This is a genomic window from Kitasatospora sp. NPDC001309 (assembly GCF_042896295.1).
Taxonomy (GTDB): domain Bacteria; phylum Actinomycetota; class Actinomycetes; order Streptomycetales; family Streptomycetaceae; genus Kitasatospora.
The window spans coordinates 54,243-166,336 of sequence record NZ_JBIAXC010000008.1; the positions used below are offsets into that span (position 1 = coordinate 54,243).

The 112,094-nt window shown below is 73.1% G+C and carries 116 protein-coding genes (2 of these 116 cut by a window edge); 80 read left to right on the top strand and 36 right to left on the bottom strand.

Annotation, left to right across the window (positions count from 1 at the left end):
- The 7 genes from ACFY2K_RS10810 to ACFY2K_RS10840 all read right to left on the bottom strand — a co-directional run.
- Positions 1-185, bottom strand: the 5' portion of a protein-coding gene (locus tag ACFY2K_RS10810; protein WP_387710759.1) for a hypothetical protein. Its footprint begins 148 nt before the window's first position; 185 of the gene's 333 nt are visible here — the first part of the coding sequence; it begins with the start codon at positions 183-185; its stop codon lies off the left edge, out of view.
- A gap of 77 nt (positions 186-262) precedes the next feature.
- Positions 263-622 carry a hypothetical protein gene (locus ACFY2K_RS10815; protein ID WP_387710761.1) on the bottom strand — a complete coding sequence of 120 codons (360 nt, stop codon included), beginning with the start codon at positions 620-622 and terminating at the stop codon, positions 263-265.
- Positions 622-930 carry a hypothetical protein gene (locus ACFY2K_RS10820; RefSeq protein WP_387710763.1) on the bottom strand — a complete coding sequence of 103 codons (309 nt, stop codon included), beginning with the start codon at positions 928-930 and terminating at the stop codon, positions 622-624. The genes ACFY2K_RS10815 and ACFY2K_RS10820 overlap by 1 nt, the downstream gene beginning before the upstream one ends.
- Before the next feature lie 48 nt (positions 931-978).
- A complete protein-coding gene (locus ACFY2K_RS10825) occupies positions 979-1,164 on the bottom strand; it encodes a hypothetical protein (protein ID WP_387710765.1) in 186 nt (61 codons plus the stop codon).
- Positions 1,165-1,216: 52 nt separating this feature from the next.
- A complete protein-coding gene (locus ACFY2K_RS10830) occupies positions 1,217-2,050 on the bottom strand; it encodes a hypothetical protein (RefSeq protein ID WP_387710767.1) in 834 nt (277 codons plus the stop codon).
- A gap of 32 nt (positions 2,051-2,082) precedes the next feature.
- Positions 2,083-2,289, bottom strand: a complete 207-nt coding sequence (locus ACFY2K_RS10835; protein ID WP_387710769.1) for a hypothetical protein — start codon at positions 2,287-2,289, stop codon at positions 2,083-2,085.
- A 31-nt stretch (positions 2,290-2,320) separates the two neighbouring features.
- Entirely contained in the window at positions 2,321-2,614 is a 294-nt protein-coding gene (locus tag ACFY2K_RS10840) for a hypothetical protein (RefSeq protein ID WP_387710771.1), read from the bottom strand.
- A 573-nt stretch (positions 2,615-3,187) separates the two neighbouring features.
- Between ACFY2K_RS10840 and ACFY2K_RS10845 the strand changes: the two genes are divergently transcribed.
- The 6 genes from ACFY2K_RS10845 (at position 3,188) to ACFY2K_RS10870 (ending at position 7,879) form a co-directional block, all read left to right on the top strand.
- Positions 3,188-3,511, top strand: a complete 324-nt coding sequence (locus tag ACFY2K_RS10845; protein ID WP_387710773.1) for an HNH endonuclease — start codon at positions 3,188-3,190, stop codon at positions 3,509-3,511.
- The gene (locus ACFY2K_RS10850; protein WP_387710775.1) at positions 3,508-3,858 is read left to right on the top strand and encodes a hypothetical protein; all 351 of its coding nucleotides are present in this window, start codon (positions 3,508-3,510) and stop codon (positions 3,856-3,858) included. Before ACFY2K_RS10845 ends, ACFY2K_RS10850 begins: the two co-directional genes overlap by 4 nt.
- Positions 3,859-3,871: 13 nt before the next feature.
- The gene (locus ACFY2K_RS10855) at positions 3,872-4,099 is read left to right on the top strand and encodes a hypothetical protein (protein ID WP_387710777.1); all 228 of its coding nucleotides are present in this window, start codon (positions 3,872-3,874) and stop codon (positions 4,097-4,099) included.
- A gap of 215 nt (positions 4,100-4,314) precedes the next feature.
- Positions 4,315-4,671: a hypothetical protein gene (locus ACFY2K_RS10860; protein WP_387710779.1), complete on the top strand. Its 357-nt coding sequence runs from the start codon at positions 4,315-4,317 to the stop codon at positions 4,669-4,671.
- 95 nt (positions 4,672-4,766) lie between these two features.
- Positions 4,767-6,443, top strand: a complete 1,677-nt coding sequence (locus tag ACFY2K_RS10865) for a terminase (RefSeq protein WP_387710781.1) — start codon at positions 4,767-4,769, stop codon at positions 6,441-6,443.
- Positions 6,443-7,879 carry a phage portal protein gene (locus ACFY2K_RS10870; protein ID WP_387710782.1) on the top strand — a complete coding sequence of 479 codons (1,437 nt, stop codon included), beginning with the start codon at positions 6,443-6,445 and terminating at the stop codon, positions 7,877-7,879. The genes ACFY2K_RS10865 and ACFY2K_RS10870 overlap by 1 nt, the downstream gene beginning before the upstream one ends.
- Before the next feature lie 140 nt (positions 7,880-8,019).
- Here ACFY2K_RS10870 and ACFY2K_RS10875 read toward each other — a convergent pair whose 3' ends face one another.
- A complete protein-coding gene (locus tag ACFY2K_RS10875; protein ID WP_387710784.1) occupies positions 8,020-8,382 on the bottom strand; it encodes a hypothetical protein in 363 nt (120 codons plus the stop codon).
- Between the two features lie 302 nt (positions 8,383-8,684).
- Between ACFY2K_RS10875 and ACFY2K_RS10880 the strand changes: the two genes are divergently transcribed.
- Both ACFY2K_RS10880 and ACFY2K_RS10885 read left to right on the top strand, forming a co-directional pair.
- Positions 8,685-9,584 (top strand): hypothetical protein, encoded by a 900-nt coding sequence (locus ACFY2K_RS10880; RefSeq protein WP_387710786.1) that lies wholly within the window; start codon positions 8,685-8,687, stop codon positions 9,582-9,584.
- Positions 9,585-9,591: 7 nt separating this feature from the next.
- Positions 9,592-10,080 (top strand): hypothetical protein, encoded by a 489-nt coding sequence (locus tag ACFY2K_RS10885; protein WP_387710788.1) that lies wholly within the window; start codon positions 9,592-9,594, stop codon positions 10,078-10,080.
- Positions 10,081-10,123: 43 nt separating this feature from the next.
- Here ACFY2K_RS10885 and ACFY2K_RS10890 read toward each other — a convergent pair whose 3' ends face one another.
- Entirely contained in the window at positions 10,124-10,282 is a 159-nt protein-coding gene (locus tag ACFY2K_RS10890; RefSeq protein ID WP_387710790.1) for a hypothetical protein, read from the bottom strand.
- Between the two features lie 227 nt (positions 10,283-10,509).
- Between ACFY2K_RS10890 and ACFY2K_RS10895 the strand changes: the two genes are divergently transcribed.
- From ACFY2K_RS10895 to ACFY2K_RS11060, 34 genes are all read left to right on the top strand, one after another.
- Positions 10,510-11,487, top strand: coding sequence for a P22 phage major capsid protein family protein (locus ACFY2K_RS10895; protein WP_387710969.1), 978 nt, complete (start codon positions 10,510-10,512; stop codon positions 11,485-11,487).
- Between the two features lie 9 nt (positions 11,488-11,496).
- Positions 11,497-11,925: a hypothetical protein gene (locus ACFY2K_RS10900; RefSeq protein WP_387710792.1), complete on the top strand. Its 429-nt coding sequence runs from the start codon at positions 11,497-11,499 to the stop codon at positions 11,923-11,925.
- The gene (locus tag ACFY2K_RS10905) at positions 11,922-12,293 is read left to right on the top strand and encodes a hypothetical protein (RefSeq protein ID WP_387710794.1); all 372 of its coding nucleotides are present in this window, start codon (positions 11,922-11,924) and stop codon (positions 12,291-12,293) included. The genes ACFY2K_RS10900 and ACFY2K_RS10905 overlap by 4 nt, the downstream gene beginning before the upstream one ends.
- On the top strand, positions 12,286-12,573 hold the full coding sequence (locus tag ACFY2K_RS10910; RefSeq protein WP_387710796.1) for a DUF5403 family protein: 288 nt from the start codon (positions 12,286-12,288) through the stop codon (positions 12,571-12,573). The genes ACFY2K_RS10905 and ACFY2K_RS10910 overlap by 8 nt, the downstream gene beginning before the upstream one ends.
- The gene (locus ACFY2K_RS10915; RefSeq protein WP_387710798.1) at positions 12,567-12,998 is read left to right on the top strand and encodes a hypothetical protein; all 432 of its coding nucleotides are present in this window, start codon (positions 12,567-12,569) and stop codon (positions 12,996-12,998) included. The genes ACFY2K_RS10910 and ACFY2K_RS10915 overlap by 7 nt, the downstream gene beginning before the upstream one ends.
- A 19-nt stretch (positions 12,999-13,017) precedes the next feature.
- Positions 13,018-13,614 (top strand): hypothetical protein, encoded by a 597-nt coding sequence (locus ACFY2K_RS10920; RefSeq protein ID WP_387710800.1) that lies wholly within the window; start codon positions 13,018-13,020, stop codon positions 13,612-13,614.
- Positions 13,615-14,207: 593 nt separating this feature from the next.
- On the top strand, positions 14,208-14,549 hold the full coding sequence (locus tag ACFY2K_RS10925; RefSeq protein WP_387710801.1) for a hypothetical protein: 342 nt from the start codon (positions 14,208-14,210) through the stop codon (positions 14,547-14,549).
- Positions 14,510-15,049 (top strand): hypothetical protein, encoded by a 540-nt coding sequence (locus ACFY2K_RS10930; RefSeq protein WP_387710803.1) that lies wholly within the window; start codon positions 14,510-14,512, stop codon positions 15,047-15,049. The genes ACFY2K_RS10925 and ACFY2K_RS10930 overlap by 40 nt, the downstream gene beginning before the upstream one ends.
- A 50-nt stretch (positions 15,050-15,099) precedes the next feature.
- Positions 15,100-17,136, top strand: a complete 2,037-nt coding sequence (locus tag ACFY2K_RS10935; protein ID WP_387710805.1) for a hypothetical protein — start codon at positions 15,100-15,102, stop codon at positions 17,134-17,136.
- On the top strand, positions 17,109-18,332 hold the full coding sequence (locus ACFY2K_RS10940; RefSeq protein ID WP_387710807.1) for a phage distal tail protein: 1,224 nt from the start codon (positions 17,109-17,111) through the stop codon (positions 18,330-18,332). The genes ACFY2K_RS10935 and ACFY2K_RS10940 overlap by 28 nt, the downstream gene beginning before the upstream one ends.
- 83 nt (positions 18,333-18,415) lie before the next feature.
- Complete coding sequence (locus tag ACFY2K_RS10945) at positions 18,416-19,504, top strand: hypothetical protein (protein WP_387710809.1); 1,089 nt, start codon at positions 18,416-18,418, stop codon at positions 19,502-19,504.
- Entirely contained in the window at positions 19,504-20,667 is a 1,164-nt protein-coding gene (locus ACFY2K_RS10950) for a hypothetical protein (protein ID WP_387710811.1), read from the top strand. Before ACFY2K_RS10945 ends, ACFY2K_RS10950 begins: the two co-directional genes overlap by 1 nt.
- Positions 20,664-21,185, top strand: coding sequence for a hypothetical protein (locus ACFY2K_RS10955; RefSeq protein ID WP_387710813.1), 522 nt, complete (start codon positions 20,664-20,666; stop codon positions 21,183-21,185). The genes ACFY2K_RS10950 and ACFY2K_RS10955 overlap by 4 nt, the downstream gene beginning before the upstream one ends.
- An 81-nt stretch (positions 21,186-21,266) precedes the next feature.
- Entirely contained in the window at positions 21,267-23,105 is a 1,839-nt protein-coding gene (locus tag ACFY2K_RS10960; RefSeq protein WP_387710815.1) for a LysM peptidoglycan-binding domain-containing protein, read from the top strand.
- Positions 23,105-23,350: a hypothetical protein gene (locus ACFY2K_RS10965; RefSeq protein ID WP_380525056.1), complete on the top strand. Its 246-nt coding sequence runs from the start codon at positions 23,105-23,107 to the stop codon at positions 23,348-23,350. Before ACFY2K_RS10960 ends, ACFY2K_RS10965 begins: the two co-directional genes overlap by 1 nt.
- A gap of 14 nt (positions 23,351-23,364) precedes the next feature.
- On the top strand, positions 23,365-23,673 hold the full coding sequence (locus ACFY2K_RS10970; RefSeq protein ID WP_387710817.1) for a hypothetical protein: 309 nt from the start codon (positions 23,365-23,367) through the stop codon (positions 23,671-23,673).
- 211 nt (positions 23,674-23,884) lie between these two features.
- Positions 23,885-24,526 carry a hypothetical protein gene (locus ACFY2K_RS10975; protein ID WP_387710819.1) on the top strand — a complete coding sequence of 214 codons (642 nt, stop codon included), beginning with the start codon at positions 23,885-23,887 and terminating at the stop codon, positions 24,524-24,526.
- A gap of 124 nt (positions 24,527-24,650) precedes the next feature.
- Positions 24,651-25,205, top strand: a complete 555-nt coding sequence (locus ACFY2K_RS10980) for a hypothetical protein (protein ID WP_387710821.1) — start codon at positions 24,651-24,653, stop codon at positions 25,203-25,205.
- Positions 25,202-25,390 carry a hypothetical protein gene (locus ACFY2K_RS10985; RefSeq protein WP_387710823.1) on the top strand — a complete coding sequence of 63 codons (189 nt, stop codon included), beginning with the start codon at positions 25,202-25,204 and terminating at the stop codon, positions 25,388-25,390. The genes ACFY2K_RS10980 and ACFY2K_RS10985 overlap by 4 nt, the downstream gene beginning before the upstream one ends.
- A 671-nt stretch (positions 25,391-26,061) precedes the next feature.
- Entirely contained in the window at positions 26,062-26,859 is a 798-nt protein-coding gene (locus ACFY2K_RS10990) for a hypothetical protein (RefSeq protein WP_387710825.1), read from the top strand.
- Positions 26,860-26,936: 77 nt separating this feature from the next.
- Complete coding sequence (locus ACFY2K_RS10995) at positions 26,937-27,689, top strand: hypothetical protein (RefSeq protein WP_387710827.1); 753 nt, start codon at positions 26,937-26,939, stop codon at positions 27,687-27,689.
- A gap of 85 nt (positions 27,690-27,774) precedes the next feature.
- Positions 27,775-28,071 carry a hypothetical protein gene (locus ACFY2K_RS11000; RefSeq protein ID WP_387710829.1) on the top strand — a complete coding sequence of 99 codons (297 nt, stop codon included), beginning with the start codon at positions 27,775-27,777 and terminating at the stop codon, positions 28,069-28,071.
- 3 nt (positions 28,072-28,074) lie between these two features.
- Entirely contained in the window at positions 28,075-28,254 is a 180-nt protein-coding gene (locus ACFY2K_RS11005) for a hypothetical protein (protein WP_387710831.1), read from the top strand.
- Positions 28,251-28,430, top strand: a complete 180-nt coding sequence (locus tag ACFY2K_RS11010) for a hypothetical protein (RefSeq protein WP_380525045.1) — start codon at positions 28,251-28,253, stop codon at positions 28,428-28,430. The genes ACFY2K_RS11005 and ACFY2K_RS11010 overlap by 4 nt, the downstream gene beginning before the upstream one ends.
- On the top strand, positions 28,430-28,834 hold the full coding sequence (locus tag ACFY2K_RS11015) for a hypothetical protein (RefSeq protein WP_387710833.1): 405 nt from the start codon (positions 28,430-28,432) through the stop codon (positions 28,832-28,834). Before ACFY2K_RS11010 ends, ACFY2K_RS11015 begins: the two co-directional genes overlap by 1 nt.
- A 21-nt stretch (positions 28,835-28,855) precedes the next feature.
- Positions 28,856-29,758, top strand: a complete 903-nt coding sequence (locus tag ACFY2K_RS11020) for a toprim domain-containing protein (RefSeq protein ID WP_387710971.1) — start codon at positions 28,856-28,858, stop codon at positions 29,756-29,758.
- Positions 29,740-31,296, top strand: a complete 1,557-nt coding sequence (locus ACFY2K_RS11025) for a phage/plasmid primase, P4 family (protein ID WP_387710835.1) — start codon at positions 29,740-29,742, stop codon at positions 31,294-31,296. The genes ACFY2K_RS11020 and ACFY2K_RS11025 overlap by 19 nt, the downstream gene beginning before the upstream one ends.
- A 4-nt stretch (positions 31,297-31,300) precedes the next feature.
- Positions 31,301-33,160, top strand: a complete 1,860-nt coding sequence (locus ACFY2K_RS11030) for a DNA polymerase (protein WP_387710837.1) — start codon at positions 31,301-31,303, stop codon at positions 33,158-33,160.
- Positions 33,150-33,605 (top strand): endonuclease domain-containing protein, encoded by a 456-nt coding sequence (locus tag ACFY2K_RS11035; RefSeq protein WP_387710839.1) that lies wholly within the window; start codon positions 33,150-33,152, stop codon positions 33,603-33,605. Before ACFY2K_RS11030 ends, ACFY2K_RS11035 begins: the two co-directional genes overlap by 11 nt.
- Positions 33,606-33,933: 328 nt before the next feature.
- Positions 33,934-34,149, top strand: coding sequence for a hypothetical protein (locus ACFY2K_RS11040; protein WP_387710841.1), 216 nt, complete (start codon positions 33,934-33,936; stop codon positions 34,147-34,149).
- 196 nt (positions 34,150-34,345) lie between these two features.
- Positions 34,346-35,401, top strand: coding sequence for a hypothetical protein (locus ACFY2K_RS11045; RefSeq protein ID WP_387710843.1), 1,056 nt, complete (start codon positions 34,346-34,348; stop codon positions 35,399-35,401).
- A 58-nt stretch (positions 35,402-35,459) separates the two neighbouring features.
- The gene (locus ACFY2K_RS11050) at positions 35,460-35,630 is read left to right on the top strand and encodes a hypothetical protein (RefSeq protein ID WP_387710845.1); all 171 of its coding nucleotides are present in this window, start codon (positions 35,460-35,462) and stop codon (positions 35,628-35,630) included.
- Between the two features lie 16 nt (positions 35,631-35,646).
- Positions 35,647-36,243 carry a hypothetical protein gene (locus ACFY2K_RS11055; RefSeq protein WP_387710847.1) on the top strand — a complete coding sequence of 199 codons (597 nt, stop codon included), beginning with the start codon at positions 35,647-35,649 and terminating at the stop codon, positions 36,241-36,243.
- Positions 36,240-36,434 (top strand): hypothetical protein, encoded by a 195-nt coding sequence (locus ACFY2K_RS11060; protein ID WP_387710849.1) that lies wholly within the window; start codon positions 36,240-36,242, stop codon positions 36,432-36,434. Before ACFY2K_RS11055 ends, ACFY2K_RS11060 begins: the two co-directional genes overlap by 4 nt.
- 75 nt (positions 36,435-36,509) lie before the next feature.
- Here ACFY2K_RS11060 and ACFY2K_RS11065 read toward each other — a convergent pair whose 3' ends face one another.
- A complete protein-coding gene (locus tag ACFY2K_RS11065; RefSeq protein ID WP_387710851.1) occupies positions 36,510-38,099 on the bottom strand; it encodes a recombinase family protein in 1,590 nt (529 codons plus the stop codon).
- Between ACFY2K_RS11065 and ACFY2K_RS11070 the strand changes: the two genes are divergently transcribed.
- Entirely contained in the window at positions 38,083-40,350 is a 2,268-nt protein-coding gene (locus ACFY2K_RS11070) for an alkaline phosphatase family protein (RefSeq protein ID WP_387710853.1), read from the top strand. The two genes, ACFY2K_RS11065 and ACFY2K_RS11070, sit on opposite strands and share 17 nt — an antisense overlap.
- Positions 40,351-40,419: 69 nt before the next feature.
- Here ACFY2K_RS11070 and ACFY2K_RS11075 read toward each other — a convergent pair whose 3' ends face one another.
- Positions 40,420-40,902, bottom strand: coding sequence for a MarR family winged helix-turn-helix transcriptional regulator (locus tag ACFY2K_RS11075; RefSeq protein ID WP_375886065.1), 483 nt, complete (start codon positions 40,900-40,902; stop codon positions 40,420-40,422).
- A 41-nt stretch (positions 40,903-40,943) separates the two neighbouring features.
- Between ACFY2K_RS11075 and ACFY2K_RS11080 the strand changes: the two genes are divergently transcribed.
- On the top strand, positions 40,944-41,912 hold the full coding sequence (locus ACFY2K_RS11080) for an alpha/beta hydrolase (protein WP_387710855.1): 969 nt from the start codon (positions 40,944-40,946) through the stop codon (positions 41,910-41,912).
- A gap of 68 nt (positions 41,913-41,980) precedes the next feature.
- Here the strand turns inward: ACFY2K_RS11080 and ACFY2K_RS11085 are convergent, their stop codons facing one another.
- The 5 genes from ACFY2K_RS11085 to ACFY2K_RS11105 form a co-directional block, all read right to left on the bottom strand.
- Positions 41,981-43,111, bottom strand: a complete 1,131-nt coding sequence (locus ACFY2K_RS11085; RefSeq protein WP_380524783.1) for an MFS transporter — start codon at positions 43,109-43,111, stop codon at positions 41,981-41,983.
- A gap of 232 nt (positions 43,112-43,343) precedes the next feature.
- The gene (locus tag ACFY2K_RS11090; protein WP_387710857.1) at positions 43,344-44,069 is read right to left on the bottom strand and encodes a hypothetical protein; all 726 of its coding nucleotides are present in this window, start codon (positions 44,067-44,069) and stop codon (positions 43,344-43,346) included.
- Between the two features lie 144 nt (positions 44,070-44,213).
- Positions 44,214-45,611, bottom strand: a complete 1,398-nt coding sequence (locus ACFY2K_RS11095; protein ID WP_380593778.1) for an erythromycin esterase family protein — start codon at positions 45,609-45,611, stop codon at positions 44,214-44,216.
- Positions 45,612-45,900: 289 nt separating this feature from the next.
- Positions 45,901-47,598 carry an amidohydrolase gene (locus tag ACFY2K_RS11100; protein WP_380593776.1) on the bottom strand — a complete coding sequence of 566 codons (1,698 nt, stop codon included), beginning with the start codon at positions 47,596-47,598 and terminating at the stop codon, positions 45,901-45,903.
- A gap of 57 nt (positions 47,599-47,655) precedes the next feature.
- Entirely contained in the window at positions 47,656-48,342 is a 687-nt protein-coding gene (locus tag ACFY2K_RS11105; RefSeq protein WP_380593774.1) for a TetR/AcrR family transcriptional regulator, read from the bottom strand.
- A 71-nt stretch (positions 48,343-48,413) separates the two neighbouring features.
- Between ACFY2K_RS11105 and ACFY2K_RS11110 the strand changes: the two genes are divergently transcribed.
- Together ACFY2K_RS11110 and ACFY2K_RS11115 are read left to right on the top strand one after the other, a co-directional pair.
- Complete coding sequence (locus ACFY2K_RS11110; RefSeq protein WP_387710860.1) at positions 48,414-49,916, top strand: purine-cytosine permease family protein; 1,503 nt, start codon at positions 48,414-48,416, stop codon at positions 49,914-49,916.
- 432 nt (positions 49,917-50,348) lie between these two features.
- Positions 50,349-51,026 carry a DUF6461 domain-containing protein gene (locus tag ACFY2K_RS11115; protein ID WP_380524765.1) on the top strand — a complete coding sequence of 226 codons (678 nt, stop codon included), beginning with the start codon at positions 50,349-50,351 and terminating at the stop codon, positions 51,024-51,026.
- Between the two features lie 273 nt (positions 51,027-51,299).
- On the opposite strand, the gene ACFY2K_RS11120 is transcribed toward ACFY2K_RS11115, so the two are convergent.
- The 3 genes from ACFY2K_RS11120 to ACFY2K_RS11130 all read right to left on the bottom strand — a co-directional run bounded on the left by ACFY2K_RS11120 (position 51,300) and on the right by ACFY2K_RS11130 (position 53,167).
- Positions 51,300-51,899, bottom strand: a complete 600-nt coding sequence (locus ACFY2K_RS11120; protein WP_387710862.1) for an HAAS signaling domain-containing protein — start codon at positions 51,897-51,899, stop codon at positions 51,300-51,302.
- Positions 51,896-52,282, bottom strand: a complete 387-nt coding sequence (locus tag ACFY2K_RS11125; protein ID WP_387710864.1) for a PadR family transcriptional regulator — start codon at positions 52,280-52,282, stop codon at positions 51,896-51,898. Before ACFY2K_RS11125 ends, ACFY2K_RS11120 begins: the two co-directional genes overlap by 4 nt.
- 150 nt (positions 52,283-52,432) lie before the next feature.
- Positions 52,433-53,167, bottom strand: coding sequence for an NUDIX domain-containing protein (locus tag ACFY2K_RS11130; protein WP_380524762.1), 735 nt, complete (start codon positions 53,165-53,167; stop codon positions 52,433-52,435).
- A gap of 362 nt (positions 53,168-53,529) precedes the next feature.
- Between ACFY2K_RS11130 and ACFY2K_RS11135 the strand changes: the two genes are divergently transcribed.
- From ACFY2K_RS11135 to ACFY2K_RS11170, 8 genes are all read left to right on the top strand, one after another.
- Positions 53,530-55,101 carry an alpha/beta hydrolase gene (locus tag ACFY2K_RS11135; protein ID WP_380524761.1) on the top strand — a complete coding sequence of 524 codons (1,572 nt, stop codon included), beginning with the start codon at positions 53,530-53,532 and terminating at the stop codon, positions 55,099-55,101.
- 68 nt (positions 55,102-55,169) lie between these two features.
- On the top strand, positions 55,170-55,808 hold the full coding sequence (locus ACFY2K_RS11140; RefSeq protein WP_375886101.1) for a DsbA family protein: 639 nt from the start codon (positions 55,170-55,172) through the stop codon (positions 55,806-55,808).
- A 92-nt stretch (positions 55,809-55,900) separates the two neighbouring features.
- Positions 55,901-56,569 (top strand): NUDIX hydrolase, encoded by a 669-nt coding sequence (locus ACFY2K_RS11145; RefSeq protein WP_387710867.1) that lies wholly within the window; start codon positions 55,901-55,903, stop codon positions 56,567-56,569.
- Positions 56,570-56,602: 33 nt separating this feature from the next.
- Positions 56,603-58,612, top strand: a complete 2,010-nt coding sequence (gene ftsH / locus ACFY2K_RS11150; RefSeq protein WP_387710869.1) for an ATP-dependent zinc metalloprotease FtsH — start codon at positions 56,603-56,605, stop codon at positions 58,610-58,612.
- A gap of 61 nt (positions 58,613-58,673) precedes the next feature.
- Positions 58,674-59,513: an ammonia-dependent NAD(+) synthetase gene (nadE, locus tag ACFY2K_RS11155; protein ID WP_387710871.1), complete on the top strand. Its 840-nt coding sequence runs from the start codon at positions 58,674-58,676 to the stop codon at positions 59,511-59,513.
- A 211-nt stretch (positions 59,514-59,724) separates the two neighbouring features.
- Entirely contained in the window at positions 59,725-60,192 is a 468-nt protein-coding gene (locus ACFY2K_RS11160; RefSeq protein ID WP_380587289.1) for an SAM-dependent methyltransferase, read from the top strand.
- A 3-nt stretch (positions 60,193-60,195) separates the two neighbouring features.
- Positions 60,196-60,963 (top strand): SDR family NAD(P)-dependent oxidoreductase, encoded by a 768-nt coding sequence (locus ACFY2K_RS11165; protein ID WP_380524756.1) that lies wholly within the window; start codon positions 60,196-60,198, stop codon positions 60,961-60,963.
- A gap of 55 nt (positions 60,964-61,018) precedes the next feature.
- Entirely contained in the window at positions 61,019-62,359 is a 1,341-nt protein-coding gene (locus ACFY2K_RS11170) for a glycosyltransferase (RefSeq protein WP_387710873.1), read from the top strand.
- A gap of 71 nt (positions 62,360-62,430) precedes the next feature.
- On the opposite strand, the gene ACFY2K_RS11175 is transcribed toward ACFY2K_RS11170, so the two are convergent.
- The 3 genes from ACFY2K_RS11175 to ACFY2K_RS11185 form a co-directional block, all read right to left on the bottom strand.
- Positions 62,431-63,189 (bottom strand): hypothetical protein, encoded by a 759-nt coding sequence (locus ACFY2K_RS11175; RefSeq protein ID WP_387710875.1) that lies wholly within the window; start codon positions 63,187-63,189, stop codon positions 62,431-62,433.
- 232 nt (positions 63,190-63,421) lie between these two features.
- Entirely contained in the window at positions 63,422-65,134 is a 1,713-nt protein-coding gene (locus ACFY2K_RS11180) for a DUF885 domain-containing protein (RefSeq protein ID WP_380524753.1), read from the bottom strand.
- Positions 65,135-65,443: 309 nt separating this feature from the next.
- Positions 65,444-65,863, bottom strand: coding sequence for a DUF5997 family protein (locus tag ACFY2K_RS11185; RefSeq protein ID WP_375886123.1), 420 nt, complete (start codon positions 65,861-65,863; stop codon positions 65,444-65,446).
- Between the two features lie 57 nt (positions 65,864-65,920).
- On the opposite strand from ACFY2K_RS11185, the gene ACFY2K_RS11190 reads away from it, so the two are divergent.
- Both ACFY2K_RS11190 and ACFY2K_RS11195 read left to right on the top strand, forming a co-directional pair.
- The gene (locus tag ACFY2K_RS11190) at positions 65,921-66,730 is read left to right on the top strand and encodes a LysR family substrate-binding domain-containing protein (RefSeq protein ID WP_375886125.1); all 810 of its coding nucleotides are present in this window, start codon (positions 65,921-65,923) and stop codon (positions 66,728-66,730) included.
- Between the two features lie 73 nt (positions 66,731-66,803).
- A complete protein-coding gene (locus ACFY2K_RS11195) occupies positions 66,804-67,385 on the top strand; it encodes a DUF421 domain-containing protein (RefSeq protein WP_387710878.1) in 582 nt (193 codons plus the stop codon).
- Between the two features lie 90 nt (positions 67,386-67,475).
- Here the strand turns inward: ACFY2K_RS11195 and ACFY2K_RS11200 are convergent, their stop codons facing one another.
- Together ACFY2K_RS11200 and ACFY2K_RS11205 are read right to left on the bottom strand one after the other, a co-directional pair.
- Positions 67,476-68,195 (bottom strand): rhomboid-like protein, encoded by a 720-nt coding sequence (locus tag ACFY2K_RS11200; protein WP_380524751.1) that lies wholly within the window; start codon positions 68,193-68,195, stop codon positions 67,476-67,478.
- Positions 68,196-68,298: 103 nt separating this feature from the next.
- Complete coding sequence (locus tag ACFY2K_RS11205; protein WP_387710880.1) at positions 68,299-69,648, bottom strand: cytochrome P450; 1,350 nt, start codon at positions 69,646-69,648, stop codon at positions 68,299-68,301.
- 367 nt (positions 69,649-70,015) lie between these two features.
- Here ACFY2K_RS11205 and ACFY2K_RS11210 point away from each other — a divergent pair, with 367 nt between their 5' ends.
- Complete coding sequence (locus ACFY2K_RS11210; protein WP_380639010.1) at positions 70,016-71,419, top strand: amidase; 1,404 nt, start codon at positions 70,016-70,018, stop codon at positions 71,417-71,419.
- Between the two features lie 39 nt (positions 71,420-71,458).
- Here ACFY2K_RS11210 and ACFY2K_RS11215 read toward each other — a convergent pair whose 3' ends face one another.
- Complete coding sequence (locus ACFY2K_RS11215) at positions 71,459-73,390, bottom strand: FUSC family protein (RefSeq protein WP_387710974.1); 1,932 nt, start codon at positions 73,388-73,390, stop codon at positions 71,459-71,461.
- Between the two features lie 523 nt (positions 73,391-73,913).
- Here ACFY2K_RS11215 and ACFY2K_RS11220 point away from each other — a divergent pair.
- From ACFY2K_RS11220 to ACFY2K_RS11245, 6 genes are all read left to right on the top strand, one after another.
- Positions 73,914-75,005 (top strand): phytanoyl-CoA dioxygenase family protein, encoded by a 1,092-nt coding sequence (locus ACFY2K_RS11220; protein WP_375886136.1) that lies wholly within the window; start codon positions 73,914-73,916, stop codon positions 75,003-75,005.
- Positions 74,987-76,339 carry a DUF6271 family protein gene (locus tag ACFY2K_RS11225; protein ID WP_380639013.1) on the top strand — a complete coding sequence of 451 codons (1,353 nt, stop codon included), beginning with the start codon at positions 74,987-74,989 and terminating at the stop codon, positions 76,337-76,339. The genes ACFY2K_RS11220 and ACFY2K_RS11225 overlap by 19 nt, the downstream gene beginning before the upstream one ends.
- Positions 76,340-76,687: 348 nt before the next feature.
- Positions 76,688-77,908: a type III PLP-dependent enzyme gene (locus tag ACFY2K_RS11230; protein WP_387710976.1), complete on the top strand. Its 1,221-nt coding sequence runs from the start codon at positions 76,688-76,690 to the stop codon at positions 77,906-77,908.
- Positions 77,905-78,465, top strand: coding sequence for a GNAT family N-acetyltransferase (locus tag ACFY2K_RS11235; RefSeq protein WP_380524747.1), 561 nt, complete (start codon positions 77,905-77,907; stop codon positions 78,463-78,465). The genes ACFY2K_RS11230 and ACFY2K_RS11235 overlap by 4 nt, the downstream gene beginning before the upstream one ends.
- Complete coding sequence (locus ACFY2K_RS11240; protein ID WP_380524746.1) at positions 78,465-79,718, top strand: MFS transporter; 1,254 nt, start codon at positions 78,465-78,467, stop codon at positions 79,716-79,718. Before ACFY2K_RS11235 ends, ACFY2K_RS11240 begins: the two co-directional genes overlap by 1 nt.
- A gap of 251 nt (positions 79,719-79,969) precedes the next feature.
- Positions 79,970-80,710 (top strand): PIG-L deacetylase family protein, encoded by a 741-nt coding sequence (locus ACFY2K_RS11245; RefSeq protein WP_380396101.1) that lies wholly within the window; start codon positions 79,970-79,972, stop codon positions 80,708-80,710.
- Here the strand turns inward: ACFY2K_RS11245 and ACFY2K_RS11250 are convergent.
- The 3 genes from ACFY2K_RS11250 to ACFY2K_RS11260 all read right to left on the bottom strand — a co-directional run bounded on the left by ACFY2K_RS11250 (position 80,707) and on the right by ACFY2K_RS11260 (position 82,376).
- Positions 80,707-81,324: a DedA family protein gene (locus ACFY2K_RS11250; protein ID WP_387710884.1), complete on the bottom strand. Its 618-nt coding sequence runs from the start codon at positions 81,322-81,324 to the stop codon at positions 80,707-80,709. The genes ACFY2K_RS11245 and ACFY2K_RS11250 overlap by 4 nt on opposite strands.
- 77 nt (positions 81,325-81,401) lie before the next feature.
- Positions 81,402-81,596 (bottom strand): DUF1918 domain-containing protein, encoded by a 195-nt coding sequence (locus ACFY2K_RS11255; protein WP_375886149.1) that lies wholly within the window; start codon positions 81,594-81,596, stop codon positions 81,402-81,404.
- A gap of 108 nt (positions 81,597-81,704) precedes the next feature.
- A complete protein-coding gene (locus ACFY2K_RS11260; RefSeq protein ID WP_380396104.1) occupies positions 81,705-82,376 on the bottom strand; it encodes a TetR/AcrR family transcriptional regulator in 672 nt (223 codons plus the stop codon).
- A gap of 355 nt (positions 82,377-82,731) precedes the next feature.
- Here ACFY2K_RS11260 and ACFY2K_RS11265 point away from each other — a divergent pair, with 355 nt between their 5' ends.
- The 16 genes from ACFY2K_RS11265 (at position 82,732) to ACFY2K_RS11340 (ending at position 100,995) form a co-directional block, all read left to right on the top strand.
- Positions 82,732-83,532: a phytanoyl-CoA dioxygenase family protein gene (locus ACFY2K_RS11265; protein WP_380639029.1), complete on the top strand. Its 801-nt coding sequence runs from the start codon at positions 82,732-82,734 to the stop codon at positions 83,530-83,532.
- Between the two features lie 20 nt (positions 83,533-83,552).
- Entirely contained in the window at positions 83,553-84,248 is a 696-nt protein-coding gene (locus tag ACFY2K_RS11270; protein WP_387710887.1) for a DUF6309 family protein, read from the top strand.
- A complete protein-coding gene (locus ACFY2K_RS11275) occupies positions 84,245-88,507 on the top strand; it encodes an AMP-binding protein (protein WP_387710889.1) in 4,263 nt (1,420 codons plus the stop codon). Before ACFY2K_RS11270 ends, ACFY2K_RS11275 begins: the two co-directional genes overlap by 4 nt.
- Positions 88,508-88,600: 93 nt before the next feature.
- Positions 88,601-89,890 (top strand): aspartate aminotransferase family protein, encoded by a 1,290-nt coding sequence (locus tag ACFY2K_RS11280; RefSeq protein WP_380639036.1) that lies wholly within the window; start codon positions 88,601-88,603, stop codon positions 89,888-89,890.
- Positions 89,887-90,756: a TauD/TfdA family dioxygenase gene (locus tag ACFY2K_RS11285; RefSeq protein WP_380524740.1), complete on the top strand. Its 870-nt coding sequence runs from the start codon at positions 89,887-89,889 to the stop codon at positions 90,754-90,756. The genes ACFY2K_RS11280 and ACFY2K_RS11285 overlap by 4 nt, the downstream gene beginning before the upstream one ends.
- On the top strand, positions 90,744-91,523 hold the full coding sequence (locus tag ACFY2K_RS11290) for an SDR family oxidoreductase (protein ID WP_380524739.1): 780 nt from the start codon (positions 90,744-90,746) through the stop codon (positions 91,521-91,523). The genes ACFY2K_RS11285 and ACFY2K_RS11290 overlap by 13 nt, the downstream gene beginning before the upstream one ends.
- 3 nt (positions 91,524-91,526) lie before the next feature.
- The gene (locus tag ACFY2K_RS11295) at positions 91,527-92,285 is read left to right on the top strand and encodes a methyltransferase domain-containing protein (protein ID WP_375886168.1); all 759 of its coding nucleotides are present in this window, start codon (positions 91,527-91,529) and stop codon (positions 92,283-92,285) included.
- Between the two features lie 94 nt (positions 92,286-92,379).
- Positions 92,380-93,474: a methyltransferase gene (locus tag ACFY2K_RS11300; RefSeq protein WP_380639040.1), complete on the top strand. Its 1,095-nt coding sequence runs from the start codon at positions 92,380-92,382 to the stop codon at positions 93,472-93,474.
- A 64-nt stretch (positions 93,475-93,538) separates the two neighbouring features.
- Positions 93,539-94,378, top strand: coding sequence for a hypothetical protein (locus ACFY2K_RS11305; protein WP_387710893.1), 840 nt, complete (start codon positions 93,539-93,541; stop codon positions 94,376-94,378).
- Positions 94,379-94,457: 79 nt separating this feature from the next.
- Positions 94,458-94,850 carry a RidA family protein gene (locus ACFY2K_RS11310; RefSeq protein ID WP_387710895.1) on the top strand — a complete coding sequence of 131 codons (393 nt, stop codon included), beginning with the start codon at positions 94,458-94,460 and terminating at the stop codon, positions 94,848-94,850.
- Between the two features lie 67 nt (positions 94,851-94,917).
- Positions 94,918-95,625 carry an alpha/beta fold hydrolase gene (locus ACFY2K_RS11315; protein ID WP_387710897.1) on the top strand — a complete coding sequence of 236 codons (708 nt, stop codon included), beginning with the start codon at positions 94,918-94,920 and terminating at the stop codon, positions 95,623-95,625.
- A 52-nt stretch (positions 95,626-95,677) separates the two neighbouring features.
- Positions 95,678-96,307: an SMI1/KNR4 family protein gene (locus ACFY2K_RS11320; protein ID WP_380639049.1), complete on the top strand. Its 630-nt coding sequence runs from the start codon at positions 95,678-95,680 to the stop codon at positions 96,305-96,307.
- Between the two features lie 322 nt (positions 96,308-96,629).
- Positions 96,630-97,712 (top strand): D-alanyl-D-alanine carboxypeptidase family protein, encoded by a 1,083-nt coding sequence (locus ACFY2K_RS11325; RefSeq protein WP_387710899.1) that lies wholly within the window; start codon positions 96,630-96,632, stop codon positions 97,710-97,712.
- Positions 97,713-97,825: 113 nt separating this feature from the next.
- On the top strand, positions 97,826-98,722 hold the full coding sequence (locus ACFY2K_RS11330) for an endonuclease/exonuclease/phosphatase family protein (RefSeq protein WP_387710978.1): 897 nt from the start codon (positions 97,826-97,828) through the stop codon (positions 98,720-98,722).
- A 148-nt stretch (positions 98,723-98,870) separates the two neighbouring features.
- A complete protein-coding gene (gene cseB, locus ACFY2K_RS11335) occupies positions 98,871-99,617 on the top strand; it encodes a two-component system response regulator CseB (RefSeq protein ID WP_380524729.1) in 747 nt (248 codons plus the stop codon).
- 4 nt (positions 99,618-99,621) lie between these two features.
- Positions 99,622-100,995, top strand: coding sequence for a sensor histidine kinase (locus tag ACFY2K_RS11340; RefSeq protein ID WP_387710901.1), 1,374 nt, complete (start codon positions 99,622-99,624; stop codon positions 100,993-100,995).
- 5 nt (positions 100,996-101,000) lie between these two features.
- Here ACFY2K_RS11340 and ACFY2K_RS11345 read toward each other — a convergent pair whose 3' ends face one another.
- Both ACFY2K_RS11345 and ACFY2K_RS11350 read right to left on the bottom strand, forming a co-directional pair.
- Positions 101,001-101,771, bottom strand: coding sequence for a LuxR C-terminal-related transcriptional regulator (locus tag ACFY2K_RS11345; protein WP_380587182.1), 771 nt, complete (start codon positions 101,769-101,771; stop codon positions 101,001-101,003).
- Positions 101,772-101,813: 42 nt separating this feature from the next.
- Positions 101,814-102,269, bottom strand: coding sequence for a hypothetical protein (locus ACFY2K_RS11350; RefSeq protein ID WP_380587185.1), 456 nt, complete (start codon positions 102,267-102,269; stop codon positions 101,814-101,816).
- Positions 102,270-102,722: 453 nt separating this feature from the next.
- Between ACFY2K_RS11350 and ACFY2K_RS11355 the strand changes: the two genes are divergently transcribed.
- The gene (locus tag ACFY2K_RS11355) at positions 102,723-106,955 is read left to right on the top strand and encodes a molybdopterin-dependent oxidoreductase (RefSeq protein ID WP_387710904.1); all 4,233 of its coding nucleotides are present in this window, start codon (positions 102,723-102,725) and stop codon (positions 106,953-106,955) included.
- A gap of 93 nt (positions 106,956-107,048) precedes the next feature.
- Here the strand turns inward: ACFY2K_RS11355 and ACFY2K_RS11360 are convergent, their stop codons facing one another.
- The 6 genes from ACFY2K_RS11360 to ACFY2K_RS11385 all read right to left on the bottom strand — a co-directional run.
- Positions 107,049-107,465: a molybdopterin-binding protein gene (locus ACFY2K_RS11360; protein WP_387710906.1), complete on the bottom strand. Its 417-nt coding sequence runs from the start codon at positions 107,463-107,465 to the stop codon at positions 107,049-107,051.
- Between the two features lie 278 nt (positions 107,466-107,743).
- Positions 107,744-108,832 (bottom strand): alpha/beta fold hydrolase, encoded by a 1,089-nt coding sequence (locus ACFY2K_RS11365; RefSeq protein WP_387710908.1) that lies wholly within the window; start codon positions 108,830-108,832, stop codon positions 107,744-107,746.
- An 11-nt stretch (positions 108,833-108,843) separates the two neighbouring features.
- Positions 108,844-110,142, bottom strand: coding sequence for an esterase/lipase family protein (locus ACFY2K_RS11370; protein ID WP_387710910.1), 1,299 nt, complete (start codon positions 110,140-110,142; stop codon positions 108,844-108,846).
- A 240-nt stretch (positions 110,143-110,382) separates the two neighbouring features.
- On the bottom strand, positions 110,383-111,222 hold the full coding sequence (locus tag ACFY2K_RS11375; protein WP_387710912.1) for a PP2C family serine/threonine-protein phosphatase: 840 nt from the start codon (positions 111,220-111,222) through the stop codon (positions 110,383-110,385).
- Between the two features lie 40 nt (positions 111,223-111,262).
- The gene (locus tag ACFY2K_RS11380; protein WP_380587203.1) at positions 111,263-111,898 is read right to left on the bottom strand and encodes a DUF5753 domain-containing protein; all 636 of its coding nucleotides are present in this window, start codon (positions 111,896-111,898) and stop codon (positions 111,263-111,265) included.
- Positions 111,899-111,996: 98 nt separating this feature from the next.
- Positions 111,997-112,094, bottom strand: partial view of a hypothetical protein gene (locus ACFY2K_RS11385; RefSeq protein ID WP_380587206.1) — the final stretch only. It continues 583 nt past the right edge of the window; 98 of the gene's 681 nt are visible here — the last part of the coding sequence; its start codon lies beyond the right edge, outside the window; the stop codon is at positions 111,997-111,999.

The window sequence follows — 112,094 nt, forward strand, 5'->3', positions numbered from 1 at the left end:
GTTCCGTCGGCCCGCCGGTAGACCTCGAACCACAGGGGCGCGGTGGCTTCCAGCACTCCGCCGCAGAACTCACAGCCGAACTCGTCTTCGTTGGCGACCACTTCGTGATCGGGGAAGTCGGCGACGATCGCGGCGAACTGCTCGGCGGTCTCGGCGGAGATGGGGTTCGGGGTGTTCTCGGGCATGGCTGTGCCTCCGTGGTGGCGGTTGGGGGTGAGGGGGTGGGGCCTGGTGCCCTGAGTGGGCACGGTGGTGGCGCGGCTCAGGCGACCGGAATGCGCTCGATCTCGGTGCTGCCCATGGCCGACTCGGCGGCGCAGCAGGGGCAGAGGAGGGCGCTGGTGTCGTGGCGGTCGCGGTAGGCGGCGGGGGCGCGGTGGCACGCGATGCAGTCGCCGAACCGGTCGTCCCATTCGAGGAGCACTTCCTCGAACTCGACCGGCGTGCCGGGGACTTCGGGGATCAGCGTCAGGCCCGCGCCGTCCGCTGCGGCTTCGGCCGCGCACGGCGGGCACCAGGAACGGTCACGCTGAGGCCACCGGTGGTAGTCGGCGGGAAGGTCGCACTCGTCGCACGCGCCGAACGAGCGGTCCCACTCGAAGATCTGGGGGACGGTCGCCATTAGATCGACCGGAAGACGTGCCCGCTGGCGGTGTGGGAGTAGTCGCACTCCCACGCGATCAGGTCGAGTCGGGGAGTCCAGCCCCGGCAGCTCTCGAACGCCGCGCGGTACTCGTCGTCCGTCTCCATGAGCTGGTCGTGGGCGAAGTCCTCCAGGCTCTCCCACTCGCCCGCGTAGGCGTCTTCGAAGGTCTCGACGGCGTACTCGGCGTTGCCGACGAGCGCGGCGTAGGCGGTGAGGGCTTCCAGCTCTGCGACGATTCCGGCGTCTTCGGCAAGCTCGGTCAGGTAGTCGGCGGTGCGGCTCACGGTGGGGTCTCTCTCGGGTCGGTGCGGTGGCGCGGTGGGTGGGGGTGGTCAGACGGTGTCGGGGGCGTCGAACAGCTCGTCCAGCAGGAGGTCAAGCCCCCGGCCGAACTCCGGGTCGCGGCGCATGTCGCGGAAGGCGTCGAACATCGCGGCCACGTTCTCCGGGTGGTCCATCCCGAGTCGGGCGAGGCGCGGCCAGTAGCCGGAGAGCTCAAGGGCGGTGGTGCGGGTCATGGTGGTGCTTCCGTTCTGTGGTGCGGGAGTTGGAGGGGGTGTGGCCTGGGGCCTACGCGGCGCGGCCGTACACGGCGCGGTAGCCCTGCGCGGAGCCCCGGACGATGGCGCGGACGTCTTCGCGGTACGCGGCCCCCTGCTGCGTGGCGTAGCCGTCGAGGTAGGGCGTCAGGACGGCCGTCAGCGGCTTGCCCTGCCCGTACACGGTGCGGGCCCGGGTCACGTCGCCGTCCGCCGGTACCCAGACGGACATCTCAACCGGGCGTGTCTCTTCGAGGGCGCAGTCACGGCACAGGGGTTCGCCGCTCCGGGCGGTCATCGGGGTCAGCCACTCGTCACAGTCCGAGCACTGCGCGTACCCCATGCCGGACAGGGCGTCCTCCACCATGTCCATGGTGATGCAGCCGAGTTGGGGGCAGGGCAGTTCGCGCAGCACGTCCGCGCCGTCCACCCCGTCGGGCAGGGTGAGGGGTGAGCCCTCTACCTCCTCCACCATGGCTTCCCACTCGCGTTCGCCGTGGTCGGTCTCGTCCAGCAGCGGGTATCCGTGCAGGCAGGCGGTCACGCGCTCGGCCACCGCGACGGCGGCCGGGTTGTCCGCGTTGTACATGAGCCACCCTGTGTCGTCCCACGCTTCGCCGATCGGCCCGCACTCCTCGGTGAACCAGCGCTTGGCGGTTTCGTAGTTGGATGCCGCGAGCACCTGTTCCGCCTCGGTGGAGTACCAGTGGTCCCCGTCCTCCAGGAACCCGGAGACGTCCATCACCAGGGCTATGCGTGCCCAGTCGTGGGCGGCGCACTCGTTGAGCAGGTTCTGTGCGGTGTCGTACCGCGCGCCGAACTTGTCTACGGCGTCGGCGAGTTCGGGGGCGAGCGTGGCGTTCATGGTGCATTCCTTGCGGTGGTTCGGGTGGCCGGTCAGCGGGTGGGGTTGAGCCAGTCGCAGGCGTACGCGCTGCCCTGATCGCAGGCGTCTTGCATGCCCTCGGTCCACCCGTCGTTGAAGGCTTCGACCAGCACGGATTCGGGCGTGTCCGGTGTAGCGGTGGTGTGGCCGACCAGCCACCCGCCGACGGCGGTTGCGGTGGCCAGCGCGAGCGCGGCGAGGGCGCGGCGGGGGTTCATCGCGGGTTCTCCGATGGTTGAGCCGGGGCGGTTAGCGGGCGTTGCGGCGGTTGCGGCGCGGGCGGCGGCCGGTGATCTCGGCGCGGTCGCGGTCGTAGCTGTTCACCGGGGCGGGGGCGGCGGTCACCGGCTCCGACTCCACAGCAGCCCCAGTCGGGCCCTGTACGGCCCGCTTCACCAGGCCGGGCAGCTGCCGGGCCCAGCGGGCGACAAGGCCCGCCAGGAGGGCCGCCGCAAGCCCCCCGCCCCAGTTGTGCGTCTGCCACGGCGACCCAGCCAGCAGCATGGCCAGCCCCAGGGCGGCGGGGGTGAGGTGGTTGCGCATCGTGATCTCGTTTCGGTTGGTGCGGCGTTGTGTGTCCAACACTGCGGGATCACCGCATTGGTTGTCCAATGCGAGAGGTGTGTTCGTCGTCACACTCAACGAGGCTGCTCGTTCTCGCCAAGTTGGAAGACGCGCGCGCACGCGAAGGCGCTTGAAATCCCTTGTTGCGTAGGGGAATTGACGGTCGCGTTGCGGTCGTTCAGCGCTTGCTTCGGGGCGACCCGGGGGGTGTCTCCCGCGCGCGTTCCTTTATTGCCCGGAGCGTCATAGCAGCCGAGATCCGATACGAACGCCGGCCGACTCCTTCTTCTGGATCATCTACGTAGCGTGACCAGTAAGTTTGAACACTCTGCCACGCACTGACTGCGGAGAGTGAGGCTACAGGCGTTGGTGGTGTTAACCACCCCGGCTTAATACAGGTGGAGGCCGCTCCGCGCGCGTGCGCGCACCTGTTGCTGCGGCACCCCGGCCGGCCTCCTCCCACAGCCCCGCCAGGGCAACGCTCCCCACCGGTCCTCTCTCCCCGGTCGAGGTCGAGCACCTGGCGGGGCCCTGAGCTTCAAGGAGGTCTCCGTGTCGGCGAGTTCGCGCCGGACGACCCCTCTTCCCCCGCACTGGGCCCGCCTTCGCCGCGCGGTGATGAACCGCGACGGCTGGATGTGCCGACACATCCGCTACGACACCGGCGAGCCGTGCGGCGAGCCCGCCCGCCACTGCGACCACCTCGTCCCCGCCTCCGAAGGCGGCTCCGACGACCCCGCCAACTTGCGGGCCTTGTGCGACTGGCACGTCCTGCGCAAGGACGCGGCCGACGCCGGCCGAGCCCGCCGAAGGGCCGCTGCGGACCGCTGGCAGCCCGCCCGAACCCGCCGACCGCATCCCGGGGAGGTCCGTTGAACGTCGACCCCGCCGAGAAGGACCCGGCGAAGATCCGCGCCGCGCTGATCGAGCTGTACGAGACCGAGTTGGACTTGGAGCCGACCGACCTCACGCTGATCGACATCGCCTCGCCGATGCTCGCCCGCGCCGCCCAGCTCGACGCCGTGGTGAAGCGGGAAGGCCAGATGATCGAGGGCGGCAACCGCAAGGACATGATGGTGCTGCACCCTGGCATCGCGCAGGCCCAGCTCAACCGGACCCAGGCCGCCGGCCACCTCGCCAAGATCCGCGGTGAGGGCGAAGGCCCGAAGCGCGGCCACAATGCCCGCGACGCCATCGCCGCCCGCTGGGGCAACCGAGTCTGAGAAGGGGGCCGCCGTGGCACGCCGCAAGACCCGGGCCGCCGGGCCCTCGGACGAGTCGCTGCGCATCGCGCGGACCATCGTCTACTACGAGGCGTGCTTGGACTCCGAGGTCCCGCACGCCGTCGCCCGCGAACTGTGGGCCCACGACATGAACACCCCGTTCCGCGCGGGGCGGGCGTTGTCCTCGGAAACTGCGCGACACCTTGAAGCCGCAGCCCGCGCGAATGCGCGCGACGCCTAGGGATATCCGTTCGTGGCGCGGACGGACGCTGAATCGAGAAGCGAGGCCGGGGCACGAAGTAGCCCGCCCTCTGTGCTTCTGCCTCACCTCATCGGGTGGTTTGGATCGTGAAGCATTCAGGCGTCTTGGAAGGCCCTCATAGCGTGAGCGTCGCCGTAATTCGTGGACACCTCTCCTTGAGGGGCGGCACATGCGGCATACCTGAGGGAGCGTAGATGGCAAACTTCCAGCTCGGTGACGTCCCCACCGGCTTCGTGTTCAACGAGAGTGGCGGGCTCATTCACTACCGGTACGGGCTCCTCCTGGCCGTCCCCCAGCCCAATCAGACTGGTGTGTGGGGTGATGCCTACCTCAGCTTCGGCTCCAGCTGGGTGGACGTGCGGCTGAAGGTCCAGTTCCACAACGGCACGGCCTGGCTCCCGGCCAAGGACTGGGACATCAACCAGAACGACGGACGCCTCGCCGAGAAGCTCCCCAAGGGAATTCAGAAGATCCATGTCGGGCGCGTGAAGAAGAACGGCGGCGACGTCGTGGATGACAACCCGGTGGGCTGGCTCCTCGAATACGTGTAACAGCTCTGGGCTCATCTCCCGCGCCTCGGACTGGCCTCGCGCCGGCCCGGGGCGCGTCGCCTTGTCCTACCTTCCACGCAGGACCGGGGCTGTGCGTGACTGAGTCGAGGAGGCCAGCTCTGACCATCACCTACGAGCCGGTCCGCACCATCGCGGACTCCGTCCCGCACCCTCACCGCACCCTCGCGGGCGAGCTGCTGCGCTGGTCGGCGCACGCCTTCCGGCCGGACTGGAAGTACACCCCCGAGCAGGTCAGAATCCTCTCCCGCTGGTACGAGTTGCGCGACGACGCGGTCCCGGAGGACCCGAACGACCCCGAGACCTGGGGTCGGTCCTTCCGCTACGAGTCCGGCACCCTGCGCCGCCTCAAGGGGTGGGGCAAGGACCCGAAGATGGCGTCGGTGGCCGCGATGGAGTTCGTCGGCCCGTGCCGCCTGGTCGGCTTTCGCGCCGACGGCTCGCCGATCGGCGGGCCGCCCCAGGAGAGCTGGGTGCAGATCTTTGCCACGGCGGCCGGACAGAACGTCAACACCATGTCGGCGTTCTCCACGATCTTCAGCCAGGCCGCCATCGACCGGTACGCGATCAAGCTGGGCCAAGAAGTCTGCTACGCCAGCCAGACCGATACCGACGGCCGGCAGTGCCGCCTGGAGGCGAAGGCGTCGTCGTTCCGTGCCGCCGAGGGCGGCCGACCTTCGTTCGCGCTGCTCAACGAGACCTGGCACTGGGTCGAGGGCAACCACGGCCCCCGCCTGGCCGCAACGATCCGCCCGAACGCCACCAAGGTCGGCGGGCGGACGATGGAGATCACCAACGCCCCGATCATCGGGGAGGAGAGCGTCGCCGAAGGCACCTGGTACGCCTTCGAGAAGCAGCGCGACGGGATCAACAGGAACGCCGGCATCTACTACGACTCGGTGGAGGCCCCGCCCGGGGTCGATCTCGCCGACGAGGACCAGCTGCGCGCCGCGATCCTGTGCGCCCGCGGCGACTCGGTCTGGATCAACCCCTCCCGGGTGATGAAGGACATCTGGTCGGCGTCCACGTCCGAGGACGAGTCCCGCCGGAAGTACCTCAACCAGCTCTCCAGCCACGATGACGCGCTGGTGGACCGCGACACCTGGGACCTGGCCACGGTCGAGCCCGAGGACGGCATCCGACCCGGCGAGCGTATCGTGCTCGCCTTCGACGGCGGCAAGACCGACGACTCGACTGCCCTGCTGGCCATGAGAGTTCGGGACAAGCTGGTGCAGCCGCTCGCGCTGTGGGAGAAGCCGGACGGCCCGGCCGGCAAGAACTGGGAAGTGGACGGTCAGGAGGTCAACGACATGGTCGGCCACGTCTTCCAGAAGTACACCGTCACCGCCTTCTTCGCCGACGTGAACGGCTGGGAGTCCTACGTCGCCGACTGGTCGGAGACCTACGGCAAGCACCTGCTGATCAAGGCGTCCGGCAAGTCCACGGTCGGGTTCGACATGCGCGCCAACCAGCGCGAGATCACCACCGAGCACATGGCGATGGTCGGCGCGATCGAGACGGCGTCCCTGCCGCACGTGCGCGACTACTCGCTGACCCGGCACACCATGAACGCGCGCAAGCGCCCGAACCAGTACGGCATCGGGTTCGGCAAGGAGAGCCGCGAGTCGAAGCTGAAGATCGACCTGTACGCCACGATGGTGATCGCCTGGATCGCCCTGCGCCGCCTCGCCGAGAGCGGCAAGCTCAAGCCCCCGAAGCAGCCCGGACAACTCCAGACCAGAGGAGGGTTCTGATGTCCCTCCCCGTCGTTCTCCAGCGTGCCCGGCACGCCAAGGGCCTGGTCGACCGCGACTTCGACCGGTTGAACCTGGTCGACCGCTACGCCCGCGGCCTGCATCGCGCGCCGTGGATGCCGGCCAAGGCCAACGCCGAGTTCAAGGACCTCGTCAAGCGGTCCATCGTCAACGTCTCCGGCCTGGCGGTGGAGGCCCCGCTGAACGCGCTGCGCGTCCAGGGCTTCCGCAAGCCGGGCAGCGGTGAGAACGCCTACGAGTGGAAGTACTGGCAGAAGAACCGGCTGGACGAGCGGCAGAACGCCGTCCACCGGGCTGCCCTCACCTCCGGTGCGGCCTACGTCGCGGTCACCCCGGACCCGCAGAAGGGCCGCAAGGAGCCGCTGATCCGGGGCTACGACGCGATCAACACCGTGGCCGTCTACGCCGATCCGGCTTGGGACGAGTTCCCGGTGTACGCGCTGCACGTGCCCGAGCAGCAGCCCGACGAGGACCGCACCGTCGGCTTCCTGTGGGACGACATCGCCCGCCACACCATCGACCTGGACGCCGAGCCGGATTCCGCGGTGCTGGTCTCCGAGCCGCACGGCATGTCCGTGTGCCCGGTGGTGCGGTTCTCCCCGTCGGTGGACCTTCGGGGCCGCACCCGGGGTGTGGTCGAGCCGCTGATCACCCCGCAGGACCGCCTCAACCAGCACTCGCTGTCGCTGCTGCTGACCGAGCACTGGGGTGCCCACGCCATCCGGTACGCCACCGGCCTCGCCCCCAGCGAGCGCCTGGACCCGGAGACCGGTGACCCGCTGCGCGACCCCGAGACCGGCGAACCGGTCTACGACGTCCCCTCGCTCGACCCGTCCACGCTGCTGATGGCGCCCAACTCGGACGCCAAGTTCGGGCAGCTCCCCGCGATGGGGACCAGCGATCTGCTGGCCTCCCGTCGGCAGACCATCGAAGAGATGATGGGCCTGGCCGACGTGCCGCCGCACTACCTCGCCGGGTCGAACCTGGTGAACCTGAGCGCGGACGCGCTGGCCGCAGCGGAGACCTCGTTCAAGAGGTTCCTCTCCACGCTCCAGGACTCGCTGGGCGAGTCCTGGGAGTCGGTGTTCCGGCTGTGCGCCGTCGCGGCCGGCCGGGGCGAGATCGAGCAGGACGAGAGCCAGGTCGAGTGGGCCGAGAAGGCAACCCGCAGCCTGGCCCAGGCTGCCGACGCCATGGTCAAGCTCATGCAGGCGGGGGTGCCGCTCAGCGTCGCGCTGCGCAAGATCCCCGGCTTCTCCCAGGCCGACATTGACGAGGCGGTGAAGGCCGCCGAGGAGGCCGCCCGCAAGGCGGAGGCCGCCGAGGCCGAGGCCCTGAAGCAGCAGAAGGAGGCGACGGCCCGCCAGGCGGAAGGACGAGGAGGGCGGGTTTCTGAGAGGGCCGGAGGGGCGTAGATGCCTGGGAGCCCCCGAGCGCCTTGACATGCCCCACGGGCATGCTTCGAAGTGTGAGATGTCACGCTGCCCCCGATCCGAGTCGGACAGCACTCCGCCCCGGTACAGGTGAGGCGCTGCACCGGGGCGGGGTGTGTGCCTTATGCGGAGGGCTGGATGAACGACTTGAACAGGACGAGGTTTCCGAGCTTCTGGCCGATTCTCACCCTGGTTTTCACGCCGAAGCACTCGGGCTCCGTGAAGACGAAGATGTCGGACTGGCTGTGGTTGTCAGGTGCCCAGGCGGTCTGCAGGGGCTTGCCCTCGACTTCGGGAACCTCGATGCACTGGTCGTCGGGAATTTCCAGGTTGTCGGGGTACTGTCCGCTCTTCGCCTGGTTCGGGAAGAGCGGGTCGCCGTACTTGTAGGCGATGTAGCCGTGGTCCGCGTGCGCCGAGGTGGGCAGCGTCACGAGGAGGGCGAGGGCGCCGAGAACGGCGGCGGCTGTGCGGCGAAGACGCACGAGAGTACTCCTTACTATTCGGCGACGAAGTGCTCTCAGCTTGACGTTCGTAGGGCCAAAGCCCTTGTCGGCGCGGGCTAAATCACCCGTATGGAGGCGTAGGAACGATGTTCCCCTCGGCAGCCCATGGCTGACTCACGCGGGATTGCGTGTTTGACCCATGACTGCTCGTCCGGGCAGGTCCTGACATCTGCGCGCCCACACAGGTATTTGATCAGGTGATACGCCATGACTGGACTGCACCAACGAGCCCTGCCAGATGGGGCTGCTAACCGTCGTAGGGAGAGCTAAGGAGGCGGCCCGTGGCGTGGACTCCGAGGTCCGCCGAGATTCTGTGGGCGGTGGCCGCGTACCAGCTCGCGCAGGAAGCGCTGGCCGCTGACTTCGCCGCCCGCTGGGCGGAGGTACTGGCCGCCGTTGAGGCCCGTGAGATCGCCGGTTCGCTGACCGAGCTCGAAGCCGAGTACGCGGCGGCGATCCGCGAATCCGCGGCGGCCTCCCGGGCGCTGTCGATCTCCTTCTACCGGCTGGTGCGGGCGTTGGAGACCGGCCGCGTGATCGGCGGCCCCGGCTACCGCCCGGGTGCCTCGCTCGGCTCCCTGTGGGCCGACTTCAACAAGGCCACCGGCAAGCGGACCGGCACCGGTCCGCGCGAGCAACTGCCCGTCGACACCCGCAACCCCTTCCCCGCCGAAGACCTCGCCCGCGAGGCCCGCAGGGCCGAGGAAACGTTCCGCCACCAGGTCTCCGACCGCGTGGCCAAGCACGAGCGCGAACGCGCCGACCGCACGGGCTCGGCCGCGCTGGACGACGAAGAACTCGTCGCCTGGGAGCGCGAGTTCCTGGACTCGTTGCGCACCGGAAGCACCGGGGCGGGCGGGATGCTCGTCCAGGACGGCGGCCGGGACATGATCCACAACGCGCTGCAGGACGACCCCGGAGCGATCGGCTACTACCGCAAGACCGACACGAGCCCCTGCTACTTCTGCGCGCTGATGGCCGGCCGAGGCGCGGTCTACAAGTCCAAGCGCACCGCCGCGTTCGGCGCTCACCCCCACTGCCACTGCCAGGCCGTCCCCATCTTCGCCCGCCGCTACCAACTGCCCTCCGAGAACAGCCGGTTCAGCCGGATGTGGCGGGACTTCGGGGGTGGGTCGCTGGCGGACTGGCGCACCTACTACAGCAAGACCACGAAGACTTAGGAGAGACGTGCCCGAGACCCCGACGCCCGAGACCCCGACGCCGGCCGAGGCGATCCCCGGCGGCGTGGTGAACCCGGCCACCCCGCCGGCTGAGCCGCAGCCCGAGGCCCTGGCGGGCGGCGAGGAGAGCGCCGCCCCGAAGCCGGTGGAGCCGGATTACCGGGCGCTGTACGAGAAGATCCAGGCTGACCTGGACACCGCCCGCGAGCGCGGCCAGGAGGCCGGGGTCGAGGCGGACGAGCTGCGCGCGCAGGTCGCCCAGCTCCAGGAGCAGGCGCTTCGAGACCGCATCGCCGCCGAGTACGCGCTGCCGCCGGTCCTGGCCGCTCTGGTCCAGGGCGGCGACGAGGCTGCCGTCCGCGCGCACGCCGAGCAGCTGGCCGCTGTCGCCGCGCCGAAGCCGCTGCTGGGCGCGGGCGGGCTGACCCCGCACTCCGAGCCCGACCCGTACAAGGGCCTGGCCGAGAAGCTGCGCCTTCGCCGCTTCGGCATCTGACCGAGGAGTTGGGCGGCCGTGCGGGGTCAGGCATCACCCACCGTCACTCCGATGCGGTGTCCGCCTCGTCCAGTACAGCAGCACGCTTCTCCTCTTCCCCCCTGGAGATGTTCGAGGGGTCCTGGATCGGCTTGACGAAGGTGGGCCCAATGAGCTGCCCCTTGATCTGCTTGGTCTCCTGCCTCTGCTGACTCTCTGCCATGCCTTGTCTCCTTCTTCCGTGTCCGATTCGTTCGTTCTCTGACATGTTCCCACTCGGTGCAACCTTGTCACGAGACGATAACGAGACATCGGCAAACCCGCGGTCGGCTTGAAACGATCACCCGAACATGAGGCCGCCCTGCCCCGGGGCGGCCTTCCGTCTTCCCGAGGAACAGCGCTATCTCTCTCAACCCCGCACGTGCCAACGCCTTCCAGAACCCGGACAAGCTGGTCGCCCAGGCCATCGCCAACCTGAAGGACAGCGTCCAGCTGGCCCACAAGTTCGACCGCCGGGCCGCCGAGGAGTTCGTCAACGCCACCGGCCAGGTGCTCTCGATCCGCCGCCCCGCCCGTCTGAAGGGTGCAGAGGAGCGGATCGACGCCAAGCGCAAGTTCAACGACGCCACCACGTGGATTCAGTCGGAGAACCTGAACGAGGGCCTGCTGACGGTCAAGTTCGACACCCACGCCTACTCCGCGGTGGACCTGTCCGACGCGGAACTGTCGCTCGACCTCCTGTCCTTCGGCGAGCAGGTCATGGTCCCGCAGGTGGACTCCATCACCGAGCGCCTTGAGGACAAGGTGGCGAGCGCGATGAACGAGTTCCCCGACGTCGCCGCCACCGCGAAGATCCCGGTGGACCTGACCAAGGCCGCCAGCGACGAGCAGGCCGGCCAGATGATCCGCAAGAGCCTCGCCCGCCTGCGCGTCCAGCTCAACAAGGAGAACATCCCCGCCGAGGGCCGGACCGCCGTGCTCGGCTCCGAGGCCGCGTACTACGTGCTGAACGACCCGAACATCTCCCGGGCCAACGAGTCCGCCAACGGCGGCGCGGCGATCCGCCAGGCCACCATCGGCAACCTCTACGGCTTCGACATCGTGGAGTCCACCAACGATGTCCTCGCCCCCCTCGGCGTCTACGCCTTCCACCGCTCCGCGATCCAGCTCGTCTCGGGTGCGCCGTCGGTCCCGGAGTCCGCCAAGGGCGGCCGGCAGACCGCCGACGGCTTCGCCCTGCGCTGGATCAAGGACTACAACAGCGGTGCCGCGATGGAGCGTTCGTTCCTCTCCTCCTACTGGGGCGCGACCCTGGTCACCGACCTGAAGAAGAACGAGACCAACTGGCAGGACCCGAAGAACCTGGTCAAGGTCCGAGGCATCCGCGTCACCTTCACCGGCGAGCCGACCGCCCCGGTCGCCAAGTAAGGGGTCGCCGTGGCGCTCGACGTCGCCGACCTGTTCAAGCGCCTGGGCAAGCCCGCTCCCTCCACCGGCACCCCGGACTGGGAGCGGGCGAACGCCGCGATCGAAGACGCCTTCTGGGTCATCGCCGCCACCGGCCACCCCGCGTGGACCCCGCAGCGCCACCCCCAGGTGATCCGCACGCTGGCCCTGGCCGTCGCCGACCGCCGCTTCCGCAACCCGGAGTCGTACGTTCAGGAGCAGGCCGGAGAGGTCTCCTACCGCATGTCGGACGGCTCCCCGATGGGACTCGCCCTGACCCGGGGCGAGCAAGCCCTGATCGAACGGGTGGCAGGCCGCGGTGGTCTCAAGTCCGTGCCCGCCCGCCGCGAGGTCGCCTCGCGCGGCCTGCGTACCGGCTACCCGTTCCCGGACTCCGAAGACTCCTGGGGTGCCGCGTGAGCCTGCTGGAGCGAGGCCGCACCCGCGTGAGCGTCCATACCGTGGTCATGGTCGATGACGGCTACGGTGACCGTCGGCCGGCACCCGGGCCGAGCAGCATCTACTCGGCGTGGGTCGCACCGGTCGGCGACGCCGCGGGCTGGCGGGCCCCGGTCGGCGCTCAGGTCGGCTGGTCGCCGCCCGTGCGCCGAAAGGTGGTGTTCCCGCCGGACGTCGTGATCGACAAGTGGTCTAGCCTCGCCTTCGAGGACGACGGCGACCCCGGTACGCACTGGGCGGTGGTCGACGCCCCCCGCTCCCACCACGGCGCTTCCGACCGGATGCGTTTCGTCACCGTGATCGTGGAAGGGGGTGGCCAGAGTGCCTGAACTCCGTCCTGACCTGGACTCCGTGGTCGCCGGGCTGTCCGGCGTGATGGGCGCCCTCAAGCTGGAGGCCGAGGAGCGCAAGGCCCGCGTCGCCGCGAAGGCCGCGCTCCACATCGAGACCGGCGAGTTCATCGCCGGGCTGAAGGTGAAGCGGCACGCCAAGGGCTACGCCATCGTCAACGAAGACCCGCTGGCCGCCCACAAGAACTGGGGCGGCTTCAACCACCGCGCGAACCGGCCCGTGGACGGCATCCACGCGATGGAGGCCGCCCTGTGGTGACCCGCGAGCCGTACCTGATGCCCGACTCCGAGCGCATCGTGTTGGAAGCCCTGCGCACCGTGCTCCCCGAGCATCGCTGTGCGGTCTACCTGCCCACCGACTGGCAGCTCGCGCTGCGCAAGACGGGCGGCCTGGTGATCGCCCGCCGCGTCGGCGGGGTGATGAAGGACAAGCGCTTCATAGACGAGGGCATGTTCGTGGTCCAGACCTACGCCACGAGCCGGGCGGACGCCTCTCTGCTGGCCCGCCGGGCCCGCGCCGGCCTGGTCCGCCTCACCTTCGAGCAGTGGGGCAATGCGGAGGGCCACCTGTCCCGATTCCGCGAGGCCACGGGGCCGTTCATGACCACCGACCCCATGACCGAGGCCCAGACCGGCTTCTACCGGTTCTCGGGCAACTACATGATCGCTACACGGCCCCGATGAGGGCCGGAAAGGAGTCAGCGTGGCTGACGACTCCCCGGTCCTTGTACCGGGTACCGGATACATCTTCGTCGCCCCGCCGGGCACCGCGCTGCCGGACCTGAAGGCCGGGTTCGACCCGAAGGACTCAACCAAGTGGGGCCCGGCCGGGCTGAATTGGAAGTCCATCGGCAACACCAGCCTGGACAACGGCATCGAGATGAGCGTCGACGGCGACGAGCCGGAGGTGCTGGGGAGCTGGCAGCAGAAGAGCCTGCGCACCACCGACCCGAGCAAGACCTATGCCGTCACCATCAACCTGTCCGACTTCACCGCGGAGTCGTACCGGCTGTACTACGGCTCCGACAAGGGTCTGGACAGCAAGGGTCTGTTCTCGATCCCGACCAGCCCTACCGCGCAGAACCGCGCGCTGATGATCGCAGCCGTGGACGGCACGAAGTGCGTCGCCTGGCACTACCCGAAGACGTCGATCATCGGTGCGGACTCGGTGACCATGGACCCGGCCGCGCTAGGTGAGATGCCAGTGAGGGCCACCGTCGTGGCCCTCAACCAGTCAACTCCGCTCGGCACGGTGACACCCGTGTTCGACCTGGCCGTCGGCCTCCAGCCCTCGGCCTGACCCCGCCCTACGGGCCACCGCTTCCAGCTTCGAAGAACAATGCGGCCGCTGCACCCCTCACTGGTCTTGCCCCGGAGGGCTACGCCGAAGTTCGGCTTGTACAGCGCGGATGGCCTTGATGCTCGCGATTGCGTCTTTGCTGAGCAGAGGAATCTTCCGCAGCACAAGATGCAGCAACCAGAAAACGCCAGCAATAACCACCGAAACAGCGACTACCCAGTCAGGCACTCTCACAGCTCCTAATCTCGGAGCGGTAGCCGGGTGAACTGGGTGACGGCAGACTCGACCCGACCAACCGCATGTAGCGACATGTCGAACCGAGATGCTGCCGGCGCAGAAATCTCGAAAATAGAAGGCAGAACACCCACTGAATGTGGGCGCCTTTCGAGTAGGCAAAAGGGCGCTTCGCAAACCGTCCGAACTAGGCGAACTCCGTTCGGGCGCCGGCCCGAATCTCTACACCTAGTCGGTGTCGCCCATGGCTAGGCGACTGCGGCAGCGGGTGACCACTGCCTCGGCATGACTGTCACACATTGAATGCCTTAGCGTCAATCCGGAATTGTTCATTTCGTATCTTTAGGGGAGAACTGATCGTGACCACCCTGGACTTCGCCGCCCTCGCGGCCGAAGCCGAGCGCAAGCACACTGGCAAGGGCATTAAGTTCGTCGCCAAGAACGGCAAGAAGCTGCGCCTGCGCCGGATCGAGGCCCTGCCCGGCGGTGACCTGAGGGCGGCGCTCGCCCTGCTGGACATCGTGCAGTCGCAGAAGGTCAGCAACGAGAAGCGGATCGACGCGATGACCGGCCTGCTGGTCGCGGTCGCCTCCGACAAGAAGGCGATGCGCGAGAGCGTGGACGCGCTGCCGCTGGAGCAGACCATGACCGTGGTCGAGCGGTGGATGGAGGAGGCCGCGCCGGGGGAAGCGGTGGCCTGATCAGCCTGCTGGACAAGCACGGCGCGGAGATCACCGCCGACCTGCGCCGCTACTGCGGCATGGACATCCTGGACTTCGTCCGGGGCCGACACTCCGCCCGCTTCGTCCTCGCCCTGATCGGGACCTTCCCCGACGACTCCGCGACGCTGGCCGCACTCCGCGGTGGCCGTGAGGCCCTGGGCTGGGACGCCAGGACGTACGTCCTCGCGGACCTGGTGGACGCCGTCCAGGCGCTCACCCATGTCCAGGTCGCCAAGGCTTCGAAGAACCCCCGCAGTGTGGAGCGGCCGACGCCCTACCCCCGCCCATACGCCAAGAAGCCCCGCCGACCTGCCGGTACCAGCCCGTTCGCCGCCGCGCTCCAGCGCGAGGTCGGCGAGGGTGGGGGCCCGGTGCTCGCCGAGGCATCAGCCCCCCTAGCAGAAACGTTCCGCCTACCGGCGGCCGTGCTCGCGCGCTCCACCGCGCCGACGCGGCCCGCGCCGGTCCGACTCACGTAGGAGGTGAGCCGATGGCCGGCCCCGGCGGCAAAGAGGTAGGACGCCTCCATGTGAGGGTCCTGCCGGACACCGACGGCTTCCGGGACCGCTTGAAGCGGTACCTGGAGATGCTGGAGCGCTACACCAAGCTCAAGGTCAAGCTGGACCTTGACACCACGGGCGTGAACGCCCGGCTGCGGGAGCTGACCCACGACCGCAGGGTCCGGGTCAACGTCGTCGCCGACACCGGCGAGGCCGCCGCCCGGATCGCCGCCCTCACCCGCGAGCGACGAGCGCGGGTGCGGGCCGACGCGGACACCGCGCCGGCCGAGGCCCGCATCCGGGCGTTCACCGGCCGCCGCTGGCGGCTGGGCATCAACGTCCACCTCGCCAGAGGCGGACTGGACCGGGCCAAGTCCGGTCTGCGGGAGGTCGGTTCGGGGGCCGCGGAGGTCGCCCGGTCCTTCGGGCGGCTGTTCACGCTCTCGATCGAGCAGACGGCCTCCGCCCTCCAGGGCATCGGGTCGGGCATCAGCTCGGCTGCCCAGGGCACTCTGGGCATGGCGGCCGGGTTCGCCCAGTCCGCCGCTGCGGCAGCGCCGCTGCTGGTCGCGGTCATGGCCATCGCCTCGTGGGTGACGGTCGTTGCCTCCGGGCTGATCGGCGTCCTGGCGCTGGCGGCCTTGCCGGTCCTGCCGATCGGCCTCGCCGCGATCGCTGCGGCGGGCGATATGAAGACCCTCGGCAAGCAGGCCGAGGAGGCGATGCAGAAGGCGTCGGCGGCGCTGAGGCCCGCCACCGCCGCCATGCGCTCCGAGTTCGGGGGCGCGGTCCGCGACGTCACGAGCTGGTTCCGCCAGGCGGAACCGCAGTTCAAGGCGTTCTTCGACGCCGGGTCGAAGTTCGTCCGCCCCATGGTGAAGTCGGTCACCGACTTCAGCGACACGCTTGTCCCGAAGCTCACGGGGGCGATGTCGACGCCCGGGATGCGGGCGTTCACCGGCGAGCTGCCGGTTGCGCTCGTCGGCATCGGAGCCGCCTTCGGCGACTTCTTCCTCACCCTCTCCAACGGGGGCGACCGGCTCAAGCTGATCCTGGGCCCGCTGGTCGGCGTCCTGGACGCCGTCCTTCAGGGGCTGGCCTCCCTGGCGGTCCAGTTCTCGCCCGAGATCGCCGCGTCGGTCTCGTGGTTCGCGGACACCCTGCGCCAGTTCTTCCAGGTCTTCAAGGACAACGCGCAGGCCACGGCCTCCATGATGCGGCTGGTCGACCTCGGGCTTCGTGCCTTGGTCGTCGGCTTCGACATCACGATGAGCGCCTGGAACGCCCTGGCCATCGCCGCCGTCGCGGCCTGGCACGCTGTGCAGGCCGCCTGGGACGGGCTGACGTCCGCCACCTCCGCAGCCTGGTCCGCGGTGACCTCGTGGACGGCCTCGTGCTGGTCGTCCGTGACCTCGGCCGTCTCGTCGGCGGCCTCGTCCGTGGGCTCGGCCGTGTCGACGGCCTGGCGGAACGTGACGTCGTGGACGTCGTCGGCCTGGCAGACCTGCGTCAGCGCGGTGACCTCGGCCTGGTCGAGCATCACCAGCGGCGTCCAGTCAGGTATCACGGCGACGGTCTCGTTCGTCGCCGCGCTGCCGGGCAAGATCCTCTCGGCGATCGGCGACCTGGGCTCGCTGCTGTTCGACAAGGGCAAGTCCGCGATCCAGGGCCTGGTCAACGGCATGAAGTCGATCAGCGTCGGCGGCATCGTCTCCGGGATCGTCAGCAGCATCAACCCCTTCAGCTCGGCTCCCACGTCCGCCCCGGCCGCCGCCCCGCGCTCGCTGATGGCCGCACCGGTCATGGCGTTCGCCGCGATGCCGGCCGCCGCGTACGCGAGCCCGCTGGAGCAGGCCCTTCGCCCGGTCGCCTCGGGCCTTCGCTCGTTCGACTCCTACGGCTACGGCCAGCGCGCCGCCGCAGGTCTGCGCCACCCGGACACCCCGTCCAAGGCCGCAGCCAGCGAGCGCTACGGGCCGCGCATCACCGTCAACGCCACCACCAACGCGGACCCCCACGAAATCGGCAAGCAGATCGCGTGGGAGCTGAAGACCTCCGGGAGGTAGCTGCCATCACGCCCGTCACCGCGCCGATTGTCGGCGACGTCACCGCCCACACCGCCCGCGTGTTCTTCACCCTGGCCCACGGCGCGTGGACGGATACCGAGACCATCGACACGACCACGGGCACGACGCGCTTCGAGGCCGAGGACCCCGACTGGCCGGGCACCGCCTTGATCGGGGGCCGGGAGCCGCTGGAACCCGGCACCGAGTACCAGGTGCGCTGCCACCGTGGCGGAGCGGACATCGACGAATGGTCCGAGCCGGTCACATTCCGCACGCTGCCCGACCTGCCCGCGCCGCGAAGGCCGGACATGGGCCCCCAGCCCAGTGCCCGCAACCCCTATACCGGCCAGCCATGGACGGCGTCGTGGGGCGGGCTGCTGCTGGGTGAGGACTCCTCCGTCGTCCTGGAAGAGGTGGCCGGCCTCCTGGACGCGCCCGACGTGCGAACCTCGGACGCCGAACTGCTCCAGCGCGACGGCCTCACCCCGGGCACCGACTACATGGGAGCGCGCACCGTCACGCTCACCATGCTCGCCCTGGACGATCACGAAGTCCCGGACCTGCTGGCGGCGTTCGCCCCAGGTGGGGACGAGCAGCCCTTCGCGTTCGCGTTCCCGGGGGTGGCGGGCGGGAAGGCCCGGATCATGGCCCGGGTGCGCAAGCGCGCCGTCACCGTGGACCGCGACTTCCACGCGGGCCGCCGCCGGGTCACGGTCGAGCTGCTGGCCACCGGCCCCCGCCTGTACTCCGCCGACCAGGCCTCGGCGACGGTCGCGGTCGACGTCCCCCGGGGCGGGCGCCCCATCTTCCCGTTGATGTTCCCGTTCGACATGGGCAACGGTCCCGGCACCAGGGCCGCCCCGGACATCGTCAACACGGGCTCGGTGGACACCTGGCCCGTCATCCGGCTCACCCCGCGCACGGGCGAGATCCGCGACCCGTCGCTGACCCTCGTCCACAACGGCGAGCGCAAGCGCTTCGCCTGCCGGGGACTGCGGGTCGGCCGAGGTGACGCCCTGGTGATCGACATGGGGCGTCGCCGCATCACCCTCAACGGTGCCAGCCGCTTCGGCCAGGTCGACCCGGGAGCCTCCTGGTTCGCCCTGCCTCCCGGAGCGAGCACCGTCCAACTCGACGTACTCGAAGGCCCCGCCGGGGTCACCGCAGATGTGCAGTGGCGCTCCGCCTGGATGTAAGGACCCCTTTCCCCTTGGTAGTTGAACTCCGCGCCCCACTTTTCATTCAGCAGGGGAGGTACGACGCACTCGATCTTCGCACGATGATCGGCGGTACCCGGGGCGCCCACGTCGGCGTCGCCGGACCCACCGCCCTGCTGGTCGAGAAGGTCGACAACCCCACCCCGCGCGTATCCGTGGCGGCCGGGTCGGTGTGGCTGCCGGACGACGTGGCCGTCTCTCACAAGGGCGCGGTCCACTTCGCCAACCTGGATGCCTCCGTGCAACTCCAGTGCTCCACCCCCAAGCCCGGGGAGGCCGCCCGCGAGGACCTCGTCGTCGCCTTCGCCGACCCCGACAGCGCCCCGGCAGGTCCCCAGCTGGCCGACATCCGCACCACCGCGGACCGCTACATGCAGTCCGTCTCCTTTGCCGCCGACGGAACCCCGTACGCGCCCGCCACCCCGGCGGCCGCAGGCACGCAGGTGACCAGGGAAGGCGCACGCGGCTGGTCCATCGCCGTGCTCGCCGAGTCCACCCCGGGCGCGAAGGACTGGCCCGTGCCGTCCAACTGCATCCGCCTCGCGCTGGTGAACATCGCCCAGACCGGCATCACCGGCATCGAGGACGTCCGGTTCGTCGCCGCCGGGCAGCTCGACACCACCCCGCTGCGCCAGGTCCGCACCGGGGGCGCTCAGGGCGTCGCCCAGGCCGCCGACGGAGCCCCGGCCGGCTCCCTGGTCTACGACTCGGCGACCACCGCCCTGCACAAGGTCACCGGCCCCGGCAACACCGCCCCGCTCGTGCCGGGAGCGGTCCGACTGGACGCCTCGTACCAGGCCGGGGAGGGGGCGTGGGGCAACGAAGGCTGGCACCAGTTCACGGCCCCGGCCGCCCCGTACCCGCGCCTGGTCACCGTCTCCTTCGAAGTCACCTACCGGGGTGAGTTCGGCGAAGGCTGGATCACGCCCGTCGTCGTGGGACATGGCGAGCGCCGCCAGGCCGGGCGCCCGCAGTACACCCGCGCGGGCGACAGCCACGACGCCAGAGGATGCGCCACCGTCAAGGTCCCGGCCGGCACCCCGCTCAACGTCTCCACCACCTGCGCCCCGGGCAACACGATGAGCAACAACATCAAGTTCACCGCCGCGTGGACCTCCTACGCCGAGGCCATCGTCACGGTGGCGGCCTGATGGCGGACGACTACCGGGTGATCCTCTCCGAGTTCAAGGGCGGCCGGCTGCTCGCCGAGCTGCCCGTCTCCGGGCTCAGCTACCGCTCCATCCTCAACGCCCCCGGCTCCGCCACCTTCACCGTGCCGCTCGCCGCAGAACCCCTCGCCGGGCTGGACTGGTCGCTGATCTCGCCGTGGCGGATCACCGCCCACGTCCAGCGCGGCAGCCGCGTGCTGTGGGGCGGCCCGTTGCTCTCGTGGTCCGTCGACCTGTCTGCCGAGACGATGACGCTCGACTGCGTCGGCCTGTGGGAGTACTACCGCAGGAACATGATCAATCTGGGGTACTCCACCGGCACCACGCCGCGTGAACAGACCACCATCGCCCGCGAGTTGATCCAGCAGTTCGCCGACACCCCCTCGCCCGTCTCCCCCGGCCAGAACGGCTACTGGGGCAGCAACGGTCCCGGCGCGCTGAGCTTCGGCCCCGACCTGGACACGATGAAGCGCGAGCGCACATACATGTGGTTCGAGTGGAAGTCCGTCGGGGAGGCCGTCGAACAGCTCGGCGCGGTGATCCGCGGGTTTGACTTCCGGATCGATCACGACTGGGACGTGGACGCCCGCGTGATCCGCAACCGGATGCGATGGCTTTACCCAGCCGGCGGCGAGGACACCGGCATCGTGCTGGAGCACGGCACCAACTGCACCGTCACCTCCGTCTCCTCCGACGGCGACCGGATGTGCACCGAGACCGGCGTCAACGGCGCGGGCGAAGGCTGGTCGCAGCTCAAGAGCTGGTGGTACAACGGCCAGTTGGAGACCGAGGACGGCCGCCGCATCCCGCGCCTGGCCGCCGTCGAGACCAACAACTCCGTCGTCCGGGTCGAGACCCTGACCGCCCAGGCCGAGCGCATGACCGCCGTCGGCGCGTTCCCCATCATCGTCCCCGAGGTCACCCTCCACCCCGGCGGCGAGTACTCCGCCGCCGAGCTGCGCGTCGGTCACAGGATCCGCGTGCGCGCCCGCACCGCCCGCTGGCCCGGCATCGACGCCGAGTACGTCATCCAGGAGATCAACACCAAGGTCTCCCGCAGTGGCGAGGAGACCACCCTCGCCCTCGTCCCGACGACCGCTTTCGAGCGTGTCGACGACTGGGTGAAGGGAGAGTTCGCCGCATGACCGTCTACGGCCGCCCCACCCTCGCCGACGAGTTCCGCGGAATCGACACCCGCCTGTCCGCCATGGAACGTACCGCCAGCGTACTCGGCGCGGTCCTGCCCATGGCCCCCTACCGGCCCGGCCTGGACGTCGCCACCACCTGGCGCGCCGCCGCCACCATCCCCACCGCCGGCATCGCCCATCCAGTCATCCGCCTGGACTGCCGTGTCTCCGCCAAACAGGGCGCAGGCGTCTGGCTCAGGCTCTTCGACGTCGACAAGGCCCGGGCGGTCACCGCCGAGTGGCAGTACACCGGCGGCCCGCTCAACAACGGCTGGGTCCGCTTGGACTGGGCCATGCCGACTGGCGGCGGCCAGCCCGGCGAATGGCAACGACTCCTCCTCCAGACCAAGACCGACGTGACCGGCGGCGGCACCGTCGACCCCGGCGTGGCCATGGCCCTCCCGTTCAACCAGGCCCCTGCCGCCACCGAGGCCGGCACCTGGACCCCCGTGCCCCTCCCGCCCGGCTACGCCTGACCCCAATCTCCTATCCCGTAGACCACCTACAAGATCTTGCAGGTGCTGCGCAGACCGGGTCGCACCTACGAAATTTCGTAGGTGGTCGATCTGGCGCGCCCGAAAGGACTCCTGATCTCCCTCGACGCGTTCATAACTGAGGCCACCAAGTGGGCCGACCAGAACTACCGGGGCGGCCTCTCCCCGAACGGCAAGTACTACGACACCCCCTTCGGCCGCTGGTACGGGCTGAACCACGAGCCGTACTGCGACATGTTCGTGAGCTGGTGCGCCGACAAGGGTGGCGAAGCCACAGCTGTCGACAAGTTCGCTTACTGCCCCTCGCACGTCCAGTACTTCCGCAACAAGGGGCAGTGGTTCGGCCGCGACGCCGCCTTCAAGCGTGGCGACATCATCTTCTTCAGCTGGTCGAACAACGGCGTCGCCGACCACGTCGGCATCGTCCTGGAGGACTCCGCCCCCGGCCAGCAGGTCCAGACCGTGGAGGGCAACACCGCCCGCAGCTCCGGCGCGGGCCAGGGCTCCGGCGGCTGCGTCGTGCGCAAGACCCGCCCCCGCTCGACCGTTCTCGGCGTCGGCCGCCCCGCCTTCACCTCCGGCGGCACCAGCACCCCGAGCGGCCAGGCCGTCACCATCAAGGGCCTGGCGTACGGCCCCGGTGCGCGCGGCGAGCACATCACCGCCATGGGCCGAGCCCTCGTCCGCGCGGACTGCTCCCGCTACACCGAGGGCCCCGGCCCGGTGTGGGGCAACGCGGACACCGAGAGCTTCCGCGCCTACCAGCTCCGCATCGGCGACACCGCCGACACGGACGGCATCCCCGGCCCCAAGCAGCTCGCCCGCCTCCTCGCGGAGTTCGGCGACGCCCCCGCGCCGCAGCCGCCGGCCACCCGCACCATGACCATCCGCCGGGGCATGACCCTGGGCGGCATCGCTGTGGCCCTGGGCACCACCGTGGCCGGGCTGCTCTCGCTCAACCCCCAGATCAGCGACCCGGACAGGATCGCCGAGGGCCAGCAGATCACCGTCCCCACCGCGTCTGCGACGGCATCGCCGAGCGAGGCACCGGCCCCGGAAGCGACCGAGACGCCCGCCCCGGCCGAGCCCGAGCAGCCCGCTCCGAATCCGGACCCGCTGCCGAACCCGGCCACCGGTGCGACCATCCACACCGTCCTCGCGGGCGACACCCTGTCTGCCGTGGCCACTCGCTACGGCGTCGGTCTAGACGCCGTGGTCAACGCCAACCCGCAGATCGCCGATCCGGACCGGATCGAGGTCGGTCAGGTCATCAGCCTGCCGACCGCCACCGCCGGAGCCAGCGCCACGCCGGTCCACACCGTCGTGCCCGGCGACACCCTGTGGAACATCGCCGCAAGCCGCCGCGTCACCCTGGAGGCCCTGGTCGCCGCCAACACCACCACCGTGGCGAATCCGGATCTGATCTTCCCCGGCCAGGGGATCCTGATCCCGGACGGCTCCGCCCCCGTCCCGCGCCCGGCCCCGAAGTCCGCGGCCCCGGTGGCCTCTGAGCCGAAGCCGAAGATCCGGCCAGCCGTCGTAGGGACTCCGGTCACCAAGAGCAGCGGCTACTCGAACGACCTCACCGGATGGATCGAGAAGGCTCGGGACATCCTCCGGGCCAACGGCGATCTCGTCCCGTCCGCTGCTGCGATCGAGCACCGAGCCATGGTCGAGTCCGGCGGCAACCCGAAGGCCGAGAACCACTGGGACTCCAATGAGGCGCTCTACGGAGGTACGTACGGGCTCCTCCAGTGCATACGCCCGACCTTCGACGCCTACTCGCTGCCCGGCCACCGCGACATCCTCAACCCCGTGGACTCGATCATCGCCGGAGTCCGCTACGCGAACGCGACATACGGCTCGTTCGAGTCGATCGCCTGGAACAGCGGGGGGTACTGATGGCCAACGAGGACGAGCGCCTGGGCGGCGTGGTCATCGGCCCCCGCGAGATCTACGACACCCTGGTCGAGGTCCGGGAGGACGTCCGCTCGCTGGCCCAGAGCAGCGATGCGGTCGACCAGACACTCCGTGACCACGAAGACCGCGTCCGCGCGCTGGAGCGCTGGCGCTACGGCGTTGTGGCGTCCGGCCTCGCCGGCGGAACCGCACTGATCACCGACGTCGTCGCGCGCCTGAAGGGCTGACCACCATCGAAGACTTGAAGACCTGGATCACGGAGAACCCCGTGAAGGCGCGGTCGGCCCTCGTCGCCGCGCTGACGGTACTGGGCACCGTCGTGCCGAGGCTCGCGGGCATCGAGACCAACGAGGCCGTCATCGGCCTGCTGCTGACCATCGCCACGATGGCCGCTGGCCACTCCGCGGGTAAGCGCGTTGTCACCCACGAGACCGACGCCGCCAACACCGAGGCTGCCCGCGTCCAAGCGCTTGCCCGGTGCTGCGTGTGCCCCCACGCTGACCAGACGGCCGTCCCACCGCAGAGCGACGGGATGAAGAGCAAGCGGTGAACCTGGCCCCGGCCTGCCTTCGGGCGGGTCGGGGCCTTTCGTCGTTCCCGAGGCCGGCGTGGTGGAATGGGGGCGGATCGTCATTGGTTACACAACGCTCCGACGCAAGCGAATGTGGTGGACCGACTGTCCACCAAGAGGAGGACCCGACCCGATGGCCCTGAGACGGCCCGTGCAGGACTGGCGCGACGTTCCTGGCGCACAGGAGCTGATGGACAAGGCCCTGCCCTTGACCATCGCCGCGAGGGAGACGCGAGAGTGCGGCCCCGTCGCTGACGTGGTGCTCCAGGTCATGCTGATCCTCACCACCTCGGAAGGGCTGCCCGACCTCCGTCGCAGCGGGGGACGGATGAAGGCGTGGATGGCTGATCTGCTGGACGCCGCCGGTCTCGTCCCGCCGCCCCTGTCCACGGAGCAGGAGCGGAAGCGGGTCGCCCGGGAACGGCAGAGCCTCGCACAGGCCATCCGGGAGGCCCTCTCCCCGGTACGTGTTGCCTACATCCAAGGGCTTGATGACAAGCCCGAGGAGCGAAGCCGACTCTTTCCGGGCTTCGCGTCCTCCGATGAGATCTTTGCCCACTTCAAGATCATCCCTAAGGCCCAGAGCGAGATCCGGGCGGAGACCTACCAGCGGCGGACAGCACTCCAGAAGATCGGGGCGGCCGTGCTCTCGTCCGACGGAGCAGTCTCGCCCGACCAATGCGCCGACGTGGTCAGTACCGTGCACCGCACCGTCGCGGCTCTGACCCCAGCGTCCTTCCAGGGGCTTGACCCGCAGACCCGGGACCAGCTCCGCCAGGAACTCAGCGAGACCCGTGCGGCGCTGCTCGCGCTGGAGGACTCGCTGAGCTGACACCCGCACCACCCGAGGCCCCGCCTTCCCGATCCCGGGAGGGCGGGGCCTCCTCGCGTTCCGGGAGTCGTCTGGGCAGTTGTTAACCGGCGCGGCTTAACGGTTGCGAAGGAGTGAGGCGACCTTGAAGAACATCGCACTGATCGGCCGGGCGAGATCCGGCAAGGACACGACGGCCGGGGTCCTGGCCGAGTACGGGTATGTGCGGCTCGCGCTGGCGGACCCGCTCAAGCAGATGGCCTACGACATCGACCCGGTGGTGGGCATCGAGTTGCTGGGTGTGAACGCGTCGGCCCCGGTGCACCTGGCAGACGCGGTGGACCGTTACGGCTGGGAGGAGGTGAAGGACAGGCTCCCCGCCACTCGCAGGTTCTTGCAGCGGCTCGGCACCGAGGGCATCCGCCGGCACGCCGGTCCGGACTTCTGGATCGCCCGCTGCCTGCGCGCGGCCGCCGAGTTCACCAGCCCGGTCGTGGTCACAGACGTCCGCTTCCCCAACGAGGTGGACGCCCTGCGCTCGGCCGGGTTCGCGATCTGGTTCATCGACCGAGGCTCCCCTGACGGCGACCACCTCAGCGAACAGCTCGGCCCCGAGCACGCCGACCGCGTCGTCACGAACAACGGCTCCCTCGCCGACTTCCACGCCCGAATCCGCGAAGCTCTGGAGGCCACCGCATGACTCTGCGCGACCGACTCGACGCGATCGACCGCACCGCCACCGCGATCGAGAACGTGCTCTTCATCTACACCCCGGTGCCCGACCTGCTCACCCCAGACGAGCGTGAGGCCGACGAGCAGGCCGCGAATGCCCGCGTCGGGGCGGAGGTGCCCGGCTTCCAAGACAGCCTACCCAGCATGATGTGAGTTGCATCACATTTCTGCCCCCACCTGCCCCCATGGAGTCTTGACCGGAAGTGAAAGATTTCGGTCAGAAGCGCCAAACGGCTTCCGATAACAGGGGCCTCTCGGGGAGTTTTGACCTTGGTTGGACCGAATCTGATCGATTGCCTGATCGCTTTGATCTGAGAATGAACTCCTAGTGTCCGTTCAATTTGCGTGAGCAATTTGCTGAACGGTGAAGCTCTTACGCCTCTGACCTGCAGTGACGCCTCAAGGAACATTTATTGCCTTGAGGCATCAAAATTCCGCCCGAAGGTCCGAGTGGCGTAATATCTGGCAAGCGAAGGAGCGGACCGCCCCGGGCCCGGGGCGGTCCGCAATGCGCCTTCGCGCGCCTTGATTTCCCAGCGGAAGGAGCTTCCTCATCATGGCACAGGACTTCAAGGGATCGCCGAACAGTGGTCCCGTTACATGGCCCGATGTTCTCGTGGCAGGCCACGCTGCGCTAGTCGCTGCCACGGTCCACCATCAGGTCGGATGGCAGTGGCCCGCCGCAACAGTCGTAGGGCTCACCGGCCCCGTCGTTTGGGGGCGCTTCGGATGATGGCCGGACGAAAGCGATAGACCCATCCCCACAGCCCCAACGCCGACCCGGCGTTGGGGCTTTTGCATGTCCGCAACAGAATCGAGAGCACATGTCCGACGGCGTCCGCACGATCCACCAGAAGGGCAGCCGCTACTACGTTCACCCCGAGAGCGGGGAACTCGCCCCCTCGGTGACGAGCATCTTGTCGATGGAGGCGAAGCCGTTTCTCCAGACATGGGCGGCTGGCATGGCGGCCGAGGCCGCGGTGACCGACCTTGAGGTGGTCCAGCGCATCGCCAGCCGTGACCGGCAGGCCGCCGTGGACTTCCTGACCTACGCGGCGAAGCGCTACACCAAGGTGCGCGCAGACGTCGGCAGCTTGGTGCATGACTACTTTGAGCTGCGGCTGCGTGGTGAGGCGGTGCCGTACCCGCACCACGACGTCGAGCCGTACGTGCCGCACATCGAAGCGTGGCTGGACCGCTACCAGCCCGAGCTGCTGTACGCGGAGGACGTGGCCTGGTCGCGCGAGCACGAGTACGCCGGGTCGTTCGACTTCATGGTGAAGATCGGCGGCAAGACGGTCCTGGGTGACCTGAAGACCAGTAAGAGCGTGTACACCTCGGTCGCCTCGCAGCTCGCGGCCTACGCTCACGCGGACGACCTGATCACCGTGGACCGCAAGATCCGGGCGTTCCCGAACGTCGACGCCGGGGCGGTGCTGCACATCACCCCGGCCCGCGCCGAGTTCCGCCCGGTGAGGATCGACCGGCCAATCTTCGACCGGTTCCTCACCCTTCGCCGCCGCTTCACCGACGACCGCGCCTCAGACGCCGGGATTATCGGCCGCGTCGCCTGGTCCAACGAGGCCGGCCGCCAGACCGGGACCGCCCGCCGCGCTGCCTGACCAGGGCTTGTTAACCGCCCCGGCTCAACACCAGTGAACCCGGCGGGCCCCGCCGTCCCCAAGAGAACAGAGAGACCTTGAGCAACGCACTCGACAACATCTTCGCCAGCGACCCCGACCTGGCCGAGCGCGCGGAACGCGCCGAAGCCAACGCCCGCCCGGACGTGGCCGGAACCTTCCGGGCCTACGAGCCCGACCCGGCCGGCGGCTTCCCAAAGGCCCTGCGCAAGTGGCGCGTCACCAGCGCGGTGCCGGCCACCGCGGAGGCGGTGGCGGAGCTGCTGGGCGGCACGCCGCACGAGCTGGACACCGAGGCCGAGGACGCCATCGCGGTGGACACCGACACCGACCGCGTCGAGGTCGTCGTCGACGGCCCGGAGGCGATCGAGTTCGACATGAAGCACTGGGTCAACGGCAAGCTCGCCCACCATTGCGACACCCGCGCCTTCCTCAGCCCGCCGGAGGACGCAGGCGTGCCCTGCCGCTGCCCTCGCACCATTGCGGAACTGCGGGCACGGGCGAAGGACGAGCGGGGCCCCAAGCCCGACATCCGCATCAGCTTCAAGCTGGCGCACGACCCGGACCTGGGTGTCTTCCGCTACAAGTCGTCCGGCTGGACGCTGATCAGCGAGCTGCCTGCGCTGAAGAACGCGCTGGCCAAGGTCGGTGGCCCGGCCCTGGTCCACCTGATCAACGAGCGCGTGCAGTACACGAGCAAGGCGGGCCGGGACGTGGACTACCAGAAGCTCACCGCCAAGGTCATCAAGGCGTACGAGCTGGCGATCACCGACAGCCCGGCTTCGGTCGTCGAGGAGGAGCCGCCGTTCTAACCGGCGCTCCAGCCACCAGCAGCACACCAGCGGGACCGGCCCTTCGGGGCCGGTCCCGCTTTGCATACCCCGGAGAGAGAACCCCGTGCACACCCCGACCATCGCCGAGCCGATCCCGGCACGCCTGATCAACCCCCTGTCCGGCACCGACCGGGCGCAGGAGATCATGCGCTCTGCCTTCCGTGAGCCGCCGCGCCCGCCGTCGGCCGGCACCCGCAACAGCCAGGCCAAGCTGACCGAGCGCAAGGTCTACGCCATCCGCCGCTCCGCCGACCTGGGCGCCAGCCTGTCCGCACTCGCGGAGGCGTTCAACATCTCCGAACGCGCCTGCCGCCACATCGCCCGCCGGACCTCCTGGGCCCATCTCCCGGAGAAGGACTGAGCGTTGACCGACCACTTCACCCCGCTGTGGAAGGTCCCGCCCGAGCAGCGCCGGGCCTTCCTGCACGCCCGAGCACGGGTGCTCGCCGCCGAAGGCGCGTCCCCGCGCCGTCTGCTGCGGGCCTCGGACGCCGCCCACACCGCGGACTTCCGCGAGCCGCGCCAAGGGGAGGGCGACACATGACCTACCGCATCGGGCTGGGCATCGCCCCGGCCCTCGGCGACCTTCGCCTCGCCGGTCCCAGGGACACCCTGCTCTTCCTGCACGACGCCCGCGCCCGCCCGGACTTCGCCCGTTACTGGGAGGCCGCGGCGGTCGCCGTGTTCCGAGGTGCGGCCGTGACGGTGGTGACCGCGTAGTGGCCAACCGCAACAAGGCGAAAGGCACCGGGTGGGAGACCGCGGTCGCCGACTACCTGAACGAACAGCTCGGCCAGTACCGCGAGTTCTGGACGGACGGCGACCGCGCCGTCCGCTGGAAGGACCCCCTGGACCCGGACAACGTCCGCCGCCAGGTACAGGAGGGCGTCAACGACATCGGCGACCTCGGGGTGCGTCCGTTCGCCGGGGAGTGCAAGGCCGAGAAGGCTTACGACCTCGCCGCCTACGTCCGCCAGGCCGAGGCCGAGGCGAGGAACGCCGGGATGCCGTTCGGGGTCGCGTACGTGAAGAAGCCCCGGGCACGAACCGACGACGGGTACGCCGTCACCTCGATCCGCACCCACGCGGCGATCGTCAAGGCCCTTCGGGAGGCCGGTTACTAGAGAGAGGAGCGGGCCGTGCGCATGCAGGAGATCCTGGACCGCCTGGAGGAGTGGCGGGGCTACCAGGCGGGCGAGTGGGTCGCCCGCTGCCCGGCGCACGACGATGGGAAGCCGTCTCTGTGGGTCAACCTGAAGACGTCCGGCATGGTGGGCCTGGCCTGCCGTGCAGGGTGCGCCTTCGAGGACATCGTCGCCGGGATGGACCTGCTGCCCCGGCACCTGTTCAACGTGGACGCCGAGGGCCTGGTCGCCGTCGCCGAAGCCCGCCCGGAGCCCGTCTCCCCGTACCTGACGGCGGCGCTGCGGGTGTGGCTGGACAGCTTGCCAACCGGTGACGACGCGGCCCCGGCCGTGGGCTACGCGCAGAAACGATTCGGCTTGACGGCGGCGGAGCAGGGCCGGTTGGGCCTGCGCTGGTGGTCGGGCCCGCAGCCGTGCCCCGAGTGGGTTCCCGGCTCGTTCGTCCGGTATCCCCGCCTCGTTGTGCCGATGGCCGACTTCGCGGGAGTGGCCCGGGGCGCGCAGGGCCGGGACCTCTCGGGGCGCTGCCCCGGCCGGTGGATCTCGCTCGCCAACCCGGACGGCTTCGAGTGGCAGCGCTTCGGGGTGTTCCGCGGACCGGACCCCGACGCGCCCTGGGTGGTCACCGAGGGCCTGTCGGACCCGCTGGCCGTCGTCGCCGACGGCTACAACGCGGTGGGTGTGCGCGGGGCCACCCTGCTCAACAACGACCCCACCACGCTGGACGTCCTCGCCGCCGGACTGGCGGGGCGCGACGTGCGGGTGTGCGGCGACAACGACCGCTCTGGGCGGGAGTTCAGCCGCACCATCCTCGCCGCCCTCCACCAACGGGAGGTGCACGCCCGGCAGCTGACCCTCCCCGAGGGCTTCACAGACTACGCAGCATGGAGAGAGACCCGATGACGGCCTACGCCATCGACAGCCTGACCACGCCCTACGAGCCCGACCGGCCCGCGCTGACGCTGCCCCCGACCGAAGCGGTCGCGGCCTACCGCGAGGCGGCGTCCCGCTACGGGGCGAGCGACATCGTCAACGCCCACGCCCTCGTGCAGTTCATGAAGGGCGGCATCCGCTACGCCGACGGCGTCGGCTTCCATGTGTGGAGCGGGACACACTGGGTGCGCAACGAGGTGCTGGTGCGCCAGGCCGCTCACGACCTCGGGGCCGCGATGGTCGAGACGCTGGCCCGAGAGAAGGCGGTCATCCGCGAGGCGCTGGCGCTGAAACTCGCCGGGGACGCGCTGGAGGCCGAGTACGAGAAGCAGATCTCGGCCCTGCCCCTGGCGAAGGCCGCGAAGGGCTTCACGATGGCGAGAAGGATCGACGACCTGATCCGCGAACTCGCCTCGGTGCGCGGAGTGCACGTGAGCGTGGACGACTTCGACAACAGGCCGCACCTGCTCTCGTTCGCCAACGGGACAGTGGACCTGGCGAGCGGAATCCTGCGCCCGCACGACCCGGCGGACATGCTGACCAAGTCGCTGCCCTGGAACTACAACCGGCTGGCGAAGGCCGAGCGGTGGCGGCGCTTCCTCAAGGAGGTGTTCCCCACCGAGCCGTCGATGGTCGACTACATCCGCAGGCTGTGCGGGTACGGCATCACCGGGTCCACTGCGGAGCAGGCGTTCGCCGTGCTGATCGGCACCGGGGCCAACGGCAAGTCCGTGTTCCTGGACACCCTCAGCCATGTCTTCGGTGACCTGTCGGAGACGACGCGCTTCGAGACGTTCGAGGACCGGGGCTCCAGCATCCCCGCTGACCTGGCCGCGCTGCGCGGGGCCCGGATGGTGATGGCCTCGGAGGGCGAGGCCGGCAAGCCGATGTCGGAGTCCGTGCTGAAGCGGGCGACCGGATCGGACCGGCTGACTGCGCGCTTCATGCGGGAGAACTTCTTCACCTACCAGCCGACCTTCCTGCTGTGGCTGGCCTCCAACCACACGCCCAGCTTCCGGTCTCAGGACGAAGGGCTTTGGAGGCGCGTGAAGTTGATCCGCTTCGACCGGTACTTCAAGCCGGAGGAGCGGGACCACTCGATCTTCGCCACGCTGCGCGAGGAAGCCGAGGGGATCGCCGCGTGGGCGGTCGCGGGCGCGGTCGAGTGGTACGCCGAGGGCTTGAAGGAGCCCGACTGCATCAAGACCGCGACCAGCGCGTTCAAGGAGAACTCGGACGCCCTGGCGGAGTTCCTGACGGACGTCCTGGTGAAGACCGGCAACGACGCTCAGTACGTCCCCGCTCAGGACGCCTACAACGCGTACCGGGACTGGTGCGAGGCCCAGGGGGAGAAGGCGTGGACCCGTCGCGGATTCGTCTCCGCCCTGGACGAGCGCGGTATCCGCCAGCACCGCATGAACAAGGGCCGGATGCTGCTCGGCGTGCGCTTCGCCGCCGAGACCGCCGCCGCCGGCCCCGGGATCTTCCATACCACCGACGAGGAATGAGCACATGCGGGTACACCCGTACCGGCTGGCCGGAGAGCCAGTCGAGATCAAGGTCGCCGAGAACGGTGACGACCTGCGGGAGTTCCGCACCTGGTGGACCGCCCACGCCAACGCGGGCACGCTGATCGGTTTCGACACCGAGACCACCGGCCTGGCCTGGACCGACCGAATACGGCTCGTCCAGTTCGGCGACACCCGCACCGCGTGGGTGATCCCCGTCGAACTCGGCGACCCCTTCCGTGCAGCCGCGATCGAGGCCCTGGCCGTGCTGCCGAACCTGGTCGCGCACAACCTGGCGTTCGACGCGCTCAAGGTCGACACCGAGCTCGGCGTCCGGCTCGAAGACCTCTACCCGCGTGCCCAGGACTCCCGGGTGGCCGCCCATCTCCTCGACAGCCGCCACGACTACGAGGGCGGCGTCGGCCTGTCCCTCAAACCGCTGTCGGCCTGGTACGTCGACCCCCAGGCGCCCGATACACAGGGCGACTTGACCAGGGTGTTCAACGGGCTCGCCCTGACCAAGGAGACCGGCTGGGCCGGCATCAGCCTCTCGCATCCCGTCTACGAGTTGTACGCCGGTCTCGACGCTTTGCTCGTTGCCCGGCTGCTGCCCGAACTGCTGCACCGGTACAGGGCCGAGGGCCTGCGCTCCGCCCTGCTGCCGTACGAACACCGGCTCGCTCTGATCTGCGCCAAGATCCAGCGCAGGGGGATGCTGATCGACCCGGCCTACACCAAGGGCCTGGTGGGCCGCCTCGCGGACGAGAAGAAGCTCTTCTCCGACGTGGCGGCCCGCTTCGGCGTGGATTCGGTGAACAGCCCCGACCAGGTGGCCGGCGCGCTGCTCGGCATGGGCGAGCGGCTGATCGAGAAGACCGACAACGGCGCGCTGTCGGTGGCCAAGGAGGTGCTGCTGCCGCTGGCGGACCTGGACCAGGACTGGCAGCGGCTCGGCATGCGCGAGCCCAACGTGCTCGCCGACGCCGTGCTGAGGGCGAAGCGCGCCGGGAAGTGGTCCACCAGTTACGCCGAGGCGATGCTGAACAACCGCGACGCCTTCGACCGCATCCACCCGAAGATCAATCCGCTGGGGGCGCAGACCGGCCGGGCCTCTCACTCCGACCCCGCCATGGCCCAACTCCCCTCCCACGGCTGGGAGGTACGCCGCTGCGTGGTCGCCGAGAGCGGGCACGCGTACTTCTCGGTCGACCAGCAGGCGGTTGAACTGCGGGTGCTGGCCGCGCTGTCGGGCGAATCGCGGATGGTCCGGGCCATCGCCGAAGGCCACGACCTGCACGGCTACGCCGCCAAGCTCATGTTCGGCGAGGACTACACCAAGGCCCAGCGCACCCTGGCCAAGATCGCCGGACTTGGGACCGCGTACCAGGGTGGGGCGGCGACGCTGGCCAAGCAGACGGGCCAGCCGGTCGAGGTCATGCGGGACACGCTCCAGCGCTACGGCAGAGCGTTCCCCGGGATCAAGAGATGGGCCCGCAAGATGCAGCGGGTTGCCCTCGCCGAACGGTGCACGATGACCACGGTCGTCGGCCGGCGGCTGCACCTGGACCGCGACAAGCTGTACAAGTCCGTTGCCTACGCCTGCCAGTCCACGGCCCGGGACACGATGGGCCAGGCGCTGATCACGATGGACGACCAAGGCCTGACTCCCTATCTCACCATGTGGGTGCACGACGAGGTGGTGGGCACGGCCCCGAAGAAGGAGGCCGCGGACGTCGCCCGGGCGTGCGCGGACGCGGTGAAGATGAACCTCCTCGGCGTCCCACTGGACACCGACGCCGAGGTCTACGGGCCGAGCTGGGCGGACGGCTACGGCCTGCCGAAGGAGTGGGCCTATGCGGCGTGACGTACGCATTCCCGAGAGCGAGTTCACCCAGTTCTGCGAGGTCTGCGACGACGAGCAGCCGTTGGTCCGGTTCGGCCGGCGCAAGCGAGCGCCGAACGGCCGGGCGAACGTCTGCCGTGCCTGCGTGAAGGCCGCGAACAACAAGGCCAACAAGGACCCGCAGGTGGTCCGCAAACGGCGGGACTCCCGCCTGCGCAGGTTGTACGGCATCACCCTGGACGAGTACGAGCGGATGGGCCGCGCACAGCGCTGGCGCTGCGCGATCTGCGGACGGAAGGCAGCCGTGGGGGACCGCCTGGTGGTGGACCACGACCACGACAAGCCGAAGGGGCAGGCGGTCAGACGGCTGCTGTGCCGAGGCGAGAACTCCGCGCTCGGCCACTTCGGCGACTCCTCGACCCGACTCGACAAGGGGGCTGCGTATCTACGCGCGTACAGCAAGTGAGGCCTCGGTCACACTTTACCTTCACTTTGCGTAAACGCCGCTGGTTATTGGTTTAACCAGGACTCTTGGCCTAGATCAGAAGTCCCGAGAGTGGCGTTGTTCGTGTCGGGCTCGCCACCTACTGTCATCACGCCAAATGTGTGCATTACGTGAAGCTATGGAGCGGGAAGTGTCTACAAAGAAGTGGGCTGCTCTTGTCGGTGCCCGCCGACTCCTGGGTCGGCTGACCCGGGTCCGTCGGCAGGTCGCCGCGATCGCAAGCCCTTGCTTCGAACGGGAGTTGCGGTCCGCGCTCGGCCTCTCGATCGCCGTAGGAGTGCGGCTGCGAGTGCTGTTCCGCGCGGCCGATCCGCGCGAGGTCTCCCGGATCGAACTCCGGGCCCTGGCGGAGCTGCACGTCCACAGGGCCGTAAGCCCCGAACCGGCTCGTGCCCGCTTCGAGCGGGCCCTGCACCTTCTGCTCGACAGCTGCATGGCACTGCTCACGCGCCACGTCGCCATCGCCTCCGCTTCGGCTTTCCGCCGAAGCGGACGCGGAATCTGATGTCGACCTGACCTAGCACCAGGTCGCTCCAGGCCCCTGTCCTTCGGTTGATCCGGAGTTCGACAGGGGCCTTTCCCATGCCCTGACGCGGTCGGCACTGCCGACCGCGGGCCTCGCCCTGCCCTGATGCGCCGCCTTCGCCGGTCCGCGATGCGCGACGCCTGGGTCATTGTTCTGCACATGCCAAGGAACCTCCATGTCTTCCTCCTGCATCACTCCCGCCCTGATCACCCAGGCCCAGACCCCCAAGCCGCTGACCGCCCTCACCGGCATGGGCAAGCTCGACCGGGGACGGGTCGCAACGGAGGAGATCCTGAACAGACTTGAGGGCATCGCCCTGTCCGTCTCCCGCAAGCGTGCCCAGCAGATGGAGGGCGACAGCCGCCAGGCCGCTCAGGACATCGCCCAGGAGATGCGCCTGTCGTTCTGGCGTGCCATCCACGCCTGGGACGTCGATGCCGACAACCGCGCCGAGTTCACCAGCTACGCGTACCAGCGGGCCAAGCTGGACGGCCTTGCAGCAGCCACCCGCGAGATCGCCCCCGTCGCATCCCGTGATGCCGCAGGAGCCTTCATGGGTGCTCTCATGCGCTCCGCGGGCGACTTCGAGGCGGCCAAGGACGAACTGGTCAACCACCCGGTCACCAAGCGCCGTTTCTCCGCCGAGCAGGCCGACCTCGCCGCTGCGGCCTTCACCCGGCCCCTGCCGCTGGACAGCGTCCCGGAGAACACGCTCGACGCCTCCACCGCGCAGGACCCGGACCGCCTGGTCGAGTACACCCCGCTCGGCAGCACTCCCCGCTCGGCCCGCCTGCGTTTGGCCGTCAAGGACGGCCGGCCGGTCGTCGCCGCAGCGACCACCGCGGGCTGGTGCACCGACCTCCAGCCCTCCCTGGCCCTCAATCCGATCGCCATCTCGCGGGACGCCGTGCGCTGCAAGGGTGTTCGCGTCACCGGCAGCAAGCGCGGCAAGCACGCCAGCGGAGCGATCGCCGACCGGGCCGCAGACGCAGAGACGAGCGCCCGCTTCACCAGCGCCGCCAAGGTCAAGGCCGACCAGATGCTGGCTGCCATGTCCCCGACCGAGGCCGCCATCGCCCGCGCAGCGTTCGGCTTCGACGGCGAGCCCCCGATGCTCACCGACGATGGCCGGCTCGACGCCACCGCGATAGCCGAGGCGCTCGGCAAGACCCCCGGCACCGTCAAGGCCACCTGGTCGCGCGCCCGCAAGAAGCTCCGGGAAGCCGCGTGAGGACTGCTGTTAACCGCCCCGGCTCAACCCTTCCGAACACCCATGGAAGGACAACGCGATGAAGAACCCGGTCGGCACCTTCGCCCTGCGCGGCGGCGCGACCTTGCACGTCACCCCCGACGACGGCGACGGCTATCGGCTGGAGATCATCCGCGACGGCCAGACCGTGCGCTACGACGGCGGGCACTCCGCCCGCGAAGTCCAAGCCTTCCTGACCTTGTTCGCCTGAGACAGAGAGAACCCTGATGACGACCGCTCCTGAGCAGCACACCGTCCACACGGACGAACAACGCTTCCCCTGCAAGTACGACGGTCCCCGCGACTTTGCCCGCTTGCACGTCGACGCCGAAGGCGACATCGGCCTGCTGATCAACTGTGGTGAGACCACGGCCTCCATCTACCAGAACCCCGAAGTCGCCGAGCAGTTCGGCCACGCCCTGATCCAGGCTGCCGCCCAGTCCCGCACTACCGCGCAGGAGATCGAGCGCGTCCGCCAGGAGGAGGCCGAGGCTGCCCGCCGCCTCGGCGAGATGGAGGCCGCCCGTCTGGCCGAGCAGGCCCGCCAGGCCGGTCAGCCCTACCTCACGGCCGGCGGCTCCACCTCGCCCAGCGCCGTCCCGCAGCCGGTCCTCGCCGACCTGCTCACCGCCCCCCAGCCGGCTGTCACCGACCACCCGCCTGCTCCGCAGCCGTCGACCTTCGCGGACGTGATGCTCCCGCAGAACGGCACCGCGGACCGCGAGCGCGCGTTCCTGCGTGCTTCCGAACTGCTCGGCCCGGACGCCGGGGTGGCCGCGCGCATCGCCATGGCGAACTACCTGCTCCAGGGCGGACAGTCATGACCTTGCCCGTGATCCACGCCGTCGTCCACCAGGCTGCCCGCGCCTACGAGGCCCGCACTCCGGCGGGCGAGCGCGTGATCGTCATCGAGGCCGAGCACTACGCCCCGGGGCGACTCACCCGATCGGTTGTCCCCCTCCCGGAGCACGTCGCACTCGACCTCGCCACCAGCATCGAGTCCATCGGCTGGTGACGCCAGCTCCACCCACGCCAAGGCCCCCGGTCGGCACTGTTTCGAACAGTGCCGACCGGGGGCCTTTTCTGCGTTTCAGGGCCCGTTGGCCCCGAGCTGCCCTCTCTCGCCATCCGGCGATTCCCATCCCCGAGGCTTCGCCCACACGATCACCACGCGGTCAGGGGTGATCCGGCCACCGCTCGCCGGTGCCTTCTTGAGGAAAACGGCATCTATCGCCAGCCGGAGCAGCTGGCCCCGGTAGGTGTCGCTCGATGCCGTCCACAGTCGGTCAAGGCGTTCGGGGTCGGTGAGGGTGGACACATCACCGAGGGGTTGAGCGATCTTCTCCCATCCCTTCTGCGCCGTCGTCACGTCGGCCACGGCCGCCTTGCGCAGTTTCAGGAACGTCGCCTCTCCCGACGGCCCCGGGTAGGCGCCCGCCGCGTTCAAGCGGTCGTAGCGTGCCACGGCCTCCTCGGCGATCTTGATCTGCGCCCTCGCGTCGGCCTCGGCCTTGCTCTCGGTCGGCTGCTGCAACTCGACCCAGCGCTCGGCCACGGCCAGCATCGTCGGGTCCGTCGGATCCTGCCGGGTCAGCCGCTTCTTCCACTCGGCGAGGACGACCCGCAGCACGCCCGGCCGCTGGATGTAGACCGGCGAGGGGCAGTCGATTCCCGCGATGATGTTGGCGCACCGGAACGAATGGGAGACGGAGTTCGCCCGGTGTCCCTTCGCCAGGTCGAATCCGCCGCCGGCGCACCAGGTCAGGCCGGCCACCGGAAACTGTTCCGGCTGGACGTGTTCATCGTGCTTGGCACCGAACCCCTCCGCCCTCTCGAAGCCCGCGGCGATGCGTCGGTGCTTGTCCCACGTCGCCTGGGGAATTCCGTTGAATCCCTTGGCGAGGACCCGCACCGGCTTCCCCCTGCCGTTGAGGTAGATCTGCGGAGTGCCCTTCACTGAAACCGTCTGCAGGCCGAGGTAGACCGGGTTCCTGAGGATCTTGCCCACGGTGCTGACCCGGAAGGGGCCGCCGCGTGCGGCCGTGTAGCCGTCGGCGGTCAGCCCGAGCGTGATCAGCCGCTGGGACCTTCCCATCGCTGCCTCATCGTGAATCCGCTCGATGATGGGCCAGCGCTTACTGCCTTTCAGCTTGCCCTTCTTCGTTCTCTTGAGGCCGTCGGGAACCGTACCGAGCCACTTCCCTGCGTCCCGGTCGATCGCCTTGGTGTCCCTGACCTTCTCCGACAGCAGTCGGCTGTACTCGCGCGCCTGCTCGGCTTCGGCGACGATGCGCATCCGGTCGGCGGGGACCTCGGTGTCCAGCCCGTTGAGGTGGAAGTAGAGCCTCTTTCCTGGGCTGTCCAGGATCTTCAAGACGTCGCCCGCACCCTTGCGGCTGTACCGCGAGGAGTCGTAGACCCACAAGCAGTCCGACTCGCCTTCGAGCAACGCGTGCACCGCCGCCTCGAACTCCGGACGCTTGACGCCGGTCTTGTAGGCGGAGAGGTTCTCGCGGAAGACGCGGCGGATCGTGTAGCCGTTCAGTCTGCCCCAGGCCCGGCCCTGGTTCTCCTGGGACTTCAAGGACAGGATGTCGCGTACGGCAGTCCCTCGGACCACCTGCGACTTTCGAAGGAGAAGGTCCAGGTAGGGGCCTTCATCCGTGGCCTTGCCGGTCATCTCTCCACTCTCCGATCGGGGGAGCGCGGCCGCATCCCGGAGGTGGACGTCCGACTACGCGCTCCCGAACGGCGAGCACCTCACCGCCCGGCTGCTGTCGGCGCTGGCCGCCAGGCCGGAGGTGTTCCAGAAGACCGTCTTCATCCTCAACTACGACGAGCACGGCGGCTTCTTCGACCACCAGCTGCCGCCCGTCCCGCCGCTGGCCGCCGGGCGCGGCAGGTCCAACGTGCCGGTGGACGGCGAGGTCGTGGTCCGGGTGGGCAAGGCCGGGAAGACCTACCACCGGGTGGTCGGCCAGGACGGCCGGTACCGGGTGAAGGCCGCCGACGGCACGCTCGGCTGGTCCGACACCCTGCCCGCCGGGGAGACCCTGCTCTCCGGCCCCTACCCGATGGGCCTGGGCGTACGGGTGCCGATGGTGGTGGTCTCGCCGTGGACCCGCGGCGGCGTGGTCGACTCCACCGTCTACGACCACACCTCCGTGCTGCGCTTCCTGGAGCAGCGCTTCGGCGTCCAGGAGCCCAACATCAGCCCCTGGCGGCGCTCGGTCTGCGGCGACCTGACCCAGGTCTTCGACTTCTCCGGCCGCAACCCCGTCTGGCCGCAGCTGCCCGACACCAGCGGCAACCGGCAGAAGGTGGTCGACACCGGCAAGCTGCCCGCCCCCACCGTGCCCAGCCCGCAGACCTTCCCGCAGCAGCAGCGCGGCACCCGCTCCGCCCGCCCCGCTCCGTACGACCTGCTCGTCAAGCCGCGGCTCAAGGGCGACGAACTGACCCTGGACTTCGTCAACCAGGGCCGCCAGGGCGCGGTGTTCGCGCTCTACCCGGCCCCCGGCGAGGCGCCCCGGTACTACACGGTGGCGGCGAAGAGCCGGCTGTCGGACGTCTGGAAGGTCGGGCCGCAGGGCTACGACCTGCGGGTGCACGGCCCCAACGGCGCGCTGTGGCACCTGCGCGGCGACACCGACTCGGCGTACGAGGTGTCGCTCTCCGAGGAGCGCGGCGGCAAGGTGCTGGAGGTCGACGTCATCAACCGCTCGCGCACCGCCCGGACCTTCCTGGTCGGCGACCTCGCCTACGGTGACGGACTGCGCGAGGTGCGGGTCCCGGCCGGCGACGACCGGACCGTCAACGTCGCCGTGGGGCCCGAGGGTTGGTACGACGTCGCGGTGGGCGTCCTGGACGACCTGGGCTTCCGCCGCCGGATCGCCGGCCGCTTCCCGTGGGACGACCGCACCGTCACCGACCCGGCCCTGGGCCTGGCCGACCCGCTCACCGTGAACGTCGCCCTCGGCGCCGCCTCCACCACCATCGACGAGCCGGTCCTGCTGCCCGGCCGCCCGGCCAGGGTCACCGCGACCTTCGCCGCCACCGAGGCGCTCACCCGCTTCGAGGCCCGGCCGCTGCTCCCGCCCGGCTGGACGGCCACCGCCGTCACCGCGCCGCCCGCCGCCCTCGCCGCCGGTGCCACCGCGACCGCGGTCTGGGACGTCACCCCGCCCGCCCAGCTGCCCGCCGGCGCCACCCACCGCCTGCTGGTCACCGCCCGTGCCCTGGCCGGCGGCCGCTTCGCCGTCGCGGACGGCGAACTCGCCGCCCGCCCGGCCCCGGTGATGACCGGCCACCTGCTGGACGAGGACTTCGAATCGCTGGCCGGTGCGCTCCGGCCCGAGGGCGGCGTGCTCGGCTGGACCGCCCGGGCGCCCGAGGGCTGGTCGGTGGTCAACGCCCCCGGCATGCCGCAGGGCACCGTCCGGCTCCAGGGCTGGACCTTCCACACCAAGCGCGAGTGGACCGTGCCCGCCGGGCAGGACCGCGGCAACTTCGGCCGTGCCCTGGGCGTCGTCGCCGTCGCCGACCCGGACGACTGGGACGACACCGGTTCGCCGTCCCGCAAGGGCGCCTTCGACTCCACCCTGGTCTCGCCCGCCGTCCCGGTCCCGGCCGGCACCGCCACCCTCCACCTGGCCTTCGACTCGCACTACCGCCAGGAGGCCCCGCAGAAGGCCGCCGTCACCGCGGTGTTCGACAACGGGACCGAGACCCGGCTGGTCTTCTACAGCGCGGACGCCACCGGCAACGACAACGCGGGCAAGGACGCCCAGAACGTCCAGGTCGTCCGGCAGTTCGCGGTGCCGGCGGGCGCGCGTTCGGTGACGTTGAAGTTCCGGATGTACGACGCGGGCAACAACTGGTACTGGGCGGTGGACCACATCCGGCTGGACACCCGCCCGATCACGGGCTGAGCCGGGCGCGCCGCGCCGGTCGTCGTCGCGACCGGCGCGGTCGCCTCTTCCGGCCGTGGGCAGGGTGGTTCAGCCCGTGGGGATGCCGACCTGGTCGCGTTCGAGGGCGGCGCGCAGGGTGGCGAGGGCCCCGGCCGCGGCGGACAGCGCGGCGGCGTCGAGGGTGTCCGCGAGCAGCTCGGCCAGGCCCTCGGTGACGGTCCGCTCCGCTGCCTCGACGAGCCGGGTGCCCTCGTCGGTCAGGACCAGCAGCGAGGACCGGCGGTCCGCCGGGTTCGGCCGCCGGGCGGCCCACCCCTGCTTCTCCAGGCGGTCGACGCCCTTGCTGGTCGCCCCGACGCCGATGGCGAACTCGGCGGCGAGGTCGGCCACCCGGCACCCGGGGTGGCGGTGCAGGTAGCCCAGGAACTCGTACTGCGAGGTGACGATCCCGTGCCGCTCGCGGAGCCGGTCGTTGAGGGCGTTGTACAGCCGCGTCTCGCACCGCACCAGGTCGGCGAAGAACCCGGCGAGGCCGGCTGCGGAGCGGGCGCCGTTCAATGTATCTTCCACGGCATATAGTGTACGGGAAGCTACTCAGCCAGGAGTGTGCCATGAGCAGGGAACAGCGCAGCCGGGTCGACGCGATGCTGCGGCAGCCGGCGCCCACCGGGCCCCGGTCGGTGGAGGAGATCAGGGCCGGCTTCCGGGCCCTGATGGCGGGGATGATCGTGCCCCACGACGCCATCCGCACCGAGCCGACGACCCTCGGCGGCCGGCCGGCCCTGCGGGTCCGGCCCGAGGTCCCGGAGGGGGACGGTTCGGATCGTGCTCCGGAAGGCGGGACGGACGCGACGATCCTGTACTTCCACGGCGGCGGCTGGGTCTTCGGCTCCCCCGAGACCGCCCTCTCGCTGACCGGGAACCTGGTGGCCAGGACCGGGGTCGAGGCGTACTCACCGGACTACCGGCTGGCCCCCGAGCACCCCTTCCCGGCCGCCGTCGAGGACTGCCTGAGCGCCTACCGGGCCCTCCTCGACCGCGGCGGGGACCCGGCCGCCATCGTCCTCGCGGGCGACTCCGCCGGCGGCGGACTCGCCGTCACCACCTGCCTCGCCGCCCGGGACGCGGGCCTGCCGCTGCCCGCCGCCGTACTGGTCCTCTCCCCGGGCCTCGACGCCACCCGGAGCGGCGAGAGCATCCGGACCAAGGAGGGCATCGACCCGATCTTCACCCGCGCCGCACTCGACCGCACCGGAGCCATGTACCTCGGCGGGGCCGACCCGCGGCAGCCGCTGCTCAGCCCGGTCCTGCACGCCGACCTGACCGGGTTCCCCCCGATGCTGATCCAGGTCGGCGCCAACGAACTGCTGCTGGACGACTCCACCCGCCTCGCCGCGCGGGCGCGCGAGGCGGGCGTGGACGTCATCCTCGACGTCACCGCCGACGTGCCGCACGTGTTCCAGGCCTTCGCCGGCGTCCTCGACGAGGCGGACGAGGCCCTCGACCGCGCCGCCCTCTTCCTGCGCCAGCGACTCCGGGCCGGGCGGGCCGGAACCGCCGCGGGGACCTCGGTGGAGTAGGTGCGGAGCCCTGGCGGCGTAGGCGCGGGCCGGGGCTGAGCAGGCACGGGTCGGGATCGGGGTCGGGGTCAGACCGCGGCGCCGGCCCGCGCCAGGCGCAGCAGGTAGGCGCCGGAGGCGGCGGCCAGCAGGCCCATGCAGGCGGCGAACACCAGACCGGCGTGGGCCAGCCCGAGCGGCCCGGTGAGCAGCCCGACGCCGATCACCGGGACCGAGATGCCGAAGTAGCCGACCACGAAGAGGGCCGAGAGCGCCCCGCCGCGGTGCTCCGCCGGGCTCGCGGCGGCGACCTCGCCCACCGCGCCGCGCAGCCCCATGCCCTGCCCGGCGCCGCCCACCAGCGCGGCCGACACCAGCAGCGCCAGGACGGCCCACGCCAGCGAACCCGCCAGCAGCGCCAGACCGGCGATCAGCACCAGGCAGCCCAGCGGTACGGCCCGCGCCGTGCCCAGCCGGGGGACGAGCAGCTGACCGAGGGTCGAGGCCAGGAAGGCCGACGAGACGATCAGGCCGACCGCCGCGCGGTTGTGCACGTCCAGCCCCTCGGCGAGGAAGGCCGGGGCGACCGAGGTGAACAGCCCCAGCAGGGAGAACCCGGCGAAGGCCGCGATCCCGGCCGGCACGAACACCCGCCGCACCTCCGGCGGCAGGCTGGGTCGGACCGGTCGGGCGGTGCGCAGCGGACGGGCGCCGACCACCGTCTCCGGCAGTCGCAGCAGCACGCCGAAGGCGGCGGCGAGCAGCACCAGGTGCGCCACGAAGGGCAGCACCAAGGGGTACGGCGCGTACTGGGAGAGCAGCCCCGCCACCAGCGGGCCGCAGCCCAGGCCGCCCATGTTGGCGGCCGTCGCGACGAAGCCCGCCCGTCCCCGGCGGCCCGGCGGTGCCAGCTCCAGCACGTACGCCGTGGCGGTGCCGGTGAACACCCCCGCCGACAGCCCCGACAGCAGCCGCCCCAGGCAGAGCAGCAGCACGCTGTCCGCGGCCAGGAACACGACGGCGCTGCAGGCCGCGCCGACCAGCCCGAAGACCAGCACGGGCCGGCGCCCGACGGCGTCGGACACGTTCCCGACCAGCAGCAGCACCCCGATCACCCCGAAGGCGTACACGGCGAACACCACCGTCACCGTCAGTTCGGAGAAGCCGATCCGCTCCTGGTAGAGCCCGTACAGCGGGGTGGGCAGGGTGGTCCCGGTCATGCAGACCGCGAAGGCGAAGGCGGCCAGCAGGTAGCCCACCGGGGAGACGACGGGACCGGCAGTCCGATGATCAGTCACCAACCCACGATAGGCACCCGGGCCGTACGGGCCCACGGCGTACGGGCGCGCACTGGGCCGACCGGCCGTACGCCCGCCCGGCACCTGGACGGTGGCGCCTCCGGGGCCTCCCGGCACCGCCGTCGGCCCGGCGGCCGACCGTGCGTGGGCCGGGTCAGGGCGTCGCGGCCCAGCCGACGACACCGACCAGCAGGCAGACGCCGGCCGCCAGCAAGCAGCCGAGGCCGGCCCACAGGAGTCGGCGCACCGCCTTGTTGTGCTGCGGGAACAGCCCGGCCGGGAGCCGGCCGCCGGTCGGCAGGGTGCCGAGGGCCAGGCAGAGCAGCCAGAGGCCGAACGCGGCGACCGGGATCACGGCGAGCAGTCCGGCCAGGTCGCCGGTCGCGTAGGCGAGGCCCGTGCTGTGGGAGCCGCCGTCGCCGTACTCGACGGGCAGGACGGCGCCGAGGTGGTGGGCGCCGTCGATCGGCGAGCCCTCGACCACCGTTCGGCCGTCGTCGGAGCGGAACGCGCCGGCGCAGGAGGTGATCAGCCCGGGCTTCGCCGGGTTGTCGCCCCAGCAGCGCTCCACGGTCAGCTCGCCCGGTCGGCCGCTGAGGCGGGCCGCGTAGGCGAAGGCGGTGCCGGCGGCCCGGCCGCCCAGGAGGCCGAGGGCGACGGCCGCCGCACCGAGGATGAGCAGGGCCAGGAAGCCCGCGCCCCGGCTCTGCGGTTGCCGCAGGGCGGTGGCGGACTGTCGGGCGGTGGCGGACTGTCGGGCGGTCGCGGATTGCCGGGCGGTGGCGGACTGTCGGGCGGTGCCGGATTGCCGGGGGGTGCGGGACTGCCGGGCGGTGCGGGACTGCCGGGCGGTGCGGGCCGACCTGTTCCTGCTGCTCATGACCGGTTCCGCTGTTCCTCGCCGTCGAGTCGCCCCCGGCCGGGTGGGGCCGCCGGGAACGATGGGGGGACGATCATGTCAGACCGCCTCCGCAGCGGAACGGTTGGTGCGCGCCGCGGGCTGAGGCCGGGGGAGAGGGGGCGCTCAGAGCTTGTCGGCCGCGCGGACCCGGTGGAGGTGGATCAGCACGTCGTAGCTGCCGCCGAGGGCGAGGGTGGGCAGCGGCGTGCTGGTGAAGGTCGTGCCGGCGTCGTAGGTGGGGCGGGCGGTGTCCAGCCAGGTGCGGGCGGCGGGCGGGGCCTGGCGCAGGTCGAGGTAGTAGTCGCGGGGGCGGACCCGGTCGAGGAGGTACTCGTTCATGCCGAGGGTGGCCGGCGGCACGGTGGTGCTGCGCCAGTCGTCGGCGAAGGGGTCGGCCTCGGTGAGGAAGGAGCCGCTGCCGAAGGTGAAGCCGATGCCGACGTAGCCGGCGCCGAGTGCCTCGCGCAGGTGGGCGCCCTGCGGCGTGGGGTAGAGGACCGGGTCGCTGGACCGGTAGCCGACGTGGCCGTTGTGCGCGGAGAGCAGCACCTTGCCGCCGTGGCGGCGCTGCCACCACAGGGTGTTGTCGGCCATCGCCCGGTCGCGGAGCACCTGGGCGGCGACGACGGAGCCGCTGTCGTCGACCTGCATGGTGGTGAAGGCGAAGGTCCGGGCGATGTTGCGGGCGTGCTGGACGGCCCACTCGTAGTCCGCGTCGCCGTCCCGGCCGGCGGCGGCGACCAGGTCCAGCGCCTGCTGCGCCAGGTCCGCGTTGCGCCGGCGCTCGGGCAGCGGGGTGCGGCTGATGTAGCCGATGGCGTCGGTGAACGGCCGCAGGGCGGCGTAGGACTGCTCGACGCTCGACAGCGAGGCGGGGGCGGCCTTCCGCAGGTAGGCGGTGACCTCGGAGAAGGGCTGCTCGCCGATCCCGGGGAAGCCGAGGTCGGTGCCCACGAAGTGGACCGGGTGCTGAGGGCCGCTCCGGTTGTACGCCCGCATCCAGCTGATGAGGTCGGCGAACTCGCGCCGCTGCCAGGGCGATCCGGCCATCACCCGGCGGACCAGCGTACGGGCGTCGCCGTCGCCCTGGCCCTGCACGAACGCGTCGATCAGCAGGCCCGCCGACCAACTGGCCTCCAGGGCGAAGGTGGTGAAGCCCTTCTCCTCGACCAGGTAGCGGAACACCCGGTGCTTCATGGTGAAGAACTCGTGGGAGCCGTGGGTGGCCTCGCCCAGGCCGACCACCCGGGCGTCACCGATCATCGCGCCCAGCGCCCGCAGCCCGGCGGCCGGGGCGTCGGGCTCGGTGGAGCGCAACGGGTGGGCGATCCGGTCGAGTTCGGCGGAGACCGCCGCGGTCTCCGGGACCGGCCGGGAGGCCGTCGGGCCGGCGGCCGCGGTGCCGGCCGTGGCTGCGGTGGCGGTGGCGGCCGTCGCCGGGATGAGCAGGGCGGCCGTCGCCGTCACCGTGGTGGCGGTCAGCAGGGTCCGTCGGTCGATCGGGGTCCGGGTCACGGTCATGATGGCTACTCCACGGCTTGTCGTTTCAACTCGTCCGGCGGTGTGGGCCGGTGAGAGAATCCTCCGCCGAGGAGGGGGTCGGGCGCGCTGGGGAGGGCCGCCAGGTTCTTCGGGGGGCAGCCCCCACCCACCCGGGCCCCTTGGGGGCACCTGGACGGTTCCCCTGGGGCCACCTGGACGGATGGGCGGGCGGCTGGTAGGCGGTGGGAGGGCGTCGGGCACGCCCTGCTCCGGGTGCGCTGGGTGCTTGGGGCGCTTGGGGTGCTTGGGGTGCTTGGGGTGCTTGGGGTCAGCAGAGCCGGTCGGCGCGGTGCGTGGGGCGGCCGTCCAGGACGGTGAGCAGGACCGGGACCTCGGCGAGCTCGGTGGCGGGGGTGGTGAGCGGGTCGGCGGCGAGGACGGTGAGGTCGGCCCGGTGGCCGACCGCGATCCGGCCCGCCACCTGCTCCTCACCCGCCGCGAAAGCCGGGTTGACGGTCATCGCGCGCAGCGCCTCCAGGGCGGTGAGGGCCTGGCGGGGGTTGTGCGGGGGCTGGCCGAGGTCGCGGGTGGGGCGGCGGTGGCGGGCCCCCGCCATGACGCCCAGCGGCGGGTAGGGGGCGATCGGCCAGTCGGAGCCCAGGACGACGGTGGCGCCCGCGTCCCACAGGTCGCGGCAGCGCCAGGCCCGGTCGGCGCGCTCCTCGCCCAGGCGGCGGGACCAGTTGTCGGTGTGGTCGGCGCGGGTGAAGTCGCAGCAGTGGGTGGGCTGCATGGAGGCGATCACGCCCAGCTCGGCGAAGCGGCGCACCACCTCGTCCGGGACGGTCTCGATGTGCTCGATCCGGTGCCGGACGGGGGCGGTTCGGGCGGCTGCTCCCGGGGCCGGGGTGGCCGGGATGGTCGCGGTGGCGGTCGGGGCGGTGGTCGCGGTGCCGGCCGTCGCGGTGGCCTGCTCGACGGCGTCGAGGGCGTGGCGGACGGCGGCGTCGCCGATGGCGTGGGTGGCCGTCGGTACGCCGGCCCGGTGCAGCTGCCCGATCACCTGGGTGTAGTGCGACGGGTCGGGCCAGAAGGCGTGGGTGGACTCGCCGTGGCAGTCCGGGCGTTCCAGCCAGGCGGTGCCGTTGTCGATCGTGCCGTCCATGAACAGCTTGACGCCGTCCACCTGCCACAATTTCCCGCTGCGGCTCTGGAGTTCGACCAGTTCGTCGAGCCCGTCCCGGTCCACGCCGGGCTGGCACCAGGGGGCGACCCGCAGGCGCAGTGGCAGGTCGCCCGCCTCGTCGAGCTCGGCGTAGAGGGCGAGGCTGTCGCCGCCCGCGTCCATCGCGTGTCCGCCGGTGAGGCCGTTCGCGGCCATGGCGCGCAGGGCGGCGGCCAGGCGCTCACGGCGCTCGGTGCGGGTGGGCCGGGGGGCGGCGCGTTCGACCAGTTCGCAGGCCGCGTCCTCCAGCAGCAGGCCGGTGGGACGGCCGGCGGCGTCGCAGACCACCTCGGCGGCCTGGGCGAAGGTGCGCGGACCGTCCACGCCGGCCAGCTCCAGGGCGCGCGGGCTGGCGAGCATGGAGTGGGCGTCGAAGAGCTGGAGCAGCGCGGGGACGCCGTCGAGGACGGGGGCCAGGGCGGCGGACTCGACCGGGCGGTCGCCGAAGACGTTCGGGTCCAGGCCCCAGGCGTGCAGCCAGGCGCCCGGGCCGAGGGCCTCGACCTCGGCGGCGAGGGCGGCGCGGACGGACGGCAGGTCGGTGCAGCCGGAGAGGTCCAGGCCGTGGGTGAGCTCGGCGCCGGTGACCGGGTGGAGGTGGCCGTCGACCAGGCCGGGGGTGACCACGGCGCCCTTGAGGTCGATCACCGTCGTTGTGGCGTCGGCGAGTTCGCGGATCGTCCGGTCGTCGCCCAGGGCGGCGATCCGGCCGTCGACCACGGCGAGCGCGCTCTGCGGGAGGAAGCCGCCGGACGCGGGGTCGAGCAGGCGGGCGGAGAGGAGGACCAGGGAGGTGCGCACGTCGACTCCAGCGGTGGTGCGGGGTGGGGAGGGAGGGGGAGGGGAGGGGGAACGGGGTCAGGACTGTTCTTCGGTGCGGGATCCGGGCTCGGCGGCGGTGGGGGATTCCGGCTCGGTGGCGAGGGCCAGTGAGCCTTCCGCCAGGCCGAGTTCACGTTCGGCGGTGGCGGCCGCCAGTCGGATGACGGCCGAGGGGTGGTTGCCCAGACCGGTGTTGGCATGGGAGGCGAGGCCGTCGATCACCACCAGGATCCGGACGGCGGTGAGGCCCGGGTCCTCGGTGCGGAACTCGCCCCGCTCGACGCCCGCTCGGACGACGCCGGTGAGCCGGCCGCGCCACAGCGACTCCTGGCCGAGCACGCGCTCGCGCAGGACGGGCCGGTAGCGGCTGAGGTGGCGGGCGTTGAGCCAGAGCCGGCTCATGTCGTCGTACGCCGGGCCGGTGGTGCGGGCGAAGAAGCGGGCGAGGTGGTTGAGCGAGCGGCCGTCCGGCGGGTCGGCGGGCAGCAGCGACTCCAGTTCGGCGGTGGCGGCGCTGCCGAAGGCCTCGGCGACCAAGTCCTCCACGGCCGGGAAGTAGTGGCTGATCAGACCGGGTCTGACGTCGAGCTGCTCGGCGATCCGGCGCAGGGTGATGCACTCCAGGCCCTCGGTGAGGGCGACGGTGGCCGCAGCCTCGACGATCTCCGCGCGGCGGTCGTCGGGGGACTTCCGGATCCGTTTGCGCTGAACGCTTGACGTCATGTGCCGGATGCTATTGAGTGTGCGACCAATAAGCAAGCAGGTGGGCACGACACCCCCACGGAGGGCCCCCAATGGCGTCCACGCTCCCGGACCACCCCCAGTCCGACTCCCCCATCGGACCACCGCTCCCGCAGTCCGCGCAGTCCCCGAAGTCCGTGCAGCTCAGCCAGTCCGGCCAGTCCGCGCAGCCCCCACAGGATCGGGCGGCCGGGCGGGTCGAGGTCCACGGCATCGACCACATCCCCGAGACGGAACGGAGGGGCCGCGCCCGCGAGCTCTTCGCGGTCTGGGCGGCGGCCAGCGTCAACTACCTCAATCTGGTGGTCGGCGGCGCCCTGGTGCTGAGCGGCCTCAGCCTGTGGCAGGCCTTCGCGGTGGTGGTGGTCGGCAACCTGTTCTGGCTGGGCACCGGACTGCTGGCCGTCTCCGGACCGGCCGCCGGCGCGCCCAGCGAGGTGATCACGCGGGCGCTGTACGGCGTCCGGGGCAACCGGGTGAACAACGCCGTCACCGGCTGGATGATCTCCGTCTGCTACTTCGCGCTGAACCTCGCGGCGGCCGCCGTCGCGGCGTTCTCCCTCGCCGAGCAGGTCGGGATCACCCCGGACACCCCGATCAAGATCGCCATCGTGATCGCGATCGTGGTGGTCACGTTGACCATCAGCGTCTACGGACACGCTGTGATCGTGCGGCTCTACCTGCCGATCACCCTCGTCCTCGCCGCCGCCTTCGCCGTCGTCGGGTACGCGATCCTCCGGCACGCCGACTTCGGCTGGAGCCAGCCGCAGCCGCTCAGCGGCAGCGGGACGTGGGCGGCCGTCCTGGCCGGCGTCACCCTGATCGCCTCCGGGCCGCTCTCGTACACCACCAGCGCAGACTTCTCCCGCTACCTGCCGGCCGACACCTCCCCGCGTGCCGTGCTCGGTTGGACCGCCCTCGGCGGCTTCCTGCCCAGCGTCGTCGTCGGCGGACTGGGCGTGCTCGGGGCCACCGCCGTCGACATGACCGACCCCCAGGCGGCGCTCCGGACGATCCTGCCCGGCTGGTTCAACCCGGTCTTCCTCCTCTCACTGGTCATCGGCACCGTCGCCGTCAACGCCCTCACCGCGTACAGCGCCGGCCTCGCCCTCCAGGCCGTCGGCATCCGCATCCGCCGCACGCTCAGCGTGCTGGTGGACGGCACGGTCGCCGTCGCGCTGACCCTCTACGCCCTGCTGGTCTCCAACTTCCTGGACACGGTCAGCAACGTGCTCCAGCTGACCGTCGTCCTCCTCGGCCCCAGCACCGCCATCTACGCCGTGGACATCCTGCTGCGCCGCAACCGCTACGACGGGCGGGCACTGACCGACGAGTCGCCGGGCAGCCCGTTCTGGTACCGCGCCGGCGTCAACCCGGCCGGTGCGCTCGCCCTGTTGGCAGGCGTGACAGCCTCGGCCCTCTGTGTCGACACGCTCTACACCGGCCCGATCGCGGCGCTGACCGGCGTGGACCTGGCCCTCCCGGCCGGGATCGCGGTCGCCGCCGTGGTCTACGCCCTGCTGATGCGACGGGTGGTGTCGCGGGGGCAGGCCTGAAGCCGGGGCGGTCGGGCCTGTACGGTCTGCGCCGCAGCCGCAGCCGCAGCAGTTCGGTGGGCGGTCCGTCGGTACGTCGCGCGGGAAGTCGGCAGGTCCGACTTCCCGCGTCGGCCTTGCCCGGTCGTCCTCCGTTCCGTCTCGGTGGCTCAGGTCGAGGTGGTGGGCCGAGGTTCGTCGATGGTGCCGTTGCGGAGCATGGGGAAGGGCGCGGCGGTCCGGAGGCGGGCGAGGGGCTCGGAGGTTACTTCGACCGTCCCGGTCAGGGCGAACCGACGGGGGTGCTGGGCGAACGGTGGTGCGCCCTAGCTGAGTTACTCCGCCGGGCTGCCTCTCCGCCCGGCCGATCGGCGTTGGCTGTCGGCGATCTCGGTTAGGGTGCGGACCGGCTGCGCCTGGCCATTTCAGGGCCGGCGCGAGGGGAGGGGCGTCATGATCGGCGTCGTCGGTGAGGGTTCGCGCGGGGCCGAGGAGCAGGACGGTGAGGGCATCCAGTGGTTGGCGGATGCCGGTGGCGAGGTCAGCGGAGTGGTGTTCGCCCGTGGGATCCCGCCGGAGGAACTCGCCCGCCGGATGGGGGCCGACCCGGCTGCGGCCACCGGGCCGATCAGCGGGCGGGAGATCTGGGACCTGGACATCGAGGTCTACCGGCCCGGTGACGACGGCGACGGCGTGATCCGGGTCGGCGAGGCGGACGGCTGGTCCTTCGCGATCGAGTACGGGGACTCCACCGGCGGCGAACTGCTCACCGAGATAGCGCGCGAGGGCGTGGAGGTGGTGCACTTCCGGCCGATGCCGGAGCAGCCGCCCGCCCTGCTCGACTACGCCCGGGACGGCGCCGTGCTGTGCGGCTTCGGGCTGGGGGAGGAGCGGTGGCGCTGGGGCCGGCAGCCCGATCTGCTCGTACCGGAGCTGATCGCCGCGAACGTCCTGGAGGCGGACGGCGTCACCTCCTGCACCCCCGGGCGGGCGCCCGCCGCCGGGGCCCGGCGGCGGACCCTCGGCGCTGTCGGGCGGCGCTTCGGGCTGCGCCTGCCCCGGGCCGTCCTGGGGGAGGTACGGCTGCCGGCGTACGTGGTGCGCGGCAGGCCGGGGCTGGAACTGCACTGAGCCCGGCGGCGGGAACGACAGCGGCGCGACGGTGACGGTGCTGATGGCGGCGGCGGTGATGGCGGTCATGACGGTCATGGCGGACTCCCTCCCGGAGCCCCACCGGCGGGGCCCCGATGACCGTCATCCTCGCCTGCGGCCAGCCGCCCGCACATGTGCCGATCGGGAGGTTCCGCCGAGCGCAACTCCCTTGCAGGGGTGCCGATCGGCTCACTCGTTGGTTGGACGCACGTCGAGCTGGGGTAGGCCAGGGCCGGCGGCCGGTGCCCCGTCTCAGGCAGGGAGGTCCGCCGTCCGCACGCGGGCGGCGGCGCGGGACAGCCGGAGCGCGGCGATCGGGCTCGGGGAGAAGCCGAGGGCGCAGGCGACGAGCAGGGCGCTGGGGGTGAGGCCCGTGGAGAACAGCGTGAACGCCAGCATGATCGCGGGGACGAGCAGCAGCGGGGAGACCATGAGCACGGCGGCCTGACGCTTCTCCCGGCGCGTCCACTGGCGGGACCTGGTCACCCGGACGGCCGCGACGACGGCCGCGGCGAAGCCGAGCACGGGCCCGGCGACGGGGACCAGAGAGACCGGCAGGGCGAGGACGGCCAGGGCGAGGGTGGCGTTGGTCCAGCGGGTCGTCTCCGGGGCGGGCGGCGTCTGCCCCTCCTCGGCGAGGGCGGCGTCGGCGATCTGCCGGGGGGTGCCGAGCTGCGCCAGGACGGAGCGGACGGCGGCGTCGTCGAGCGGGACGTCGGTGAGCGAGACCTCGATGTGCTCCCGCAGGTCGGCCAGCAGTTCGCGGCGGCGCTCGGGCGGCAGGGTGGCGGTGCCGCGGGCGACGGCGTCGAGGTGAGCGCGGACCAGGGGGTGGTCGACGGGGTTGTTCACGGGTGCTCTCCCGGGGCGAGGACGTGGTCGATGGTGGCGCGAAAGGCGGGCCAGAGCGCGGTGAACTCCGCCAGCGCGCTCTCCCCCGCCTCGGTGAGGGTGTAGTACCGGCGGGACGGGCCACTGGCCGAGTCGCGCAGGAAGGTGTCGGCGAGCCCGGCGCGGCGCAGCCGGGACAGCAGCGGGTAGATGGTGCCCTGGCTGGTCGCCAGCATCGGGTGGCGGCCGAGCTCCTGGAGCAGCTCGACCCCGTAGCGCGGGCCGTCGCGCAGCAGCGCGAGGACGCAGTACTCCAGGACGCCCTTGCGCAGCTGGGTCGCGACCGGGCCGTCGACCGCGCCGGGCTCGTCGCCGCCGTCGGTGCTTGCGATGCCAGGTACCATGCAATGCAAGATAGCAGGCGAAGCAAGGTACCGGCCGGGGGCGGCGCCAGGAGGGCGGAACCCGGGCCGAGCACCGGGTTCCGCCCTCCGGGTCCGAGCGCCAGGGCCCGAACCGGAAGCGCCGCGGGAAGCGCGCGACCCGCGGACGCGCTACCCCTCCCGCCGCACCGGCCGCCAGCCGGCCAGGTGCGCGGCCAGGACGGCGCCCGGGTCCGCCGTGGTGTACCGCAGCGCGACCATGGCCGCGGTGATCACGTCGCACAGCTCGCCCTGCAGTTCGGCCACGGTGTGGCTGACGCCCTTGCGCGGGTTGGCGCCGAGCACGCCGAGCAGGGCCTCGGCGACCTCCCCGGCCTCCTCCTGGATCTTCACCACCTGGAGGGGCAGCAACGGCAGTCCGATGGTCGACCGGTGGTCGGACAGGTGGCGGTGGATGTCGTCGACCACCGCCCACTCCGGCGTCCGCCCGACCGCCAGCCGCGCCTCCAACTGCCGCAGGTAGCCCTTGAGCGCGGGCGGCAGCTTCATCCGCTGGGCCTCGGCGAAGGGGACCAGTCGCAGCTCCTGGCCCTCCCCGAGGACCAGCTCCGCCGGGTCGACGTCGACCAGGGCGTGGAAGGCGCGGTGCCGTCGGCCCTCCGGGTCGGAGGCGGCCAGGACCGGGTGGAAAGGGAGCAGCCCGGGCACGTCCAGCCCGGTCTCCTCGCGCAGTTCGCGCACCGCCGTGCGGTACGGCGTCTCGCCGGGCTCGCGGTGGCCGCCGGGGACCACCCAGTGGGCGGGCCACGGGATGTCCGGCCGGTCGTCGCGCAGTTGGAGCAGGACCTCCTGCCGGCCGGTGGTGATGTAGACGTCCACGCTGACGAAATCGTTGTCGGTGCTCAATGCGCCCTCCGTGTCGACGGTGCCCCGCGGTCCGCGCCGTGCCGTGCCGTGCCGCGGCGCCGGACTCCCGGGCTGCTTGCGGCGTACCCGCGGTGTGCCCGCACCGCACCCGGGCAGCGCACCCGCCGCCCCTCACCCGGTCGGCCGATGGCAGCCCGTCCGGCGCACGCCCCCCGTCCGGAGACTCCGACGGGCGTCGCCGTACGCGGGCCCCTAGGGTCTGTGGTGCGCCGACGGTGCCGGGCGCCGGGGCGCACGCCTCCCCGATGCACGCTTCCCCGACGCACCAGGCGTACGCCGTCCTGCCACGCGCCGGTGCACCCGGCAGTACCGCCTGGCCAACCCGAGAGGTGGACCGCCCCATGCACTCCGTCGTCCGCGGCGCCGGCGCGCTCGGCCTGGCCGCGCTGCTGCTCGCGCCCGTCTCCGGTTGCCAGGGCGGCGGCCCGTCCGCCGCCGAGCCCGCGCCCACCTCCCCGGCCACCGGCGCGAGCAGCGGCGGCCCGGCCGCCCAGCGGCTGGACTGGCGGGCCTGCCCGGTCCCGAGCGCCGCGCAGGGCGGCGGCACCGCGCCCGCGAGCGACTGGGAGTGCGCCACCCTCAAGGCCCCGCTGGACCACGCCAAACCCGACGGCGGCACCATCGACCTGGCGCTGATCCGCACCAAGGCCAAGGACGAGCAGCACCGGCTCGGCTCGCTGCTGTTCAACTTCGGCGGCCCCGGCGCCTCCGGGGTGGCCACCCTGCCCGCCCTGGCCGCCGCCTACGCCTCCCTCAACACCCGCTACGACCTGGTGAGTTTCGACCCGCGCGGGGTCGGCGACAGCGCCGGGGTGAAGTGCCTGGACGACCGGGCGGCGGACGTCAACGCCGCCGTCGACAGCACCCCGGAGACCCCCGCCGAGGTCAAGGCCCTGGACGACAGCAACGCCCAGTTCGCCGCCGCCTGCGAGCACAACTCCGGCCCGGTGCTGCCCTACGTGGACACCGAGAGCGCGGCCCGGGACCTCGACCTGATGCGCCAGGTGCTCGGCGACCAGAAGCTCTCCTACTTCGGCATCAGCTACGGCACCCAGCTCGGCGGCGTCTACGCCCACCTGTTCCCGCAGGAGGTCGGCCGGGTCGTGCTGGACTCGGTGGTCGACCCGACGAAGGACCCGGAGCAGAGCGCGCTCGGCCAGGCCCAGGGCTTCCAACTCGCCCTCGACGACTTCATGAAGGCCTGCGCCACCCAGGACGCGGCCGCCTGCCCGACCGGTGGCGGCGGCGCCGAGGGCACCGCGCGGATCACCGACCTGCTGCAGAAGCTCGCCGGGTCGCCGCTGCCCACCAGCAGCGGACGGAAGCTGACCGAGGGCCTGGCCGTCACCGGCATCGCCGGCGCGCTGTACAGCCGGCAGACCTGGCCCGCGCTGGCCTCCGGGCTCACCGAGGCGATGCAGGCGGGCACCGGCGACACCCTGCTCCAGCTCGCCGACTCGCTGAACGGACGCGACCCGCAGGGCCACTACAACAACCTCAACGCGGCCAACCGGGCGATCAGTTGCGTCGACGCCCGGCAGCGCTACTCCGACCAGGACGTGGAGCAGCAACTGCCGCAGTTCCGCGCCGCCTCCCCGGTCTTCGGCGCCTTCACCGCCTGGGGCCTGACCGGCTGCACCGGCTGGCCCGTCCCGGGCAAGGCCGACCACCCGGAGGTCGCCGCCCCCGGCGCCGCCCCGATCCTGGTGGTCGGCACCACCGGGGACCCGGCCACCCCGGTCGAGGGCGCCCGGACCATGGCCCAGCAGCTGGGCGCGGGCGTCGGCGTCACCGTCACGCTCAACGGCGAGGGCCACGGCGGCTACAACACCGGAAACCCGTGCTTGAAGAAGACTGTCGACGCCTACCTGCTGGACGGTACGGTGCCTGCGGACGGGACGACCTGCAGCTGAAGTGGCCCACTGCGACAGTATTCGATTGGCCCTGCGGAATGGTCCAATCGGCCCCTAAGATCATCCGTGTGAACACGCAAGCGAACGAGAACGCCGCCACCGCCGTCCCCAAGGTCGACTTCTACTTCGACCCCGTCTGCCCCTTCGCCTGGATCACCTCGCGCTGGATCCTGGAGGTCGCCCGCCAGCGTGAACTCGACCTCACCTTCCGGGTGATGAGCCTGTCCGTGCTCAACGAGGGCCGCACCGACCTGCCGGAGCGCTACCAGCGCCTGATGACCACCGGCTGGGGCCCGGTCCGGGTCTGCATCGCCGCCGCCGAACAGCACGGCGAGCACGTGCTGCGCGACCTGTACACCGAGCTCGGCACCCGCTTCCACGACCAGGACCGGGAGGCCGACGACACCGTCATCCGCGAGGCCCTGGTCGCCGCCGGACTGCCCGAGGAGCTCGCCGAGGCGGCCAACAGCACCGCGTACGACATCGCGCTGCGCAAGAGCCACCACGAGGGCATGGACCCGGTCGGCGAGGAGGTCGGCACCCCGACCATCCACGTGGACGGCACGGCCTTCTTCGGCCCGGTGCTGAGCGCGATCCCGCGCGGCGAGGACGCGCTGCGGGTCTTCGAGGGCGTCCGGCTGCTGGCCGGCTACCCGAAGTTCTTCGAGCTCAAGCGGACCCGGACCGGGTCGCTCGACTTCTCCTGACCGGCGCTTTCTCCTGACCGGCGCCTTCCGATGACCGGCGATCGCCGCCCCGCCACCGCCACGGGGCACGCTTCGGGACGGGGGTGGGCGGCGTGACCACGGATCCGCGCGGGCCGTTCGAGTCGGGCCGGCCGAGCAGGCAGGTCGAACAGGTCGGGCCGGTTGAGCCGGGCGAACTGGTTGAGCCGGGTGAACTGGTCGGGCCGGGTGAACTGGTCGAGCGGGTCGACGAGCACGACCGGGTGCTCGGCGTGGTCGAACGCGGCGAGGCGATCCGCCGCGGCTGGCTGCACCGGGTCGCCACCACCGTCTGCCGCGATCCGTCCGGCCGGGTGCTGGTGCACCGCCGCCCGGACGGCGCCGGCCGCTTCGGTGGGTGCCACGACGTGATGCTGGGCGGCGCACTGCGGGTGGGGGAGTCGTACGCCGCCGGGGCGCGGCGGGAGCTGGCGGAGGAGCTCGGGGTGAGCGTGCCGGTGCGCCACCGGTTCACCTTCCTCTGCCGGGGCGCGATCGCCCCGTACTGGCTGGGCGTGCACGAGGCCGTGCTGCCGCCGGACCTGATCGACCCCGACGCGGTCGATCCGGCCGCGGTCGCCCGGTACGGCTGGCTGACCCTGCCCGAGCTGGCCGGCGCCGTACGGCGGTGGCCGTTCGTGCCGGACGGGCAGGTGGCGTTCCGCCGGTACCTGCTCGGGCTCCCGTCCGGGGCCGGAGGGGTCGACCATGGAGGGGTGGGCGCCGAGCCGGGGCCCGGCTGAGGCCCGGCGGCGCCCGAGAGGCGGTGAGCGTGGATGATCGTCCGAACGCGCCCGGGTGCCGCCCGCCACGCCGCGACCCCGCCCGGCGGCGGCAAGGGCCCGGGCCCCGGCGGCTGGGGCGGCCCGGGCCGAGGCCCCGGCCCCGGCCGCGGACCGGGGCAGGGCCCCGGCGGCACCCCGCCCAAGCCGCCCCCGCCCGCGCTGCGGCGCTGGCTGCTGCCGGTCGCCGTGCTGCTGACCCTGCTGCTCCTGGTGCTGCTGGCCAAGCCCGCCCCGACCGGCCCCCGCTACGGCTACACCGACCTGCTCAACCGGGTCGACGCCGGCCAGGTGCAGACCGTGGACGTCAGCGACACCGGCGGCGTGTCCGGCACCCTCAAGGACGGCACCCGGTTCACCAGCCAGATCCCGACCGCCCTGGACACCTCCCAGCTCGGCAAGGCGCTCTCCGACCAGCACGTGAACGTCACCGGCAGCCGGTCGGGCGGCAGCTCGATCTGGTCGACCCTGCTGCTGTTCCTGCCGCTGCTGCTCTTCGGCGGGCTGTTCCTCTGGTCCGGCCGGCTGGCCGCGCGGTCGCTCGGCGGCGGGCTCAGCGCCATCGGCCGCTCCCGGGCGAAGATCATCGAGGCCGAGCGGCCCGCCACCGGCTTCGCCGACGTCGCCGGGTACGAGGGGGTGAAGCAGGAGGTCAGCGAGGTGGTCGACTACCTGCGCAGCCCGGAGCGCTACGCCGCCGCCGGGGCCAAGGGGCCGCGCGGAGTGATCATGGTCGGCCCGCCGGGCACCGGCAAGACGCTGCTCGCCCGGGCGGTCGCCGGCGAGGCCTCGGTGCCCTTCCTGTCCGTCACCGGCTCCGGTTTCGTCGAGATGTTCGTCGGCGTCGGCGCCTCCCGGGTCCGCGACCTGTTCGACGAGGCCCGCAAGCGCGCACCGTCCATCGTCTTCATCGACGAGATCGACGCCGTCGGCGGGCGCCGCGCGGGCGGCACCCGGATCGGCGGCAACGACGAACGCGAGCAGACCCTCAACCAGCTGCTCTCCGAGATGGACGGCTTCGACCAGAGCACCGGCATCGTCGTCATCGCCGCCACCAACCGGCCGGACGCCCTCGACCCCGCCCTGCTGCGCCCCGGCCGCTTCGACCGGCAGGTCGTCGTGCCGCTGCCCAACCAGGCCGAGCGGGCGGCCATCCTCGCCGTGCACACCCGCGGCAAGACCCTCGCCCCGGACACCGACCTGGACCGGATCGCCCGCGGCACCCCCGGCTTCTCCGGGGCCGACCTCGCCAACCTGGTCAACGAGGCCGCCATCAACGCCGTGCGCGCCGACCGGTCCACCCTCACCGCCGCGGACCTCGACGACGCCCGCGACCGGGTGCTGCTGGGCCGCCGGGAGTCCTCCAACGCGCTGCTGCCCGAGGAGCGGCACTCCGTCGCCGTCCACGAGTCCGGGCACGCGCTGATGGCCGCGCTGTGCGAGCACGCCGACCCGGTCGCCAAGGTGACCATCCTCCCGGCCGGGGTCGCCCTCGGCGCCACCGAGCAACTCCCCGAGGCGGAACGGCACCTGTACAGCGAGAGCTACCTGAACGACCTGCTCGCCGTGCAGCTCGGCGGGCGCGCCGCCGAACTGGTGGTCTTCGGCGAGGGCTCCACCGGCGCCGCCAACGACCTCGCCAACGCCACCTCGGTGGCCACCCGGATGGTCCGCGAGTTCGGCCTCTCCCCGGACCTCGGCCCGGTCGGCTACTCCAGCGGCTCCCCGCAGTACCTCGGCGAGCACCCCGACGACCTGCTGCGCCGCCCGTACTCCGAGCAGACCCAGCGCGCGGTGGACGAGGCGGTGGCCGGGCTGCTGCGCGGCGCCGAGCGGCGGGCCCTCGGGCTGCTGCGCGAACACCGGCACCACCTGGACGAGTTGGCGGCGCTGCTGGTCGCCCAGGAGACAGTGGACGGCACCCTGGTGCTCGACATCCTGCGGCACCCGGCGCCGGGGACGCCCGGGGCGGACGGGAGCGGGGGCACAGGGACGGCACCCTGAGGCGGGGGGCGGTGCGGCCGGGGTGGATGATGGCGTGGTACCGATCCGAAGGAGCCCGACCATGACCGAAACCCTGCCCGCGGACGTCCAGCGCGAGATCGCCCTGGCCCTCGGAGTGGTGCCCGTCACCGACCCCGCGAAGGAGGCCGAGCGCCGGATCGCCTTCCTCGCCGACCAGCTGCGGGCCTCGGGCGCCCGCACCCTGGTGCTGGGGATCAGCGGCGGCGTGGACTCCACCACCACCGGGCGGCTCTGCCAGCTCGCCGTCGAGCGGCTGCGCGCCGAGGGGCACCAGGTGGCCTTCACGGCCATGCGGCTGCCGTACGGCGTCCAGGCGGACGAGGCGGACGCCCAGCGAGCCCTCGACTTCATCCGGGCCGACGAGGTGCTGACGGTCGACGTCAAGCCCGCGACCGACGCCGCCTTCGACGCCCTGCTGACGGCGGGCGTCACCTTCCGCGACCACGCCCACGAGGACTTCGTGCGCGGCAACGTCAAGGCCCGCCAGCGGATGGTCGTCCAGTACGCGGCCGCGGGGGCGAGCGGCGGCCTGGTGGTCGGCACCGACCACGCGGCCGAGGCGGCCGTCGGCTTCTTCACCAAGTTCGGCGACGGCGCGGCCGACGTGATGCCGCTCTCCGGCCTGACGAAGCGTCAGGTCCGCGCGGTGGCGGCCCACTTGGGCGCGCCCGAGGGGCTGGTCGGCAAGGTCCCCACCGCAGACCTGGAGGACCTCGCCCCCGGCAAGGCCGACGAGGACGCCCTCGGCGTCGAGTACGGCGACCTGGACGACTTCCTGGAGGGCCGCCCGGTCAGCGAGCAGGTCTTCGACACCGTCCTCGGCCACTACCGCCGCACCGAGCACAAGCGCGCCCTGCCGATCACCCCGGGCCAGGCGTGACCGACCCGGACGGGCGCGCGGGGCGCGCGGCCGATCTGATCGCGATGGCGGCGCGGCTGGCGGGCTGAGCCTCGGGGTGCGGGGCGGCTGCGGTGGCCGGCCGGGGTGGCGAACAGGGCTGCCTCCGGCCCCCTTGATCGTTCCGGCGTGCGGCTCGCTACCGTACGTCGTGGAACGGTTCGACGTCGAAGGGGGAGACGGCATGGCTGACATGACGGTGCGTCCGGTGGCCCGGGTGGTGGGTGGCCGGGAGGACGTGCGGGACGACGGGTGGGGCGGTGTCGCGGCGGTGATCCGGCTGGACGCCGGGCAGTTCACCGAGGAGGCGCTGTACGGGCTGGCGGACTTCTCGCACCTGGAGGTGGTCTACCGCTTCGACCGGGTCCCGGAGGGAGAGGTCGAGACCGGCGCCCGGCACCCGCGCGGCAACACCGACTGGCCGTTGGTGGGGATCTTCGCCCAGCGCGGGAAGAACCGGCCCAACCGGCTCGGGGTCTCGCGCTGCGAGCTGGTCCGGGTGGACGGACTGGACCTGCACGTCACCGGTCTGGACGCGGTGGCGGGCACGCCGGTGCTCGACATCAAGCCGTACCTGGCCGAGTTCGGCCCGCGCGGTGGGCTCCGGCAGCCCGCGTGGTCGACCGAGCTGATGCGCGCCTACTACGACGGCGAGGTCTGAGCGGTGACGGAGCAGCGGCTCGCGGTGGTGTCCGGCGGCGGGACGGGGATCGGGCGGGCGATCGCCGCCCGGCTGGCCGGGGACGGGTGCCGGGTGGTGGTCCTGGGGCGTCGGGCGGCCGTGCTGGAGGAGGCCCGGGCGGAGATCGAGCGCACCGCCGGGCCGGGGGCCGTGGTGCCGCTGGCGGGTGACCTGGCGGATCCGGCGGCGGTCGAGCGGGTGGCCGCCCGGATCGCCGAACTCGGTCCGGTGGACGTGCTGGTGAACAACGCGGGTGCGATCATCACTCCGCCCGAGGACGACGGCCTGGCCGCGCTGGCCGCCTCCTGGCGGCGGGACCTGGACACCAATCTGCTGACCGCCGTGCTGCTGACCACCGCGCTCCAGGGGGTGCTGCGCCGGCCCGGCGGCCGCCTGGTGGTGATCAGTTCGGCGGCCGCCCAGCGCGGTGGCGCGGGCCCGCACTCGGCGGGCTCGTACGCGGCCGCGAAGGCGGCGCTGCACGGCTGGGCGTTCGGCCTGGCCCGGCAGTTGGGGCCGGACGGGATCACGGTGAACGTGCTGGCCCCGGGCTACGTGGCGGACACCGAGATCTTCGGCGTGGACCGGGACGAGGAGTTCCACGCCCGGAAGGTCGCCGACACCCTGGTCGGCCGGGCCGGCACGCCCGAGGACGTGGCCGAGGCGGTGGCCTACATCGCCTCGCCGGCGGCCGGTTACCTCACCGGGCAGGTGATCGGGCTGAACGGGGGCGCGGTGCTGGGTCGATGAGCGGCTCCGCCGGGCGGACGAGCCGTTCATCGGACGTCTACCGCCGCTGCCTACGGTGAGTGCTCGTACGAACCGGGCCCGACCACAGGAGTCTCCGCTGTCCAGGATCATCACCACCGCCCTGCCCGCGCACGGGCACGTCAGCCCGCTGCTGGCCATCTCCGCCGACCTCGCCGCGCGCGGCCACGAGGTGGTCTTCCTGGGCGGCTCGCGCTTCGCGGAGGCGGCCGGGCGGGCCGGGGTGCGCTTCGCCGCGCTGCCCGCCGAGGCCGACTGGGACGACCGCGACCTCGACGGCTCCTTCCCGGGTCGGGCGGAGCTGGCGCCCGGCCCCGAACGGATCGCCTTCGACGTGCGGCACGTCTTCCTGGACCCGGTGCCCCACCAGTACCGGGCCCTGCTCGCGCTGTTGGCGCAGTTCCCGGCCGACGCCGTCGTCGCGGACGCCTTCGTCCAGGGCGTGCTGCCGCTGGCGCTCGCCCGTCCGAGGGCGCAGCGCCCGGCGCTGATCGGGGTCGGGACCACCCCGGCGATGCTGCCGAGCGCGGACGCCGCGCCGTTCGGGCTGGCGCTGCCGCCGCTGCCGGGGGAGGAGGGCCGGATCCGCAACCGCTCCCTGCGGGAGGAGGTGGACCGGCGCGGCGAGCCCTTGCAGCGGTACGCGGAGAAGGTGTTCGCGGAGGCGGGCGTCCAGCTGCCGGAGGGGCCGCGCGGGCTGGCCCAGGTGACGGTGCCGGACGCGTACCTCCAGCTGACCGTGCCGGGCTTCGAGTACCCGCGCTCCGACGCGCCCGCCTCGTACCGGCTGATCGGCGCGCTGCCGGGCAACGTCGGCGAGGAGCAGCCGCTGCCCGGGTGGTGGGCGGAGCTGACCGGTGAGCGGCCGGTCGTCGTGGTGACCCAGGGGACGCTGGCCAACGACGACCTGGGCGAGCTGGTCGCCCCGACGGTCCGCGCGCTGGCGGACCGGGACGTGCTGGTGGTGGCCGCCACCGTCCGCCCGGACGGGCCGGCGGAGCTGGCCGAACTGCTGGGCGGCCGGCTGCCGGAGAACGTCCGGGCCGCCGGGTACGTGCCGTTCGACCGGCTGCTGCCGCACACCGACGTGCTGGTGAGCAACGGCGGCTACGGCGGGGTGCAGACCGCGCTGCGGTACGGGGTGCCGGTGGTGGTGGCCGGGGCGAGCGAGGACAAGCCGGAGGTCGCGGCCCGGGTGCAGTGGGCCGGTGTGGGGCTGGACCTGCGCACCGGCCGCCCGGCCCCGGAGGCGGTCGGCCGGGCGGTGGAGCAGGTGCTCGCCGAGGGCCGGTTCCGCGAACGGGCCCGCGCGCTGGGCGCGGAGTTCGCGGAGTACCGGCCGTTCGACACCATCGCCGAGCTGGTCGACTCGCTCTGAACCGCTCGGCTCGCTCTGAGCAGGTCGGCTCGGGCCGGGTCGGGCGGCTCGCGCCGGGCCGGCCGGGCCGGTCAGTCCCCGTCGGCGTCCGGCTCCGTGGTGGGCGTGGCGGCGGCCCCGCCCTTGCTGATGCCGAGCTTGGCCTCGGCCGTCGTCCAGTCGGTGGCGATCGCCTGCTGGGCGGCGGCCAGGGTGACCTGGCCCTTGCAGATCGCGGTGTGGAGGTGGGTCTCCACCGAGTCCTTGGGGTTGTTCGGACCCTTGCCCGGGACGTGGCCGGGGGAGGGCGGCTGGACCCACAGGTTGCGCGGGTCGTTGGGGTCGCCGCCGAGCTGGAGGCTGATCAGGTGGTCGTACTCGGCGTCGCCCATCGGGCCGGTGTAGCCGTAGGACTTGGCGTTCTCGGCCTTCTCCTTGCCGGTGACGTTCACCGGCGGGCGGATGGACGAGGTGTAGCCGCCCGGCTTGCAGATGGTGTCGTTGATGGTGCCCTGGTTGACCGCGGGGCTGATCGCGCCCGGGGTGCAGTTCGGGTCGGGCAGCGGCTGCTTGTCCGCCGTGTAGCGGTAGTGGCAGCTGCCCGCCGCGGGCTGCGGCTGGGCGTCGTAGGAGCTCTTCGGCCCGGGGCCGGTCACGATCGCGGCCGGGACGGGCTGGGCGGCGTCCCCGGCGGCCGCCGGGGCGGAGCCGTGGGCGCTGCTGCTGTGGGCGGAGGCCTTGCCGCCGGAGCCGTCCTTGGCGGTGTGGCCGCCGCCGGACGAGCAGCCTGCGGCGGCGGCGAGCAGGACGGCCGCGGCTATGGCGAGGGCGCCTCGGGCGGGTGCCGGCACGGAGTTCCTCCAGGTCGTTGCGGTGGCACGGGCGGCCGGCCGACGAAGGTGCCGGGGGCCGCGCCAGCGGACACTACCGTGTGGAGGGGGCCGAAGGGGTGACGCCACGTCCGGCGCGGGAGGACGGCGGCGGGCGCGCGGAATCGTTTTCGCACTCCTGACGCGTCGACGGGCCTGCCACCGCCCGGCCCCGGCGAGGCCCCGGCGAGGGCACCCGGGGCCGGCGGGACCGTCAGACCGACCGCAGCGCCGTGATCCAGTCGCTGATCAGGTCCTCCAGCACGCCCAGCGGCAGGCTGCCGTGCCCGATCACCTCGTGGTGGAACTCCCGCACGTCGAAGAGCCCGCCGAGCTCGGCCCGGGCCCGCTCGCGGTGCCGGACGATCTCCCGACGCCCGATCAGGTACGCGGTGGCCTGGCCCGGCCAGGCGATGTAGCGGTCGATCTCGTTGCGGACGTTGGCCTCCGGGGTGGCCGTGTTGTCCCGCAGGTAGGCCATCGCCCGCTCCCGGGACCAGCCGTAGTGGTGCAGCCCGGTGTCCACCACCAGGCGCACCGCGCGCAGCGCGTCCATCGACAGCATGCCGAAGCGGGACAGCTCCGAGCCGTACAGGCCCATCTCGTCGGCCAGCCGCTCGGTGTACAGGCCCCAGCCCTCGACGTGCGCGGTCAGCTGGCCGTTCGGCCGCTGCCGGAACTCCGGCAGGTGGTGCAGGGTGCGGGCGAGCGCGAGCTGCAGGTGGTGGCCGGGCACGCTCTCGTGGAAGGCGATCGCCTCGTACTCGTAGCTGAACCGGCTCCCGGGGTTCAGCGTGTTGATCCAGTGGGTGCCGGGCAGTCCGCCCGGGCCCGGCGGCTGGTAGTAGGCCAGCGGCGCGGTCTCCGCCTCCAGCGGGTCGATCTCCCGGGTCACGCAGTCGGCGATCGGGTACGGGCGGAACCAGTCGGTGGAGGCGCGCCGGGCCCGGTCCAGGGCGCCGTCCACCAGGGCGACCATCTCGGCCGCGCTGGTGAAGCGCAGCGAGCGGTCCTCGCGCAGTGCGGTCAGCACCTCGTCGGTGCCGCTGATGCCGAGCACCCGGGCGCCCAGCTCGCCGAACTCCTCGCGCAGCGCCGCCACCGTCTCCAGGCCGATCCGGTGCACCTCCTCCGGGCCCAGCCCCGGCCGGGTGAAGCGGCCGACGGCGTCCGCGTAGCCCTCGTCGCCGCCGGGCACGTAGCAGACCCCGGCCTCGGCGTCCGGGCGGGCGGCCGGTGCCAGCCGCTGGGCCAGCCCGGCCCGGTAGCGGGCCACGGCCGGGCGCACGCCCTCGCGGACGATGGCCCGGGCCCGCTCGAACTCCCGGCGGCCCTGGAGCGGGCGCAGCAGCTGGTCGGCGGTCGGGTCGGCGGCCAGGTAGCCGTCCAGCTGGGTGATGGCGGCGTCCACGCCGCTGCGCAGCGGGTGGCGGCCCTCGGCGGCGGCGTCCAGGCTGCGGCGCAGGACGGCGTCGAAGTAGCCGGGCAGGCCGGCCAGCCGCTCCAGGTAGGCGTCGGTGCCCTCGTGGTCGACGGCGGTCATGGCGAGCGAGGTGAAGACCGTGTTGTGCGGGGCGACGATGGTCGCGGAGACGCTGACCTCGGCGAGTCCGTGGGTGATCCGGCCGTCGTTGTCGTCGATCAGCCGGGCGAGCACCCGGTGGGTGGTGCGGTCCTCGCCGGCCAGTCCGTCCAGCGGGACGGCGGCCAGCCGGGCGGCCAGGCCGCGGAGCACCTCGCGGTGGCGCAGGGCGGCCGCGCGGGACGGGTCGGGCACCTCGTGGGCGTAGCCCTCGGTGCCGGAGAGGGTGGCCTCGAAGGGGTCGTGGCCGTTCTCGGCGGCGAAGAACTCGTCCGCGAGGGCGGCCAGTTCGGTGTGGTGGGCGGGGACGGCTCGGTGGGACGTGTCGTTCGGCTGCTCGGTCATGGTCGCTCCCGGGTCCGGTGGGGGCAGTGCGACACGGGTTCCCTGAGGGCCCGATCGGGCCGATTATTCGGAGTCGGCCACGGCGCGGTCAATACGCACCGGGGGGAGAGCAGTTCGGGCCGCCGACGGTGAACGCGCCACCGGGGACGGCGTCTTCGGCAGGCCCGCAGGTACCGGGCGGGTACCGGGCAGCGGGCACAGGGCGCCAGGTGCCGGACACCGGGCATGACGGTGCCGGCGTCCGTCCTCCCTGGACGAACGCCGGCACCGGTGGAGCGAGGGGGTCCGGTGGCCGGCCCCCGGAGGGGCTCAGCTGCCCTGGGCCTCCTTGGCGGCCTTCTCGGCGGCCTCCTTCTCGTGCTTCGCCTTGATCCGGGCGGTCTCCTTGCGGACGTCCACCTGGTTGGCGCGCTCGTGCTGGAGCCACAGCGGGTTCTCGGCCTTGAGGGCGTCGACCTCGGCGGTGGTCAGTGCCTCGGTCACGCCGCCGCGGGCCAGGCCCGCGATGGAGATGCCGAGCTTGCCGGCGATCACCGGGCGCGGGTGCGGGCCGTTCTTGCGCAGCTCCTGGAGCCACTGCGGCGGCTCGGCCTGCAGCGCGCTGAGCTCCTCGCGGGAGACCACGCCCTCCTGGAAGTCGGTCGGCGCGGCCGCGAGGTAGATCCCCAGCTTCTTGGCCGCCGTGGCCGGCTTCATGGTCTGGCTGGTCTTCTGCTTGAGCGATGTCATGGAACAAGGGTAAGGGAGTGCGCGGGCGCTTCCGGTCACGGTCGGTAGCCTTGCCCTGTGACAGACATGCAGGTGAACCAGCCCTTCCGGCTCGCGTACGTCCCGGGCGTGACCCCCGGCAAATGGGCCCGGGTGTGGATCGAACGGCTTCCGGACGTCCGGCTCGACCTCGTCGCGGTGCCCTCCACCGACGGTGAGCGGATCCTGCGCGAGGGCGCGGTGGACGCCGGACTGGTCCGGCTGCCGGTCGACAAGGACGTGCTGAGCGCGATCCCGCTGTACACGGAGACCACCGTGGTGGTCTTCCCCAAGGACCACTGGCTGGCCGCCGCGGAGGAGGTCGCCCTCGACGAGCTCGCCGACGAGGTGGTGTTCCACCCGCTGGACGACACCCTCGGCTTCACGGCCGGGACCCTGCCCGGGCGCCCGGCGATCGCCCGCCCGGACACCACGGCGGACGCGGTCGAGCTGGTGGCGGCCAACGTCGGCGTGCTGCTGGTGCCCCAGTCGCTGGCCCGGCTGCACCACCGGCGGGACCTCACCTACCGGACGGTGCCGGAGGCGCCGCAGTCGCAGGTCGCGCTGTCCTGGCCGCAGGAGCGGACCACGGACCTGGTGGAGGAGTTCATCGGGATCGTCCGGGGGCGCACTGTCAACAGCTCGCGCGGCCGCGGGGCCGGACAGCCGGCCGACGCCCCGGCGGAGAGCCGGCCGAAGAAGGCGGCGGCGCCGCGGAAGCCGCAGCAGCAGAAGGCCGGCGGCCAGAAGACGGGTGCGCAGAAGGCGGGCGGCCAGCGGACCGGCGCGCAGAAGGGCCGGGGCGGCCCGGCCGCGGCCCGGCGCGGTAAGCCGAAGCGGCGCTCCTGACCGCCGCGCGGGAGTAGCGTCGGCCCCGTTCCGGACGGCCGTTCCGGAGCGTCCTGGTGGGAGGAGCGGGGCCGTGTGGCATGACCTGGTGGTCGTCCAGATTCCGATCGTGGAGAAGGTCCTCCGGACGATCGCCGTCTACGTGCTGATCCTGGTGCTGTTCCGGGTGGCCGGGAAGCGCGGGCTGGCGGGGCTGAACACCTTCGACATGGTGGTCGTGTTCCTGCTCTCCAACGTGGTGCAGAACGCGATCATCGGCAATGACAACAGCCTGCTGGGTGGCGCGATCGGCGCCGTCACCCTGATCGCGGTGAACGCCGGGGTGACCCGCTGGCTGGCCCGCGATCCGCGGGCCGCGCGGCTCCTGGAGGGGGCGCCCACCACGGTGGTCCGCGACGGCGCGCTGGTGCCCGGCGCGCTGCGCGAGCTGGCGCTGCGACCGTCCGAGCTGGAGCACGCGATCCGGGTGCAGAACGGCGACGACGTGAGCGACGTGGCGCGGGCCCGGCTGGAGCCGGACGGGCAGCTGCTGGTCACCCTGCGGGAGGCCGAGCGGAGCGCGACCAAGGGCGACGTCGACGAGCTGCGGGAGCGGCTGGCGACGATCGAGCGGCTGCTGACCACGCTCGCCGAGGAGCGCCGCCCGCCGCGCTGACCGCCTGCCTGCTGCCTGCTGCCTGCCGCCTGCGGGCCGCAGGCTTCGGGCCGACGGACCCGGGCCGCCCCCGGCCCCGCCCAGGGGTGGTCAGCCGCCGGTGCGGGCGGCGGCCGGGGCGGTGGCACGGCGTCGGCCGCGGGCGGTGGCGGCGGCCAGGGCGAAGCCGAGCGCGGCGGCGAGGAGGTGGCCGACGGTGGTGAACTCGGGCAGGGGGCCCGGCCACTCCTCGTCGCCGGTGAGCGGCCAGGCGAGCACGAAGGCGGCCCAGGGCAGTCGGGCCCAGCGGGGCAGGGCGAGGGTGGCGAAGGCGAGGGCGCCCTGGGCGCCGTAGCTGATGCCGTAGTCGGAGGCCGCCCGGACGCTCTCCGGGTACCAGCCCTGGTGCAGGGCGAAGAGGATCACCAGGGCGGTGACCAGGGTCGCCCCGACGTGCCCGGCGAGGAAGACGGCGGCGGCGCGGGGCGTGCCGAAGCGGCGTTCGGCCCAGGCCAGGCCGACGACGATGCCGAGGCCCAGGGTGATCAGGGTGCCGCCGAAGCCGGTGGAGGTGATGTCGGTGAGCGTGCCGTCGTACAGCAGGGCGCTGCCGGCCAGGGCGCGGACGGGGTGGTCGTGCAGGTTGTCCAGGTTGGTGCTGATGTAGGCCCGGAGGTCGTCGGCCTGCTCCTCGGTCAGCCCGTACTCGACCCAGGCGTGCCCGAGGAGCAGCAGCGCGACGTAGACGAAGGTCAGCGGTGAGCGCCGCGGGTACGTGCGGACGGCGCGCAGCAGCGTGCTGAGGAGCCCCAACGGGGGTCGAGCGTTCATGTTCTGATGGTGTCCCGGTCGAGCGGCTGGTCCCGGCCGGCCCGGATGCGGCCGGCCTCCTCGGGACAGTACCGAACCGCGCTGCCGGATGCTCGCGGGGCCCTCAGCGGATCCGGCGGGCGAGCGTGGCGGTGAACGGGCGGGGGGAGAGCGAGGCGCTGCGCTGGGGGCGGACGGACCTGCCGGGGGTGGGGGTGACGGTCCAGTGGGCGGCGATGCCGGCCAGCGCGAGGGCGGCCTCGGTGCTGCCGAAGGCCTCGCCGATGCAGCGGCGGGCGCCGAGGCCGAAGGGGGTGTAGATGCCGGGGGCCGGGCGGGCGGTGGTGAGCCAGCGGTCGGGGTCGAAGCGGTCGGGGCAGGGGAAGAGGTCGGCCCGGCGGTGCAGCAGGTACGGGCTGTACAGGACGGTGGCGCCGGCCGGGAGGGGGTGGCCGCCGAGCTCGGTGGCGGTGGTGGTGGTGCGGCTGAGGATCCAGGCCGGCGGGTGGAGCCGCAGGGTCTCGCTGACGATCCGGGCGGTGAGCGGCAGGGCGGGCAGGTCCTGGTGGCGGGCGGGGCGGCCGTCGAGGACGGTGTCGAGCTCGGTGTGCAGGCGCTCGCGGACGGCGGGGTTGGCGGCGAGCAGGGTCCAGGCCCAGGAGAGGGTGGCGGCGGTGGTCTCCATGCCGGCTAGCAGGAAGGTGACCACCTGGTCGTGGACCTCGTCGTCGGACAGGCCCCGCCCGTCCTCGTCGCGGGCGCCGAGCAGCATCGAGAGCAGGTCGTGGTGGTCGGTGCCGGCGGCGCGGTAGTCGGCGATCAGGCGGTCGGTGATCTCCCGGAGGTCCCGCCGGGCGCGGGCGAAGCGGCGGTTGCCGGGGGTGGGGACGCGGTCGGCGCCGGGCAGCGGCAGCACCATCCGCCGGGCGACCCCGCGGGCGACCTGGTCCATGGCGGCGTGGACGGGCAGCGAGCCGGCCCGTTCGTGGGCGGCGAACAGGCAGCGGGCGGTGACGGCGGTGGAGAGGCGGTACATCGCGGCGGGCACGTCGACCACGTCGCCGTCGCGCCAGCCGCCGGTGGTGGCGGCGATCTCCTCGGCCATCAGGGCGGCGTAGCCGGGCAGCCGGTCGCGGTGGAACGCGGGCTGGAGCATCCGGCGCTGGCGCCGGTGGTCGGCGGCGGGGCAGGTGGCGAGGCCGTTGCCGAAGGCCTCGCGGGCCTTCTCGACGACGATGCCGCCCTTGTCGTAGGTGCGGTCCTCGGTGAGCAGGCGGCGCACCAGGTCGGGGTGGCAGACGACGTACGCGGTGAGCGGGCCGAGCCGGATCCGGACGAGGTCGCCGTGGGCGGCCAGGCCGGCCACGAAGTCGGGCGGGTTGCGGAGCAGGGCGGGGGCGTGGCCGAGCAGGGGGAGCGCGCCGGGGGCGGTGGCCGAGGTGTAGCGGGCGGTGGAGTGGTACTGGGTGGGCACGGGCGTCACCTAGGGGAGGGCGGGTCGGTCGGGCGTCGGTGATCTTTCCCGGCGGCCGCCGGTGAAACGGTCCGCGAACGGCGGGTGGGGTGAACGCGGGGGCGCAGGCCGAACGCCCGTGCGCCGGGGCGGCCTTGACGTTCCGGTGCCGAGCCCGGCGCCGAGCCCTTCCGACAGCCCGGTGCGGCCCGGTCGACGCTCTGGGCAGGGCGGGACCGCCGGAGGCCCGGACGGCGGTTCCGGGGGCGGGCGCAGGGGGTTTCCGCGCGTGGTGCCGCGCGCCTACACTGCGAGCTCCGCACTATTACCGGCTGGTACTACCGGCTGGTACCGCCAGTCAGTTCGGTACTACCGGTAGGGAGTTGGGATGGCCGACGAGCGGGCCCACGCGTTCACCGACGACGCCCTCGGCGCACACGACGCCGTGGCACTGGCCGCCCTGGTCCGGGCCGGTGCGGCCCACCCCCGGGAGCTGGTCGCGGCCGCCGTCGCCCGCGCCGGGCGGATCGACGCCGCGCTGCTGCCCGTCGCCCACGCCGCCCACGACCGGCCCCGGATCAGCCGGGCGGGCATCGACGGCCCGCTCTGGGGCGTGCCGACCTACCTCAAGGACAACGTCGACCTGCGCGGCCTGCCGACCGGCATGGGCAGCGAGGCCTTCCGCGCCCGCCCGGCCCGCCGCAACGCGCCCTTCGCCGACCAGCTGCTGTCCACCGGCCTGGCCGTGCTCGGCAAGACCCGGCTGCCCGAGTTCGGCCTGAACGCCTCCACCGAGTTCGCCACCGCCCAGCCGGTGCGCAACCCCTGGAAGACCTCCCACTCGCCCGGCGCCTCCTCCGGCGGCGCGGCCGCGCTGGTCGCCGCCGGAGTGGTGCCGATCGCCCACGCCAACGACGGCGGCGGCTCGATCCGCATCCCGGCGGCCTGCTGCGGCCTGGTCGGCCTCAAGCCCACCCGCGGCCGGCTGGTCACCAACGCCCAGGGCGGCAAACTGCCGATCGACCTGGTCACCGACGGGGTGCTGACCCGTACGGTGCGCGACACCGCCGCCTTCTTCGCCGCCGCCGAACGCCACCACCGCAACCCCCGGCTGCCCCCGCTCGGCCTGGTCGAGGGCCCCGGCGGGCGCCGGCTGCGGATCGGGCTGGTGGTCGACTCGCCCACCGCCAAGACCGACGAGGCGACCCGCCGGGTGGTCGAGGAGACCGCCGCCCGACTGGAGGCGATGGGGCACCGGGTGGTGCCCACCACCCTGCCCTTCGGCGAGGAGTTCTCCCGCGACTTCCTGGCGTACTGGGGCTACATCGCCTGGGTGATCGCGCTCACCGGCCGGGTGCTGCTCGACCCGAGCTTCCGGGCCGGGAAGCTGGACGGGCTCACCACCGGGCTGCGCAACGGCTTCCGGGCGGAGTTCCGGCGCACCCCGGGCGTGCTGCGCCGACTGCGCCGGGCCGAGGCCGTGTACGCGGGGATCTTCCGCGAGCACGACGCGATCCTCTCCCCGGTGCTCGCCCACACCGCCCCGCCGATCGGCCACCTCAGCCCCAACGTGGCCTTCGACGAGCTGGTCGACCGGCTGCTGCGCTACGTCGCCTTCACCCCGGTCAACAACGTGACCGGCGGCCCGGGCATCGCGCTGCCCGCCGGGGCGGCGCCGGGCGGCCTGCCGATCGGGGTGCACCTGTCGGCCGCGCACGGGCAGGAGCGGCTGCTGCTGGAGCTGGCCTACGAGCTGGAGGCGGACCGGCCCTGGCGGCGGATCCAGGACTGACCGGCGCGGGCCCCGGCCCGCCGCGCCGCGGCGGGCCGGTCAGGAGGCCGCGACCGCCCGGGCCGCGTGCACCTCGTGGTGCAGCCGGGCCAGCGCGCAGTCCGGCGCCGGCGGGTCCGGGTCGCCCGGGGGCAGCGGCGCGCCGGTTCGCAGCGCCTCGGCGAGGTCGGTCAGCTCCCGGGCGACGGCGCCCACCTCGGCCGGGGTCGGCGCCGGGGCCCCGTGCTCGACCCGCACCCGGGTGGCGGTGGTGGTGTCCACGATCCGCTCCACCGCGATCACCAGCGGCCACCAGGCCTCCGCCCGGGCGCCGACCGGCGGCGGCTCGGTCAGCGCCCGCTGGAACTCGCTGCGCACCGCGGAGAGGTCCCGGTAGAGCCGGCGCCGGTAGCGGGCCCGGGCCGGCTCGTCGTGGCCCGGCGCGGTGGTGAAGGCCAGCGAGACGTACGAGGCGGTGTCCTGGACGGCGTCGGCCAGCCGGTCGCCGATCCGGGTGTGCCAGGACTCCGGCCAGAGCAGGTAGCCGGCCAGCAGGGCGATGCCGCAGCCGATCAGCGAGTCGTAGAGCCGGGGCAGCACCAGGTGGAAGCCCTGGTGGTTGAGCAGGTCGGAGAGCATCAGGATGACCGGGGTGATCGCGGCGGTCTGGAACGCGTACCCCTTCGCGGACAGCACCGGGATCAGCGTGGCGAGCGCCGCCATCACCGGGACGTCCCACCAGCCGTGCGGCACCTCGGCGAGCACCGGCACGGCGACCAGCAGCCCGGCGGCCGTCCCGAGCGCGCGCAGCACCGCGCGGGAGAACACCGAGCCGAAGTCCGGTTTCAGCACGAAGGTCACCGTCAGCGAGACCCAGTACGAACGTGGCACGGCGATCACCGACACCAGCACCTGGGCGAGCCCGATGCACAGGGCCAGCCGCAGCCCGTACCGCCAGGACGCGCCGGAGAGCAGCAGGGCCCGGGCCGTCCGGCGGGCCCGTACCCGCAGCCCGGCGGGCCGGCCGAGCCGGTCGTCGGCGGCGTACGGGTCGGGGTCGGCCTCGTGCACGACGGTGGCGGCGTGCCCGATGGCCTGGGCCAGTGCCCGGGTGGAGGGGCCGCGCGGCTCGGGCAGTTCGGGCAGTCCGAGGACTCCGGGTGGCCCGGGCGGCGGGGACGGGCCGCCGGGGCCCCGCTCGACGGCGGCGGCCAGCGCGCGCACCGCCGCCGGGTAGGCGGGCGGCAGCGGACCCTCGGCGGGCGGGCGCAGCTGGGCCGCGGACGCGCCCTCGACCACCGGGATCAGCGCGTTGAGCTGGGCGAGCAGGCGCACCAGGGTGGGCGAGCGGCCGTGCCGGCGGGCGCGGCGGGCCAGCAGCAGGTCGTAGGAGTGGTCGAGCGCCCGGGTGAGCTCCCGGCGCCGGTCCTCGTAGCCGGGTGAGCCGGCCGCCTCCAGCAGTCCGGCGACCGCCCGGTAGGTGTCGGCCACCGTCGCGCGCTCGGGCGTGCCGCCGCGGAAGGGCCAGGCGAGCAGGGTCAGCGCGAGCACCAGCAGGCCGCCGAGCAGCAGCAGGGCGGGCGGGAGCCACCACGGGGAGGGCATCGGCAGGCCGGCCCCGACCACGGCGTTCAGCAGCAGGAGCAGGCCGGAGACGGAGGCGACCGCGCCGATCGAGGAGATCATGCCGGACACCAGCGCGACCACCGTCAGCACCACCACGGCCGTCCAGCCGGTGCCGAACACCTGGGTGCCGACCAGCACCCCGAGGGCGCCGAACAGCTGCGGCACGGCGATGTTGAACACCCGCATCCGGTAGGCGTCGGCGGTGTCCCCGATCACCCCGGACAGCGCGCCCATCGACACCAGCGCGCCGTAGCCGGTCCGGCCGGTGGCGGTGCCGACGGCGAGCGGGGCGGCGAGCGCCACCGAGGCGCGGGCCGCCGCGGCCCAGGGGACCGGCGCGGCCCGGGGCCGCAGGCTCGCGGTCAGCCAGCCGGGCGGGGCCGGCCGGGGCCGTGCCGGTCGGCGACGGGTCCGTCGGGGAGGTGCCGGCCGGGTGCGTGCCACAGACCCAACGTACGTGCGCAACGGATGTGGGGCGCGTGGGGTTCACCTCCGCGCGATTATGTCAATTCTCGAAACATACCCGGCCTTATGTCAGTCTCCGAAACATAAAGCGAACCTCCAGAACCGCCGTGAACTGCGCTGATTCCCAATCGGTAACCTGCGGGAAAGGGTTGACACCATTAGTTGGTCTAGTCCAACGTATGGGGAAGCGCGGTCCGGCGCAGGCTGATGTGGGGTGAGTGCCCTTGCCGGACGGGTGAGTTGGCCCCCTGACGTGGCGTTGTGCGCCGCTCGGGGGCCGAGGCGAGAAGGAGCGCATGCGGACGGGGAACCGGTCCGCGCACCGAATTCCCCTTCCGGCCGACGACCGGCCACCGGCTCGCCGCGCCCGCACCGGGCGCCCGGGAACGCGCTGCATCGACCACGAACCACGGAGTGACCGCCCATGCCGAGCCCTGACGAACACCCCGAGGAATATCTGTACCGGGCCGCCTCCGCGCGCCCCTACTTCAGTGCCGACACCGAGAGCTACCTCGCCTCCGACGCCCTGCGCGAACTGCGCAAGAAGCACCCGCTGCGGGTGCTCTCCGAGGAGGACTTCGCGCACTGGCAGACCTACGGCCACGTCGTGGTCCGGCAGGCGATCCCGGCCGCGGCCGCGCAGCGACTGCTCGACTTCGCCTGGGAGTTCCAGGGCCTGTCGCCCGACCGCCCCGAGGACTGGTACCGCGAGCGCGACCACCGCGACGAACTCGACCGGCACCTGCACATCTACGGCTTCGTCGAGGCCTACCACCACCAACTCATCTGGGACAGCCGCCAGTCGCAGCGCGTCTACGACGCCTTCGTGGACGTCTGGGACTGCGAGGAGCTCTGGGTCACCCTCGACCGGCTCAACCTCAACCCGCCGAACGTCCGCAACCGCGACCGCGCCCTGATCGAACCCACCGACAAGGGCTTCGACATCGAACTGCACTGGGACGTCGACACCACCCGCGCCATGCTGCCCCAGCGCGTCCAGGGCATCATCGCGCTCAACGACACCGCCCCCGACCACGGCGGCTTCCAGTGCGACCCGGAACTGTTCCGCCGCCACAACGAGTGGCAGGCCGCCCAGCCCGCCGACCGCGACCCGATCCGCCCCGACATCGACCGTGCCGAGTTCCCGGTCGTCCGGCCCGAGTTGAAGGCCGGCGACCTGCTGATCTGGAACGGCCTGCTCGCCCACGGCGTCGCCCCCAACACCTCCGCGAACGGCGTGCGCTCGGTGCAGTACCTGTCCATGATGCCCGCCCTGGAGGAGGCCGAGCCGCTGCGCCGCTCCCGGGTCGAGTCCTGGCGCACCCTCGCCACCCCGGACTGGAACCGCACTCTGGTCGGGGACGCCGAGCGGCCCGAGGCCCTGCGCTACGGACCGGCCGAACTCACCGAACTGGGGGAGAAGTTGCTCGGCCTGCGGTCCTGGACCGGCCGGACCTTCGAGGACTCGGCCGCCGAGCAGCCCACGGGGGAGCGGGAATGCACGCCGTCTGCCTGACCCTGCCCACCAACCGCGCCTGCGCGGACACCATCACCACCGTCGGCGCCGAAGCCGCCCACGCCGCCCGGACCTTCGGTGTCCGGGTGCACCTCCTGGTGCTCGACTCCGCCGACCCGGCGGACCGCGCCCGGCACGCCGCCGCCGTCGCCGCACTGCCGCCCACCGAAGGCGTGGTCACCCACCACCTCGACGAGGACGCCCAACGCGCCTTCCTGCGCGAGGTGATCGAGCGCACCGCCCACCCCGACCCGGACCGGCTGCTCGACCTGATGCTGCCCGACGCCGTCTCCTACGGCGCCTGCACCAACCGGGCCTTCCTGCTGGCCGCGGCCCTCGGCTGCGCCTCCGTGCACCGCCGCGACTCCGACAGCCGCTACCAGTGGCACGACGGCGCCCCCGTCTTCCCGATCGACCACGAACTCGCCACCATCGGCCTCAAGGCCGCCGACGCGGCCGCCGCCGTCACCGAGCACACCCTCGACCCGGCCGACGCCGACAAGCCCGTCGCCCTGGTCGGCGCCTCCTTCATCGGCGAACTCTCCGTCGACCTCGGCGAGATCCGCGCCCTCGACCCGGACGTCTACCACGACCTGGTCGCGCTCTGGGCGCCCACCGGAGCCACCGAGCAGGAGCGGCGCGAACTCGTCGCCGACTCCTTCACCGGCGCCGGAACCGACCCGTTCACCGTCGACCGCGCCGTGCTCGGCCGGCCCGACATCTGGCGGATCGACATGTGCAACATCGCCCTCGACCACGAGGTCTACGAACGCGTCCCGCTGCCGCCCGCCACCGACACCATCGGCAGCGACTACTTCCTGCACCACCTGGTGCACGACGCCACCCTGCCCGGGGTGACCCACAACCGGCACATCGTCAACTACTACACCCCGGAACGGCGCACCGACTCCGGCTTCACCGCCTACCAGGAGCGCTACGCCAAGTTCCTGCTCTCCATGCTCTACCTCCACCCCGTCTACTCCGAGATGGAACGGGCCGGCGACGCCCTGCTGGACGAGCACCACCACGTCCGCCCCGGGGTGATCGCCGACTCCGCCCGCCGCAGCGCCACGACCGACCGCGCCGAGAACCACCGGCGGCTCGCCGAGCTCGACCGCTGCTACCGGCAACTCGGCGGAAAGTACGCCGAGTTCGCCGACCACCTGGCGCCCCGACGGGCGCAACTGCTCGACCGGGCGCAGGCCGACATCGAGGACTTCGCCCTGCTGATCGACGCGTGGGGCCCGCTCGTGCGAGCGAGCCGGACCGCCCCCGCCGACCGGCTGCAGGGTCAGGGCCTGTCCGGCGGATCCGGCCGGGCCCGCGACGCCTGAGCACGCACCTCGCTGCGTTGTCGTCAGTCGCCGATGCTCCGCATGGACTCCATCCTCCGCCTTGCGATGCACGCACTCAGACGCCGCGGTCTGGTCCGACCAGATCCGCCGGACAGGCCCAGCCGCACCGGGAGTTCACACGTGATATCTCAGACCACCGAACCGCGCCCTGCCACCGAGCCGCACCGCTCCGCCGGGCCGCACCGCTCCGCCGAGCCCCGGCGCTCGGCCGAGCCGCGCCACATCCCCGAGCAGCGTCACGCCGCCGGGGCGCAGCACGCCGCCGAACCGCGCGAGCGGGCCGACCGGGGGAGGGCCAACCACCGCGCCCCGACCGCCTCCGCCGCCGTGCACGCCGACCGGGCGCCCCGGCCCGACCAGCACGACCACACCGCCCTCCGGGCCGCGCTCGCCGCCGCCACCGAGGACACCGTCATCTACGACCTCGACGGCATCGGCCGCCAGTACGCCGCCCTGGGCACCGAACTGCCCGGCGTCGCCGTCCGGTTCGCGATGAAGGCCTGCCCCGTCGACGAGGTGCTCGGCCACCTCGCCCGGCTCGGCTCCGGCTTCGACGCCGCCAGTCCGCAGGAGATCGCCCAGGCGCTGCGCACCGGGGTGGCCCCCGGGCTGATCCACTACGGCAACACCATCAAGTCCGACCGCAACATCGCCGAGGCCTACCGGCTGGGCGTGCGCGAGTTCGCCACCGACAGCCTGGAGGACGTCGCCGCGATCGCCGAACACGCCCCCGGGTCACGGGTGTTCTGCCGGATCGCGACCACCGGCGAGGGCGCCCTGTGGGGCCTCAGCCACAAGTTCGGCTGCTCGCCCGAGGACGCCCTGCGGGTGCTCGGCGCCGCCCGTACGGCCGGGCTGGTGCCCTCCGGGCTGTCCGTGCACGTCGGCTCCCAGCAGATGACCGCCGAGGCCTGGACCGCGGCGATCGACTCGCTGGCCGCCGTCCTGGAGGCGCTCAACTGGCGCGGCATCACCCCGGACCGGATCAACCTCGGCGGCGGACTGCCCGCCCTCGGGGTCCTCGACCGGGGCGGCCGCCCGCTCGAACCGCCGCTGGACAAGATGTTCACGGTGATCCGCGAGGGCATGGACCGGCTGCGCGCCGTCAACGCCGCCCCGCTGGACTTCGTCCTGGAACCGGGCCGCCACCTGGTCGCCGACCACGGCGCGATCCGCGCCCACGTCGCCCGGCTCTCCTCCCGCCACCGGCTCGACGGCACCCGCGAGGACTGGCTCTACCTGAGCTGCGGGAAGTTCAACGGCCTGTACGAGATGGACCAGTTGCAGTACCGGCTGGAGTTCCCCACCCACCCCGGCGGGCAGTTCGTCAACGCCGTGGTGGCCGGCCCGACCTGCGACAGCGACGACGCGTACGCCCAGGAGGACGGCGCGGTGCGCGTCCCGCACGTGCTCGCCTCCGGCGATCCGGTCTGGATCCACTCCTGCGGCGCCTACGCCACCGCCTACGCCACCCGCGGCTTCAACGGCTTCCCGCCGCTGCCGTACACCTGCGTCGGCGGCGACCACCCCGAGGAGGGGCGCGGATGAGCGACACCCGGATCCGGCTGCTCCGCGAGGAGGACTGGCCGGACGTGATCGCCGCCGAGGAGCGCGCCTACGCCGCCAGCGGCCTCTCCGAGGGCGGTGCGGCGCTGCGCTCCCGGCACCGCGCCTCGCCGTCGACCTGCTTCGTGCTGGAGGACGCGGACGGCTTCGCCGGCTACCTGCTCGCCCTGCCGTACCCGCTGTTCCGCTGCCCGGACCTCAGCCTGGCGTCCGCGGGCGCCGTGGTGCGGACCACGGAGAGCAACCTGCACGCCCACGACCTGGTGATCGCCGAGCGGGCGCGCGGCCGGGGCCTGGCCCCGCGGCTGCTGCGGCACCTGGAGGAGTGCGGCCGGGCGGCCGGCCACCGCACCCTCTCGCTGGTCGCCGTGCGCGGCTCCGAGGTGCTGTGGACCGGCCTGGGCTACCGCGCCCGGCCGGAGATCGGGCTGCCCGCGAGCTACGGCGCCGTGGCCGTCTACATGGCCAAGCCGCTGGACCGCGCCCCGAACCCCGCGGACCCGACCCCCGGATCCGCACCCAGAGCCGAAGTGGGCTGATGCACATGACCTCCCCCGCGCGCGACGAGTTCCGCCGCTCCCAACTGGCCATCGGCGCACTGTTCTTCGCGCTCGGCTTCCAGTACGCGACCTGGGTGTCCCGGGTGCCCGCGCTCAAGGCGCGGCTCGACCTGGGCGAGGCCCAGATCGGCCTGCTGCTGATGACCTGCGGGATCGGTGCGGCGGTGTCGTTCCCGCTGGTGGCGGTGCTGATGCGGCGGTTCGGCTCCCGGCTGCTCTCGGTGCTGTCGGCGCTCGCCCTGGGCGTGGTCCTGCTCGCCCTGTCGGTGGTGCCGAACTACCCGGTCACCCTGCTGGTGCTGTTCTTCGACGGCGTCGCCGTCGGCTGCCTGAACGTGGCGATGAACGCCCAGGGCGCCGCCCTGGAGGCCCGCTTCGAGCGCACCACGATGTCCAGGCTGCACGCCACGTTCAGCGCCGGCTCGCTGCTGGCCGCCCTGCTGGCCTCCGGCGTCAACGCCTTCACCGGCAGCCTCGCCGTCCACTTCGGGCTGGCCACCGCCCTGCTGGCGGTGCTGGCGCTGGCCGCCCGGCCGGGCCTGCTGGCCGAACGTCCGGACGGGGCCGGGAACCCGGACGGGGCCGAGCACCCGGACGGGGCCGCCGCCCCCGCGGAGCAGGCCGGGAGGAAGACCCGTCGCGGCTTCGCCCTGCCGGCCGCGGCCACCCTCTGGATGGGCCTGGCGATGGTCTTCGGCACCGTCACCGAGGGCGCGATGAACGACTGGTCGGCGCTCTACCTCAAGGACGTGGTGGACGCCGGTGCCGGACTCGCCCCGCTGGGCATCGCCGTCGTCTCGGTGATGATGGTCTGCGCCCGGATCTTCGCCGACGGCTGGCGCACCCGCTTCGGCGACGGCCGGATCGTCCGCACCGGCAGCCTGCTGGCCGGCCTCGGCCTCGCCCTCGCCCTGCTGACCGGCGGCGTGGTGCCGACCCTGCTCGGCTTCGCCTGCGTGGGCCTCGGCGTCGCCGCCGTCACCCCCTGCGTCTACGTCGCCGCCGCCCGCCAGGGCTCCGACGCGCTCTCCCTGGTGGCGGCGATGGGCACCACCGGCCTGCTGGCCGGCCCCGCCGTGATCGGCTTCATCGCCGGGGGCACCAGCCTGGTCTGGGGCATGGCCGCCGTCGCCGCCTCCGCCGCGGTGGTCTCGCTCTGCGCCACCCGGATCACCTGGCCGCAGCCCGCCGCGCCCGCGCCGGAACCCCGGCTCGCCGCCGAGGCCGGCTGACCCACCGGCGGTCCACCCCCCAGCCCTCGCCCGGCACGCCCGTACCCCCCGTTGCGGCGTGCCGGGCGAGCCCTTTCCCACCGCGGGCCGACCGGACGCCGACCCATGACGTGCGAGGTCGGGGTCAAGTCCCGGCGAGGGAAGGGTGTCTGACGGGGTGTGGGGAGGGCGGTCTTCTAGAGTCGCCTGCGGTACGACCGTACGACGGTGTGACCGAGAGCCGTACGAGCCGCGAGTGAAGGAAGAGCAGCATGACCGAGCAGGCGCCCGAGCCCTACCAGCCCGTCGACGAGGACTGGCGGACCGCCGTGGCGATCGTCGCCCACCCCGACGACATGGAGTACGGCGGCGCGTCGGCCGTCGCCCGCTGGACCGCCCAGGGCAAGCAGGTGGTCTACGTGATGGTCACCAGCGGCGAGGCCGGGATCGACTCGATGGACCCGGAGCGGTGCGGCCCGCTGCGCGAGGCCGAGCAGCGCGCCTCCGCGCGGGTGGTCGGGGTGGAGACCGTCGAGTTCCTCGGGCACCCGGACGGGGTGGTCGAGTACGGGCTGCCGCTGCGCCGCGACATCGCCCGGGTGGTCCGCCGGCACCGGCCGGACATCGTGATCACCAGCAACTTCCGGGAGACCTACGGCGGCACGTTCCTCAACCAGGCCGACCACATCGCGGTCGGCCGGGCCACCCTGGACGGCGTGCGCGACGCCGGCAACCGCTGGGTGTTCCGCGAACTGCTGGACGAGGGCCACCAGCCCTGGAACGGCGTCCGGCAGATCTGGGCGGCCGCCTCGCCCGAGGCCCGGCACGCGGTGGACACCACCGACACCTTCGACCTGGGCGTCGCCTCGCTGGAGGAGCACAAGGCGTACCTGGCCGGGCTGGGCGGGGCGATGGCGGACGCCCGGGAGTTCCTGGAGGGCTTCGGCCGGGGCGCGGGCACCCGGCTGGGGACGCGCTTCGCGGTGCCGTTCGAGGTGTTCCCGCTGGGCTAACCGCCCTCGGGCCGGTCGGGGTCCTCGGGCCGGTCGGACGGCCTGCCGGCGTCGGCGTCCTCGCGGCGCCGGCGCCGGTAGCGCAGCACCTGCCGCAGCAGGAACGCCGCGACCAGGACGCCGAGTCCGATCGCGAACCAGAGCTGGTAGCGGAGCGCCGTCCGGTAGACCGCGCCGATGTTGGCCCCGGCGACGTACCCGAAGGTGCCCCAGACGGCCGTCCACAGCACCGCGCCCAGCAGATTGAAGACGGCGAAGCGGCGCCAGGGCATCTCGGTGGTCCCGGCGATGATGCCGTTGTACTGGCGCAACCCGTCCACGAAGCGGGCGACCGTGACGACCTTGCCGCCCTGCCGGGCGAAGAAGCCGTCGGCGCGTTCCATCCGGGCCGGGGTGAGCAGCACGTAGCGGCCCCAGCGGTGGACGAAGGCGCGCCCGCCGGTGTGGCCGATCAGGTAGCCGAGCATGTTGCCGAGGGTGGCGGCGGCCGCCCCGATCAGCAGGACGGCGGCGAGGTCCAGGTGCCCGGTGCCCGCGTACACCGCGGCGAGCACCAGGACGGTCTGCCCGGGCACCGGGACGCCGCAGTTGTCCAGCAGCACGAGCAGCGCCACCGCCAGGTACCCGTAGTGGTCCAGCAGTGGCGCGAGCCCGGCGAGCGCTCCGGGCAGCGGGGTCGTGGGGGAGTGGGTCAGTGTTCCGCCAGGCGCGGTTCGACCAGGCAGTCCGGTCCCGGGTAGACCAGGCCCTGGTGGCCGTCCTCGAAGCGGACCACGTACGGCGGCTCCCCGTCGGCGCCGCGCACCTCGACGATCTCGCCCTTCCGGTCCGTCATGCCGATCGACCGGCTGAACATGTGGATGTGGTCACCAACCGTTGCGTGCATGACTGCTCCTCGGGTCGTGCGGCCGTTGCGCTATCCACTGTGCTGCGCCGGGGACGGCCTCGCAACGGCTCGGGCGGCCGGGGCGGAGGCGGGCCGGAGGGACGGGGGTCAGTGGGCGGGCAGTTGTTGCGCGAGGTAGCCGCGCACCAGCCGCTTGCACTCGGCGATCAGCGCCGGATCCCCGTGCGGGTCCCCCCGGAAGGCCAGCTTGAGCACCGCGTCGGCCGCCTCCAGGGCGACCCGCAGGGCGAGCGTGGTGGCCGCCGGGTCGCCGGCCTCGAACAGTTCGCCGCCGAGCGCCTGCAGCCGCAGGGCGACGGCGGTGTTGTTGTCCATGCCGGAGTCCAGCAGGTGCTTGTCGTTCCGCACCCCGGAGGGCACCGCCGTACCGGCGAGCCCGAAGTCGACCTGGCCGAAGCCGGGCACCGCGCGCTTCATCGCGACGAACTCCTCCACCGCGAGGTCGGTGAACCCGGCCGGGCCGACCGGGGCGGAGCCGGCCAGCCGGTCGTCCAGGCGCTGGAGGTAGTGGTCGAGGTTGCGGGTGGCGAGGGCGGCCAGCAGGTCCTCCTTGCCGGCGAAGAACTGGTACAGGGTGCCGATCGGTACCTGGGCGCGCTGGGCGACCTCCTTGGTGGTCAGGGCGGTCGCGCCGACCTCGTCCAGCAGCCGGGCGCAGGCGTCCAGGATGCGGCCGTACCGCTCCTGGCTGCGCTGCTGGACCGGCCGCCGCCTGGCCGGTCCGGGGCTGTGCTGGAGACTCCGGGCGTCAACGCTCATGCCGCCAACTCTGCCGCATCCGCTGTTCCGACGGCGAATCATCGGGGCGGGGGAGTGCCGGAGTTTCCGTTGGGGTGCGAATCGACTGGTGGCCGGAGCTGAACGGCACGGTGGCGGGAAGGTGGCCACGGGTTGGCTTTGGTCTTGTCGTGGACGCGAAGGCCGGTTCATACTCCTGGGGCGGATCACTTTGAGTGATCATCGCATTCCTCTTCGTGGTGACCACGAATTCGGCAGTCCGTGGCGACGACGGGCGACACCGCCGCCACCCGAGGTCTGGACCGATCCATGAGCTTCCCAGCCCGCACCACGCCCCGCTGTGCGTCCCGTCGAACGGAAGGAGGGGGTCGGTACGGTGACAGTCTTCTCCACCGGGCGTGAGGCCCTCGACGCCGAGCACCGCCGTCAGTTCCTGGAGTCCGGGTACCTGGTCCTGCCCGGGCTGCTCCCGGAAGCGCTGCGCGAACGCCTCGCCCCCGAGGTGGACCGCTGGGTGGACGAGGGCCTGCGGGCCCGCTCGATCGCCGCCTGCACCGACCCGCGCCGCAACGGGCCGCCCCCGGTGCTGGAGCTGGAGCTCCCCGCGCACGGCGAACTGCTCACCCACCCGCCGCTGCTGCGGGCGCTGACCGGACTGATCGGCCGGTCCTTCGTCTTCCACCACCTGCACAGCGACCGCCAGGCCCCCGACCTCCCCGGCAAGCCGTGGCACCACGACTGCGAGCCCAACGACGGCTCCGACCCGTCGCTGCTGATGGTCCACGCGCTGCACTACCTCACCGGGCTGGACGAGCGGGTCGGCAGCCTGGCCGTGCTGCCCGGCTCGCACCGCCGCACCGCGGACAAGGGCGCCTACGCCCACCACGGCACCGGCGAACTGCCCGGCGAGGTGGTCCTCGACCGGCTGCCGCCCGGCACCACCGTGCTGCTCAACTCGGCCCTCTTCCACACCCGCAGACCGGCGCCCGGCGGCGGACCGGGCCGGCCGCGCTACTTCATCGACGCCTCCTACTGCCAGGTCGGAGCGCGCTGGCGCCCGGTGAAGCCGCACTGGCGGCAGATGCTCGCCCGGGCCCGCGAACTCGACCTGGCCGACGGCCAGTGGCCCGACCTGTTCGCGGAACACCACTTCACCGAGTACACCGGAACCGTCTGAACCTCCTGAGGAGCACCGCCGTGGAGATCGTCAGCGCCGTCGCCTACTCCGAGGTCCACCGGGCCTACCTGCGGGACCATCCGGTGGAACGCGCCCACGAGGGCAACACCAACCTGTACGGCGAGGAGAACCTGGAACGCGCCGACGAGGAGGTCCCCGGCGGCTGGTGGCGGGTCCGGCTGACCCGGGCCGACGTGCTCGGCGTGGTCCTGCCCTGGCACCTCAGCGAGGGCGGCGAGCGCGAACTCGTCCCGCGCACCGGGCTGACCGTCGCCCGTGCGGTCGAACGCGTCCGCTCCGGCGGCGCCGACTGGGCGGCGGCCAACCCGGTCTGCTCGGGGAAGCTCCGGCTGCTCGGCCGGGCACCGTTCACCGCGCTCTACCTCGCCACCGCGCCGGTCGACCACCCCGACTACGAGCGGCTGGCGGTCCGGCGCGGGCTGATCCACGTCGACGGCCTGCACCGCATGCTGGCCTGGGAACTGGCCGGACGCCTGCGCGACGGCACCGTGCTGGACGGGTACCTGGCGGGGGACCCGGCCGGCCTCGACCCGCCGGGGCCGGGCCGTACGGTCCGTTCGCACCGCGCGGCCAGCACGGCCGGTGCGGCCCGTACGGCCGACCCGGCCGGTCCGGTGCGTGCGGCCGACCCGGCGCGTACGGCGCAGACGGCCCGTACAGCCCGCGTGGTCCGGACGGGGGACGAGCCGGCGTGACCTCCGCGACCCAGCACCTCCGGGCCACCGCGCCCGACACCGGCTCGCTCACCGCCCTGCTGTCCGAGCGCGCCCGCACCCACCCCGACCGGCCCGCCGTCAGCGACGGCCGCCGCACCGTCGACCACCGCACCCTGGACGCCGCCGCCGGGCGGATCGCCGCCCGGCTGGCCGCCGGCGGCACCGGGCGCGGCGACCGGGTCGCCCTGCTCGGCCCCCGGGACGCCCGGATGCTGGTGCTGCTGCACGGGGTGCTGCGCTCCGGCGCGGCCGCCGTGCTGACCGACCCGGACTGGACGGCCGCCGACCTGGCCCGGCGGCTGGCCGCCGTCGGGGTGGGGCGGGTGCTCGCCACCGAGGGCGGGGCCGCCGGCCCGGGCGTCGAGGTCGTCGACGTGCTGGCGGGCGGGCCGGAGGACGGGCCGGCGGGCGGGCCCGCCGAGGAGGGCGGCGGGCCCGGCGGGGAGGACCCGGCGTACCTGTCCTTCACCTCCGGATCCGGCGGCGAGCCCAAGGCCGTGACCGTCACCCACGCCAACGCCGTCCACTACGCCCACGCCCTGGCCGACCGGCTCGGGCTCACCGAGGCCTACGCCCCCCGGCTCGCCCACGTCACCACCCTCGCCGCCGACCTCGGCCACACCGCCTGGCTGCTCGCCCTGGCCACCGGCGGCTCGGTGCACGTGGTCCCCGACCGGGAGGTGCGCGACCCCACGGCGTTCTGGACCACGCTGCGCCGCGCCGGGGTCGACACCCTGAAGACCACCCCCTCCCACCTGGCCGCGCTGCTGGAGGGCCGCCCGGCGGGCACCCCGCCGCTGCGCACCCTGCTGCTCGGCGGCGAGGCGCTGCCCCGCCCGCTCGCGGCCGCCCTGCTCGACGACGGCGTCACCGAACGGCTGGTCAACCACTACGGACCGACCGAGACGACCGTCGGCGCGACCTGCTTCCTGGCCACCAGCGCCCGCCAACTCCCCGACGGGGAAGCGACCGTGCCGATCGGCAGCGGCATCGGCGAGGTGCTGCTCACCGTGGTGGACGGCGCCGGGCGGCCGGTGGCCGACGGCACGGTGGGGGAACTGCTGATCGGCGGGCGGGGCGTCAGCGCCGGGTACTTCGGACGGCCCGAGGAGACCGCCCGGGGCTTCCTCCGGCGGGACGGCCGACGGACCTACCGGACCGGCGACCTGTGCCGCCGACGGGCCGACGGCGACCTGGTGTTCCTCGGCCGGGTGGACCGGCAGGTCAAGGTCCGCGGGTACCGGGTCGACCTCGCCGAGGTCGAGCGGGCGATGGACGGGTACCCGGGCGTGGCGGGCTCGGCGGCGCTGCTGCGGGATACCTCCCCCGGGAGCCAACTGATCGGCGTGGTAAGGCTGCTGGATCCCGCCGTCGACCTGTCGGGACTGGTCGACCGGCTGCGCGACCGGCTGCCCGGCTACTCCGTGCCGCAGCCGGTCCTGGTGCTGCCCGACTTCCCGTTCGGGCCGAACGGCAAGCTGGACCGGGCCCGGCTGGCCGAGCTGGTGGACCGACTGGTCGAGGCCCGCGCCGAGCCGACCGGTGCGGAGGGCCCGGCGGGTTCGGACGGTACGGCGGATGCGACGGCTCTGACGGCTGCGACGGATGTGGCGGATGCGGCCGGGGACAGGGACGGCCCGGCCGGGGAGATCGCCCGGTTCTGGGCCGGCGCGCTCGGCCTGCCCCGGATCGGACCGCGGACGGACGTGATCGACCTCGGAGGGGACTCCATCCTCGCCATGCGCACCATCGCCCTGCTGCGCCGCTCCGGGCTGCGGGTCACCCACGAGGACTTCTACCGGTACCCGACGGCGGCCGGGCTGGCGTCGGCGGCCGTGCCCGTGGGCGTCCCCGCACCGGCGCCGCAGCACCCGGGCACCGGTCAGCTCGCGCCTGCCCAGCGCTGGTTGTACCGGCAGCGGGCGGTCGACGACCTGCGGCACTGGAACCAGTCGGTACTGCTGCGCTGCCGCGCCGACGTCGACCCGGCCGCGCTCTCGGCGGCACTCGCGGCCGTCCTGGAAGGCCACCCGGCGCTGCGCCGACCCGTCGGCCCGGACGGCCCCGGCGAACCGCTCGCCGTCGCGGACCTCGACCCGCTCTCCCACTCCCGCATCCCGGGCGCCGCGCGGGCGATCGCCGACACCGTCGCCGGGGTCTGCACCGAACTCCACCGCAGCCTGGACCCCTTGGCCGGCCGGCTGTTGCGCGCCCACCTGTTCACCGGCCCGCCCGGCACCGACCAGCGGCTCGCGTTGATCGCCCACCACCTGGTGGTCGACGGGCTGTCCTGGCGGATCGTGCTGGACGACCTCGCCCGGGCCTACCGGGCGGTGCTGGACGGTGAGCCGGTCGGACTGCCGCCGACGGCCGACTTCTACCGGTGGGCGGCCGCAGCCGCGCCCGCCGCGCCCGCTGCCGCCGCGCCCGCCGCCCCCGCCCCCGCCGCCGACCCCGCCCCGCCCGGGCGACCGGCCGCGCTCAGCTGGGCGTTGGACGCCGACGCCACCGCCCGGCTGGTCGCCCGGCACGGCGGCGGCGCCGGGCTGGAGGCCGTCCTGCTGGACGCCTTCGCCGAGGCCGTCGTGCGGGCCGAAGCCGCCCTCGGCGCGGACGGCCGCGGGTCCCGGCTCGCCGTGGAGGTCGAGACCCACGGCCGGGACGCGGTCGGCGACCCGGGCGAATTCCTGGACACCGTCGGCTGGTTCACCGCCGTCAAGCACGTCGAGCTGGACCCTGCGGGCGGCGCCGGACCGGCGGAGACGGCCCGCCGGCTGAGCGAGGCGCCCGTCCGGCCGATGGACGCCCCCGGTGCGCGGCCGGACCTCGGGTTCAACTTCCTCGGCACCTTCCGGCTGCCCGAGGAACCCGCGCTGGACTGGACCGTCGCCGACGAGCAGGCCGGTACGGCCCGCTGCACCGGCGGCGACCCGCTGTACCGGCTGCGGCTCACCGCCCGGGTGGTGGAGCGGCGCCTGGTCGCCGACCTGGTGTACGGATGGCCGGCGGTGGGGCACCCGGCCGCCCGGCGGGTCCTCGACCGCTTCGCCGCGGTGCTCGGCGGGCCGACCGCCGACGAGCCCGTCCGCTCGCCGCTGTCCACCTCCGGGCAGCTGCTGCACAGCGGGGTGGCACCCACCGCCCGGGCGGTCGTCCGGGAGCCCGCCCGGGTGCTGCTCACCGGCGCGACCGGCTACCTCGGGCGGCACCTGCTGGAGGCCTTCGGGCGGCGCGGCGCCGTGGTCACCTGCCTGGTGCGGGCCGCCGACGACGCCGCGGCGGTCCGGCGGCTGTCCGGTGGGCTGGCCGGCGGGCGGGCCGGTGGGACGGCCGCCCACGTCGTCGCCGGGGACCTCGAACGGGACGGTCTGGGCCTGTCCCCGGCCGGGCTGGAACGGGCCCGGGAGGCCCGGATCGTGGTGCACGCGGCGGCGGACGTCCGGCTGGTCGCGGCGCCCGAGGAGCTGGAGCGGGCCAACCACGCGGCGGTGCGCCGACTGCTCGGCTGGGTCGGCGAGCACACCCCGCAGGCCCGGCTCCACCACGTCTCCACGCTGACCGTGTCCGGCGGCGTGGACGGCCCCCCGCGCCGGTTCGGCGAGGCGGACCTGTGGATCGGTCAGCGGTTCCGCACCCCGTACGAGCGCAGCAAGTACCGGGCCGAGCAGGCCGTCCGGGCCTGGGCGGCCGGCGGGCACCCCGCTTACCTGTACCGCAGCGGCCACATCGCCGCGCACAGCCTGACCGGCGCCTTCCAGGCCAACTCCGGCGACAACCGGGTCTACCAGCTGGTGCGCGGCTACCTGCTGGCCGGCGCCGCCCCCCGCCGCCCGGACACGGCCTTCGCGTTCTCGTACGTGGACACGGTGGCCGCCGGGATCGCCGCGATCGCCCTCGACCCGTACGCGGCGCCCGGCGCGTACCACGTCGAGAACCCGCACCCGACGCCGCACGACGAACTGGTGGGCTGGCTCGCCGCGCACGGCCGCCCCGTCCGGCTCACCGACGAGGCGGGCTTCGCGGCCGCCATCGCCCGGGCCGAGCGGCGGCACCCGACGGCCGCCCGGCTGGCCGCCGCCTGGGCCCAGCAGGAGGAGCGCAACGTCCGGGTGGACTGCGGCTACACCACCGCCGTGCTGGACCGGCTGGGCGTCCGCTTCGCCGCGCCGACGGCGCAGTGGTGGGCGGCCGCGCAGACCTGGGCCGCCGAGGCCGGCCACCTGCCGCCACCCCGCTGAACCGTTTCGCCTCGCCGTCCGGACCGACCTGTTCTGCCCCTACAGACCCTTCGCCCCGCCGATCCGACCCGCCCCGAGAGAAGGCAGACTCCGTTGTCCCAGCTCTCCCCCGTGCTCAAGCAGGCCACCCCCGTCGTCGCCGTACGCGGCGAGGGCCTCCACCTCTACGACGCCGCCGGCCGCCGCTACCTCGACTTCACCTCCGGCGTCGGCGTGACCAGCACCGGCCACTGCCACCCGAGGGTGGTCGAGGCCGTCCGCGAACAGGCCGGCCGGCTGCTGCACGGCCAGTACACCACCGTGCTGCACGACCAACTGCTCACCCTCACCGACCGGTTGGGCGACGTCCTGCCGCCCGGCCTGGACTCGCTCTGCTTCGCCACCGCCGGGACGGAGGCGGTGGAGACGGCGCTGCGGCTGGTCCGGCACGCCACCGGGCGGCAGAACGTGATCGTCTTCGAGGGCTCCTTCCACGGCCGCACCATGGGCGCCGCCTCGCTCACCACCGCCGGGACCCGCTTCCGGGCGGGCATCGGCCCGCTGCCGCCCGGGGTCGCGGTGGCGCCCTTCCCGGCCGCCTTCCGGCTCGGACTGTCCGAGGAGGAGGCGGTGGCGCACGCCCTGCGCGGGCTGGACGAGGTGCTGGCCACCGTCTCCGCCCCCGCCGAGACCGCCGCCCTGTTCGTCGAACCGGTGCTCGGCGAGGGCGGTTACGTCCCCGCACCGGCCGGGTTTCTGGCCGGGCTGCGCGAGCGCGCCGACCGGCACGGCCTGCTGCTGGTGCTGGACGAGGTGCAGACCGGCTTCGGCCGCACCGGCCGGTTCTGGGCCCACCAGCACGAGGCGGCCCACCCGTACGGGGAGGGCTTCCGGCCCGACGTGCTGATCACCGCCAAGGGCCTGGCCAGCGGCTTCCCGCTGTCCGCCGTCGCCGCGCCGACCGATCTGATGCGGCGCGCCTGGCCCGGCTCCCAGGGCGGCACCTACGGCGGGAACCCGGTGGCCTGCGCCGCCGCCCTGGCCACCCTGGACGTGCTGCGCGAGGAACGGCTGGTGGAGAACGCGGCCGAGCAGGGCGAACGGCTGCTGGACGGCCTGCGGACGGTCGCCGCCGGGGTGCCCGGCATCGGCGACGTCCGGGGCCTCGGGCTGATGGCGGCCAGTGAGTTCTGCCGCCCGGACGGCTCGCCGGACCCGGAGACGGCCCGGCGGGTCCAGCAGGCGGCGGCCGAGCTCGGACTGCTCCTGCTGCTCTGCGGGATCCACCTCAACGTGGTCCGGATGATCCCCGCGCTGGTCGTCACGGCCGCGCAGGTCGACGAGGCACTGGCGCTCTGGTCCAAGGCCGTCGCGGCCGGGACGGGGCAGGAGGAGGCGCTGTGAACGAGCACACCGTGACCGAGATCGGCTGGAGCAGCCTGGAGTTGGAGGCCCGGCGGCAGATGTGGTCGCTGCCGCTGAGCGACGGTGAGCGGAACCTGCTGTGGGCCGACGCCCGGGCCCGGCGCTGGGGCTCGGCCGGGCCGGTGCGCGAGCGGCTGCGGTCCTTCGTCCGGGAGGCCGTCGACTCGGTCGGGATCACCCACGTCGCCAACCTGGTCGACCCGGAGCAGCCGGAGCGCGAGATCACCGAGGTGCTCTCCTTCCTGCTGCGGGACCACGGCCGGATCGTCCCGCAGAACGGCCGCGGCGACCTCACCTCGGTGCTGCGCGACCACGACGGGGACGGCAACACCGAACTCGGATTCCACTGCGACACCTGCGACCTGCTCGTCCTGCTCTGCCTCCAACCCGCCTACCACGGCGGGGGGCTGACCAAGCTGGCGAGCGCCCGGCACGTCCACGACCTGATCGGCCGGGAACGGCCGGACGCCCTGGCCACGCTCTGCGAGGACTGGACCTTCGACCGGACCGGCCGGGCGGGCCCGCAGCGGGTCGTCACCCCGATCCTGTACCCGAGGAAGGACGGCACGACCGGCTGCTACTACCAGACCCGTACCGTCCGCTCCTCACCCGACCGCGGCGGACCGGAGCTGACGGACCGTCAGTGGGACGCGCTCGGCGTGCTGGACGAGGTGCTGTACCGCCCGGAGATCGCCTTCGGCCTGCCGATGGCCGCCGGCGACCTGCTGATCATCCGCAACAGCCGTGTCCTGCACGGACGTTCGGCGTACGTCGACGAACCCGGCCGGTACGCCCGGCGGATGCTGCGGATCTGGCTCAACGAGGGGGAGACATGGACGCCGTGAACCGACCGGACGGAAAGGTCGCCGTGGTCACCGGCGGCGGCAGCGGGCTCGGCCGGGCCTCCGCGCTGGCCCTGGCCGGCGCCGGCTGGACGCTGGTGCTCGCGGGCCGCCGCAAGGACGCGCTGGAGGAGACCGCCGCGCTCGCCGTCGACACCGGGGCCGTCGACCCGGAACGGGTGCTGGCCGTGCCCACCGACATCCGCAACCCCGAGGAGGTCTCCCGGCTGTTCGACGCCGTCCGCGACCGCTACGGCCGGCTCGACCTGCTCTTCAACAACGCGGGCGCCGCCGCCCCGCGCCGGCCCATCACCGAGACGACCTTCCAGGACTGGAACCGCGTCCTGGACACCATCGTCACCGGCAGCTTCCTGTGCGCCCGGGAGGCCTTCCGGCTGATGAGCACCCAGCAGCCGCAGGGCGGCCGGATCATCAACAACGGCGCGCCCTCCGCGCACGTGCCGCGCCCCCACTCCCACGCCTACACGGCCGCCAAGCACGCCGTCCTCGGCCTCACCAAGGTGCTCGCCCTGGACGGCCGGCCCTACGGCATCACCTGCGGGCAGATCGACGTCGGCAACGTCAGCCCGCCGGACGGCGCCCCGCAGCCCGCCGCCACCCAGGCCGACGGGACCTCGGCGGTGGAGGCGACCATCCCGGTCGACCGCTTCACCGACGCCCTGCTGCTGATGGCCGCGCAGCCGCCGGACACCACCATCCAGTCCCTGGTGGTGCTGCCGGCCACCATGCCGTTCGTCGGAAGGGGTTGACCCGTGCTGGTCAGCGCACGCTCCTTCGCCGAGTACCGGGCGATGTTCGCGCTCACCGACCGCGACCTCGACCCCGGCCGGCGCATCCTGGACTGCCCGGCCGGGGCGGCGAGCTTCGTCGCCGAGGCCGGGCGGCGCGGGATCGACGCGGTCGCCGTCGACCGCGAGTACGCCGTCCACCGGGAGGAGTTGGGCCTGCTGGTCGAGCGGGAGACCGGCTTCAAACGGGAGCTGCTGGCGCGCGAGACGGCGGGCTTCACCCCGTCCTGGTACACCGACACGGACGACCTGATCCGGCAGTGGACCGCCAACTCCCGGCTGTTCCGGGCCGACATCACCGCCCGCCCGGAGCGCTACGTCGCCGGGGCGCTGCCCGAACTCCCCTTCCCGGACGCCTCCTTCGACCTGGTGCTCAGCTCGCACCTGGTCTTCTCCTACGGCAACCGGCTGGGCGAGGAGTTCCACCGGGCCGCACTGCTGGACCTCGCCCGGGTGGCCCGGCGCGAGGTCCGGCTGTTCCCGCTGACGGTGTACGACACCGGCGAGCGGTACCGGGGGCTGGAACGGCTGCGGGAGGAACTGGCCGGAGCCGGGATCGGCAGCCGGGTGGAGCGGGTGTCGTACGAGTTCCAGCCGGGGGACGGCGAGATGCTGGTGCTCTCCTGCGCCGGGTACCGCGCGCCCACCGGGGCGCGGCCCCGGGCCGTCGCCGACGACCCGGTGCGGTGGCGGCACCGGGAGGGGGCACGGCCGCAGGCGTAGGACACCCGAGGACCACTCGGGCAGGGCTCGGGCACGGCGCGGACATGACTCGGACACGGCTCGGACATGGCTCGGACGCGAGGAGGAGGACGGCATGCGGCAGGACGACGGTGACAGGCCCGGTGCGGAGCAGACGGAGGGAGGGGCGCCGGAGGCGGGTGGCGCCGCCGGTGACGGGGCGGAGGACGGCTTCCGGCGCTCCGCCGCCCACCTCATCGACGAGGCCCTCGGCTTCCTCTTCCCGGCCGCCCTCCGCGCCGCCGCCGACATCGGGGTCGCCGACCACCTCGCGGACGGCCCCCGCGCCCCCGCCGAACTCGCCGCCGCGACCGGCACCGACGCCGACGGCCTCCACCGCGTCCTGCGGCTGCTCGCCACCCGGGGCGTGGTGCGGGAGGACGACCGGGGCCGCTTCGCCCTGACCGAGACCGGGCAGGCCCTGCGCGGCGACGTCCCGTACTCCGCGCGGACGGCCGTCCTGATGCTGACCGACCGCACCATGTGGCGCCCGGCCGGTGAACTGACGCGCTGTCTCACCGACGGCACCTCGGCCTTCGAGGCGCTGTTCGGCATGCCCTTCTTCGACCACTTCGCCCAGGACGAGCGGACGGCCGCCGTCTTCCACGTGGGCATGGCGGCGATGTCCGACCCGGAGAACGCGCTGATCGCGGCCGCCTACGACTTCCCGAAGGCCGGCACCGTGGTGGACGTGGCCGGCGGCCACGGCGGCCTGCTGCTGGAGGTGCTGCGCCGCAACCCGGGCCTGGACGGGGTGCTCTTCGACCGCGCCCACGTCCTCGCCGGGCACCGGCTCGGCCCGGCCGCGGAGGTCGCGGGCCGCTGGACGACGGTTGAGGGCGACTTCTTCGAGGCCGTGCCGCCCGGCGACGTCCACGTGCTCAAGCGGATCACCCACGACTGGGACGACGACCGCTGTGTGACCCTCCTCGGGCACTGCCGCCGCGCCCTGCGCCCGGACGGCCGGGTCCTGGTCGTGGACGCCGTCGTCCCCCCGGGGAACGCCCCGCACCAGTCGAAGGCCCTGGACCTGATGATGATGGCGTCCCTCGCGGGCCGCGAGCGCACCGAGGAGGACTTCGCGGAGCTCTTCCGGCGGGCCGGCCTGCGGCTCTCCCGGGTCCTGCCCACGCCGACGGTCCTGTCGGTGGTCGAGGCGGTCGCGGCCTGACCGGTTCGCTCGGAGCGGAACGGTCGCGGGAACGGGGCCGCAACGGGCCGCGTTCGTGGACGGTATGAACACCCATCAGCACCACGACCACGAGCAGCACCAGCACGAGCACCAGCACGAGCAGCACGCCGGTCACGGTGACCACCACGCCGGTCACGGTGACCACCACGGCGGCCACGGCGGCCACCACGCCGGGCACGGCGCCCCGCAGGGGCTGGCGGCCTCCGACCAGGGCTACACCCTGATACCGGAGACCGTCGGCCCCGAGGGCGAGTTCACCTTCCGGATCACCGGTCCGGACGGCGCGCCCGTCACCGCGTACGAGCCCCAGCACGAGGCCCTGCTGCACCTGATCGTGGTCCGCCGCGACCTCTCCGGCTACCGGCACGTCCACCCCACGCTGGACGCGGACGGCACCTGGCGGGTGGCCAACCCCTTCGACGGGCCCGCCGCCTACCACGCCTACGCCGACTTCAAGGCCGTCGGCGCCGCCCCGCTCACCCTCGGCGTGGACCTCACCCTCCCCGGCGGGAGCGCCGCGCACCCGCTGCCGGAGGCCTCGGCCACCGCCACGGTCGACGGCTACACCGTCACCCTGGCCGGGCAGTTGACGGCCGGCGCGGCCGCGCCGCTCACCTTCACCGTGACCCGCGACGGCGCCCCCGTCGCCGACCTCCAGCCCTACCTGGCCGCCTACGGCCACCTGGTCGCCCTGCGCGCCGCCGACCTCGCCTACCTGCACGTCCACCCGAACGGCGAGCCCGGCGACGGGGTCACCGCACCCGGCCCGGAGATCACCTTCCACGCGGTCGCGCCGACGGCCGGCCCGTACCGGCTCTACCTCGACTTCAAGCACGGGGACGCCGTCCGCACCGCCGAGTTCACGGCCGTGGCCGGGGCCTGACGACGCCCCGGCGGGCCGCGCCCGTCCGCACCCCGGGACGGTGCGGCCGGGCCGCCCGCCGCTCTGCCAGCATGGCGCGATGGACAACACGCGCCGACTGGTCAGTTCGGGTTCGCCCCTGGAACCGCGCATCGGGTTCTCCCGGGCGGTCCGCAAGGGACCGTTCGTCGCGGTGGCGGGCACCGCGCCGATCGGCGCGGACGGCAGGACGGTCGGGCCCGGTGACGTGCACGCCCAGACGGTCCGGTGCCTGGACATCGTCGAGGCCGCGCTGGCGCAGGCGGGTGCCTCGCTGGCCGACGTGGTGCGGACCAGGATCATGCTCACCGACGTGACGGCCTGGGAGGAGGCCGCCCGGGCGCACGGGGAACACTTCGGGGCGGTCCGCCCGGTCACCACCGTCGTCGAGGTCTCCCGCTTCATCGACCCGGACTGGCTGGTCGAGGTGGAGGTCGACGCCGTCCTCGGCTGACCGGGCCCGGCCGCCGATCCCGGATATCCGCGCGACGCCCTCCGGGCCGCTCCACTACGGTGCGGTCATGCTGAACTTCGTACTGGTCGCCGGTGCCCGGCTCGGCGCCTGGGCCTGGACCGACGTGACTCCGGCGCTGCGCGCGGCCGGGCACGCCGTCCACCCGCTGACGCTGTCCGGACTGGCCGAGAAGCGGTACGTCCCGGCCGGGCAGCGGACCCACGTCGAGGACGTCGTGGCCGAGGTCGAACGCCACGACCTGCGCCGGGTCGTGCTGGTCGGCCACAGCTACGCGGGCGTCCCGGTCGGCCAGGCCGCCCAGCGGATCGGCGACCGGCTGGCCCGGCTGGTCCTCGTCGACGCGGCCGTCCCCGTCGACGGCCGCTCCTTCGCCGACGGCTGGCCGGACGGCGGCACCTCGCTCCGGGCCGCCCTCGCCGCCAACGGCGGCTCCTGGCCCTGCGCCCGGCCCGAGCACTTCGCCGGCCACGGCCTCACCGCGGAGCAGACCGCCCGCATCGTCGCCGGCGCGACCCCGCACCCGGGCGCCACCCTCACCGAGCCCGCCACCCTGACCGGCCCCCTCACCACCCTGCCCACGACGTACGTCAAGTGCCTCCTCGCGGGCGAGGAACCCGACGAGGACGTGGCCGACCTGCTCACCGCCGAGCCCTGGCAGCTGGCCGAACTGGCCACCGGCCACTGGCCGATGTTCTCCCGCCCGGCCGACCTCGCCCACCTGCTCCTCACCGCCGCGGCACCCGCGACGCAGTGACGGCCCCGGCGGGGCCCGGCGATTGTCGGACCCGGCTGGTATCCCTGGCTCCATGACAGTGGACCAGCCCGCGCCGAGCGGCCGGGACCTCGACGCCCTGCGGTCCGCCCTGGCCGGGGCCCGCGCCGAACCGCCGCTGGGCAGAGCCGGGTTGGCAGCCTGGGAGGCCCGGCACGGCATCGTGCTGCCCGAGCCGTACCGCACGTTCGTCGCCGACATCGCCAACGGACTCACCGCCGGGGCCACCGAGCACGCCGGGGCCGACCGGCCGTCGACGGAGTACGGCCTGCTGCCGCTGGGCCGGCTCCCGGACGGCTGGCGCACCTGGAACTCGGTCAACTGGCTCTGCCCGGTGCCGTTCGACGGTTCGGCCCCGCGCGATCCGGCGGCGCCGTTCCCGCTCACCGAGGAATGGCAGTGGGAGTACGACTACGACCCGGACGAGGACCTCGCCCGGATGACCGTGCTCCACCGGCACGGTTCCGTCGTCCTCGGTACCGAGAGCCCCGGCTCCTTCTGGGTCCTGGTGACCGCCGGCCCGAGGCGCGGCACCGTCTGGCTCCTCGCCGACGGCGGCGCCTTCCCCCGCCCCGACCCGGACGAGGCCCCCGCCGGCCCGCCCGGCTTCGCCGGGTGGCTCGCCGAGTGGAGCGCCTGCCGAGGCCGCTGGGAGGCCCGTTGACCCGCCGCCGATCCCCTGGACCTCCGCCTTCCACGAGGTGGCCGCGAAGCTGCTCCGGCCGTTCCGGCCGTTCCCCGCACCGGGGACTCGTACGCCTCCGCACGGGTGTGCTCCCGCACGGGGGCGCTGCCCGACGGCACCGGTAGGGCCGGTAGGGGCCGAGGTGCGTCGGCGGCGGCCGGTACACGGCTGATACACGACTGCGCGCCGGTGGAAGCCCCGCTCCGACCGGGCGGAAGCGCTGGTCGCGGAGGCTGTGGGCACACCCGGTGGCCGTCGGCGGCACCGGGCCCGTGTCCCTCTGCTCCGGGAGGCAGCCGTCGTGTCCGTCGTTACGAAAGTCCTCACCAACCGTGAAGGCCGAGACCGTCGTCCCGGCTCCGGCCGGGGCCGGGTGCCCCGCCGCGGGGTGCTGTGGGCGCTGGCCGGGGTGCTGGTCGCCGGTGCCGGCGGGGGTGCGCTGGCCGCCCTGCCGGACGGCGGCCCGGGCGCGGGCCCCGGTACGGGCGGGGACGCCCGGGCGGACGGGGCGCTGGTGCTCCCGGCGCCCGAGGCCGTCGCCGACCTCGACCTCCCGTGGCCGACGGACGGGCAGGCGGCCGTCGCCGTGGCGAAGGCCGGCGTCCTCGGGGTCAAGGGACCGCAGCAGCAGCCGGTGCCGATCGCGAGCGTCACCAAGGTGATGACGGCGTACGTCGTCCTGCGGGACCACCCGCTCAAGGACGGCGAGGACGGGCCGACGATCACGGTCGACGCGCAGGCCGCGGCCGAGTCGGTCTCGGCGAGCGAGTCCACGGCTCCCGTCACCGAGGGGCAGCGGCTCACCCAGCGCAAGCTGCTGGAGGTGATGCTGCTCCCGTCCGCCAACAACGTGGCCCGGCTGCTGGCCCGTTGGGACGCGGGCAGCCAGGAGGCGTTCGTGAAACGGATGAACGCGGAGGCGGCCCGGCTGGGGATGACCGGCACGACCTACACCGGGGCCAGCGGCTTCGAGGCCACGACCGTGTCCACCGCCGCCGACCAGCTCAAGCTGGCCCGCGAGGCGATGAAGGAGCCGGCGCTGCGGGCCACCGTGGCGCTGCGCAGCACCACGCTCCCGGGGCGGGCCGAACCGCTGCGGAACACCAACACGCTGCTCGACCGTCCCGGGGTGGTCGGCTTGAAGACCGGGTCGAGCACACCGGCGGGCGGCAACCTGATGTGGGCCCTGGAGGTCCCGGACGGCAAGGGCGGCCCGGGTCGCCGGCTCGTCTACGGCGTGGTGCTCGGGCAGCGCGCGGGCACCACGCCCACCGAGGGCCTGCGGGCGGCGCTGGAGAACAGCGGTCGGCTCGTCGACGCCCTGCGGCAGAAGCTGCCGGGTGCCCTGGCGGCGCTCGACGGCGGTCAGCGGGAGTGGGCGTGAGCGCGGGCAGCGGGGCGGCTCCGGTGGTGGTGGCGGCCTCCGGGCCCGGCCACCGCGGTCCGGCCCGTCGTCCGGGCCGTCGTCCGGCGCGGCAGGGGCGGCCGCGCGGGCGGCTGATCGTGGTGGCGGCCCTGTTCTGCGCCGCCCTGATGGCCCTGAACGCCCAACTGCCCAACGGCGTCGGCCATCTCGGCAGCCTCTGGCAGACGGTGCTGCCCTGGTCGGGCGTGGCCGTCGCGCTGCTGCTGCTCCTGGCGGCGGTCCGGCGGTCCGTCCTGGCGGCGGCCGCCGTCCTCGTCCCCGCCCTCGTCTGGACCGTGCTCTTCGCTCCCGCCCTCGTCGACAAGCGCGCCGGCGGCGGGGACTTCACCGTGGTCAGCCACAACGTCAACGAGGAGAACCCCGACCCGCGCCGGACGGCCCGCGCGCTGGCCGCCTCGGGCGCCGACGTGCTGGCGGTGGAGGAGCTGGCGAGCCGGGCGCAGGAGACCTACCGGCACGAACTGGCCGCCGCCTACCCCTACTCCGAGGTGCGGGGCGGCGTCGGGCTGTGGAGCAGGTACCCGCTGGAGGCGGTGGAGCCGGTGGAGATCATGCCCTGGACCAGGGCCCTGCGCGCCACCGTCCGGACCCCGAAGGGCCCGGTGGCCGTCTACGCGGCGCACCTCGCCTCGGTCCGGGTGCACCCGGCCGCCGGCTTCACCACGGCCCGCCGCAACGAGGCGGCCGCCAAGCTGGCCGAGGCCGTACGGGCCGAACGGCTCCCGCGGGTCGTCGTCCTGGGCGACTTCAACGGCTCGGTCGACGACTCCGCGCTGGACGCGCTCACCGGGCCGCTGCGGTCGGCGCAGCAGGAGGCGGGTGACGGCTTCGGCTTCACCTGGCCGGCGTCGTTCCCGGTGGTCCGGATCGACCAGATCCTGGTGAAGGGCATCACCCCGAGCTCGGCGTGGACCCTGCCCGACACCGGCAGCGACCACCGGCCGGTCGCCGCGACCCTGCGGCTGTGACCGGCCGCCGCCCGACCCCCGGCAAGCCGTCCGGCCGCCGCCCCGGTGGCGCCCCGGGCATCCTCGGTGCCCCGCCCCGTGCGGCTACGATCGGTCACCAGTGAGCTCGAACGAGCGCGAATCCCCAGGCCACGACACGGGAGAACTCTTGTCCGGAACCCGCGTACCCGACCCGGTCAGCGTGCTGGTCGTCGAAGACGACGCGGTCATCCGCCGCTCGGTCCAGCTGGCCCTGGAGCGCTACGGGTACCGGGTCGAGGTGACCGGGGACGGGCTCGACGGCCTGGAGGCCTTCCGGGCCGGGGCGCACGACGTGCTGATCCTGGACGTGATGCTGCCCGGCCTCGACGGCATCGGCCTGTGCCGGCGGATCCGCGAGGAGGGCCTCACCCCGATCCTGATGATGTCCGCGCGCGGCGACGCCCTCGACGTCGTGGCCGGACTGGAGGCCGGCGCCGACGACTACGTGGTCAAGCCCGTGGACATCCCCGTCCTGGTCGCCCGCATCCGCTCTCTGCTGCGCCGCGCCACCTTCCACCGGGAGCCGGCCGGGGAGCGCGCCCAGGAGCCCGCGCCGGAGCGCCCGCAGGACACCCGGCCCGGGCCGGACCTCCTCGTCCTCGGCGACCTGACCATCGACCTGCGCGGCCTGGACGTCCGGCTGGACGGTCGGGCCGTTCCCCTCACGCCCACCGAACTGCGCCTGCTGCTGGCCTTCGCCGAGAACCCCGGTACGGTCCTGGACCGCCGCCGCCTGCTGCGCGACGTCTGGGACTACGGCTGGGAGGGCGACACCCGGGTCGTCGACCTCTGCGTGGTGCGGCTGCGCAAGAAGATCGGCGCCGACCGCATCGAGACCGTCCGGGGCTTCGGCTACAAGCTCGTCCGGAGCTGACCGGATGACCGGGCGAACCCGCGACCCGCGCCGCCGTGAGCCGCGAACCCCCGACCCGCGCCGCCGCCGAGACCTGTGGCGCCTCAACCCGCGCTCCCTGCGCTGGAAGATCGCCGCCCTGGTCGCACTCGCCTGCTGCACGGTCGCCGCGACGATCGGCCTGCTCGTCCACCGGGCGACCGCGGAGCGCGGCGACCGGACCGGACGCGACCGCGCGATCGCCCAACTGAGCGCCGCCGAGAAGGAGTTCACCCGCACCGGCCGCCGCCCCGACCCCGCCGACCTCCAGCCCCCGGCCGACCTGCCCGGGCCGCTGGCGCACGCCGTCGCGAACCTGCGGACACCGGGGGAGTACGCGCTCTGGTACGACGTCAAAGCGCCCAACTGGTACTGGATGTGGGCGGCCGTACCCGTCGGCGACAACCAGGTCCTCACCGTCCGCGCCGACATGAGCGCCGAGGTGCGCAACCTCCAGCTGCTGGACCGGAACATGGTCAAGGCCGCCCTCGTCGCCCTGGCCGTGATCGTGCCCGTCACCGCGCTCGCGGCCGAGCAGATGAACCGGCGGCTGCGCCACGGCTCCCGGACGGCCCGCCGGATCGCCGACGGCGAGCTCGACGCCCGGATCGGCCGCCGGGGCCGCGCCCGTGACGAGATCACCGAGATGTCGGCGGCCGTGGACGAGATGGCCGGGACCCTGCAAGGGCGGCTGGCCGCGGAGAAGCGCTTCACCGCCGACGTCGCCCACGAACTGCGCACCCCGCTGATGGGCCTGGTCACGGCGGCCGGACTGCTGCCCGAGGACGACGAGGCGGCGGACCTGGTCCGGACCCAGGTCCGCACCCTGCGCGGCCTGGTCGAGGACCTGCTGGAGGTCTCCCGGCTCGACGCCGGGGCCGAGCGGGCCAGGCTCGACGAGGTCCCCCTCGGCGACCTCGTCGCCCACGCGATCGGGCAGGCGGGCGGCGACACCCGGTTCCGGCCGGCGGCCCCCGCCGTCGTCCGGACCGACCCGCGCCGGGTGGAGCGCATCGTCACCAACCTGGTGGCCAACGCCCACCGGCACGGCGCCGCCCCGGTCGAGGTCGCCGTCACGGGCAGCCGCGTCACGGTGCGCGACCACGGCCCCGGCTTCCCGGCCGACCTCCTCGCCCACGGGCCGCAGCGCTTCCGCACCGGCGCCGCCGAACGCGGCCAGGGCCACGGCCTCGGCCTCACCATCGCCGTCGGCCAGGCCGCCGTCCTCGGCGCCCGCCTGACCTTCACCAACGCCCCGGACGGCGGAGCCCTCGCCACCCTCGACCTCGCCACCCTCGACCTCGGCCACCCGGAGGGTCCGGACGCCCCGGAGGAGCGGGAACGCCCGGACGGCGTCTGAGGAGGTCAGGCCGGCTGCCAGGCCGCGTCGCCGAGGTGCGACAGCTCGTACGAGAAGATCGCCGCCTGGGTGCGGTGGTCGAGTTGCAGCTTCGTGAGCAGCCGGGACATGTACGTCCGCACCGAGGAGCCGGTGATCCGGAGGCGGTCGGAGATCTCGGCGTCGGTCAGTCCTCGGCCGAGCAGGCGCAGCACGTCCTTCTCCCGGGCGGTCAGTGCGCCGAGGAGCGGGATCCGGGACCAGTAGAGCGGCGGCTGGCGGTCACCGGCGCCGCCGGCCACGTCCCGCAGGGTCGACGGGGAGACGGCCGCGCCGCCGGAGGCGACGAGCCGGATCGCGTTGCGCAGCTGGCCGGGAGGCGTCGACTTGAGCAGCCAGCCGCGGATGCCGGCGGTCAGCACCCCACGGGCCGGTCGGCCGTCGGAGGCGGGCGTCAGCACGATGACCGGCGGTGGCTTGAGCGAGCCCTGCACCAGCCGGGCGGTGTGGTCGAGGGCCGAACCGGGCGACTCCACCCCGATCAGGACGACGTCGGGTCGGAAGTGGTGCACGCACGCGATGAGGTCGACGTCCGGCTTCCCCTCGAACACGACCACGAGGTCGCCGCGCTCGCCGAGCGCCTGGCGCAGGCCCGTTCGGAAGTCCGCCCGGTCGTCGACCAGGGCGACGCGGATCGGGCGCCGGCCGGGGGTCTCCCGGGCGACCGGGGGCCTGCGCCCGGCGAGTGCGGGCGGGGTGCCAGCCGGGCGGCGGGTCGTGCTGCGGTCGGTGGTCATGGGGCGACTGTCACTCCTTCGGACAGGGCGCGGCGCGGGCGGTCAGCCGCGTGCGTCGGGCCGGGAGGGGGCGGGGAGGTACTCCGGGATCCCCCGGCGCAGGTGGCGGTGGTCGGTGAAGAGGCGCCGGATCTCACGGTCCCCGTCGCGCAGGGCCCGGGCGGCGCGCTCGTTCCGGTACCAGGCCTTCCGGGTCCGTTCCCAGCGGACGCCGTCGTGGAGGACGCGGTCGCCGGGCGCGAAGGCGGCGGGTACGGCGGGGTAGGGGACCGGCGGCAGGTCGTCCGGATCGTGGCGTCGGTACGCGAGGACCGGGACACGGTGGCTGCCGCTGAGGCGGTGGGTCCGGGGGAACTGCCAGAAGGCGTCCGGCAGTTCGACGGCGTCGCCGCGGGTGGGGCCGGTGACGGTGCGGACGGTCTGCCGGACGTGGCTGCTGCCGATCCGGAAGACCTCCGTCACGACGGCCTCGCTGCCGGAGGCGGTGTGGACCGTCACGTCACCCTGGGACAGCCTGCGCGCGGGGAGGTTCATCACGCCGGACGGGCCCACCGGGAGGTCCGGGTGGCGTGCGGCGGGTGTCAGCCGCCAGCCGGACAGGTAGCCGGCGAGCGCCCGGGCCGCCGCCGCCGGGGTGGCGGGCAGCGGGACGACGTCCCGGAGGACGGTCCCGGTGGTTCCGGTGGTCCCGAGGTGGTGATCGGCGCGGGGCCGGGTCGGGCCGTCCGGGCCTTCACCGGGCGGCCGCGGACCCCGCCCGCTCCCGGGCCCTCCTCACAGCCCGGACCAGGGGCGGTGCGGGCTCCGTAACGCGACCGAAGCGATCACTGTTGCCGGTGGCAACACCCGGTTCCTACGGTGACTTCCGGCCGGAGTACGGTATCCGGCTGCTGGTTGCCGGCGGATGCGACCGGCGGTGCCACGGCACTCGTACGGGTGAGGGGGGCAACGATGGCGGGGACGGACAGGAGCCGGGTGCGGACGGTCTGCTCGTACTGCGGGGTCGGCTGCGGGATCGTGCTGGACCTGGAGCAGGACGCGGGCGGCCGCCGGACCGTCGCGAAGGTGTCCGGCGACAAGGCGCACCCCGCCAACGGCGGCCGACTGTGCACCAAGGGAGCGACGCACGCCGACCTGCTCGCCGCGCCCGGGCGACTGGAGACGGCCCTGATGCGCACCGCCCGCGGCCGGCCGCGGGAGCCCGTCGACGTGGAAGCGGCGGTGGCGGCGGTGGCCGACGGGCTGCGGGCGGTCCTGGACGAGCACGGCCCCGACGCGCTGTCCTTCTACGTCTCCGGGCAGATGAGCCTGGAGGCCCAGTACCTGGCGAACAAGCTGGCCAAGGGGTTCGTCCGGACCACCGGGATCGAGTCCAACTCCCGCCTGTGCATGGCCAGTGCGGGCAGCGGCTACAAGCTCTCGCTCGGCGCGGACGCCCCGCCCGGCTCGTACGCCGACTTCGACAGCGCGAACGCGTTCCTCGTCATCGGCGCCAACATGGCGGACTGCCACCCGATCCTCTTCCTGCGGATGGCGGACCGGATCAGGTCCGCCGGTGCGAAGCTCATCGTCGTCGACCCGCGCCGCAACGCCACCGCCGACCGGGCCGACCTGTTCCTGCAGATCAGGCCCGGCACCGACCTCGCCCTGCTGAACGGCCTGTTGCACCTGCTGGTCGAGAACGGGCACACCGACGAGGAGTTCATCGCCGAGCACACCGACGGCTGGGACGGCATGCCGGGTTTCCTGGCCGACTACCCGCCGGCCACCGTCGCCGGGATCACCGGCATCCCGGAGGAGGACATCCGCACCGCCGCCCGGTGGATCGGCGAGGCCGGCGACTGGATGAGCTGCTGGACCATGGGCCTCAACCAGTCCACCCACGGCACCTGGAACACCAACGCCCTGGTCAACCTGCACCTGGCCACCGGCGCGATCTGCCGGCCGGGAGCCGGCCCGCTCTCCCTGACCGGACAGCCCAATGCCATGGGCGGCCGCGAGATGGGGTACATGGGACCCGGCCTGCCCGGCCAGCGCTCCGTCCTCGTCGACGCCGACCGCGCCTTCGTCGAGGACCTCTGGGGCATCGCGGCGGGCACGCTGCGCGCCGAGACCGGGCGCGGCACGGTGGAGATGTTCGAGCGGATGGCCGCTGGGGAGATCAAGGCCTGCTGGATCATCTGCACCAACCCGGTCGCCTCGGTGGCCAACCGCAGGACCGTCATCGCCGGCCTGGAGGCCGCCGAACTCGTCATCACCCAGGACGTCTTCGCCGAGACCGAGACCAACGCGTACGCGGACGTGATCCTGCCCGGCACGCTGTGGGCGGAGTCCGACGGCGTGATGATCAACTCCGAACGCGGCCTGACCCTCGTGCCCGGCGTCGTCACCCCGCCCGGCCAGGCCACCGCGGACTGGCAGCTGATCGCCCGCGTCGCCTGCGCGATGGGCTTCGCCGACGCCTTCACCTACGCGAACTCCGAAGAGGTCTTCGAGGAGATCAAACAGGCCTGGAACCCGCACACCGGATGGGACGTGCGGGGCGTCACCTACGAGCGGCTGCGCCGGACGCCGGTGCAGTGGCCCGCCGCACCGGGCGGGCCCGACCGCAACCCGATCCGCTACCTCAACGACGGGATCAGCCAGGCCCTCCTGGAGCGGGAGGACGGCACCCGGCCGAGACTGAACTTCCCGACCGCGAACGGCCGCGCGCAGTTCTTCCCCCGACCGCACCTGCCGGCCGCCGAACTCCCCGACGACGACTACCCGTTCGTCCTCAACACCGGCCGGTTGCCACACCAGTGGCACACCCTCACCAAGACCGGCAAGGTCGCCAGGCTGAACAGGCTCGATCCGGGCCCGTTCGTCGAGATCCACCCCGAGGACGCCGCCGCGCTGGACGCCCGGGACGGGGACCGCATCGAGATCGCCTCCCGCCGCGGCCGGGCGGTGCTGCCCGCCGTCATCACCGACCGCGTCCGGCCGGGCAGCTGCTTCGCCCCGTTCCACTGGAACGACCTCTTCGGCGAGTACCTCGCCGTCAACGCCGTCACCAACGACGCCGTCGACCCGGTGTCCTTCCAGCCGGAGTTGAAGGCCTGCGCGGTGTCGATGCGGGTGGTTGCCGCTCCTGTTGCCGTTCCTGCTCCTGCTGCTGCTCCTGTTGCCGCTCCGGCCCCGGCTCCGGCTCCGGCTCCGGCGGTGGCCGGCAGCCCGGCCGCTGCCGTGCCGGCCCTCGCCGCGCTGCTCGGAATCGGCGACCTCACCCCGCCCGCCCTCACCGAACCGGAGCGCCGCTACCTGTCCGGCTACCTGTCCGGAATCGAACTCGCCCCGCCCGGCGGGGTTCCGGTGCTTCCCGGGGACGCCCCCCTCGGCCCGGCGACGGCACAGTGGGTCAACGGTCTGACGGCCGGGATGTTCTCGCGGACCGCTGCCCCGGTCGCGCCCGTCCCCGGGCCTGCCGCGCCGGTGCCCGAGACGTCGGTGCCCGAGGCGTCCGTGCCCGTCCCCGGCACGACCGCCGATCCGGCCCGGAGCCTCCTCGTCCTGTGGGCCTCGCAGACCGGCACCGCCGAGGAGTACGCCGCCACCGCCACCGCCGCCCTGGCCGAGGCCGGCCGCACCCCGGCCCTGCACGCCATGGCCGACGCCACCCCACGGCAACTCACCTCCGACACGGACCTGCTGATCATCACCAGCACGTTCGGCGACGGCGAGGCCCCGGACAACGGTGCCCGCTTCTGGCAGGACCTCGTCGCTCCGGGCGCTCCGCGCCTGGAGGGCGTGCGCTACTCCGTGCTGGCGTTCGGCGACTCCAGCTACGCCGACTTCTGCGGCCACGGCCGCCGACTGGACGAGCGCCTCGCCGAACTCGGGGCCACCCGCCTGCACCCGCGTACCGACTGCGAACCCGACGACGACGGGCCCGCCTCGCACTGGCTCGACGAGGTCACCGCCGCTCTCGCCAGGGCGGGCGCCGTGGTGGGGCCCGGTGGGGGAGTCCCGGCCGAGGTGGTGCCGACCGCCGCGCCCCCCTCCTCCGGCCCGGCCGGACCCGTCACGTACTCGAAGTCCGCCCCCTTCGCGACCCTCCTGATCGGCAATCGGGTGCTGAGCCGGTCCGGATCGCGCAAGGAGGTACGGCAGTTCGCCTTCGACACCCGCGGCGGTGAACTCGCCTACGAGGCCGGTGACGCCCTCGGTGTCTGGCCCTCGAACGGGGCCGCGCTCGTCTCCGAGTGGCTGGCCCTCACCGGTCTCGATCCCGAGGAGACCGTCCAGCTGCGCGGCGACGGAGGGATCCCCCTGGGCGAGGCCCTGCGGACCCGGCTCGACATCACCCGCCTCACCCCGGACCTGCTCGGGTTCGTCGCCGAGCGGACGGGGGACCGCCGGCTCAGACGGCTGCTGCGGCCCGGCAACACGGGCGAACTGGCCAAGTGGAGCTGGAGCCGGCAGGCCGCCGACGTCATCGGCGAGTTCCCCGTCCGGGCCTCCGCCGCGGAGTGGGCGGGCGTGCTCAAGCGGCTCCAGCCCCGGCTGTACTCGATATCCTCCAGCCCGCTGGTGCACCCGGGCGAAGTCCACCTCACGGTGTCCGTCGTCCGCTACACCAACGACCTCGGCCGCGATCGCGCGGGTGTCTGCTCCACCTACCTCGCGGACTGCGCCGACGACGGTCCGGTCCAGGTCTTCGTCCAGCCTTCCCGCCACTTCCGGCCGCCGACGGCCCCCACCACTCCGATGATCATGGTGGGCCCGGGGACCGGCGTCGCGCCGTTCATCGGGTTCCTGGAGGACCGGCGCGCCCGCGGCCACACCGGACCGAACTGGCTGTTCTTCGGCGAGCAGCGCGAAGCCACCGACTTCTACTACCGGGAGGAGTTGGAGGCGTACCGGGCATCCGGTCACCTGGACCGCCTCGACGTCGCGTTCTCGCGCGACCAGCGCAACAAGGTCTACGTCCAGGACCGCATGCGCGAGCACGGCGCGCGCCTGTGGCGGTGGCTCCAGGACGGCGCCCACTTCTACGTCTGCGGCGACGCCGGCCGCATGGCCAAGGACGTCGACCGAGCCCTGCGGGAGATCGTCGCGGCCCACGGCGGCACGGACGAGGAGACGGCCGCCGCGTACGTCCGTCAACTCGCGACCGACAAGCGCTATGTCCGTGACGTCTACTGATCCCGCCGCGCCGGCCGTGCGGACCCGAACGCGGCGAACCCGACTGGATCGGAGCGGACCGGACCGGACCGAATCGGAACGGACCGGACCTGATCAGACCGAGAGCGAGATCTCGGTCGACTTGATCAGAGCGACGACGGGGGAGCCGGCGGCGAGGGCGAGGGCCTCCACGGCGTCCTTGGTGATGGCGGCGGTCAGCTCGCCGCCCTCGACGTCGACCTTGACCGAGCCCATGGCCCCGCCGGTGGCGACATCGGTGACGGTGCCCGCGATCTGGTTGCGGATCGAGATGCCCTCGACCCGGGTGGTCGCGAGGGAGATCTCGGTGGACTTCACGAGCGCCTTGACGGCCGTGCCCTCGGCGATGCCGAGGTCCTTCACGGCGTCGGTGGTGATCGCCGCGGTGATGTCCTGACCGCCGACCAGGCGGACCTTCACCGCGGACATGGCCTCGCCGGCCGTGACGGAGGTGACGGTGCCGGGGATCTGGTTGCGGATGCTCAGGCTCATGGACGTACGCCTCACTCGGGTCGGTCGTGGAAACCGCGGCTTTCGGGCCGCCACCGGCCACGCTAGCCGCGCCGATCACGCCCCGGAGGAAGCCCCTCGCATCCGCGAGGGCAAGGGGCGCGGAGGCGTCGCATTTCCCGTTCGGTCGAACGTCAGGAGAATTCGGGCTCTCGGGCCTCCCCTTTCAGAGCTTTCGGGGCTGCGGCCACGCCGCCGCCCCTGATAGGCGGCGGCGTGGCCGCGGGGCAGGGGCCTGACGGCGCCTCCCGGAGCCGCCGTCAGGCCCCGCCCAGCACCTCCACCAGCGCGGTCAGGAACTCCTCCGGCCGTTCCAACTGCACGCTGTGCCCGGCCCCTTCGACGGCGACCTCGCGCACCCGCCCGCCCGCGGCGGCGTAGCGGTCCAGGACGGCGCGGGTCTGCGCCACCATCGGCTGCGCCGGGCAGGTGTCGGCGCCGGGCCAGCCCGGGACGGCGCCGATCGCCCCCAGGTGGGCCAGGTCGAAGAGCGAGGTGTCGGAGACGATCACGTCGGCCGTGCCGCGGATCCACAGGACCGGCGGCTTCGGTTCGACCGACTCCAGGTCGTCGATCCGGAAGTGGGTCGGCGCCATCGAGTTGAGCACCCCGCGGTCGCCGGGCCGGAAGCCCGGCCAGGCCCCGCTCGGGCGGCTGTCGCCCGGGTAGTGGTCCTCGCCGGTCCGGGTGGTCAGCATCGCCGCCAGGTAGCGGTCCGGGTCCGGCAGCGGCTCGCTGACGTAGGCGGTGTTCAGCACGGAGAGCGGCGCGAACGGCGACCCGGAGCCCGTTTCGCCCTCGCCCAGCAGCCGGACGAACTCGGGTGCCGCGCCGCCGGCGCCCGATCCGGCCCCGTCGGGGGAGTTGAGCCGCCCGTCCACCCCGTGGGTACCGCCGAACCCGTAGGGGGAGACCGGATTGACCAGGGTGAGCGTACGGACCAGCTCCGGGCGGTCGCGCAGCAGTTGCAGCGCCACGCCGCCGCCCATGCTCCAGCCGACCAGGTGGACCGGGCCGAGGGCCAGCGCCCGGAGGTAGGACAGCAGGTCCTCGCTGTGGTCGCGCAGGCCCCGGGTGGCGTCCACCGGCAGCGGCTCGGTGCGGCCGAAGCCGCGCAGGTCGGGTGCCAGCGGGCGGTAGCGGTCGGGGAGCGCGGTCATGGTCGGGTGCCAGAAGGCGCCGGAGGAGACGTTCCCGTGCACCAGGACCACGGGTTCCCCGGTGCGGCCCTCGACCTCGGCGTGGTGCACGGTGAGCCGGTCGGTGGTGACCAGTCGTTCGGTGACCAGTCGCTCGGTGGTCGGTTGCTCGGTGGTCGGTTGCTCGGTCGTCGGTCGCTCGGTGGTCATCCGGATCGTCCTCAGTTCAGCCAGCCGGCGACCTGCGCGCCCGCGGCGCCGTCCCAGCCGAGTTGCAGGTGGTTGGCGAGGGGGATCAGCGCGGTGCCGCCGACGGTGCCGAAGCCGGTGGTGTCCAGCGCGCTGGACACGAACACCACGCCGTCGCTGGGCCCCCGGTTCTCGTTGAAGATCCCGACGATGCTCGGCGTCCCGCCGGCCAGGAGGTACGCCGTCACCGAGGAGGGCACTCCGGCCCGGTGCAGCGGGGCGATCAGCGAGCCGGCGTCGATCGCGGCCTGGATGCCGCCGCCGTCGGTGTAGAAGCCCTGCCCGCCGTAGTAGGTGGTGTACCAGTCCTGCTGGGTCTGGTCGACGCCGAACACCGAGTCCCAGCGTGCCAGCATCTGCCGCTGCCCCGGGTAGTCGTCGTAGCCGCCCGCCGCCGTGAAGGAGAACTCCGGGTGCGCGGTGTAGGTGCCGTAGCAGGTCATGCGCAGGTGCGGGGACGGGGCGTTGACCGCGCCGCCGCACTGCGGCCAGATCGAGAAGTCGTGCGCCCACCCGTGCGCGAACGGGTAGTCGTAGCCGCCGTTCGGGCCGCCGAGGGTGATCAGCTTGCGCACGTCGCCCGCGTACGGGCGGCCCCAGGAGGGCTTCACCGAGGAGACGTAGGCCCGCGCGGACATCTCGCCCTTGCTCCAGCCCACCACGTCGACCTGCGGGACGCCGAGCTTGGCGCGGATCAGCGCGACGGCGTCGCCGACCTCCTGGGCCTGCATCAGGTTGTCGCCCTGCTTGTGGGCGAACCCGATCGCGAACACCCGGTAGCCCCGCCCGGCGAGGTTCTGCATCAGCCCGGTGTTCGGGCAGGAGGCCGAGCCGCAGCCGTACCCGCCGGACTCGCCGGGGTTGGCCCAGGCCCGGTCCGGGTTGTCGTTGGCGCCGTGCACCAGCAGTACCGGGACCGGGTGCGCGCCGGTGTTCCAGCCGGGGGCCGAGTAGAGCAGGAAGCGGCCGGAGAAGGGCTGCTTGACGCCGCCGAAGAAGGTCAGCCGCTGCCCGTCCTGGTCGCCGCGGCCGTCCGGCGGGTACTGCTCCTGCCGGAAGCCGGCGGTGGTGTCGAGGTAGCGCTCCACGCGGTCCCAGCCGTTGGCGACGGTGCCGTAGGTCGCCTCCAGGCTCAGGTTGGCGGGCACCGCCGCCGCTGCCCGCCCCGCCGGGACGACCACGCCCACCAGCGCCAGGACGGTCGCGAGCAGCCAACCCGCGCCTCTGCGCCTGCCGCTGCCTCTCCTGCTTCTCCCCGAGCCGTGTTCCATGCCGCGTCCACTCCTCCGCATCGCGCCGCCGGTTCGCGACACCCTACGAACGCCGGAGTGCCCTCCCTATGGCGGCGACCCCTATCCCGGCTTCTCCGCTGTGGTCGCCGACCACATGGTCAGGACGCGAACCGGGGCGACCCGTCACGACGACACCCGGAGCCTCGCGCCGACCGGGTCCTCTGGTGTTCCGCCGCCCCGCCGGTGGGTTGCCGAGGGCCGACCGAACACTCCCGCAGATCAGGCGAGGAGCCAGTGGGCCAGGGCTGCGTCGTCCGATGTCTTGTAGCGCGGGTGGCGGCGGGCGTCCGGGTCTGCCGCCTCGAAGGAGCGGATCCTGTCGATGACGGTGTTCGGCCCGTCCCCCCGGGACAGCGCGGCGATGTGCGGCCAGGTGAGGAGGGCGTAGGAGTCGACGGCCTCGGTGATGCCGTCGGTGGCGAGGAGCAGGTCGGTCAGGCCGTCGGTCGGCCAGGTGGCGGTGATGGCGTTCTGGCCAGCCTCGGGGTCGGCTTCGGCGATCCAGTACCCGCCGGGGCGGTTGACCTGGGTGTTCTGGAAGTCCCGCAGTTCGCGCAGGATTTCGCGGTGGCGCTCGTCGAAACCGTGGCCGTCGCGGAGCCGGGACCGGTAGAGGGACGCCTGGGGCTGGGCGTCGACGAGGTGCGCGAGACGGTCGTCCCGGAGCTGCAGGAGGGTGCCGTCGCGGTGGATGGCGGTGATCGGACTGTCGCCGAGGACGGCGACGTCGACCTGGTGGTCCGCGAGGCGGGCGACGGCGACGGTCGCGGCCGGGGAGCGCCCGGGAATCAGGTGGTGGTCGCGGGCGAGGCCGCCGATGGCGGCGGTGAGGACGTCTCGAAGGTCGGCGCGGGGTGTTCGGGTCAGCAGGTCGGCGATCCGCTCGCCGAGGGCGCCGGCGTACCAGCCGCCGCGTGGCTGCTCGTCGGTGACGGTGCTGACGCCGTCCAGGACGACCAGGGCGTGGTCGAGCACCACGATCCGGTCCTCGGTGGGGCGGTTGTCCTGTCCGGCGCGCTCGCCCGTGCGGACGACGGGCACGGTGGAGGTGGTCGACATCGGGGGTGTCCTTCGCGGGTGTGGAAGCGGTGGTCGGAGCTCAGGCGGTGTGCAGGGCCGTGGTGATGATGGCCCGGGCGTCGTCTCCGTACACGGCGGACTCGTGAAGCCGGTCGAAGGCCCGGTGGAAGATCTGGACACGGTCGCCGGTGATCGTCTCGCCCCCTCGGTAGCCCTCGACTTCGACTCGGGTGCCGTCGAAGATCCCGAATCCGTCGCCGGGGTAGACAGCGAGCCGCGCGCGGGTGGGGATGATGCCGAGGGCGAGGCCGGGCAACGCCAGGGCCTCCAGGAGGTGTTCGAGCTGGGCCCGCATGACCTCTGGGCCGCCGATGCCGGTGCGCAGCGCCTGCTCACCGAGCAGGACGTGGAAGGTGCGTCCGCCGACGCCGAAGTACTGGGCGCGGGCGACGCGCTCGGCGGCACCGGCCTCGATGTCCCGCGGGATGCCGTGCAGGTCGACGACGAGGCGCAGGACCTCCTCGGCGTAGGCGCGGGTCTGCAGGTTTCCCCAGACGAGGGCGGGGCTGTAGCCGTGGTAGTGCGTGGTCTGCTCGACGAGTCGGCGGAACTCGGCCTGGGTCGGGCCGGTCCCCTGCTGGAGAAGAGCCGGCCAGTCGATGGCGGCCGGGGCGGTGGCGGTGAGGTCCGGGGTGGGGAGGGTGGCGTCGGACATGCGGTTCCTCCTGGGAACGGGCTGCGGTGCGGGGCCTGCTGGACTGGTTTTCCCCGCCCGGCGCACGCACGCGCCGGGCGGGGACGGCGAACGCGGGGTCAGCGAGCGGGCTGCGACGGCTCGGCGCCGTCGGAGCCGCCGGCGAGGGGGATGGTCGCGACGGGCTCCCAGGACAGCTCCCAGGCCGACTCGCCAC

Excerpts from the sequence above, each read along its gene's own strand:
- ACFY2K_RS10815 (WP_387710761.1), bottom strand. The coding sequence starts at position 622 with ATGGCGACCGTCCCCCAGATCTTCGAGTGGGACCGCTCGTTCGGCGCG.
- ACFY2K_RS10825 (WP_387710765.1), bottom strand. The coding sequence starts at position 1,164 with ATGACCCGCACCACCGCCCTTGAGCTCTCCGGCTACTGGCCGCGCCTC.
- ACFY2K_RS10830 (WP_387710767.1), bottom strand. The coding sequence starts at position 2,050 with ATGAACGCCACGCTCGCCCCCGAACTCGCCGACGCCGTAGACAAGTTC.
- ACFY2K_RS10835 (WP_387710769.1), bottom strand. The coding sequence starts at position 2,289 with ATGAACCCCCGCCGCGCCCTCGCCGCGCTCGCGCTGGCCACCGCAACC.
- ACFY2K_RS10840 (WP_387710771.1), bottom strand. The coding sequence starts at position 2,614 with ATGCGCAACCACCTCACCCCCGCCGCCCTGGGGCTGGCCATGCTGCTG.
- ACFY2K_RS10860 (WP_387710779.1), top strand. The coding sequence starts at position 4,315 with ATGGCAAACTTCCAGCTCGGTGACGTCCCCACCGGCTTCGTGTTCAAC.
- ACFY2K_RS10870 (WP_387710782.1), top strand. The coding sequence starts at position 6,443 with ATGTCCCTCCCCGTCGTTCTCCAGCGTGCCCGGCACGCCAAGGGCCTG.
- ACFY2K_RS10890 (WP_387710790.1), bottom strand. The coding sequence starts at position 10,282 with ATGGCAGAGAGTCAGCAGAGGCAGGAGACCAAGCAGATCAAGGGGCAG.
- ACFY2K_RS10945 (WP_387710809.1), top strand. The coding sequence starts at position 18,416 with ATGATCGGCGGTACCCGGGGCGCCCACGTCGGCGTCGCCGGACCCACC.
- ACFY2K_RS10950 (WP_387710811.1), top strand. The coding sequence starts at position 19,504 with ATGGCGGACGACTACCGGGTGATCCTCTCCGAGTTCAAGGGCGGCCGG.
- ACFY2K_RS10955 (WP_387710813.1), top strand. The coding sequence starts at position 20,664 with ATGACCGTCTACGGCCGCCCCACCCTCGCCGACGAGTTCCGCGGAATC.
- ACFY2K_RS10965 (WP_380525056.1), top strand. The coding sequence starts at position 23,105 with ATGGCCAACGAGGACGAGCGCCTGGGCGGCGTGGTCATCGGCCCCCGC.
- ACFY2K_RS10975 (WP_387710819.1), top strand. The coding sequence starts at position 23,885 with ATGGACAAGGCCCTGCCCTTGACCATCGCCGCGAGGGAGACGCGAGAG.
- ACFY2K_RS10985 (WP_387710823.1), top strand. The coding sequence starts at position 25,202 with ATGACTCTGCGCGACCGACTCGACGCGATCGACCGCACCGCCACCGCG.
- ACFY2K_RS10990 (WP_387710825.1), top strand. The coding sequence starts at position 26,062 with ATGTCCGACGGCGTCCGCACGATCCACCAGAAGGGCAGCCGCTACTAC.
- ACFY2K_RS11010 (WP_380525045.1), top strand. The coding sequence starts at position 28,251 with ATGACCTACCGCATCGGGCTGGGCATCGCCCCGGCCCTCGGCGACCTT.
- ACFY2K_RS11020 (WP_387710971.1), top strand. The coding sequence starts at position 28,856 with ATGCAGGAGATCCTGGACCGCCTGGAGGAGTGGCGGGGCTACCAGGCG.
- ACFY2K_RS11025 (WP_387710835.1), top strand. The coding sequence starts at position 29,740 with ATGGAGAGAGACCCGATGACGGCCTACGCCATCGACAGCCTGACCACG.
- ACFY2K_RS11030 (WP_387710837.1), top strand. The coding sequence starts at position 31,301 with ATGCGGGTACACCCGTACCGGCTGGCCGGAGAGCCAGTCGAGATCAAG.
- ACFY2K_RS11035 (WP_387710839.1), top strand. The coding sequence starts at position 33,150 with ATGCGGCGTGACGTACGCATTCCCGAGAGCGAGTTCACCCAGTTCTGC.
- ACFY2K_RS11045 (WP_387710843.1), top strand. The coding sequence starts at position 34,346 with ATGTCTTCCTCCTGCATCACTCCCGCCCTGATCACCCAGGCCCAGACC.
- ACFY2K_RS11050 (WP_387710845.1), top strand. The coding sequence starts at position 35,460 with ATGAAGAACCCGGTCGGCACCTTCGCCCTGCGCGGCGGCGCGACCTTG.
- ACFY2K_RS11055 (WP_387710847.1), top strand. The coding sequence starts at position 35,647 with ATGACGACCGCTCCTGAGCAGCACACCGTCCACACGGACGAACAACGC.
- ACFY2K_RS11060 (WP_387710849.1), top strand. The coding sequence starts at position 36,240 with ATGACCTTGCCCGTGATCCACGCCGTCGTCCACCAGGCTGCCCGCGCC.
- ACFY2K_RS11065 (WP_387710851.1), bottom strand. The coding sequence starts at position 38,099 with ATGACCGGCAAGGCCACGGATGAAGGCCCCTACCTGGACCTTCTCCTT.
- ACFY2K_RS11080 (WP_387710855.1), top strand. The coding sequence starts at position 40,944 with ATGAGCAGGGAACAGCGCAGCCGGGTCGACGCGATGCTGCGGCAGCCG.
- ACFY2K_RS11085 (WP_380524783.1), bottom strand. The coding sequence starts at position 43,111 with ATGACCGGGACCACCCTGCCCACCCCGCTGTACGGGCTCTACCAGGAG.
- ACFY2K_RS11090 (WP_387710857.1), bottom strand. The coding sequence starts at position 44,069 with ATGAGCAGCAGGAACAGGTCGGCCCGCACCGCCCGGCAGTCCCGCACC.
- ACFY2K_RS11095 (WP_380593778.1), bottom strand. The coding sequence starts at position 45,611 with ATGACCGTGACCCGGACCCCGATCGACCGACGGACCCTGCTGACCGCC.
- ACFY2K_RS11105 (WP_380593774.1), bottom strand. The coding sequence starts at position 48,342 with ATGACGTCAAGCGTTCAGCGCAAACGGATCCGGAAGTCCCCCGACGAC.
- ACFY2K_RS11110 (WP_387710860.1), top strand. The coding sequence starts at position 48,414 with ATGGCGTCCACGCTCCCGGACCACCCCCAGTCCGACTCCCCCATCGGA.
- ACFY2K_RS11115 (WP_380524765.1), top strand. The coding sequence starts at position 50,349 with ATGATCGGCGTCGTCGGTGAGGGTTCGCGCGGGGCCGAGGAGCAGGAC.
- ACFY2K_RS11125 (WP_387710864.1), bottom strand. The coding sequence starts at position 52,282 with ATGGTACCTGGCATCGCAAGCACCGACGGCGGCGACGAGCCCGGCGCG.
- ACFY2K_RS11135 (WP_380524761.1), top strand. The coding sequence starts at position 53,530 with ATGCACTCCGTCGTCCGCGGCGCCGGCGCGCTCGGCCTGGCCGCGCTG.
- ftsH (WP_387710869.1), top strand. The coding sequence starts at position 56,603 with ATGATCGTCCGAACGCGCCCGGGTGCCGCCCGCCACGCCGCGACCCCG.
- nadE (WP_387710871.1), top strand. The coding sequence starts at position 58,674 with ATGACCGAAACCCTGCCCGCGGACGTCCAGCGCGAGATCGCCCTGGCC.
- ACFY2K_RS11160 (WP_380587289.1), top strand. The coding sequence starts at position 59,725 with ATGACGGTGCGTCCGGTGGCCCGGGTGGTGGGTGGCCGGGAGGACGTG.
- ACFY2K_RS11180 (WP_380524753.1), bottom strand. The coding sequence starts at position 65,134 with ATGACCGAGCAGCCGAACGACACGTCCCACCGAGCCGTCCCCGCCCAC.
- ACFY2K_RS11185 (WP_375886123.1), bottom strand. The coding sequence starts at position 65,863 with ATGACATCGCTCAAGCAGAAGACCAGCCAGACCATGAAGCCGGCCACG.
- ACFY2K_RS11200 (WP_380524751.1), bottom strand. The coding sequence starts at position 68,195 with ATGAACGCTCGACCCCCGTTGGGGCTCCTCAGCACGCTGCTGCGCGCC.
- ACFY2K_RS11210 (WP_380639010.1), top strand. The coding sequence starts at position 70,016 with ATGGCCGACGAGCGGGCCCACGCGTTCACCGACGACGCCCTCGGCGCA.
- ACFY2K_RS11220 (WP_375886136.1), top strand. The coding sequence starts at position 73,914 with ATGCCGAGCCCTGACGAACACCCCGAGGAATATCTGTACCGGGCCGCC.
- ACFY2K_RS11225 (WP_380639013.1), top strand. The coding sequence starts at position 74,987 with ATGCACGCCGTCTGCCTGACCCTGCCCACCAACCGCGCCTGCGCGGAC.
- ACFY2K_RS11235 (WP_380524747.1), top strand. The coding sequence starts at position 77,905 with ATGAGCGACACCCGGATCCGGCTGCTCCGCGAGGAGGACTGGCCGGAC.
- ACFY2K_RS11240 (WP_380524746.1), top strand. The coding sequence starts at position 78,465 with ATGCACATGACCTCCCCCGCGCGCGACGAGTTCCGCCGCTCCCAACTG.
- ACFY2K_RS11245 (WP_380396101.1), top strand. The coding sequence starts at position 79,970 with ATGACCGAGCAGGCGCCCGAGCCCTACCAGCCCGTCGACGAGGACTGG.
- ACFY2K_RS11255 (WP_375886149.1), bottom strand. The coding sequence starts at position 81,596 with ATGCACGCAACGGTTGGTGACCACATCCACATGTTCAGCCGGTCGATC.
- ACFY2K_RS11260 (WP_380396104.1), bottom strand. The coding sequence starts at position 82,376 with ATGAGCGTTGACGCCCGGAGTCTCCAGCACAGCCCCGGACCGGCCAGG.
- ACFY2K_RS11290 (WP_380524739.1), top strand. The coding sequence starts at position 90,744 with ATGGACGCCGTGAACCGACCGGACGGAAAGGTCGCCGTGGTCACCGGC.
- ACFY2K_RS11300 (WP_380639040.1), top strand. The coding sequence starts at position 92,380 with ATGCGGCAGGACGACGGTGACAGGCCCGGTGCGGAGCAGACGGAGGGA.
- ACFY2K_RS11305 (WP_387710893.1), top strand. The coding sequence starts at position 93,539 with ATGAACACCCATCAGCACCACGACCACGAGCAGCACCAGCACGAGCAC.
- ACFY2K_RS11310 (WP_387710895.1), top strand. The coding sequence starts at position 94,458 with ATGGACAACACGCGCCGACTGGTCAGTTCGGGTTCGCCCCTGGAACCG.
- ACFY2K_RS11315 (WP_387710897.1), top strand. The coding sequence starts at position 94,918 with ATGCTGAACTTCGTACTGGTCGCCGGTGCCCGGCTCGGCGCCTGGGCC.
- ACFY2K_RS11320 (WP_380639049.1), top strand. The coding sequence starts at position 95,678 with ATGACAGTGGACCAGCCCGCGCCGAGCGGCCGGGACCTCGACGCCCTG.
- ACFY2K_RS11340 (WP_387710901.1), top strand. The coding sequence starts at position 99,622 with ATGACCGGGCGAACCCGCGACCCGCGCCGCCGTGAGCCGCGAACCCCC.
- ACFY2K_RS11345 (WP_380587182.1), bottom strand. The coding sequence starts at position 101,771 with ATGACCACCGACCGCAGCACGACCCGCCGCCCGGCTGGCACCCCGCCC.
- ACFY2K_RS11355 (WP_387710904.1), top strand. The coding sequence starts at position 102,723 with ATGGCGGGGACGGACAGGAGCCGGGTGCGGACGGTCTGCTCGTACTGC.
- ACFY2K_RS11360 (WP_387710906.1), bottom strand. The coding sequence starts at position 107,465 with ATGAGCCTGAGCATCCGCAACCAGATCCCCGGCACCGTCACCTCCGTC.
- ACFY2K_RS11365 (WP_387710908.1), bottom strand. The coding sequence starts at position 108,832 with ATGACCACCGAGCGACCGACGACCGAGCAACCGACCACCGAGCAACCG.
- ACFY2K_RS11370 (WP_387710910.1), bottom strand. The coding sequence starts at position 110,142 with ATGGAACACGGCTCGGGGAGAAGCAGGAGAGGCAGCGGCAGGCGCAGA.
- ACFY2K_RS11375 (WP_387710912.1), bottom strand. The coding sequence starts at position 111,222 with ATGTCGACCACCTCCACCGTGCCCGTCGTCCGCACGGGCGAGCGCGCC.
- ACFY2K_RS11380 (WP_380587203.1), bottom strand. The coding sequence starts at position 111,898 with ATGTCCGACGCCACCCTCCCCACCCCGGACCTCACCGCCACCGCCCCG.